The organism is Ruminococcus flavefaciens (genome assembly GCF_900119075.1).
Lineage (GTDB): Bacteria > Bacillota > Clostridia > Oscillospirales > Ruminococcaceae > Ruminococcus > Ruminococcus flavefaciens_Q.
Genome location: NZ_FPIP01000011.1, coordinates 1 through 115,343, shown reverse-complemented (window position 1 = coordinate 115,343; position 115,343 = coordinate 1). Strand labels below are relative to the sequence as shown.

Below are 115,343 nucleotides of genomic sequence, written 5' to 3'. Positions count from 1 at the left end.
AGTCAAGCTTGATAAATTCAGTATTGATCTTGATTCTTCCAGCCATAATTACCAGCCTTTCAGTATCAGTCGGTTTTAGTTTTTGAGCTGAATGGGCATTACAAGGAATATGAAGCTCTCTCCCTCTAACGGAAGTATCTCTATTACTTTCATTGCGCCGTTGAAGCGTATTCTGACTTTGTCGCCCTCGGCAGCGCGGAGTGCTTCGAGAATGAGCTTGTTATTGAAGCCGATAGTAACAGTTTCACCTGAAATATCGGCGGATATAGCGTCGTTTATCTTACCGATGCCCGTCTTGCAGCTTATCTTCATAACGCCGTTGCCTATCTCGCAGCGGATAGGAGACTTGTTCTTGTCGTCGATAAGAAGTGAGCAGCGCTCGAGACAGGTAGAGAAATCTCTCTTGCTGATGATGACTTCTGTCTTGCAGCCGCTTGGTATGCTCATCTTGTAGTTATGGAAAACGCCTTCGAGAAGTCTTGATATTACGAAAACGTTGCCTATCTCAAAGATGATGTGACGATCATTGGTGCATACAGTACAAAGCTTCTCGTCGTCATCGTCCTTAATAAGGGTGGAAACTTCGAGAAGAGCTTTCTTCGGCACTACAAAGTGGTACTTCTCGGTGCAGTCAGTCATTTCTGTTCTGATAGCAAGTCTGAAGCCGTCTATAGCGACCATATTGAAGCTGCCGTCCTCTATATCGAAGAGCTCGCCTGTGAGCACCGGCTTGCTTTCGTTGAGTGAAGCAGCGTAGCTTGTCATATTTATCATTGATTTGAGTATGCTCTGCTTTACGGAGAAGCTCCTTGCAGAGTCGACCTTCGGGAGTTCAGGGTATTCGCTTGCCGACATTGCAGGGAAGCTGCACTCGGTAGCGCTGCATGAAATGCTTATAACGAGATTGTCATCGATATCAAAGGTTATCTCGTCGCCTGACATACGTCTTGTGAACTCGCTGAAAAGTCTTGCGCTTACAACAAATTCTCCCTCGCCCTCTGTATTGGCGCTGATAGATGTACGTATACCCATTTCAAGGTTATAAGCGGTAAGCTCTACACTGCCAGATGAGATACGTACCTTTATACCTTCAAGAGCAGGGATAGTGGATTTCTGTGATACAGCTCGTGAGACATTGCTGATAGCCTCGCTGATCTCGTTTTTATCGCAGATGAATTTCATTATGATATGCCTCCGTGAAAATTCTTAGCAGAAATAAGATGAGCTAAGATAAGATAAGAATAAATATATATTGTTGTTGTTATTGTGTCGGTGGAAAAGTTGGGATCGTTATTTTTTGAAGATATACGCCGAAAAGCTCGTCCACAAGGGGGTGTTGTGAAAATTTTGAAATTGTGAAAACAATTTCTCGTCAGCGGATCATGTGTTGATTTGGTTGAGCGATGTGGAGTTGAAATGGAAAAAAAGTTGAGAAAACGGTGGAAAGACAGATTTTTTAATTTTTTCGTGAGTCTTTTTTCACATCGGTGTTGAGTGTTGAATGTTTCAGATGTTGAAATAATATCCGAGTGAAATGATATACATGATACGAAAAACTTTTCGGCATAGGAAAATTTCTGAAGTTTGATTTTAAAAACAGTTTTTAACACAGTGTTGAAAACTCTGTTGAAATAACATTTTCAACACTTTTAAACGTTGACTCAGACCTTGCTCTTGTCCTTGATATTCTTGATGATGTCGTTTACAAGATTCTTGAGGTTTGAATCCTTTTCCATTGACTCTGTAACGCTTGTTACCGAGTAAACGATAGTAGAATGGTCTCTGCCGCCGAACTCTGTACCGATAGAAGCAAGTGGCATCTGAGTTATCTCGCGGACTACATATATAGCTACCTTACGGGCTGTTGATATCTGTGATGAACGCTTGCTGGAGCGCAGGTCGTCGGGAGATACGCCGTAAACTGTGGATACCTCTGAGATTATCTTTTCAACGGTTATCGGGATAGGCTGCTCGTCAGCGAGGACGTCGCGCATTACGCTCTGAGCCATTGATATAGTTATAGGGCTGCCTGCAAAGTGGTTGAGAGCCTTAAGGCGTACAACAGCGCCCTCCAGCTGTCTGATGTTGGATTTCAGGCGGTTAGCCATGAATTCAGCGACTTCGCTTGGCATTTTGAGCTCCAAGAGCTCGGATTTTCTGTTGATGATAGCAAGTCTGGTCTCGTAGTCAGGTGCGGAGATATCAGCGATAAGACCGCCCTCGAAACGTGTGCGCAGACGCTCTTCAAGGGTGAGGAGCTCCTTTGGCGGCTTATCAGATGTGATAACTATCTGCTTGCCCTCCTGATGAAGCTTGTAGAAGGTATGGAAGAATTCCTCCTGCATACGCTCTCTGCCGGAGAAGAACTGGATATCGTCTATGAGAAGTATATCGGCATTTCTGTACTTGTCGTGGAAATCGGAGATAGAGCTCTTGTTGAGAGCGTTTACAAGGTCGCTGCCGAAGGTCTCGCTGGTAACATAAACGATGTTGAAATCGGGGTGATTCTTTCTTACCTCGTTGGCGATAGCTGTGATGAGGTGAGTTTTACCCATTCCCGAAGGACCGTAGATGAACAGCGGATTGTAGTCGGGAACAGCCTTTAAGCCGCAGTTCTTGGCTACAGATTTACTGCAGGCAAGGGCGAACTCGTTGGAGCGTCCCTCGATGAATGTATCGAAGGTATAGTCGTAGTTTGCGAATTTGTAGGACTGCTCCAGCTCAGCGTGCTTCTGCTCCAGCTCGGCGTCTGTGGGGACCTTTACCTTTTCGGGCTCTTCGGATTCAACATTGATGACGATATTGACATTGAGTCCGAGGACGTTGAGGAAAGCTTCCTTGAGAACAGCCTCGTATGTAGTCATAACGATATTTTTCTGGAACTCTGTCTGAACGCTGAAAACAGCCTCAGTGCCGTTGAAGTTAAGGGGAACAAGTGGATTTATCCATGTTTTTATTGCAATTTCAGGTATTTTTCCGTTTTCGAGACAGTAGCTCTTGACTTTCTCAAAAACCTCATCAAATGAATTCATAGAAACCTCCGTATTTTTGTTGGAGAAAAAATAACGATACTCTCCTATATTAATATATAAGACCATTATATCATAAACACTGTTGAAATGCAAGTGATTTTCACTGTAAAGCAGATAGAAAATAAAACTTCTTTCCACACACAAATTGACATATTGTTGAAAACTGTGTTGAATCATCTTAAAATCAGCCCTCAAAACCCTGTTTTGCGAGTGTGAAATTGTTGAAATAGGCTGGTTTAAAAAAATTTCTGTCAATAAAACATTTTTTCTGATGATTTGAGAAAATGGCTGAAATTGGACAAAGTATTGAAATTATTCCGTTAATCATTCAAGATATATTGGTAAAAAAACTGAAAATGTATGTGGAGATAAAAAAATTTCGGGAATTGCTTGACACGGGAGACTTTTTAATATATAATGATTTAGTGTAATGCAGGGCGAAGTGTCTCTGTACGCAATTCACGTTTGTCAGAGCGGTTTTTACGGCTCTTGTATAATAATTCGAGAGAGGAGGACACTGAATATGAAGAGAACATATCAGCCTAAGAAGCTCCACAGAAAGAAGGAGCACGGCTTCATGAAGAGAATGGCTACTAAGAACGGCAGAAAGGTTTTAGCTCGTAGAAGATCTAAGGGCAGAGCAAGATTAACTCACTGACGAGGCTGACCACAAAATCTTTATTTTGTGGTCTTTTTTGTTAGGACGGCTATATGCAGGTGCAATTATGCTTTATACGGAAATATTGAACGATAATAAGGACTTCCTTGCCCTCTATAAAAAGGGCAGGTATGCCGCTTCAAAATACTCGGTCATATATGTCAGACCAAACGGAAAGCCCTTTAACCGCCTCGGTATAACCGCAGGAAAAAAAGTGGGCAATGCCGTCTGCCGCAACAGAGCCAAGAGACTTATCCGCCTTGCCTATCGGAACGCTGAGGTGAATCTCCCCGTGGGCATGGATATCGTAATAGTGGCAAGAACTGCTATCTGCAGTATAAAATCAGACGAATACTGCGGCTATATGGACAAGTACGGAGTAAATGATATCAATAAGATGTTCAGGAGCTTCGATAACAAGAATAAGCGTGTATGAAATATATTGTTCTGGGGCTTATCAAATTCTACAGGAAGCTGATATCTCCCCTTTTTCCCCCTAAGTGCAAGTATTATCCTACTTGCAGCACTTATGCATTGAAAGCTGTTGAGCGCTTTGGTGCAATAAGGGGCTCGGCTCTTGCCGTGTGGAGGATACTCCGCTGCAACCCATGGTCAATGGGCGGTATAGATCACGTCCCCGAAAAATTCACCTTCAGAGTCAGGAAGTACGATTATGTGGATCCTGATTATTCGGAAGATGACAACAAAATGAATTAAGAGGGATTAATATTGAACGCACTTTATGATATTATCGGTGTGCCTTTCGGCTATCTGATGAGACTTATTTACTCGATTTGCAATAACTATGCCGTAGCTATCATTCTGTTTACGGTAATCACAAAAATACTGCTGCTGCCTGTCAACTACAAGACACAGAAGGGCGCGGCAAGAATGCAGCTTCTTAACCCGAAGCTGGAAAAACTCAAGAAAAGTTTCGCCAATAATCCGCAGAGATTACAGGAAGAACAGCAGAAGCTGTATCAGCAGGAGGGCGTGAACCCCATGGGCTCATGTTTACCTGCATTTATCCAGATGTTCCTCCTCTTCGGTGTTATTGACGTTATTTATAAGCCTGTGACACATATCCTTGATATTTCAAAAAGTATCATTGATGAAGCTTGCGGCATTGCAGGTGTTGATACCAGAAACCTCAGATGTGAGCTCATGACTATGGAACACCTCAGAGACAACGGCGACAAGTACGTTTCTCTCGGTGAGAAATTCTTTTCAAAGGTAACTGAGTTCAACGAGAGATTTACACTTTTCGGTGCTAATCTCGGAAAAACACCTACTATCCACCCCGATTCATGGACTAAGGAAGCTGTAATACTTGTAGCTATCCCCTTCCTTGCAGGTCTTTCACAGCTCCTCGTATCTGTTTACAGCCAGATACATCAGAAGAGAACTAACCCGAGTATGCAGCAGGCAGGTCAGGGCTGTATGTCAGTTATGATGTACGGACTTCCTCTCCTTTCTATCTGGTTCGCATTTCAGGTACCCGCAGGTGTAGGCTTCTACTGGATATGGTCATCAATCTTTTCATTCATAATTACCTTTGCGCTTAACTGCTACTTTACTCCCGAGCGTACTAAGGTCATAAATGAAAAGGAAAAAGAAAAAGCAAGAATATACGCAGAAAAACATCCGAATAAGAAATCATTCATGCAGAAAATGATGGAGCAGCAGGCTGCTCTCGAACAGCAGAACAGCGGCAGCTCATCATCAGGCAAGTCAAACGGCGTTTCACGCTCGGAGCAGAATAAAGCGAACCGCGACAAGCTTAAGGAAGCAAGAAAGCGCATGGCTGAAAAATACGGCGATTCTTACGAGGATAACGATGATGAGGATTGATTCCTCAGGGAGGTATAAGTATGACTGAAATTTTCACAGCAAGATCAATCGAAGAAGCAAAAGAGCTGGCAGCTAAGAAATTCGGAAAAAGTATCAGTGAGATCAAGTTTGAGATCCTCGATGAAGGCAAAAAGGGACTTTTTGGTATCGGTTCAAAGGAAGCTAAGGTAAAGGCTACAGTTGCAGACGCTGCACCTGCTGCTGCACCAAAGGCAGCTGCTGAAGCTCCTAAGGCTCCTGTAACAACTGCTCCCGCACCTAAGGCTGAAGAGCCTGCAACTAAGACTGCTGCAGAGCCAAAGCCTGTTGTAACTACTGAAACAAAGGCAGAGCCAAAGGCTGCCGAGGTAAAGAAGGAAGCAGCTGCGGAAGCTGCTGAGAATCCTGTTGAAGCTGCTGAGAATCCTGCTGAGGCTGTTGATGACGAAGAGGCTTACTCACTTGATAACTTTACTCTTATCGAGGACGAGTCCCTCGTAAATCCAAAGGTAAAGCTTGCTAAGGACTACATCACAAGCATTCTCAGAGCTATGGATATTGAAGTAGAGTTTCAGGTTTATCAGAATGAGACAGGCGCTGTTATCAATATCGAGAGCAACAACAACGGTACTATAATCGGCAGACGCGGCGAGACTCTCGACGCTATCCAGTATCTCTGTTCTATCATCGCTAACAAGGGCGATAAGGACTACTACAGAATTACAATTGACTGCCTCGGCTACAGAAGTAAGAGAAAGGAAACTCTTGAGCAGCTGGCTGCAAAGGTTGCTAAGTCTGTTCTCAGAACAGGCCGTTCACAGCCTCTCGAGCCAATGAACCCATACGAGAGAAGAGTTATCCATTCTGCTATCTCAAATATCGAGGGCGTTTCCTCACGTTCAGTCGGCGAGGAGCCTTACAGAAAGATAATCATTTCTTCCAATAACCCAAGAAGAGGCGGCGGAAGACGTGATAATCGCCGTGACGGCGGAAGAAGAAACGACAGACGCGGCGGAGAGAGAAGAAACCGCGACAGAGAGGTAAACATGGAGCGCAGAAGCGTTGACCTCTCAACAAGCTTTGAAAAGGACTATAAGAGACCAAAGCCTGAGGACGAGATACAGGGCGGTCTCTACGGTAAGATAGAGTTATAATTATTATAAACAACGGCTTAAAATGTAATACAAAATAAAAGTTTATGCGTATTTATCGGGGAAAACCTTTCTGAGGAAAGGTTATTCCCCGAACCCCTTTCCAAAGACTTTTATCTGGTTTATTCCCCGATAGGGCGCATTAAAAATTACAAGTATTCTATATTCTTGTAAGCGCCCTATCGGGGAATAAACAAAAACGAAAGTTTTAGGGGAGGAGTTTGAGGAGTGACCCTTTTTCAAAAGGGTCCTCCTCAATGGATACACATAATCATTATTGTATTGCATATAAGCCGTTGTTTTTTTAGGAAGTGATAAAATGTCAACTATAGCTGCTGTTTCAACGCCTAATGCAGTGGGCGGAATAGCTGTTATACGTATTTCGGGCGAGGACGCCATACAGGTTGCGGAAAAGATATTCTCCCCTTACGGCGACAAAAAGGTAGCGGACATGGCAGGCTACACCTGCGCTTACGGTGTCGCTCATGACGGTGATGAACGCCTTGACGACTGTATCCTGACAGTGTTCCGCGCTCCCCACAGCTACACAGGCGAAGATATTGCAGAGCTCTCCTGCCACGGCGGACTTTATGTTACCAAGCGTGTTCTCCGTGCGGCTCTGGCTAACGGAGCTGTCAATGCGGAGGCTGGCGAGTTCACCAAGAGGGCTTATCTCAACGGCAAGCTTGACTTGATGAAAGCCGAGGCGGTCATGGATATAATCTCCGCTAAGGGCGAGCGCGAAATGAAAATGGCGGAGAATCTCCGCGAGGGCGCAGCCTACAAAAAGGCGAAGAAATGCTCCGACAAGCTGATGAAAATTCTCGGCGACCTTGCAGCGTGGGCTGACTATCCCGAGGAGGATATCCCCGAGGTCCGTCCCGAGGTGCTCACTGATGAGCTGAAAGAAATACGCGAGGAGCTTCGCTCGCTGGTGAAGAATTACGACAGCGGCAGGATACTCCGCGAGGGCGTTGCCACGGCAATTATAGGACGTCCAAATGTGGGTAAGTCAACGCTGTTCAACTGCCTCAGCGGCTGCGAGAGAAGTATCGTAACCGAGATTGCAGGCACTACCCGTGATATTATTGAGGAGTCTGTTCGCATCGGAGACATTACTCTGAGACTCTCTGACACAGCAGGTATCCATGAAACAGACGATGTTATCGAGGGTATCGGAGTTGACATGGCTGAGAAAATGATAGCATCTTCCGAGTTGGTCATTGCAGTTTTTGACGGAAGTTGTCCGCTCACGGAGGACGATTTATATTTAATTAATAAAATTAATATAAATAATACTATCGCTGTTATCAATAAAAATGATGTTGAACAAGTCCTTGATACTTCCCTGCTGAAAGAAAAAATTAAACATATCGTATATTTATCTGCCAAGGAAAGCACTGGTTTTGAGCAGCTTCACGACTGTATAGAGGAGATTTTTAAGCTTGGAGAAGCTGATTTTGGTACGGCAACCGCTGCAAATGAGCGTCAGAAAAAGTGTATCGATAAGGCTCTTGAAGGTATTGAAAATGCTATTTTATCACTTGAAATTGGTGAAATGCTGGACGCTGTAAATATTACTCTTGATGAAGCTGAACAGTCGTTGTTACAGCTTACAGGAGAAAAAGTCACGGACGCAGTTGTGGACGAAGTCTTCTCGCGCTTCTGCGTTGGAAAGTGAAATGTTTCATGTGAAACATAAGGAGTGAGAAATTTGACATATAAAATGGGTGAATTTGACGTGGCAGTTGTCGGCGCTGGTCATGCAGGTGTTGAGGCAGCTCTTGCTTCTGCAAGACTTGGCTGTAAAACAGTCATGTTTACAATATCACTGGATCAAATTGCAAATATGCCCTGCAACCCCTCAATCGGCGGAACTGCAAAGGGACATTTAGTGCGTGAAATAGACGCTTTGGGCGGAGAAATGGGCAAAGCTGCTGATAAATGCTTTATCCAGAGCCGTATGCTAAACCGCGGAAAAGGTCCTGCTGTTCACAGTTTACGAGCTCAGGAAGACCGTGTAAAGTACCACGAATACATGAAAAATGTCTGCGAAAATCAAAAAAATCTTTATGTGAAGCAGGCAGAAATCGCTGAAATAATAACTGAAGATAATAAAATCGTTGGCGTGAGAACTTCTCTCGGAGCTGAATATGCTGTGAAAGCAGTCATAATTGCTACCGGAACTTATCTCAAAGGCAAGATACACATTGGTGAAGTTTCATATGAAAGCGGTCCTGACTCAGCTTTGCCAAGCAAATATTTATCAAAAAGTCTTGCTGAAAATGGAGTTGAACTGCGCAGATTCAAGACGGGTACTCCCTGCCGTGTAAACAAAAGAAGTATTAATTTTGATATAATGGAAAGACAGGACGGTGATGAAAAAATCGTTCCATTCTCATTTGAAACAGAAACAGACGGACTTGAGAATAAAGTAAGCTGTTACATTACATATACAAACAGTAAAACTCATGAGGTGATACTTTCAAACCTTGACAGATCACCGTTATACTCGGGAAGAATAGAGGGAGTAGGTCCAAGATATTGTCCGTCAATCGAGGACAAGATTGTAAGATTTTCAGATAAACCACGACATCAGCTGTTTGTAGAACCAATGGGATTATCAACAGAAGAGTACTATTTACAGGGAATGTCGTCGTCGCTGCCTGAGGACGTACAGCTGGCATTTCTGCGAACAATAGACGGACTGGAGGACGTAGAGATCATGCGTCCTGCATATGCAATAGAGTATGACTGCTGCAATCCGAATCAGTTGCTCCCTACCCTCGAATTTAAGAATTTACAGGGACTTTACGGCGCAGGACAGTTCAACGGAAGCTCGGGATACGAGGAAGCTGCTGCTCAGGGAATCGTAGCAGGCATAAATGCAGCCCTTAAAATAAAGGAAAAAGAGCCTATGATACTGGACAGGGCAAGTTCTTACATAGGAACTCTGGTTGACGATCTTGTAACCAAGGGTTGTGCCGATCCATACAGAATGATGACCTCCCGAAGCGAGTACAGGCTTATTCTTCGTCAGGATAATGCCGACCAGAGATTGACTCCGATTGGCTATAAATTGGGACTTATCCCACTTGAACGATATGAAAAGCTGCTCGAAAAGGAGCGTCAGACTGCTCTTGAAATTGATCGTTTATCTAAATTAAATGTGTCTCCAACAGAGGAGCTTAACGAGTTTCTCGTAGAAAAAGGGACTTCCGCCCTTGGAACAGGCTGTAAAATGACTGATCTGATACGCCGTCCTCAGATTAATTATAACGATCTTGCTCAATTTGATCCTGACAGACCTGAGCTTGACTGGGAGGTTTGTGAGCAAGTAGAGCTTCAGATCAAGTACGAAGGCTATATTCAGAAGCAGCTCGCTCAGATAGATCAAATGAGAAAAATGGAGTCAAAGAAGCTCCCACCGGATCTGGATTATAGCCTGATTTACGGGCTTCGTCTTGAAGCTGTAGAGAAGCTAAATAAGATAAAGCCTCTTTCAATTGGTCAGGCTTCGCGTATTTCGGGAGTCTCCCCTGCCGATGTTTCCATGCTTGCAGTATGGCTCATGCATGAGAAAGGAGAGAAAAATGCTACCTGATTTTGAAATATCTTGCGAAAAATTTTCTCAGTGCGGTATTGAGCTTTCACGTGAAGCTTATGAAAAATTCGATATTTATGCGAAATTTCTCGTTGAATACAATAAAAAGGTGAATCTTACCGCTATCACGGAGCCGACGGAGATACTCTGCAAGCACTTTATCGACTCGGCTTGTTTGCTGAAATACGTTGATATAAAGCCTGAATCTACTCTTATTGACGTAGGTACTGGGGCAGGTTTTCCGTCAATTCCGCTGAAAATACTTCGTCCTGATATTAAGTTAACGCTACTTGACAGCCTTAACAAGCGGATTGATTTTCTTAAGCAGCTTTGCGATAAGCTTGATATCCATGCTGATTTTATTCACGGAAGAGCAGAGGACTTCTCGAAAATGCCTGAATATAGGGAACAGTTTGACTATTCCTGTGCTCGTGCAGTTGCAAATCTCAGCACACTGAGTGAGCTTTGCATACCTTTTGTAAAGGTCGGAGGTTCATTTATTTCCATGAAAGGTCCCAGTGAAGATGTTTCACGTGGAACAAATGCGATAGAGCTTTTAGGTGGTAAGATCGAAGATATTACCGATTATAGTCTTTTTGATGAGCAGCGTCGGATAATTACAGTTAAGAAAATATCGCAAACTCCGATAAAATACCCGAGAAATAGCGCTCAGATAAAGAAGAAAGAGCTTTGATTAAACTAAATAATGTCATTAAAACCGCAGTTTGCTCGAAAAACTGCGGTTTTTTTGTATGGAAAGTATTTCCCGATAGTGATATGATAAGTTTAGAAAATACTTCGGAGGTAATATCATGGCAGGATTTTTGAATTTTACTAAGGAAAAGCTTGTGAACAAAGTCGTAGAAATTAACATTGATGACATTGTACCAAACCCATATCAACCGAGAACGGATTTTACGGACGATATCACGTCACTTGCGGAGTCAATCGCGCAGAACGGTATTCTTCAGCCGCTTTCGGTACGTAAAAAAGATAATCACTATGAGCTTATTGCCGGTGAGCGCAGGCTTCGTGCGGCAAAAATGTGCCAATTCAGCGTTGTCCCGTGTATTGTACACGAGGTCAGTGACCGTCATTCGGCTGTACTTGCTCTTGTGGAGAACATTCAGCGTCAGGACTTGTCTTTCTTTGACGAGGCTTCGGCAATTGAAAAGTTGATAACTCATTATGGCATGACGCAGGAGGACGCTGCGGCGAAACTTGGTCGTGCTCAGAGTACCATTGCCAATAAGCTTAGATTGCTTCGGCTTACTGAAAAAGAACGTGAGTTTATAGTCAAGTACGGGCTTACCGAGCGTCATGCGCGAGCCTTGCTTCGTTTGGGCAGTTCTGAGGATAGGCTGTTCATTCTTGGCAAGATAATCAAAAGTAATCTGAACGTGGAGCGCTCTGAGAAGCTGATTGACGAGTTCATTGGCAGTCAGCGTGACAAGGTGAGCTATAAGAAGCGTTCGCTGGTGTTTCAGAATGTCAAGATGTTCGTCAACACAATTAATAAGGCTGTTGAGACTATGCAGGCGGCTGGAATCTCTGCGGATTCCCGAAAAATCCAGAACGAGGACTACATAGAATACCGTGTTCGTATACCGATTCAAAAGAAATAAACACTGAAATGTTTCACGTGAAACAAATTTTGAGGTGATTTTTGCACCACAATTGTTTCATGTGAAACATTTTTTATAAAAATCTTCGTTTCATATTTACATTGCGTGAAAAAAGTGGTATAATATTAAAAGTAAATCTGAAAGGAAGATAGTATGGGCAAAATAATTGCTGTTGCTAACCAGAAGGGCGGCGTCGGAAAGACTACAACGGTCATAAATATCGCTGCGTATCTCGGTTCAAGAGACTTCAAAGTCCTCTGTGTGGACGCAGATCCACAGGGTAATACGACCACAGGCTTCGGAATAAAGAAAAAGTCTGTCAGCGCTTCGACCTATGATGTTATCACAGGAAAGGCTCGTATTCAGGAGGCGACTGTTCAGACAGAGTTTCAGAACGTTTCAATAGTTCCTGCAACAGAGGCTCTGGCAGGCTGTGAAATAGAGCTTGCTGAGTATGAGAACAGAGTCAACAGACTGAAAATGCAGATACTGACCTGCAAGGACGACTTTGACTACATCTTTATAGACTGTCCGCCTGCTCTCGGAACAATAACTATCAACGGTCTCGTTGCCTGCGACAGCGTTATGGTACCTATGCTTGCGGAGTTCTACGCTCTTGAGGGACTATCACAGCTGGTGAACACTATTAAAATAGTTAAAAATAATTATAATCCGGCTCTTGAAATCGAGGGAATACTCTTCACAATGTTCGACGGCAGACTTAATGTTGCAAACGACGTTGTAGCAGAGGTCGAGAAATACTTCCCGGATAAGGTGTTCAAGACAAAGGTGCCGAGAAATGTTCGTATTTCCGAAGCTCCCAGCCACGGCAAGCCTGTGATGTACTATGATAAAGCGTCAAAGGGCTCGGAGTCCTATGAGCTTGTTTGCCATGAAATGCTTGGCGAACCCTTAGAGCTCCCGAAAAAGAAAAAGATCTTCTCTTTCAAAAAACATAAGAAAGGAAAACGTTCGTCTTGACGAATGAGGATAACATATGGCAAAAGGCGGTTTAGGCGCAGGCGGCGGACTTGATTCGCTTTTCATTGACAATACCAATGAGATACAGGTCAAGAAAACACTGCGCATATCTGAAATAGAGCCCAATCGCGACCAGCCCCGTAAGGCGTTCAGCGATGAGGCTATAACTGCTCTTGCGGATTCTATCCGCGAGCACGGAATGCTCCAGCCAATACTTGTCCGTCCTATCAGCACAGGCGGCTACCAGATAGTAGCAGGCGAGAGAAGATGGCGTGCGGCAAGAATGGCAGGGCTTGACGAAGTTCCCGTAAATATCCGCGAGCTCTCCGATCTGGAGACCATGCAGATAGCTATTATCGAGAACCTCCAGCGTGAAAATCTTAATCCCGTTGAAGAAGCGGCAGGCTATGCGGAGCTCATAGATAAGTACGGCATGACTCAGGAAAAAGTCGCAAAAATGGTTGGACGTTCACGTTCTGCTGTAGCAAATGCGGTGAGACTTCTCTCACTGCCCGAGAGAGTGCTTAAAATGCTTGAAAACGGCGATATCTCAGCAGGTCATGCAAGAGCGCTCCTTGGCTTTGAGGACGAGGAAATGCTTATTGCAACGGCTCTGAGAGCGGCTGACGGAGGACTTACAGTACGTCAGGTAGAAAAGGCTGCACAGAAATCAGCAGAGCACAGCGATGAAGCAGCTGCAAGTGCTTCAAATAAAAAAATTGACAATTATTTCAAGGAAATGGAGCTCTCACTTAACGAGCGCCTCGGCAGAAAGGTCAAGGTTGATTACGGTAAGAACAAGGGCGCACTGATACTTGAATTTTATGATAAAAATGACCTCGCAGCTTTGGCAGAAAAGCTTGCAAAAGAGGACTAAGGAGAATAAATATGATAGATATTAAATTAATAAGAACTAACCCTGAGCTTGTTAAGGAAAACATCAAGAAGAAGTTTCAGGACGACAAGCTCCCTCTCGTTGACAAGGTCATCGAGCTGGACAAGCAGTACAGAGAGACTAAGCTCGCCTGCGACAATCTGAGAAATACACGTAACGTAAAGAGCAAAGAGATCGGCGGTCTCATGAAGAACGGTCAGAAGGACGAGGCTGAAAAGGTAAAGGCTGAGGTCTCTGCAATGGGCAAGGAGCTCGAGGAGAAAGAGCAGCTGGAAGTAAAGCTCGAAGCTGATATCCGCGAGATAATGCTCGTTATCCCAAATATCATCGACGAGACAGTACCGATAGGCAAGGACGACACAGAGAACGTTGAAGTCGAGAAGTTCGGCGAACCTGCTGTTCCTGCATTTGAGGTTCCTTACCACGTTGATATCATGGAAAAGCTCAACGGTATCGACATCGACAGCGCACGTAAGACAAGCGGCAACGGCTTCTACTATCTCTGCGGAGACATTGCACAGCTCCAGAGCTGCATACTCTCTTACGCAAGAGACTTTATGATAGACAAGGGCTTCACATACTACATTCCTCCATTCATGATAAGAAGCAACGTCGTTACAGGCGTTATGAGCTTCGCTGAAATGGAAGGCATGATGTACAAGATCGAGGGCGAGGATCTTTACCTTATCGGTACTTCCGAGCACTCTATGATAGGCAAGTTCATCGACACTATCGTTCCTGAGGAGGAGCTTCCAAAGACTCTCACAAGCTATTCTCCATGCTTCCGTAAGGAGGTAGGCGCTCACGGTATCGAGGAGCGCGGAGTATACCGTATCCACCAGTTCGAGAAGCAGGAAATGGTCGTTGTATGTAAGCCCGAGGAGTCTATGGACTGGTTCCACAAGCTCTACAGCTATACAGTTGAGTTCTTCCGCACACTTGATATACCTGTACGTACTCTTGAGTGCTGCTCGGGAGACCTTGCAGACCTGAAGGTAAAGTCTATCGATGTTGAGGCATGGTCACCTCGTCAGAAGAAGTACTTCGAGGTAGGAAGCTGTTCAAACCTCGGCGACGCACAGGCTCGTCGTCTTGGTATCAGAGTAAAGGCTGCTGACGGCAGCAAGTACTTTGCACACACACTGAATAACACAGTTGTAGCACCTCCGAGAATGCTCATCGCATTCCTCGAGAACAACCTCAACGAGGACGGTTCTATCCGTATACCAAAGGCACTCCAGCCATATATGCGCAAGGATATCATCAAGGTACCTGAGAAGAAGTGAGTAGAAAATAGAAAGTAGTAAGTAGAAGGGCGGCATTATGCCGCCCTTTAATTTATGCATTTTACGGGCGTCGGAACGTCGCCCCTACAATTACATATGCCCGTCGCCCCACTTTGCCGCTGTACAGAGGCACATTGTTATTACGCCCATAGTTCCACCAAACATACTGCCGAATAGAAAACTTAACATAAAATTACTCCTTTACATGAATAGTATATGCCGGGAGCGGAGGCACTCCGCCCGCCAAATAGGCTTCCAATGAGAAAGTTAATCATTATTTTACGTCTTTATTTGAATAGCTTTTCTGATATTATTATGCGCAGAATAATTCGCTCTAATCAAATCCGCGCAGGAATATTATTTGTTTTGTGCGGCATAATAAAAGAAAAAACTTTAAATTTGTTGCAAATGCCACTATTCAATAATGCTTATTTATGTTATACTTAATAAGTAATACGGAATATCCGTAAATAATTGAAAAGAGGTATTACCAATGAATAAAATAACCAATGACATTTACTATATCGGAGTAAACGACCATGAGCTTGACCTCTTTGAGGGACAGTACGACGTGCCAAACGGCATGGCTTATAATTCATATATGATAGTTGACGACAAGATTGCTGTTTTTGATACAGTTGACGGCAATTTCACAGACCAGTGGCTCGGCAATATGGCTGAAGTCCTCGGTGACCGCAAGCCTGATTATCTTATCGTTCAGCACATGGAGCCCGACCACTCCGCAAACCTCAAGCACTTCATTGAAAAGTACCCGGAGGCTGCTATCGTAGGAAACTCCAAGACATTCGGCATGATAGACAATTTCTTCGAGGGACTCGCAATCGCAAACAAGCTCGAAGTCAAGGAAGGGGAGAAGCTCTCTCTCGGCAAGCACGAGCTTTCATTCGTGTTCGCACCTATGGTTCACTGGCCTGAGGTAATGTTCACATACGACAGCACAGACAAGGTACTGTTCTCGGCTGACGCATTCGGAAAGTTCGGCGCTCTTGATGTTGAGGAGGACTGGGCTTGCGAAGCTCGCCGCTATTACTTCGGTATCGTAGGCAAGTACGGTATGCAGGTGCAGGGCGTTCTGAAAAAGGCTGCTGCACTTGATATCCAGACTATCTGCCCTCTCCACGGACCTGTTCTCAAGGAGAATCTCGGCTACTATCTTGGACTTTACAACACATGGTCAAGCTACGGTGTTGAGTCCGAGGGCATATTTATCGCTTACACATCAGTTTACGGCAATACCAAGAAGGCTGCTGAGCTTCTCAAGGAAAAGCTCGAAGCAAAGGGCTGCCCTAAGGTTGCTATCGCAGACCTTGCAAGAGAGGATATGGCTGAGTCAGTTGAGGACGCATTCCGCTACGGAAAGCTTGTTATTGCTACAACGACATATAACGCAGATATATTCCCGTTCATGAAGCACTTCATTCTCGACCTTACCGAGAGAAACTACCAGAACCGTACTATCGGTATCATCGAGAACGGAAGCTGGGCAGCTACAGCTGCAAAGGTAATAAAGTCCATGTTTGAGAAGTCCAAGAACATCACATGGACAGATACTACAGTATCTATCAAGTCCACTGTAAAGGCTGAGAATATCGCTCAGATAGAAGCGCTTGCAGAGGAGCTTATGAAATAAAATCACGAGGAGGGACTGATTATGAAAATTACGCTCAATCCCGACAAAGAAGTAGTTGACAGAATAAAAGAGGGACTTAAAATGAAGGACGGCTACTGTCCGTGCAGACTTGCAAAAACTCCCGAAAACAAGTGTATGTGCAAGGAGTTCCGCGACCAGATAGCAGATCCGAATTTTGAGGGCTTCTGTCATTGTCTGCTCTATTATAAATCACTGGAAGACTGATTATGCTTACCATAAGCAAGGTATATAAGGACACTCCGCTTGCTCAGGAGCTTCTGCAATTCGTTGAGGAATGCTCATGGCATGAGGTAAAGGAGCATATCGCTGATATGCTCAGGTCGTGGGAGTTCACAGACTGGGAGTGTATGTTTGCCGCGGTTCAGGACGGAAAAATAGTGGGTATGGCTTCCATAATGAAAACGGACTATTACCCTCTGCCTGATATATACCCGTGGATATCCTGTATCTTCGTCACGGAGAGCGCAAGGGGACACCGTATCAGCGGACAGCTCATAGACTTCGCCAACGGATACGCGAGGGAGCTCGGCTTCACAAGGAGCTATATACCCACGGAATATACTGGACTTTATGAGAAGTACGGATATGAATATATCCATGACATAATCAATTACGGCGGCGAGACAGACCGCCTTTACGCAAAGGAACTTTAATAAACAGGAGGTAAAAACATGAGAGAAGTAGTTATCACAAAGGAAAACTTCCAGAGAGAAGTGCTTTTATACAAGGACACACCCGTGCTTCTTGATTTCTGGGCAATGTGGTGCTCACCGTGCATGAAAATGGGACCTATAGTGGAGCTGGTAGCCGACAAGTACGCAGACAGGATAAAGGTCGGCAAGGTCAACGTTGACGAGCAGCCCGAGCTTGCTTCGGCATTCAGAGTTGACAGCATACCGCTTCTTGTGGTATTAAAGGACGGACAGATAGTAAATCAGGCAGTAGGAATGCGCGGCGAAGAGGATATCGTAGCATTGTTCGAGAATGTAAAGTAATATGTAAGCAAAGCTCACCAATGAGAGTTGGTGAGCTTTATTTGTAGGGGCGCACACTGTGCGCCCGTCAGTGCGTATTATGCCTACAAGCTAACGGCTTAAATTTTGCGTAAATTGCACGGAAATCCGTTTCTGGATTGTATATATTAGTGAAGCGACGCTTCCGACGGAAAGGAGGAATACCATGAATGATAATTCAGCGCTGTATGCATTCAATAAATTCGGCGACACAGTTCTGCGGACCGCCTTTGCCATGACGGGAAATTATACCGAGGCAGAGGACATAACACAGGAGGTCTTTCTGGCACTCCATGCAAGACCGCAGGATTTTGAGTCCGATGAACACATGAAAGCATGGCTGCTTCGTTCAGCCATAAACCGCTGCAAAAACCTGAGAAAAAGCGCCCGTATGATGAAAAATTCTCCCCTTGACGAAGCTCTTGCAAGCACTCTTAGCTGCGAGTTTACGCCGAGAGACAACGAGATAAGAGAGATGATAGCAAAGCTCCCCGAAAAGTATTCATCGGTGATATTCCTCTATTATTTTGAGGAGTACACCGTAAAGGAGATAGCATCGCTTCTGGGAAAGAATGAAAATACGGTCAGCTCGCTTTTGCAGCGCGGAAGAAAGAAACTGAAAACAGAGCTTGAAAAGGAGGGCTATGTATATGAGAACTAATGATTATAACGACCTTCTTAAAAAGATAAAGTGTACAGATGATTTCCGCAGCCGTATGCAGCAGAAGCTCACATCAGCTCCCGCTGAGATGACAGAATATGCGGACAGCGTAAGCGGTACTGACGTTATCACGGCAAAGCACCGTTTCGGCAGAGCAGCAGCCCTTGCAGCGGCATTCGTCCTTGTCTGCGGAGCTGTTGGCGGCGGAGCATATTACCTTGCGCGTATCAACAACAAAACAGAAGAAAGTACAAATATAAATACAGAAGAGAAAGATTCCATATACAGCAGGCTGAAAGCAAATAAGGAGCTATTTTATGGTGACATGGTAATAAATAACGATTCAGAAGTAATATATCGCGGTACAAGACTTGATATTGAGCCTTTTATAAAATACATGGATCAATTTAATACGGAAAACGAGATAGAGAAAGAAGATTTCTATGAGAGCGGAAGAAGTATAACCATAGATTTCTACGGAAAAGAGAATGAAGAAGAATTTGCCGCTAAAATTGCGCAGGCAGCTGCCGACGAGACAATTAATAAGATAAGCCTTTACGATGAAGCAAGCTATAATTTTACGCTTTATAATAATGGCTGTTATACAATGACAGATAATGAATACAACAGAACCACATATCATTGTTTTACCGACGGAGAAAAGGTGTTCAATGATATTCTTGAAATGTATGCAGACGAGAATACTCTTGAAAGGCTCCACACAGTTACGAATAAGGAGCTTGAAAATGAGATAAACAACGGCTTTAAGAACAGCACATACGACAAGGCATACTACTATCCCGCAGGTGAAACCGATGGCATTAATTATAAAATAGTAGACAGAGAAGGCTTTGCAAACGAGCTCCGCCAGTATTCATGGGAAAGAGTTAATATATCTCATAATGATGTTAATCGCTATGATGTAGGATTCATTATAACTGAGGACGGCTATATGGAGTTTGACACGGGAAAAATTTTCAGACTGAAAGAAGACACATCTCTTGAAAGCTTCAAAAATGTTCTCGCTTCGCACCTTAAACTGAACGAGTTCGGCACAGACGCTTCAAAGGAAGATATACTGAATGCATTTCATGAAGGTTATAATGGCGGAAGAGCAAGATTCCGCGTAGACGACGGACAGTTCACAGAAGAAACAGAATGTACTTTAGAAAATTTTGAAAGTTTTAAAGATGAGATTTCGGAGCTCGAATGGGTGACCTGCGAGACCTCAAATCGTCAGATATATATGGATTTCTATGTTGCAGGCGCATTAATAAGCCGAAACGGTTATCTCTACCCTCAGAGCGGCGGTACACATCAGTGTGCATATAAGCTGAAAAATGAGAGCGATATCGAGAAGCTCTGCGAGATATGCGACAAGTATATCACGAAAAATACAAATGAAAATGCAAACGAAAATGATTCCATATACAGTAAGCTTACAGCTAATAAGGAAAATTACAGCGTTGACCTTGACGATGATATCAAAAAGAAAGATATTGATAAAGATATATTGTTTGAATATCTTGATAAATATGATATGACATCAGAAATAGGACCAAGCAGCTATACTTCAAGTGATAAAAAAATAACCGTCTTTTTCAGAAAGATAGGTGAAGAAAAGAAAGACTATTCTTACGTTGGAGCAACTGAAAGATATGATTATAAATTAGTGATATACGATACAGGTACATTTACATGGACGGAAAATGATAACGGCAAGGAAAAACTGACAATGCACCGTTTTGATGACGGCGGTAAAATATATCAGGATATTATTGATATTTTTGCTGACTGATAAGCGCGAGCCGTTACAGTTTGTTTCATAATGCATATTAAGTTTCTGGCGGATAATATCCGCCCCTACAAATTCTACTTTCTACTTTCTACTCACTACTTACTCAACTCCGATATTGCTATTTTTTACATTGTATGCTATAATATAAGAAAGTCTCCGCAGTCGGTATGGCTGCGGAGAAATTTTTTCGGAGGTATAACAATGAAGCTCATATCATGGAACGTCAACGGCTTTCGTGCTTGTCTGCAAAAGGGCTTTGAGGATTTCTTCAAGGCTGCGGACGCTGATATATTCTGCTTACAGGAAACAAAAATGCAGCCCGATCAGGCGGACTTCAAGCCCGAGGGCTACCACATATATTTTCACAGCGCCATAAAGAAGGGCTACTCGGGAACGGCTGTTTTCAGCAAGACCGAGCCAATAAACGTGACCTACGGCATCAACGGAACTCACCTCGACGAGGGGCGCGTCATTACCTGCGAGTATGAGGACTTCTACTTCGTGTGCTGTTATGTTCCCAATGCGCAGGACGGTCTCAAGCGTATCGACTACCGCATGGAGTTCGAGGACGACATGAGGGCTTATCTCTCGGAGCTTGACAAGAAAAAGCCCGTTATCTACTGCGGCGACCTCAATGTAGCTCATAACGAGATAGACCTGAAAAATCCCAAGACCAACCGCGGCAACGCAGGCTTCTCCGACGAGGAGCGCGGCAAGTTCACGGAACTTCTCGGCGCAGGCTTTGCGGATACCTTCCGCAGACTTTACCCCGAGACTGTTACTTATTCGTGGTGGTCTTACCGCTTCAAGGCTCGCGAGAAGAACGCAGGCTGGCGTATAGACTATTTCGTGGTGTCGGAGCGCCTTATGGAGCGCGTTAAGGACTCCGAGATACTGACAGACGTAATGGGCAGCGACCATTGCCCTGTAATGCTGACTATAGATTAGTAAATAGTAAGTAGTATTTCAGCGCTGTAGTTACTTCCTGACAATATGAACGGGATTCCAAAGGGACTGTGTTCCTTTGGCGAAGTGACTCCCCATAAGATGGGGAGATGTCCGAAGGACAGAGGGGACGTACCGGTAAGGTCAGAGGCAGCGCCTCTGGCGGGTTTGGGCAGAGCCCAAGAATCGAAGGCGCCTCGCAAAGGGTGAATCAAAAAACAGTCCGGTGGACTGTTTTTTGAGAGGGTGACTCCCTACAGTGTAGGGAGATGTCCGAAGGACAGAGGGTGCCGGACACGATTAGTGTCGCCTTGCAAGAGAAGGCGTTCCCTTAACGGGCGGATATTATCCGCCCCTACAGTGGGACGTCGAGGACGCCGTCCCCTACAAGCTAACGGTTGATTTTGCCATGGTCAAAAAAGCCGCTTTTTTATTGCATATAATCTCATTTGTGCCTATTTCAGTTGAAATGGGGCGTTTTTTTATGTTATAATCATTATAACATTATAGTAGAGGAGACCTATATATGAGAAAGATATATCATGGGGATTACAAGGTCTCAGCTGCGGATATTGCTGAAAAAATGGGAGCAGGCTGGAATTACGGAAACACTCTCGAAGCCAACTTCGACGGAGAGCCTAACGAGACAGTCTGGGGCAACCCGAAAGCTTCACAGGAAATGGTAAACGCTGTTGCGGACGCAGGTTTCGGCACAGTGCGCATACCTATTTCTTACCTTAACAAAATTGACGACAGCAACGGCTTCAAAATAGACACAGAATGGCTGGAGCGCATTGTCGAGGTAGTGGATTACTGCTACAACAGGGGACTTTTTGTTATTATCAATATCCACGGCGACGGCTACCATACTATCAATGGCAGCTGGCTTCTTTGCGACGGTGAAAATCAAAAATTTATCAAAGAAAAGTATGCGGCAGTGTGGCGGCAGATAGCCCAGCGCTTCGCTGATTACGACGAGCACCTCATCTTCGAGAACATGAACGAGGTCTTTGACGGCATATACCACGAGCCCGTACCCGAATACTATGAGAATATCAACGACTATGCTCAGATATTCGTGAATACTGTCCGCAGCACAGGTGGCAATAATACTCACCGCTGGCTGCTGGTTGCAGGCTGGAACACCGATATAAGCTATACCTGCGGCGGCTACGGTTTCCGACTTCCAGACGACAGCAGCAATACTGCCGATGAGAACAGGCTCATTCTGTCCGTTCACTGCTATGATCCGTGGGACTACTGCGGCGACGACAAGAAAAAGGTATACCTCTGGGGCGAAAAGGGACAGGAGATAATAAAGCTCAGTCACGCCGATCCATGCAATATGGCTGACTGGGGCGACGAGGATCACATCAGGGCTCAGTTCTCGCTTCTCAAGAGAAAGTACATAGACAAGGGAATCCCCGTTGTTATGGGCGAGTTCGGCTGCATAGACAGAACACACGAGGAGCTTCCCGACAGGATAGCCGAGAACCGCGCATACTACGACGGTTTTGTTGCAGGTACAGCGGCGCAGAACGGCATAACTCCCGTATACTGGGACAACGGCTACAACGGCAAGCACGGCTTCGGACTTTTTGACCGCAGGACTCTTACACAGACGCAGCCCGAGCTTATTGAAGCTATAGTCTGCGGCGTCAAGAACAAGGATCCCATGTCAGGACGAGAAGCCCTGATACACAGATATACTGTATAAATACAGGGGACGGCGTCCCGTAAAAAGCTCCCGATTAATCGCAATACTTATATAGAAGCTTATAGTTAATTATGGGGGAAACCTTTCTGAAGAAAGGTTCTTCCCCATACCCCTTTCCAAAGACTTTTATCTGGTTTTTTCTCAGATAGGGCGCTCCTGCATTTTGCAGGATTTTTTTATTTATGAAGCGCCCTATCTGAGAAAAAACAAAACGAAAGTTTTAGGGAGAGAGTTTGAGAGAAGCCCCTTTTTCAAAAGGGGTTCTCTCAATAATAATTATAAAACTTTTATATGAGTATCACGGTTAATCGGGAGCTTTTTTGTGCCTCCATGAGAAACAGAAAAAAATTATTGAAAAACGATAATTTTCTATTGACAAATGATATTTTATGTGATATACTATGATTACAGTAAGAAAAAAGTTTCGGAAATTGCAATTATTATAAAAAGGAGCTCGTGCTTATGTGGAACAAGGATAAATCACTGTTTTTATCGCGGATACTGACTGTTACGGCAGCCTTTGCAGCTGTTTTCATAGCATTCTTTATCCCGACTATGTCTGACTGGTATGTATACGAAATGGCTTCCGAAGCCGAGAGCATTTTCTCCCGTGATACCATGTTCGTTCCCATGTGTGTAACGCTTTATCTCTGCGATGGACTGGCACTTTTAGCACTGTGGAAGCTCCATGTGCTTCTGAGAAATATCAGCAGGGACGAGGTGTTCATACCGCAGAACACCGCTTGTCTCAGGTGGATATCATGGATATGCATGGGCGTGGGAGTAATTCTCATGGCATTCGGTCTGTGGAGCACTATATTTGCATTCTTCGGTATGTGCGCAGTAATGTTCGGACTGATAATGAGAGTTCTCAAAAATGTATTTGAAAAAGCAGTAGAAATAAAGTCGGAAAACGACTTTACGATATAATGGGGGTGTTTTTCATGCCGATCGTAGTAAATCTTGATGTAATGATGGCAAAGCGAAAGATATCCTCTCAGGACCTTGCAGAAAAGGTGGGTATCACTACCGCCAATCTTTCCATACTGAAAACGGGCAAGGCAAAGGCGGTTCGCTTCTCGACTCTGGAGAGGATATGCGACGAGCTTGACTGCCAGCCGGGAGATATACTGGAATTCAAACGTGAGTAAGCAAGCCGATAATAACGGATATGGGGGAGCAGAAGGAGCTTCTGCCGTACCGTGGCAAGCTCATAACCTATTATGCATATATTTATAATAAGTAAAGGTGGTGCTGTTATGAAAAAGGCAATGACTGTTAAGCGTGAACTCAAATACACATATGGCATAGATATTGCCCTGTGCGTGTTCAATTTCCTCATATGCACTGTGCTGTGTGCAGGGGGCAGTGAATGGCTCAATATCGCGGGAGTCGTCGCATTTGTCACAGCCCTGATACCCATAGGCTTCAGGCGGCTGTACTACAAGGACGAGACCAATCCAAAGTCCGTAGACAGGATAATGGCAGTATACAGGATAGTGCAGGCGCTGCTTATGATGTACGGTATCGACTATTTTCTCATAGCAGGTACGTTATGAAGATAAGCTGGAAAAGAACGCTTATCTGGACAGGAGCAAGCATAGTTATGTTTGCAATTCCAATCACCTTTGTTTTTGCACCATTTGCAGCAATGACAGCAGTATGTTATCTGTCTGCGTCAGTTGCTGAAACTATCAGCAAAAATGTCAAGCCGTACATACCCTATTCCATAGCGGCGGTATTGCAGGCGATAATAGTGACATTATGGCTCAGTTCGGATATAGATCCTGCCAAAAGCGACGGCTTTGAAGTCACAGGAGCGCTTACACTTATTGTAGTATATGATGTTTTTTTGCTTATAATGGCAGCAATAGTTTATTTTCGCGGCAGAAGCAGTGATAAAAAAGAATGTTCCTATATGGAACAAAACAAGGAGGAAACATTATGAACAACAACATTTACAACGGAGCGCAGACTCCCTATGTACCCCAGCCCGTAACGCCGAAGGTCAAGGAAAAGCCCGTATATTCCAAGGCTGAGACAGTTCTTTCGGTATTCGTATTTATAGCGGCTTTCTGCTTTGTGAGATACGTTGTGTTCCACGCAATGGGCTTTATCACAACGGGACTTTACATCGCTATTATTACCGCGGCAATAATCTACCTGAGAAAAAAAGAGTGCAAATTTTCAAAGTTCAACAAGGTGCTGACGGGAGTTCTCTATCTGTTTACCATAGTTTTCTCCATAACCGCCAATAACTTCATTAAGACTCTTGACGCGATATTCCTTTTCGGAGCGGGCGCGTATCTGGTATATTCCGTAGGCGCTGACAACAAGAACGTTGAGCGCTTCCTGCCCTTTGCCATATGCAAGGCTATATTCGAGTACCCCTTCTCCAATTTTGAGAAGCAGGCGACTATAACCTCGGATTCGCTGTCAAGCTCAAAGGCTGGTTCAAATGCAAAATACATCGTTATCGGACTTCTTATCACAGTACCGCTGACAGCTATAGTAGCGTCTCTGCTCATGTCAGCAGACGACGGCATGGACCGTATGCTGACGAATATATTTGACAGGATATTCCGTGAGGAGCTCTGGAATATTATTTTACAGCTCTGTCTGGCTATACCCTGCTCGCTGTATCTCTTCGGTATGTTCTACACAAATACTCATCTCAACGGACTTGCTACTCTTGACGAGAACCGCTGCAAGCAGTCTATGTACAATATGCGCTTTATAAGCAATCTCATCGTATACACAGCCGTAACTCCAATATGCATACTCTATGTGCTGTTCTTTATCTCGCAGGCGAGCTACTTCCTCTCCGCATTTGCAGGCAATCTTCCTGACGGCTATACCTATGCCGACTATGCAAGACAGGGCTTCTTTGAGCTCTTTGCAGTAGCTCTAATAAATCTCGGAGTGCTCTGCTTCATGAGTGTTTTCTCCAAGAAAGCAGGCAGGGAAAAGACAAAGACTCTCAAATTCTACAGCATTATCATCAGCGTATTCACAATAATACTCATAGCTACAGCCATGAGCAAAATGGTGATGTACATCGATAACTACGGACTCACAAAGCTGAGACTTTACACAAGCTGGTTTATGGTGCTTCTTGCACTGACCTTTGTAATGGTGATAATCAAGCAGTTCAAGTTCGATATGCAGTTCGCAAAGCACTTCTCCATAATGTTCACTGTTATGTTTGCAATCCTCTGCTTCTCGCGTCCCGAGGCTCTTATCGCAAGATACAACATCGAGATGTACAACTCGGGATACCTTGAAGAGCTTGACATACACGCAATACTGGAAATGTCAGACGACGCACTCCTTGTTGCTCTTGACGAGGGGGAGGTCACTGCCGATGAGGTAAACGACCATAAGAAAAAGCTCTATCAGCGCGACGACTTCGGCAGTTACAATATTCCTGCACTTATAGTAGACATTAAAACAGAATAATGACGAAAAGGGACGCTGTGCGTCCTTTTTTGTCGCCTTATATGTGTATTATTGACATAAAGATTGTAAGAAACGAGGTAAGGATATATGCAATACAAAGAAAAATAATACGAAATGCGATTTTTTCTTGAAATATAACCTATAGTTGATGTATAATACTATCAGAAGAGTGAAAAATGCTCCGTTAAGCACTTTGGAGCAGAACATCGCATATAAAGGGGAATTCCAAAAGGAGAATTCAGAAAAAACATGAAATGCAGTATTATTATCCCATATTCAGCTCAGTCAGACAGAACTATCCGATTATTTGATTCACTGGAGAAGCAGGATTTTGACGAAAGCGAATATGAGCTCATATTCGTGAACTGCGGTGATAATAACGAGCTCGAAAAATATATAAGCGAGCACGGCACAAAGGTCAGAACTATCTGTCTTAACGCGCCTGACGGAAAAGCAGGTCAGGCAAGGAATATCGGACTTGAAAAGGCAGAGGGAGAGCTTGTTATCTTCCTTAACGGCGACGAGATAGCCGCTGAGAACTTCGTATCGGGACATTACAACGGCTATAAGCAGGCTGGAAAGCCTGTTATGCAGTTTGGTCTCACAAAGCAGGTCTTTGAGGAAAATGACAGGTTTTACTATGAGATCAAGGAGCTTATCGGAAACGGTATCCGCTACTGGCTCACAGAGCCCGAGAGATACGGTCTGGACAAGCAGAAGAATTATTACTATATCAAGGATATACGCCTTGATATGCTTGAGCCATACAGCTATGACTTCGATAAGGTCAAGTATAAGATGATATTCACCAAGACCTCTAATCTCTCTATCCCTATGGAGTGCATAAAGCGCTGGGGCGGCTTTGAAGAGAGCTACCGCGGCGAGGAAGTGGATGACTGGGAGTTCGGCTACCGCATGATGAAAAACAACGTGGATATAGTGTATAATCCGCAGGTCGCAGTATTCCACCTCTATGAGAAAGAGAGATACGACAGCAGGCGTTTCAATGAATGGAAAAACAATCTTGATTCAATGCTGAAGAAGTACAACGACAGCTTTCTCAATAAGCTCTCGGAGTTCACAAGCTATTTTGATCCTGAGAGCAAATATGAGCCAAACAGGAATGTGTGGCTCGATACCTACAAGCACCTTGAAATGGGTGCAAGATAAAAATTGCAGGCTTCATGGGCTGTGATCCGTTCCCTTCCCTGTATTCGGAGTACAGCTCATAATAATAAAAACCCGATCCTCCTCTTTCGGGTTTATTTCTCCCTAAAACTCCGCGCAAGCGGAGTTTTTTCGTTGTGACGATGATTTTATGAAAAGCAAAAAAGGACTTGACTTATATACGATACAGTAGTAAAATAATTACAGCCATAGTCTGAACAAATGAAATGTAATATCAGAAGAGGAATTGGGTATGGATTATAAAAATCTCTTATCTGTATTTATTCCCTGTGATTTCATGGGGCATTTCAGGTTCAGGCTGTGGTAGATAAAAAAATCTTCAGATGTTGTGTCGCCTGCGGCGGCATTTTTTATTTATAAATATAAAAATGCCCTCTGAGTTTCCTCAAAGGGCATTTATCTTTAGCTTTAAAGGGAAAGCGCATTGTAACGTTTCTGGTGATGAAGCATTTTGCGACAGACGCGGAGCTTATTCAAATACTACGCCCCAACCTGCGCTGACCTTACGGTACAATCGCATTTTTTCCTTTTTCTTCTGCATTTTCAGCAGTGAGAATGCCAGTACGATGACCAGCAGAGTAAGTACAGCACCAATAATGACGCCGACAATAAGATTAGTCTTGAACATCAGCAGTGCCAATGCCACCCAGATGATAATTGCAGCTACAAGTATGATAGGCAGACAGAATGAAGCAAAGCTTCTGTTCTTTACCTTGATGTAGTGCTGGATATCTCTGATACTGAAGCACTCGTAATTACGAGCGATAAAGTTATCGGGCTGAGCCCATTTGCAGAATGCGGCAAGATTTTCAAACTTTGCCGTATAATCCTGATAATCGTGGAATTTTTCATTATACCTTGTGACGCGGTAGTAGACTATTACAGCCTGTCCCTGCTGCTCGGCGTCCATTACGTGGATAATAGTACCGATGTCAGCCTGACCTCTCATTGCCTTGGTCACAAGGAACTTTCGGTCTATCGCTTCATCAATATTAAGCAAATAATTCATAGCAATCCCTTTCCTTAACGCGGATTAATATATCGACACTGCGAATGAACGCAGAAAATGTCGTAAGATTTGATTTTTCGGAAAAAGTTTATCTTTTTGAGATAAAATAATTATAACATATGTGAACAAAAAAAGCAATACCTAAACCTTTATAAAAATAATATGTCAATATTGGTCAAACTCACATTTTTTTCTTAAAGTTTAAGTTAGCCTTTGCGACTTTCTTTCTGTCCTTAGCCTGCTTGAGCATATCTTCCTTGGACATTCCATCGCCGCCTGCTGCACCTGTTGTATCCGCATCATCATCGTCAAGGAAATTGCTGAGTCTCTTCTTGTAAGCGCTCTCGCCGTTTGACTTTGAGGTGAGAGTAACGCTTACGCTCTGACTCTGCTGATAAACGCTTCTCATATTTCCGCCGTGAACGGAAGGACCTGCATAACCCTGTCTGTATGGAGCAGCGTTCATAGGCTGCTGATACATATTATTGGGCATACCGTTATTGAAGCCGCCCTGCTGAGGATAGCCGCCCTGCTGGGGATAACCGCCGTGTGCAGGATAGCCGCCCTGCTGAGGATAGCCCTGCTGCTGAGGATAACCGCCCTGCTGAGGATAACCCTGCTGTGGGAAGCCGCCCTGCTGAGGATAGCCCTGCTGTGGGAAGCCGCCCTGCTGAGGATAGCCCTGCTGCTGTGGGAAGCCGCCCTGCTGTGGGTAGCCCTGCTGCTGAGGATAACCCTGCTGTCCGTAAACATTTGGGAAACCGCTTGCGCCCTGCTGCTGAGCTGCCTCAGTGTTCTCATAGAGGGAATTAGCTGCGTCCTGATTATTGGTTTCTTTATTGAACGGATTAGCGTCATCGACGTCGATACCGCTTGCGAAATCAGCAGGAGCGCCTAATTCTGACTCGTCGTAGCCGCTGAGGAAATCAGGAGCTGCGTCGGCAGGAACTATAGTAGTAGCGATAACTTCCTCATCTGGAGAAAGAACTACCTTACAGCTGCTGTTGTCAACGCTTGAATTTACGAGAAGAGAAAGAGCCTCTTCATCAGGTTTGAAATAGCTGTAGTCATCAAGAGAGATGACGATCATCTGCTTTGCAATAACGTGCTTTGCAGTAATAATGGACATAACTGCGATCTTTTCAGCGGGAACCTCTTCAACTGTGCCCTCGTTTATGGATACAGTGGACACTCCCGAATAGATCTCGTCAGAATCAGCGATTATGAGGCAGAGATTGGCGTCATAATTCACCAGCTCAGGTCTTTTTTCCTTTAGAGTTTCCGCAAAATTCTTAGCTGTGTTGTAGAAAGAACCTATTTCCATAAAAAACACCACTTTTCTTAATTTATTAAACGCTGCCTATGCGTTTATGAAGATCAAGGCTTATGTCATACTTTTTTATTCAGCAGAGCTGCCTTACGGTCGGCAGCTGCCTGTTTATTTTCTTCGACCTTCTTTTTCAGAACGTCGAGCTTTTCATTGAGCAGCTCCTCGTTATAGATACAAGAGAGGGATATATCGTCTTCTGTACCAAAACGGGAACGTTTAGCCAGATTATTCTTGATGACCTCCTTGAAGGTATCGAGATTAGCCAGCTGGCTTGTGATTATAGTATGGTAATCGAGAAAATCGTACTCGCTGCCGAAGGACGTATAGAGTCCGTCGGTAGAGCCGTAAAGAGCTATAAGCTTTTTCTTTGGTGCATAGAAGCTGCTGAACATACCTGCAGCATTTGAGTTGCACACAGAAGCGGTAACATTGGCAGGAGCAGATTCGTTATATTCCATTGGCATAACAGCCTTACAGTCATCGAAGATAGCTACGAGACTTCCGTCGCCGATCTGTACGCCGAATGTATAATCATCTCCTGCAACGGCGGCAACGAGTGTAGAGCCGTAGTAAGACTCAGGCAGAATAGCCTCGAATTCCTCGGGAGTAAATTTGCTTTTCTCCTCATCGGTAACGGGATTTTCAGCAAGATGCTTATCGATCTTCATATTCCAGTTAGAGATTATCTGCTTTTCGATATTTTTAATGATGAGCTTATGATTGACGGGAAGATTTTTCTCAAAAGCCTCGCGGTCCTCATAGAATCTGTCGATAGCCTCTATAGCAGCTTCAACAGCGAATTTAGAGCCCATATGGCTTCTGAAATGCTTTTTGCTTCCGTGTCCGTCAGCAACTACAGCTATAGCGTAGTGATCGCCCACCTTGAAAGCAGAGCTGTCCTGGCAAACGAGATTGGTCTTTTCATGACTTGCGCCCATGACCGAATGGCTGAAGCCGTTGAACATAATTTTTCAGTCCTCCTCAGAAGTTTTGAAATATTACCAGCCTGTATCGAAGGGCACGTCGTCTCCGTCTGTCTGGGTGCTTACCAGCTCCTGGATCTGCTGACCGAGGAGCTTCTGCTTTGCAGCGAAAACGTCCTCTTCTGCAAGCTCATGACTTGTATCGTCAGAGAGAGTCATACTCTTACTGCCTATCTGTGACGATGTAACGGCGATGATCTTGATCATCTGAGCCAGCTGTCCGCCTGAATATGCGTGAACAACGGTATCCTTTGAGCCTGTGAACTCAGCGAGGATATTATCGTTAGCTTCCTGACCTATACCGAGAGCGGCTTTAAGTCCGAATTTATACCAGCTGTTGGTCTGGAGCTCTCTGAGACCTTCCTTATAGTCGTCTGACGGATAACCGTCTGTCATGAGGAAGATAACGGGAGCGAAAGAAAGTGAGGGTGAATTGAGGAAGCTGTTTCTTGACATTCTGTGGTTGAGCTCCTTGAAAGCTGCGCCCATGCTGGTAACGCCGCTTGCACGGAGTCTTGCCCACTCAAAGTCCTCTATCGGGATAGGATTGGAGTACATCCATCTTACCTCTGTAGAGAAAGTGAGGACAGCTACCTTTACTTCTGTATCAGCTTCGCCGACTCTGCGTATCTCGGGGATAAGCTCTTCCATAACGGTATTGAGCTCGCCCATTTTCTTTCCCTTCATACTTCCTGATGTATCTATAAGGAAGAATATTACAAGGCTCTTTTTGGAAACGCTTGTAGCGCTGAGGGGATCGTCGTCAAAATCGAGAATGCTGTTATCGGACTCGGGAGCTGTAGATACAGTTTCTTTTGTATCGAAATCATCCAGAGGATTAGCGTTTGCATTTACCTCAGGTTCTGTAACACGTTCATTGCTCATAATTTAATACATCCTTTCAGTATTACTGCTTTGGCTAAGCAGATTAGATCTGTGCTTTTACTTCGCCAAAATCGATCTCAAGCCCCTGCCAAACAGGGAATCCCTTACCGGGAGCTATGTCATAGAACTTTCCGTCGGGCATCTTAGCCTTCCATTGTCTGTCGGAGCAATTCTTTATACCGAGAACGCCCGGTTTGAGCTTATTTTCAACAAGCTCGCCTGCAACGGCTGTAAAGTCGTCGGATTCGGGGAGTATCTCGCAGGTATAGAATTTGCAGCCAAGATAAAGGGGTGTGCGGTAATCGCGGTTGCTGAATCCGATAGTCACGAATTCCATTCCGCACTTCGGGCACTTGAATGTCTTTTCATTCTGATGAATAAACATTGAGCTGAAGTTTGTTCTTCCGCAGCCGCACTGTATGATCTCTGATCTAAGGCGTATGAACAGCTTCTGCCATTCGTTCTCGATGATACGCTTTGTAGGATCGCTGACGCCTGTGGTGAATGAACGGATAAAGGCGTCTTTTATATAATCGGGATAGATTCTCCAGAATTTGATGATGTTGTCGTGGATACCTCTTACTGGACGGTTAGAGTCGTCATCGGGATCGTACACGAAAACTGCGTTCTGACCGTAGTGCTTGAGCTCAGAGGACTCTGTAAGGCAGACGTCGCGGACTACCTTTTCGCCCTCCATAGGATCGCCTCTGAAGAGAAGCTTGAAGAGCACTACTGCGAGAGAATACTTATCGGTCTGGACATTAGGCTGAGCTATGCCTCTTACGACCTCAGGCGCCATGTAGCCCGGCTTACCGCCGATACCGAAGTTGCTTCCGTCAGGGGCGATGTTATCACAGTCGCAGACGAGAACGGCACCTGTATTAACATTAATAAAGAAGCCGCCGTCGTTAAGGTCCTGATAGCTCTTACCAGCACGGTGGAGCTGTCGGAAAGCGTTTACGATATTGATGACGCAGGTCACCATAGCGCTGAGTGTGTTGAATTTTACAGGGCGCTTAACTCCGCGTCCTGTCAGCGGATCGATCTCCAGCTTATAGGTATTGAGGATATCAACGAAGGAATCAAAGCCCTCGGGCTTGAGCTCCATGATATATCCGAACGTACCGTCCTCTGCTTCCTTGGTGAGGTACTTTGGCCAGAGGAACTTGTTGCTGGGCGGACCGTCGTTTATATTGTTCTGGAGGTTCTTACGGAAAGCGGCAGGCTTGCTCATCTTATTGATGTCGTACCATTTGAGCGCCCATTTCTGACCGTTGAAGCGGACGAGGTAAACAATACCCTGACCACCGCTGCCGATAACGCTGAGCACCTTGGCTTTGCCGCCGAATTCCATTTCGACCTCTTGACCTATTTCAAGCTCTATCATATGATCTCATCCTTTCTTTTATTAGTCAAGCTCATATTCTTCAGCCGAGGTCACGAGGTTGAACCTTATTCCAGTGGCTAAACAGTATTTATGAACGTATGAATTTTCTATGCAGTAGATAACAAGATTGGGACAGTATGAGAAAGCATTTGCGTCGATGAACTTGATGCTTTCGGGTAAGAAGAGCTTTCTGAGCTTATCACAGCCCGAGAATGCTTCTGCTCCTATACTGCTTACGCTTGGCGGTATCTCGATGACCTCGAGGCTTGTACAGAATGAGAATGTACTGTCCTCAATTTCAAGAACACCGTCAGGTATCTTTACAACTACCAGATTTGAGCACTGGCTGAATGCGCCCTGCTTTATTATTCTCAGACCTTCGGGCAGCTCCAGACCTCTCAGACGCTTACATGAGGAGAAAGCATATTCTCCGATAGCAAGGAGCGTAGAGGGAAGCTGGATAGTTCTGAGCGAACCGAACTTATCGAAGCAGAAAGCTTCAAGCTTTGTATAGCCGTCGGGAATGGTGATATTTCCGCTGAGCCTGTATCTCAGAGCGTTACGCGGCATGAAAACCATTTCGTTGATATCGACAGGCCGCTTTTTAACCTCCTCAGTCTTCTTATCGCTGTCGTCCTCACTTTCGGGGAGAACTTTAAGATGCGATTCGTAAGGCCAGCCAAGAAGATATGTAAAGCAGGCAACAACGAATTCGGAGGCATTCTCCGAAAGGAAAAGGTCGCCGAGCATAAAGCTTTTAGCTTTCATAACAGCGATCTCATGGTTCTTATCCTCGAGAAGGATCTTGAGCACACCCATGTTATACATATTAATAAGTAAGCGGCGTTCCTTGTCGTAATCGGGGATATGATCGCTGAGAAGACCTATGAACCTGTCTTTATTGGCAACGGCTCTGGTGCCGTCGTTAACAACGATCGATCTAAGCTCATGCTGAAACTCCATAGTGTTTTCAAAGCCCTCGATATTCTGCGGTACAGGAGCACCGCACTGCGGGCAGGCAGAAAGCTTAGGGTCAAGTGGTGCGTTGCATTTCTCGCATTGCATGATCTCTCCTCCTGACTTAAAAATATAGCAGCGCAAAGTTAAATATGCGTATTTATATTGTTATCACGTTTAGTATAACACTTTTCTATTTTAATGTCAAGGGAAATGAAAGGCGAAAAACAAAATTGAATTATCTTTTACAAAAACCGAGCCTTGTATTTGTGCAAATTTTTTAAGTTCATTACAGGGCGTAATATCGGGAAAAAATATTATTCTCGGAATTGGCTGAGCCAATATTTGTATACTTATTTGTGGAATAAACCCGTCGTATAAAATTGTTTAAAATGCATACAAATAATTTGATATTTTTGTATATCGCGCGAATGATGTTTTTACAAATTGTTGTTGAAATTCAGATAAAAATGTGTTAGAATATGTTATGGATATCAATCTATAGCCTGACAGGGGTAATGCCGCACGCTCATAAGTTCCATGATATGAGGATGTAAATGGAATATCAAGCAGATATCCTGCGGCGGTTTCAGGTATAATTGATCAATAAGGAGGTTCAGCATATGAACAAGAAAAAAAGAAGTACGTTCAAGTCAGCTGCAGCAGGCTTACTTGCTGCTGCAATGCTCGTAACAGGTGGCTGCGGACAGAAACAGACAGGCCCTCCAGGTTCACAGGGCGGTGGCGGAACAATCGCTGTTATCACTAAGCAGCAGCTCAGTTTCTGGGACGACGTAAAGAAGGGCGCTCAGGACGCCTGCGACGAATTCGGCTATGATATGGTATATACCGTTGCCGACGGTGATAACGACTACGTTACACAGATCGCCGCTATCAATGACGCTATAAACAAAAAGGCAAAGGCTATCGTAATAGCTCCTAACAGTGAAAAGGATCTTAACGAGGCTCTTACAAAGGCTATCGACAGCGGTATCAAGGTAGTTGTTATCAACTCGGAGATCGATGCTTCAATGAACGAACTGCTTGCTTCACGTATCGGTTCGTCAGAGTCTGACGGTGGTACCGTTGCTGCTAAGAATGCAATAGCTGCTTATAAGAACAAGGGCGGCGACCTTGCAAATGTTGGCAAGATCGGTATCATAGGACATACCGCAGGTACAGCAGAGAACCGTATCAACGGCTTTATAACCAGAATGACAAATAAAATTGCAGAGGCCAATGGTATCGAGGTACCTGAGGAGAATCCGTATGCAGCTCTCGCAGCAGCAGGCGGACAGGGCGGTCCTCCCGCAGGCGTTCAGGGCGGTCCTCCCGCAGGCGTTCAGGGCGGCGACGCTGCTGCAGCAGCACAGGCAGCTCAGGCAGGCGCTCAGGCAGGTGCACAGGCGGCACAGGCAGGCGCTCAGGGTGCACAGGGTGCACAGGGTGCTCAGGGCGAGCAGGCAGCTGATGTAAATGAAGAGGACCTTACAGAGCTCGAAAGGGCTGAGCGAGTTGTTGCACAGCACGAGGCAGAGACCAAGGCTGAAGGCGAGCGTAAGCTGGCACAGATAAAGAAGAACTTTGTACAGACAGATCGCTGCTCAAGAGTAGATGAAGCAAAGGAAGCTACAAAGAAGCTCCTCGGAACAGACGGAAACGGCTTCTCTATCCTCTTCGCAACAAATACAAACACAACACTGGGTGTTTGCGCAGCTGTTGAAGAGCTCGGTCTTTCAGGCAAGATCACAATTGTTGGCTATAACTCTGACGAGGAAGAGCTTGCTTACATCAGAAGAGGCGTTCTCGATGGTGTTATCCTTCAGAACCCATACATCATCGGCTACGTTGGTGTAAGATACGCTAAGCAGCACGTTCAGGGAGGCGGCACAGCTCCTCAGCTGGATACAGGCGTTACATTCGTAAATGCAGGAAACATGAATGAAGAGTATATACAGCTTCTCCTGTATCCTGATAAATATTCCGAAAAATTATAATGGAGGTGGATAAGTATGGCAAAAGCTTCAAGTAAAAAAGGTTCGGGCGGATATGTTTTCGCTGCTATCCTTATCGCTGTCATTTATATAATCAATACGCTCCTCGTTGAGAATATCTATTCGAGCAATATGAAGACCTCAAAGACGACATCGACCTGTATGAATTCTCTTAACAGAATCCACAGCTATCTTTCAGAGCTCAACCAGAACTCACTGAGTATCGCTGCAGGCGTTGGAAGTCCTATGGCTCTCATCGCTCAGACAGACGGTCTGTATGCAAATATTCAGGACGCTGAGGCACAGTTCGAGTCTGTCGAGGGCGTATCTCCCGAGGTCACAAAGAGATACAGCTACGCTAAGGCAATGATCGATACCTATAAGAGGACACTTGATGGTCTCGGTACAGGTACGGTTATGTCAGGTGATAAGGACGCTATGTCAGATGTCATGAACTTTGAACTTTATCCGCTTCAGGTCACAGCTTCAGAGATGCTTACATCTACTATCGATATAGTTAATATGGACACCGCAAAGCTGAATGCAAAGAATACTGCAAAGTCCTACCTCCTCATGACTATCATGATGATAATCGCTATCCTCGCTGAGCTTGCTGTATGGCTGTTCGCAAGAAGAGCAAAGAAGGCAAGACAGGAACTGGAAGAGCGAGAGATGAAGCTTGCAGAGGTCGATGCAAAGCTCAAGAATACACGTCAGAAGGCAAGCGACCTTGCTGTTATGAACGTTCTTACAGGTATGAAGAACCGTTATGCTCTTGATAACGACCTCAGCGACAGACTTGAATCAGGCAGATTCCAGATCGCTGTATTCGATATGGATAACTTCAGAAGCATCAACGATACCTACGGCTATGACTTCGGTGATGAGTACCTCGCAGCTGTTTCCGAGAGACTCAAGCAGGAGTTCAGCGATGTTGCAGAGATCTACAATATCACAGGTAACGAGTTCTGCTTCGTATTCAACAAGAATATCTCAGAGAGCCAGGCAACAGGTATTGCACAGAATATCCAGCGTGTAATGAGCAGCCCCTACGAGGTGCTCAACCTTACGGTTCAGCTTCCATGCTCAGGCGCTGTTTACCACTACCTGCCGGGCGACTGCCTCAACGTCAACTCCGTTCTCGTTAAGCTCGATACAGCTATGAGAAACGCTAAGATGAACGGCGGTAACATGATAACTACTGTAATGAATATCTAAATTATAATAAAAAACTGCGGCTGTCAGCATTGACAGCCGCTTTTTTTGCACCTTTTGGGTAAAAAAGATTGACATATAATTGGAAAGGTGGTAAAATATACACACACGGATATTTATGAAAGGCAGGTGTTAAGAGTGAAAAAGTTCGCAGTGTACAGATCGGCTACGGGAAAGTACTGCTATCAGTACGCTGATACTTTAGAAGCTCTTGAAGGCACAGGCTTTGAGGATATCATAACCGAGGAACAGCTCCCCGTGGTTTTCGACGGCAGGGGCGGCTATTTCAGATTCCGTGAGAACGATCCCCATTTTTTGCAGGTGGTGGAAACAGACAAGGAGTCTCCCCTGGAGCTTGAGGATATGTTCGCCAAGAATTCCCCCGATTTCAAGCTGGGCTGGATATCTCCCGAGGGCGATACCTACTCCTGTGCATTTACCAATCATGCAAAGTGCGCCAAGATGATAGCCCAGAAATTCTACCCTGATATGAGATTTCCCGAGACAGCCCTTGATAAAAAAGGCTGGCTTCAGGTAATAGACTCATGGAACGGCAAGGAGCGTCAGCACGGACAGTTCGTCTTTACTGACCGCGGCATTATAACCCGTAAACAGGCGGATAAGCTTTTTGATCTGGGCTTATATTATAATGAAGAGGTACAGAAAATACTGAGAGAAGACGATTAAAAGCCAAAGACAGATCATCAGTTGACATATATTGGGCGGTTTACATAAAACCGCCCTGTTTTTTGTGCAGTTTTTTTATTGACTATATTGTCTTTTTGGTGTATAATATTACTATATCATACTCGATAAGTGCGCAGACTTAGGTTTCGGTCGGGTGGTTCAAGGAGGATATTGATATGGCAGAAACAAGATTTATTAAAACAGTCACTTTCGGCGGATATGAAAAAGAATCTGTTATACGACGCATGGAGTACCTCAACGAGCAGGTGCATGACCTGAGAAACGAGCTAAGAGAGACTAAGCTTTTGCTTGAAGCTTATAAAAAAGGAACAGACGAGGAAAAGGCTCTCGAAGCCGTGCTTTCAGAGGAGCGTGCAAAGCTCACACAGGTGCAGGTCCAGAATAATACCCTTAACTTGAAGCTAAAGGCTACTGACGACGAGAATGAGAAATATGTTCAGCAGGTAAAAGACCTTAACGACGAGATAGCTGAACTTAAAGATAAGCTCAAGGCTACCGAATCAAAGTGCGCGGCTCTCATGGCTCAGGACGAGGCTATGGCGCTGAGCAATGTCTTCATCGAGGCGCAGAAGTCGTCTTCCATGCTGGAGGGCACTGCAAAGGCTAAGGCTGCGGAAATAGAGTTCCAGACAAAAAAGCTGGCTGAGAATATCGTCTCAGACGCAAACGTAGAGGCTCAGCAGATAATCTTCGAGGCAGAGAGAACTGCTGCCGAGACTATCGCAGAGGCACAGACAAAAGCCGAGCAGATGAGCGCGGCTTCAAATAACCTGAGAGCTTCTGTGCTGGAGGACGTAAATACCCTCAAAATGCACATGGCCAAGGTAAGAGACGCCCTTGAAGGCTTCCGCAATGTGGGCGTTACAAAGTTGGTAGAGGCTGACAACTGCCTTAACAAGACCGAGGAGGCTCTTAAGCAGGGCGGAGTTCCCGTATTCAAGATACCCGAGGCTGTACAGCCTGATATACCCGAAAAACCGATGACTCTTTCAGAAAAGATACATAACGACGAGGATAAGCGCAAAAAGCAGGAGGAGCTGGATAAGCTCAAGCAGATGGCTGACTCGATCGGCAGCAAGAAAGACGACAAGAGTGATAAGGAAGATGAGAGTTTTTCTGAAAATGCCGAAGGGGATAATGCCGAAAAGCCGCAGAACGGCGAGAAAAAGGGCGGCAAGCTTGACCTTGCAGCTTTGGCAGCAAAGGCAAATTCTCTTAAGAATAAGTAATGTTTGATTTTTTAATGTCGTAAGGAGTTTATATAATATGAGTGAATTGATCATTGTAAAACCCGAAAAGTGCGTCGGCTGTAATGCCTGCGTAAGAGAATGTCCGGCTCCCGAGGCTAATATCGTAAAGCAGCTTGAGGACGGACGTTTCATAACCATGGTAAACCATGACAAGTGTATCGGCTGCGGCGAGTGCGTAAAGAAGTGTACTCACGGAGCAAGAGACTATATCGACGATACCGACGATTGTATTTCCGATATCATCAAGGAAAAGCTTATAATCATGGCTTCTCCTGCTATAAAGACAGTTCTGCCCACAAAGTGGAAGGGCGTTCTTGACTGGTTCAAGAAGCAGGGCTGTACTATATTCGACGTTTCTTTCGGTGCTGATATCTGCACATGGGCTCATGTCAGAACTATGGATCAGGACAAGATAGGCAATATCGTTACTCAGCAATGTCCTGCTATCGTAAAGTACGTAGAAAAGTACCAGCCTAAGCTTTTACAGAACCTTTCACCTATCCACAGCCCTGTTGCGTGCAGTGCTATCTACATAAAGAAGTACCTGAGAAGAAACAATCCTATCGCTCTCATTTCTCCATGTATCGCTGAGAAGTATGAGGCACAGGATACAGAGCTCTTTGAGTACAACGTTACTATCAAGAAGCTCCTTGAATACTTCGACAGAAACGATATCAATATCGCTATAGACACCTCTGAGGACTATGAGTACAAGTTCGACGAGCCTCAGGGACAGATGGGCGCTATTTACTCACGTCCCGGCGGACTCAGAGACAATATGTGGCTCCACGATCCCGACCTTAACATCACCAACTCAGAGGGCGTACACAAGGTTTATTCCGAGATAGAGATGTACAGCAGAATGCCTGAGTCAAAGCACCCGAGAATATTCGACGTTCTCTCATGCGAGTTCGGATGTAATATCGGACCTGCTTCGGGCACAAAGCAGACGGTTTTCGACGCTATGACAACTATGAGAGCTATCGAAAACGAGGCTAAGGGCCGCCGTAAGTCAGGCGGTATCATGGGACGAGGCGACGACAAGCTCTTCAAGAAATTCGATGACGAGCTCCGCGTGGCTGACTTCCTGAGAAACTACAAGCCCTCTATGCCGTCACCTATCCCGAATATCAATCAGCTCCAGCCTATATTCGAGAAAATGGGTATGCATACCGAGGAGGAGCGCTCCTACGACTGTCATGCCTGCGGATATGACACCTGCCGCGATATGGCTATCGCTATATACAGAGGTCTCAATACTCCCGATAACTGTATCGTTCATGCTAAGTCTGTGCTCCTTGCAAGACACTCCGTACTGAACAGACAGAACGAGAAGCTTGCTGAGATAACAGAGGAAGTTCTCGCACTTTCTGACAAGCTCAAGGAGAATGTTGCAAATATTACCGATAATATGGAGAATATCGGCGAGTCCACATCAGCTACCAGCGAGAGAGCTGCCGTAGTTAAGGACCTTCTCGAAAACGTTGTTACCTTCTGTAACGATAACTCCACTATGGACGCAGACAGCGTATCACAGCTCACATCTATCCTTGAAACAACTATCGACGCATTCAGCGCCCTCGATGATAATGTTACCACCACAAACGAGAGCTCAGAGACTATCAATAAGTCCATCAACGATATCATCACACTTGTCGGAGATATCAATGAAGTCCTCGTAAAGGCTGAAAAAAATGGCAAGACCGAAAAGCTTGAAGACCTTGACAAGCTTGCTGAAGAGCAGGATAAAAAGGACGAATAAGCAGGACAATCAATATCAACGCCGATATTTCCTCGGGAATATCGGCGTTTGTTTGTTTTATAAGCTCCATGAGCCTGTCAGATTAAAAATTGGTCAGATATGCGCACGTTTTGTATTGCAATTTTTACTATTTAATGTTAAAATGTTTTCAGTATAACAGGAACTATTCCATAATAAAGGAGATGATACCATGCTAAGGACAGCAAATACCGAAAACGGACAGGTGCGCGGACTGCCCGCAGCAGACCCGAGGATAACCTCATTCAAGGGCATACCCTTTGCCGCTCCACCTGTGGGCGGGAACCGCTGGCGGGCTCCGCAGCCTGCCGAAAACTGGCAGGGCGTCCGAGAATGCTTTGAGTTCGCGCCTATATCCGTTCAGGATACCCCCGGCATAGGCGACGATATATACTGCCGGGAATGGCACGTAGACTCCGAGATACCCATGAGCGAGGACTGCCTCTACCTTAATATATGGACAAATGCAAAGTCCGCGGACGAGCGCAAGCCCGTGCTTGTATGGTTTTTCGGCGGCGCTTTTCAGTGGGGCTATACCGCAGAAATGGAGTTTGACGGCGAACGCCTTGCAAGGAGAGATATCGTCGTAGTTACAGTGAATTACCGCCTTGGCGCCTTTGGATTTCTCTGCCACCCTCAGCTGACAAGGGAGCAGCCTGACGCTCCCTGCAATTTCGGCAGTCTCGACCAGCAGGCAGGTCTCAGGTGGGTTCGCCGTAATATCGCCAATTTCGGCGGCGATCCCGATAATATAACCATAGCAGGACAGTCCGCAGGCGGCGGCAGTGTAATGGCACAAATGGCTTGCAGGGACAACGAGGGCGATTTCCAGAGGGCTGTGGTCATGAGCGGAGTGTTCGGCTCGCCCTATGAGGTCAATGACTTCTTTCTGCCCCAGAGTCCTGAACTGGCAGGCAAAAAGGGCGAAAGGCTCTTTGAGTATCTGGGCGTAAAGACACTTGAAGAGGCGAGGCGCCTTGACGCAGACTATATCCGCAGCAAGTATTCCGAGCTCCGCAATAAAGGCGAGATGTTCTTTACCATAGTGCAGGACGGGCGCTTCTGCACGCAGGATCCCATGGCGGCTTTCAGAAACGGCACACGTATCCGTGTACCCGTTATGGGCGGCAATACAGGGGACGAATTCATGGAGTTCATCAATGCGTCAGATGATGATGGGCTTGCAGAAAAGGCAAAGGAGTACTTCGGCGGCAGGGCTGAGGAGTTTCTGGCGCTTTCAGAAGCAAGAGTCAGGACGGAATTCGGATATGCGCCTGTTTCAGCTCCCGAGCTTGGGACAAAAGAGGCTTTTCTTGGCGAAAACAGTCAGAATGAGCCGAAAAACTGCTATTACTACCGTTTTATCCCTGATATCCCGGGAAAAGATAACGCAGGTACATTCCATTCGGTGGACCTATGGTTCTTTTTCGAGACATTGGCAAAATGCACCAGACCTTTTGAGGGCAGGCATTACGACCTTGCAAGGCAGATGTGCGATTACTGGGCTAATTTCATAAAGACGGGAGATCCCAACGGCTTTGACATCAACGGGAATAAGCTTCCGCAGTGGAAGCCCTATACCGATACAGACCGAAGTGAAATGCTGTTCACCAGTGACGGAGCTAAGGAGTCTGTCGAGCAGAGCAGACTTGTCAGGTTCCTGCTGGACAAAACGAAATAAGGAGGCATATTATGAGTAAGAAACAGGCATTCAATCCATATCTCCCAAGCTGGGAGTATATCCCCGACGGCGAGCCCTATGTATTCGGCGACCGCGTATACATCTACGGCTCTCACGACCTCTGGAACGGCTATGTGTTCTGTATGGGCGACTATGTTTGCTGGTCAGCCCCCGTTGACGATCTGGGAAACTGGCGCTATGAGGGCGTTATCTACCCCAGAAACGCCGATCCGCTCAATAAGGACGGTCATATGTGCCTTTATGCACCTGATGTAACAGTCGGTCCCGACGGAAGATACTACCTCTACTATGTCCTCGACAAGGTGGGCGTTATGTCTGTTGCGGTATGTGACGAGCCTGCGGGAAAGTACGAGTTCTACGGCTATGTACACTATCCTGACGGCACTCGTCTCGGAGAGAGAGAGGGTGACGAGCCACAGTTCGATCCGGGAGTTATCACCGAGGGCGGCAAGACCTATATGTACAGCGGATTCTGTCCGCAGGGCGACAAGTCCAGAACAGGCGCAAAGGCTGTTACACTGGATAAGGATATGCTGACCGTCATCACCGAGCCGCAGGCAGTGGTTTCGGGCACCTGTTACAGCGCAGGCACCGAGTTCGAGGGACACGCCTTTTTCGAGGCTTCGTCCATACGCAAGGTGAACGGAAAGTATTATTTCATATACTCTTCCGAGGTCATGCACGAGCTCTGCTATGCTGTCAGCGATGAACCTCTCGGCGGCTTCAGATACGGCGGCGTACTGGTCAGCAACACCGACCTGCATATTGGCACCTATAAGCCTGCGGATATGCCTGCAAGCCGCGGAGCCAACAATCACGGCAGTATTATCGAGATAAACGGCGAGTGGTATATCTTCTATCACAGACATACCAACGGCACATGGTTCTCCAGACAGGGCTGTGCGGAGAAGCTAACACTCAATGCCGACGGAAGCTTCATGCAGGCTGAGATGACCTCCTGCGGTCTCAACGGCGGACCTTTGGAGGGCAGAGGCGAATATCCTGCTTATATTGCCTGCAATATCTTCGGCAGGAAGCCCGAGCTCTATATCGGCGACCTCAATGCGCCCCGTATAGTGCAGGACGGCAGGGACGGCGACGAGGAGACAGGTTACATCTATAATATCAAGGACGGTACAAATATAGGCTTCAAGTACTTCGACTGCAAGGGCATAACCAAGGTCAGCATTACAACCCGCGGCTACGGCAATGGCTCTTTCGCGGTCAAGACTGCATGGGACGGCGAGGAGCTTGGCGAGATAGAGATCGACAACAGCAATATATGGAAGAAGTACACTGCTGATATCAGGATACCCGACGGCGTGAACGCTATATGGTTCACTTTCAAGGAAAAAGGCAGCTCTGACCTTTGTTCACTGTCCCTTGGTTCGTTCATTCTGGAATGATTATGGGGAAATGAGCGTATAATGTCAGTAAAGATTTATTAAAAAATAGGGTAAATTTTATTAAAAAAGCGTTACAAAGAGGTTAAATTTTGGGCTTTTCTAACCATTTTTTGCTATAATTGCATGAAATTTTCTGCTCGTTTATCTTTTTTTGCCTTTATTACAGATATTTATTGACAAGTTGTATATAATATGGTAAAATTTACAAAGAGCATCAAAGTGATGCCAGATCGTATTCGGTAAAACCGTAAGAACTTTGCCGTGCAGCATATGGTATAATATTTTTGATATGCAGCGGAGGCACTTAACCAGGAGGTAAGAGAAATGAAAAAAAGAAGAATTTTAGCAACAATTATGACAGCAGCAATGTTCGCTACAACACTTGGAAGCTGTGGTAACAGTTCAGGTGGATCCAATGGTTCTGCAAACAACGGTAACGGCAGCGGCTCCGGCTCAGGAAAGAAGAGCGATGTTCAGGAGCTCACATGGATGTTCTGGGATGACCTTGATGCTACTGAGGACCTTATCTCACTCGGCTACAAGGAGACTATCGAGAGATTCAACAAGGATAATGATGGCAAGTATCACGTAAAGCCTATCACAACAAACCTTGAAGAATACTATAACAAGCTCAATGCTCTTGTTGCAGCAGGTGATACACCTGACGTATTCATCGTAAGCCCCGGACCACAGCTCACAGACTATGTTGAGCCAGGCGTTGCAGCTCCTCTTGATGACTACCTCAACAAGGACGGCTGGAAGGATACATTCGCAGGCGACGCTGTATTCACACAGCAGACATACGACGGCAAGATATATGCTGTTCCGCTGAACACTGCGGCCGCTTGCTGCTTCTATAATACAGAGATGTTTGAGAAGGCAGGCGCTAAGGTTCCTACAAACTGGGACGAGATGATAGAGACTTGCGATAAGCTTCAGAGCGCAGGATATACTCCTATATCAATTTCCGCAGGTACTGCATGGTGCCTCTCAATGGTAGCAGGTTACCTCTGTGAGGCTGAGGGCGTAGATCTTGCTAAGCTGGCTGACGGTTCTGCTTCATGGGAGGATGGAAAGCTCGAGAGCGCTGCAAGCAAGCTTGTTGAATTATCCAAGTACTTCCAGAAAACAGCAGCAGGCGATACAAACGACGTTGCTACAGCTAATTTCTACAACGAGGAAGCTGCTATCCTTATCCAGGGCTCATGGGTAATCGCTCAGATAAACGGTTCTAACCCTGATTTTGAGTCCAAGTGCGGCGTATTCCAGTTCCCTGGCGTTGACAGAATAATCGCTAAGTCTGACTCACTCTGCATGAGCTCAACATCAAAGAATCCTGACGGTGCAGCAGCTCTTATCAAGTACTTCACAGACGATACAGCTCAGAAGTACACTGCTGAAAAGGGTGGTAAGATCCCTGTAACAAATGTTGATTATGATCCATCTGTAGCTCCTAAGCAGCTCTCATACGTTATGGACGTATTCAAGGGAGCAAAGGGTACATTCGGTTTCTATAACGAATCACTTCCTACAACAGAGACAGGCGCTCATTTCGACGATACCATGGTTGCTGTATTCCTCGGCGATATGAAGCCATCAGAGGCTGCAAAGGACATGGAGGATTACTACAAAGCAAACTGCAGAAAGTAATTTCTGACTGATTTCGAAAACATATAGGGGCGCGAACCCTGCGCCCCTATTTTGTTTTCAATATATTCTACCCTTAGTATTTTTGAAAGGAGTTGTTCCAGTATGGAAAAAATGCTTAGAAACAAGAAAGCACTCCTTGTTTTCATGCTTCCTGCATTCCTTTTGTTCACACTGGTGCTTTTTATACCGATCATTCAGTCGGTGTATTATTCATTATGTGATTATAAAGGCATGACAAAACCTGTTTTTATCGGATTTGATAATTACAAGAATCTGCTTCACGACAAGACATTCGGCATTGCCCTCAAGAACTCGATGTTTTTCCTCGTTTTCTCCTGTGTGTCACAGCTTCTCGTAGGTCTTATCTATGCAGCTATCCTCACAAACATCAAAAAAGGACGAAATCTGTTCAAGAACATAATCTATCTTCCCTGCGTACTTTCATCGGCTGCTCTCGGTCTGCTGTGGCTGTTCATATTCGGACCTAAGCTCGGTATCAATCAGCTCCTTATAAAATGGGGCGTTGAGAATCCGCCTCTCTGGCTGATGTCTACAAAGGGCACTATCCCTCTACCTATGTGGATGATCGCTTTTGTTTCCCTCTGGCAGTTCGTAGGTCAGTCAATGATGCTTTACATGGCTCAGATATCAGGTATAAGCAAGTCTCTCATGGAGGCAAGCTATATCGACGGCTGTACAAAGCCCATGACATTCAGATACATAACACTTCCTCTGATAAAGCCTATGGTTGCTACAGCCATGTCTCTCAATGCGATAGGCTCGCTGAAGTTCTTTGACCTTATCTGGAATATGACTACAGGCGGACCGAACCACAAAACAGAGGTCCTTGCGACTCACCTCTATCAGCAGTTCAAGTACTTCAAATACGGATATGCAAGTGCTATAGGCGTAGTGCTGCTCATACTCTGTCTGTTGGTAACACTGTTTATCAATAAGGTCGTAAAGACCGAACAGTACGAGATGTAAGGAGGTATAGTCTAATGAGCTATTCAAAAGTATATAAAGCTGAATCGGATCTGACCTCCAAGAAAAAGATATCGGGTATACAGATAGCTTTATATGTGTTCCTGATACTGATATGCCTGACCTACATATTACCTCTTCTGTGGGTGCTGAACGTATCGTTCAAGACCAATAAAGAGATATTTACCGCACCTTTTGCACTTCCCGAAAAAATATCATTTGAAAACTATTCCATTGCATGGACGGCAGGAAAGCTTGGAATATCCACACTTAACTCGTTCATTATATGTATTGTCACTCTGGTACTCAGCTCTCTCATCGGTTCTATGGCGGCATTTGCCATTGCCCGTCTGCGCTGGAAGGGTGCAAAGCTTGCAATGACATATTTCCTTACAGGTATGATGATACCTGTACACTGCGTACTTATCCCGCTTTTTACAAGATTTTCAAAATTAGGCCTTTCAAATTCACTTTTAGGACTTATACTTCCTTATCTTACCTGCTCGCTTCCGATAACCATATTCATTATGACAGGTTTCTTTAAGGGACTTCCAAATGAGCTTATCGAATGCGCTTGTATGGAGGGCGCGAATATCTTCCAGATATTCTTCAAAATATGTCTGCCCCTCAGTAAGACAGGTCTTTTTGTAACGGGACTTATGACCTTTGTCGGCAACTGGAACGAGCTTCTTATGGCTATGGTATTCATCTCAGATGACGCCAAGAAGACGCTTCCCGTAGCGCTGTCAAAGTTTGTCGGACCGCACGCTACTAACTATTCACAGATGTTTGCGGCTATTGTGATCGCTCTCATTCCTACTATAGTAGTTTACTGTGCATTCTCCAACAAGATCGTTGACGGTCTTACAGCAGGTGCTGTAAAGGGCTGATAAAACGTATTTTTGGGGTATTAATGAAGCATACTGTTTGTAAAGAAACAGCCTGTGCTATCAAAGATTACGTAATAAGATCTGGAGTTTAAGCTATGAAAGCAAAAATAACAATCAATACCTTGGATACTATCGGTGACATCGATCCCCGAATATACGGCTCTTTTATCGAGCATCTCGGACGGGCGGTCTACGGCGGCATCTATGAGCCGACACATGAGACCGCTGACGATATGGGATTCCGCAAGGACGTATTGGAACTGGTAAAGTCCCTGAATGTACCTGTTGTACGTTACCCCGGCGGTAATTTCGTATCAGGCTACAACTGGGAGGACGGTATCGGCGACAGGGCAAAGCGTCCGCGAAAGCTGGAGCTCGCATGGAACAGTATCGAGACCAATGAAATTGGCATTGACGAGTTTCAGGAGTGGGCAAAGCGTGCAGGCGCTGAAATAAATATGGCAGTGAACCTCGGTACCCGCGGCGCTGAAGATGCAAGAAACCTCGTTGAATACTGCAACCTTGACACAGATACATACTATGCTGATCTGCGCCGAAAAAACGGCTTTGAGAAGCCCTTCGGCATAAAGCTGTGGTGCCTTGGAAACGAGATGGACGGCGAATGGCAGATAGGACATAAAACTCCGCAGGAGTATGCACGTCTCGCCTGTGAGACAGCCAAGCTTATGAAGCTTACCGATCCTACCATAGAGCTTGTCGCCTGCGGCAGCTCAGCACCGACTATGCCTACATTTGGCGAATGGGAAAGGACTGTGCTGCGTGAGTGCTATGACCACGTGGACTACCTTTCCATGCACAGCTACTATGGCAACACAGATGATGACACCGATGATTTTCTTGCGTCGTCAATGGATATGGAGCAGTTCATCATAGATACTGCGAATATATGTGACGAGATAAAAGCGGAGAAGAAGTCCGATAAGGAGATAAAGCTTTCCTTTGACGAGTGGAATATCTGGTTCCACAGCAAGGAGCAGGATAAGCAGGTAAAGCCATGGCAGATAGCTCCGCCCCTTTTAGAGGATATCTTTAACGTTGAGGACGCGCTTGTTGTAGGCTGTCTGCTGATAACGCTTCTGAGACACTGCGACAGAGTCAAGGTAGCTTGTCTTGCACAGCTTGTCAATGTTATCGCACCTATCATGACCGAGACAGGCGGCAGACTGTGGATGCAGACAATTTATTATCCGTTCCTTCACTGTTCGGTGAACGGAAGGGGAAAGGCTCTGCGTACTGTCTGCGAATGCGGTACCTATGATACAAAGAATCACAGCAATGTGCCGTATGTCGATTGTATCGCAGCAGCAAACGGCAGCGATATCACGCTGTTTGCGGTAAACCGCTCGGCTGATGAGAGCTGCGTGCTTGAACTCAGCGGATTTGAGGGATACAGCCTTGTATCTCATACAGTTCTGACAGATGAAGATATGAAACGCTGCAACAGTGCGGACGAGCCTGATGCGGTATCACCTGTTCAGCAGGAAATAAGCGGAGAGGTAAGCCTTGTTCCGCGTTCATGGAATATGCTGAAATTTACTGTGAAATAATTGAACGCCCTGCCTGTATAACAACAGACAGGGCGTTTAATAATATATGTTGGTCATGAGTGTAATGACTGCTATATTTATACTTGACATAAGTCAAAAACCGTGATATAATTGACATAAGTCAGAAAGGAGATGCGCCTATGCCAAGACCTCAGAAATCGCGCCGTATATGCTGTTACCCTGATTACTGGAGCTTTGCTCCCGAGCATGATACCGCAAACGATACGGTAACGATGTCCCTTGACGAGTTTGAGACCATACGTCTGATAGACTATCAGGGAAAAACTCAGGAGCAGTGCGCCGCTGAGATGAACGTCGCAAGGACTACTGTCACAGCGATTTACGACAGCGCAAGAAAGAAACTCGCCGCCGCACTGGTGGAGGGCAGACGCATCGTCATTTCGGGCGGAAATTACACGCTTGACAACACTATCTCGGAGGAGATAACTCAGAAAGGAAGCAAGATCATGAGAATCGCAGTTACCTATGAAAATGGACAGATATTCCAGCATTTCGGCAGAACAGAGCAGTTCAAGCTCTATGATATCGCCGACGGAAAGATAATAAACGAGCAGGTCGTAGGCACAAACGGAGCAGGTCACGGCGCTCTTGCAGGTTTCCTCAAGAATGCGCAGGCTGATGTGCTTATCTGCGGAGGTATCGGCGGAGGCGCACAAATGGCTATGCAGGAGGCAGGTATCGCTCTCTACGGCGGCAATATGGGCAGTGCCGACGAAGCTGTAAAGGCTTTCCTTGCACAGACGCTCGCACAGAATTCAAATCCTACCTGTGACCACCACCACGAACACGGCGAAGGTCATTCCTGCGGAGACCACGGCTGCGGCAGCCACTCCTGCGGTAACCACTGATGAAGATAATCACCCTTGTGGAGAATACTTCCGCAAACGAAAGCTGCATAGCCGAGCACGGACTTTCGATATATATCGAGACTGAAAAGCACAGACTGCTCCTTGATACGGGGCAGACTGACGCAGTTGTGAAGAATGCGGAAGCCCTCGGCGTTGACCTGACCGCTGTTGATACAGTTATACTCAGCCACGGTCATTACGACCATTCGGGGGGTATCCTGCCCTTTGCAAAGCTGAATCCCCAAGCAGCGATAATCATGCAAAGGTCCGCCGCAGAACCTCACTACAACGGTGAGCGCTACATCGGTATTGACACGGATATTCTCAAACTGCCGAATGTTCAGCTCATAGACGGCGATGTGCGGCTTGACGACGAGCTGTTCCTGTTCAGCGGAGTTACAGGCAGAAGGTGCTACCCGCAGGGCAACAGAAAGCTGTCCTGTTTGCGCAGCGGCGAAAAAGTCGAGGACGACTTCGCCCACGAGCAGTGCCTTGTCATCACGCAAAGCGGCAAGCGCTGGCTGCTGTCGGGCTGCGCCCATAACGGCATACTCAATATCCTTGACCGATACAGGGAGCTTTTCAGCAGCGAGCCCGATTACGTTCTCAGCGGATTCCACATGATGAAGCGTGAGGGCGAGCATAACGAGGACGAAAAGGCTGTCATCGTTCAGACGGCTCGTGAGCTTGCAAAGCTGAACACTGTTTTTTACAGCGGACACTGCACGGGCGAGCCTGCCTTTGAGCTGATGAAAGAGATAATGGGAGAAAAACTCATCGCCCTGCACAGCGGAGAACAAGTGATATAAAACGGAACGGGAACAGTTTTTAGCTGTTCCCGTTTTTTGATGACCGGATTATGTTATTGAATATTTTCCTCAAACAGCGAGGAACTGAGGAAAGGTTTCCCCCATAAAAAACATAAACTTCTATATGAGTGCCATGATTGAGTTCGGGCGTTTTTCTTAGTTATAGAAGAAGCTTTTTTCTTATTTCATTTTAATGTATTGTTTTAGGAGGTTATACACTAAATGCTTCAGCTAAAAGTAGTTTCCGTTTTAACATCGTCCCGTACTGCACATTCGGTCTGTCCCCCTGACGATGGAGCGGAGCATACCAAGCATACAGGATATTCTGTTTTTCATTTTCACCGCTCCTTTCGTTTGGTGTGACTTTATTATATCACGCAGAAAGAAGTCTGTCCAATGCGAAAAATCCATTGCATATTATAGGAAAAATCTATACCCGACACCCTTGAAAAGCCGATGTGTATATGCTATACTTATTAAACAAGTAGGAATTGTATTTACAGCTTGGCACTTGCAAGACTTACGATATATGCGGCGTGACCGCCCTCCACATTATATACGTCATATCCGCGGTCTTCAAGTATTTCGGCGACTTCTTCGCTGAGGTCGCCCGTTCTGCACAGCACGTAGACAGGCTTGTCCTTGGGGAGCTTTGATAGTCCCGTAGATATCTCGTCAAAGGGCACATTTACCGAGCCCTTTATACCGTTGTTTTCAAATTCTTCGCGGCTTCTTATGTCGAGAAGAAGCGCTTTTTCCATATCAAGAGCGGATAGTTCCGCCGCATTTATACTTTTCATATCAATTTCCTTTCGGGAGGCAAAAATGGCTTTAACAGACCAACAGCTCGAACGCTATTCGAGACACATCACATTAAAAGAAATCGGCGTGAGGGGGCAGAAGAAGCTCCTTGCCGCAAAGGTGCTCATCATAGGCGCAGGCGGTCTCGGCGCACCTGCCGCGATGTACCTTGCAGCCGCAGGCGTGGGAACTATCGGCATTGCCGACTGCGATAACGTGGAGCCTTCAAACCTGCAAAGGCAGATAATACACGCCACCGATGATGTGGGCAAAACAAAGGTGCAGTCCGCTGCTGAGACCATAAAAGCCCTCAATCCCGATGTTGAAGTTATAACTTATCACGAATACGTAAACAGCAAAAACATCGCAGATATGATAGCGGATTACGACTTCATAATCGACGGTGCGGACAACTTCCCCACAAAGTTCCTCATAAACGACGCCTGTGTGCTGGGACGCAAGCCCTTTTGTCACGCAGGTATCCTGCGCTTTGAGGGACAGCTTATGACATACGTCCCCGAAAAAGGTCCCTGCTACCGCTGTATATTTGAAGCTCCGCCGCCGAAGGACGCAGTCCCCGGCTGCCGCGAAGCAGGAGTTATCGGTGCAATGGCTGGAGTGATCGGTTCTATGCAGGCTCTTGAAGCCGTGAAGTACATCACAGGTCAGGGGGAGCTTCTCACAGGAAGTATGCTTATCTTTGACGGACTTAAAATGGAATGGCGCAAAGTAAAGCTGCCGAAAAGAGTTCCGACCTGTCCGATATGCGGCGATGATCCGACTGTAACCGAGCTTTTCGACGAGGAACAGCAGGCTTGCAGCTTGTTATAATATGATTATATAGCCGCTAAGAGTAAAAGTCAATAACCAATTCACAGAAATCCTATTGACAAAGTATGCATATTATAGTATAATATAAACATAGTAAATTAGTATGCATTAACGGAGGTGTTTGTTATGCAGGTACATATGTGTAAAGTGAATATTTGTATAACGAGCCCCGTGCTTTCTGTATCATAGGCTTTTTCTGCCTGTAAGCAAACAGTCTGCCGCGGAGGCAGACTATTTTTATTTACAGGAGCTGATAAATATGAAGCGAATTGAAGTGATTTCCATTGACAGGATAGGTCTTGTAGGCGAAATATCCAACGTCATCAGACGCCTTAACGGCAATATCATAACCCATACAGCCAATGTAGTGACAGACGAACAGAATACCCTCGTTTCGCATTTTACTGCCGATATCTGCTTTGAGACTGCTTCCGAAGATGAAGCTGTTTCACGCAGGCTCCGCAGGATAAAAAATGTTCGGCAGGTAAGAATTACAGATATCTGAGGTGATATTTATGACCACAAGTAAATATTATTACAGCGGAAAATTCGGCATTGAGCGTGAAACTCTCCGTGTGGACGGTCAGGGCAGACTTGCTCAGACTCCCCACCCTTTCGGCAATGACGAGCATATCACCCGTGACTTCTGCGAGAATCAGGTGGAGCTCGTAACTCCTGTCTGCCACAGCGTTGACGAGGCTGTTGAAGCTCTTGCGGAGCTTGACAAAAGAACCCGTGAGGAGCTTGCAAAAAACGGCGAGAGCATATGGCTGTACAGCAATCCGCCGCACTTTGACAGCGAGAAGGATATACCCATTGCAGACTTCACAGGCGACCATTCCTCGAAACGCGCATACCGTGAGGTGTTACAGCAGAAATACGGCAAAAAGCTCATGCTTTTCTCGGGGATACACTTCAATTTCTCATTTGCAGAGGAATTTCTCCGCGAGCTCAATACAAATAACGAGGACTTCCACACATTCCGCGACGAGTTTTATCTCAGGCTTTACAAGCAGCTTATGGTGCATAGCTGGCTTCTGGTGCTGCTTACGGCGGCAAGCCCATATTATGACGCCTCTCTTGACAAAGACGGAAAAAGCGGTATAATTATGAGTGAATATTCGTCCCTGCGAAACAGCAAACGGGGCTACTGGAACAAGTTCCTGCCCATACTTGACCACAGGAGCTTAAAGACGTTCACAGGCAGTATCAAGAAGCATATCGTGACGGGTTCACTGTACTCCGCAAGCGAGCTGTATCTGCCTATACGTTTGAAGCCAAAGGGCGTGAATACCCTTGAAAATCTTGCGGCAAAGGGCGTTGACCACATCGAGCTGAGAATGTTCGACCTCAATCCCTCCGCAGCTCTCGGAATCGACAGCAGAGACCTTGAATTTGCTCATCTGCTCATACTTTATCTGCTCTCGCAAGCCGATTTCGACTTTGCTCCCGAGCTCCAGGAAAAGTCTGTCCGCGACCATAAAAACGCGGCACTTCTTGAGCCCGATACAAAGCTTTTAGAGCGCGGACTTGAGGTCATCGAGGAAATGGAAAAGCATTTCTCGGACAACGAAAAGGCACTTGAAATAATTGCATTTGAGAAAGAAAAAATACTCGGCAGAAATCATTTCAAAACCTCAATTGTATCGGCTTCTGCAAAGTAATTGATAATCAGACAAGGCGGTGAAATAAATGTGCGAGCTTCTGGGCTTCACTTCGGAAAAAAATACGGATATATCTGACTATCTGCGCAGTTTTTTTGCTCACAGCAGAAGCAATCCTCACGGCTGGGGAATGATGTACGAAAACGTCGGCAGAGTCATTCTGAAAGAGCCTGTCTGCGCCGCTGAAAGCTCTTTTCTCGGCGATATGATAGATAGTCTTGCTCCGCAGAAAAACCTCCTCGCACATATAAGATTTGCCACCGTCGGTTCTATAAACGAGAACAACTGCCACCCTTTCACAGGCAGGGATATTTCGGGCAGAGAATGGACTCTTATCCACAACGGCACTATCTTCAACGGCAGGCATAATCATCGTTATTCTGCCGCACAGCAGGGGGATACGGACTCCGAGCGCTTCTTCCTTTCACTTCTCGACTATATGAACGAGCATATCTCACGGGCTATTCCCAAGGAGCATGAACGCTTTGAGATAGTAAATCATTTCATAGTGGAGAACGCTCCGCGGAACAAGCTGAATCTGATGATATACGACGGCGATATGCTCTATGTACACAAGAATCTGAAAAATACGCTGTGCTTCAAAAGGCTTGAAAGCGGTATTATTTTCGCCACAAAGCCCCTTGATGACGGCGTTTGGATACCGTTTCCAATGGCGCAGGTCATCGCCTACAAGCACGGCAGAGAGGTATATCGCGGAGACCGTCATAAGGGCACTTTCGTTCCGCCCCTTGAGTATATCACGGCAATGGACGCAATGTATATATGAGGTGAATTATGAGCTATAATTTCTACGGCTGGGAAAACGCTTTGGTACCGCCGGTAAATAATGACTTCAAGGGCATAGATACGCCGCAGAAGCTATATGACGCCCTTGCGGAGATATGGTGCGAGTATACCTGCGCTCCCCGTCTGCGCTTCAAGTGGAGCAAGGAGAATATGACTCTCGGACAGTGCGCCGTAACCGCTTTTTTAGCGCAGGATATCTTCGGCGGAAAGGTTTACGGAGTTCTCAGGCCAAAAGGGAACTACCACTGCTACAATGTTGTGGGAGATGTGGTATTCGACCTTACAAGCGAGCAGTTCGGCGATGAAATACTTGACTATACCGATAATCCCGAGCAGTTCAGAGAAGTACATTTTTCAAAAGCAGAAAAACGTGAGAGATATGAATATCTCAAAGCAAAACTGAAAGAATTTACGGAGATGAATCATGAGCACGAATGAACTCAGAAAAGCTCTTGTCGCAGACGATGAACTGAGCTTTTCCCATAACGGCAGAGACTATCTTTTATACGGCTGGAATCAGTGCGACGGCTATGTGCTCAGCCTTGAATGTGAGGGCGAGCTTGTGTGGCAGTCCGCGCCAATGGCAAAAGCCGCCTGTACAGAAGAATTTCTCAGGTATTATTCCGAACTATGACCGATAAAAACTATTTCGGATCGGACGATTACTGTTATACGCAGTAGGACATAAGCAGCAGTAGTTATATATGCTACTGCTGCTTTTATAATGTTGTATCGCCTGCCTTGACAGCTCTTTCACTTATATAATCCTTTCAGATTAAAATACCTGTTTTATGTAATATTACGCATTATATGTATAAGTATTGATAATCTGCGACAGGTATGGTATAATTTTATAAATCAGAGTGAAAGGGAGGTTGTATGTATGCCTTTCAGAATTATAAGGAACGATATAACAAAGGTCAAAGCCGACGCTATCGTCAACGCTGCGAATTCATCGCTGTTAGGAGGCGGCGGAGTTGACGGTGCTATACATCATGCGGCAGGTCCGCAGCTTCTTGCGGAATGCAGAACTCTCGGCGGCTGTAAAACAGGAGAAGCAAAGCTTACAAAGGGATATGCTCTCGACTGTAAATATATCATACATACTGTAGGTCCTGTTTGGCACGGCGGTGATCGCTGTGAGGAAGAGTTCCTGCGTTCATGCTACAGGAATTCCCTTGAGCTTGCAAAGAAAAATGACTGTGAAAGCGTGGCTTTCCCTCTTATTTCATCGGGAATATACGGCTATCCGAAGGATAAGGCTCTTGATGTGGCTGTTTCCGAATTCAGAAGCTTCCTTGACGAAAATGATATGGATATCACACTTGTCATATTCGATAAGGACTCCTTTGAGGTCAGCTCAGGCATAGTCGGCGAGATAAGGCAGTATATAAGCGACACTTACGCAAAGAAATGTGCTGACCGTGACAGGAGAAACAGGAGCGGCGCCTCGGTAATCGGAACGTACCAGCTTGCAGGCGCAAAACCAAGCGGATTATTCGGCAGAAAAAAGGAAAGCATGAAAGAAAGCTCCGCAAATATCATGCCCGAAGAAGATATCTGCTGTGAAACCAGCGCCGACCTTGAAAATATGCTGAAAACCCATGACGAATCCTTTTCGGAAGCTCTGCTCAGACTCATAGACGAAAAAGGCATGACCGATGTGGAGACTTATAAAAAAGCCAATATTGACCGCAAGCTCTTTTCAAAAATACGCAGTGACAAGAACTACAAGCCTAAAAAGCAGACCGCAGTTGCTTTTGCAGTAGCCCTTGAACTTGACCTCGGTGAAACTGAGGAACTGCTGAAAAAAGCGGGCTTTGCTCTGTCAGACAGCCTGAAGTTTGACCTGATAATCCGCTATTTTATCGAACGCAGCAATTATAATATCTATGAAATAAACGAAGCACTGTTTGCTTTTGACCAGAGTCTCATAGGTTCATGATTTGTCGCCTCAGAAGCGACCAAAATACCTCCGTAATGATGTATACTGTAATTACAGTAAAGGAAACGTGAAAGCGGTTCCGAAAAAAACATCAAAACGGAGGTATTATCATGAAAAAGAACTTGACTGAACTGGTATTTATCCTTGACGAGAGCGGCTCAATGAGCGGACTTACAGCTGATACTATCGGCGGCTTCAATTCTCTTATAGCAAAGCAGAAGAAAGAAGAGGGTGAGGCTCTTGTTTCAACCGTATTTTTCAGCAACAGCTCCAAAGTAATACATGACAGAGTGAAGCTGGAAGATGTTCCAAAGCTTACAGACAGAGATTATGTTCCGTCAGGCTGTACTGCACTTCTTGACGCAATAGGTGATGCGGTTCATCACATTGCCAATATCCATAAGTATGCCCGTGAAGAGGATGTTCCCGAAAAGACACTGTTTGTCATTACGACTGACGGTATGGAAAATGCCAGCAGAAAGTACAGCCACAAGGACGTTAAGAAGCTCATTGAAAAAGTGCAGGAGGAAAAGGGCTGGGAATTTGTATTCCTTGGAGCCAATATCGACGCAGCCGAGACAGCAGGTTCTATCGGTATCAGCGCAGAGCATGCAGTTGACTATCATGCTGATTGCTGCGGCACGGAAGTTCTTTACGAAGCTGTCGGCTGTGCTGTAAGCAGTGTAAGAGCAAAAAAAGGACTCAATAAGGCTTGGAAGTGCTCGGTAGAAGCTGACAATGCGCGCAGAAAAAAGGATCAAGTCTGAAAACAAAAAGGCTGGACTCATAAAAGTCCAGCCTTTCTGCTCAATATTCGTTGTATTGTGGGGTGTTTCCGTTATATAATGTCTGATTAGATTTTAGCGAAATCATATGAGCAAAAAAGTACCGCAGAGCGAAAGCTCTGCGGATACCCAAATTAATAGTTAAAAGATAATAAGTACCAAATAAAGACCAAACCGCATGGCTGTTTACCATTTTAGAATAAACAAATTTTTTAGTTGGAACTGTTTTATAACAGTTCCATTTTCGTTATTGTATCAGGCAGCCATAAAGCCAATAACTTATCGCTGAAGATGTACAGCGATAAGTTGTTATTTAAGTTCTCCGTGCTTTTCGTAGTCGGCTACCCTTACTATTTCATTCTTATCGCCTACAAAGACTACTTTTGGACGGTGAGTTTTTATTTCATCGGGAGCCATATTCGCATATGCCATTATGATAACATGATCGCCTTTTTGTCCTGAACGAGCAGCTGCACCGTTGAGGCAGATAACTCCGCTTCCGCGTTCGCCTGCGATAACGTAGGTCTCAATACGGCTTCCGCTGTTTACGTTTGATATATGTACGCGCTCGTATTCATAAAGCCCTGCGGCTTCCATGAGCTCTTCGTCGATAGTGACGCTGCCAACATAGTTGAGCTCCGCCTGAGTGATAACGGCGCGGTGTATTTTGCTTTTGAGCATTGATATTTCCATAGCAGCCTCCTTATACGTCTTCGGTGAAGAAGTTGTCGATAAGGCGTGTTTTTCCGATATATACAGCCATAGCGCATAGCGCAGGACGGTCGAGAGCCTTTATCTGCTGCATTGTTGCACAGTCGACTATCTTGACGTAATCTATCTTTGCAAGAGGCTCAGCTTCTATGAGCTTTTTCATAGCTCCGATTATTGCAGAGCAGTCCTTTTCGCCCTTTCTGACCATATCCATGCCAAGAAATACTGCCTTAGAGAGTACAAGTGCAGCTTTTCTTTCGGCTTCGTTAAGGTAGGTGTTGCGTGAGCTCTTTGCAAGTCCGTCTGCTTCACGGACGATAGGACAGCCGATTATCTCGATGTCCATATTAAGGTCGTCAACCATGTGGCGGATAACTGCAAGCTGCTGAGCGTCCTTTTTGCCGAAATATGCACGGTCGGGCTTTACGATATTGAAAAGCTTGGATACTACTGTGCATACGCCGCGGAAATGAACGGGACGGCTAAGACCGCAGAGCTCCTGTGTGAGCACGGTCATATCAACGAAAGAAGAGAAGCCCTCATGGTACATCTCGGAAGGTTCGGGATTGAAAATGATATCACCGCCATGTTCTTCAACGAGCTTTGCGTCGCGGTCGATATCACGGGGATAGCTTTCAAGATCCTCTGTTGGGCCGAACTGCATTGGATTTACAAAATCGGACACCACAGTTCTGTCATTATCTCTGTGAGAAGCGTCGATAAGGCTTGCGTGTCCCTCATGGAGATAGCCCATTGTAGGGACAAGTCCCACGGTGAGCCCCTGTGCTCTCCATTCCTTTACCTGTGTGCGGACTTCATCTATGGTTTTAACTACTCTCATTTCACTTTTCCTCCCTCATAAGCTGTTCGATAACATCATCTTCAATAGCGTAGGTATGCTCCTCGGCAGGGAATGCTCCCTCTTTGGTCTCACTGATATAATCAGCGATACCCTGACGCATCACCGAGCCCACATCAGCGAACCGCTTTACGAATTTAGCGGTATGACCTGTAGTAAGTCCAAGCATATCCTGATATACCAGTACCTGTCCGTCGCAGCCTTTTCCTGCGCCGATACCGATAGTCGGGATAAAGAGCTTCCTTGTGATGATATCCGCAAGCTTTGCGGGGATACCCTCTAAAACTACTGCACAAGCGCCTGCCTCTTGTATCTTCAGCGCGTCGTCAATGAGCTTTCTTGCCTTGTCAAGGCTCTTGCCCTGTACCTTGAAGCCGCCGAAGGCATTTACAGACTGTGGAGTAAGTCCCAGATGTGCAACAACAGGAATGGACGCATTCACGATAGCTCTTATCTGCTCGCAGACCTCGGCTCCGCCTTCAAGCTTTACAGCATTGGCGCCGCCCTCTTTGATAAGTCTGCCTGCATTGATAACAGCCTCCTGTACACTGACCTGATAGGACATGAACGGCATATCGGCTACGATGAAAGCGTTTTCCGCACCTCTTGAAACTGCGGCGGTATGATGTATCATATCCTCCATAGTCACAGGGAGCGTGTTTTCGTAGCCCAGCATTACCATGCCCAGTGAATCGCCGATAAGTATGGCATTTACGCCGCACTCGTCGATGATCTTCGCTGTTGTGTAGTCGTAAGCAGTAAGCATCGTGATCTTGTCACCTGATTGCTTCTGCTTCAGAAGGGTTGAAACAGTGTTCTTCATATTCAATTTTCTCCTTAAAAGATGTTACCTTTCCATTGCCTGGATAAGATACAAGAAGAAGTATAACATATAAATGTGAATAAAATATGAACAAAAGGTTTTTCTTTGGTGACAATTACCTAAGGAGCTTCTCCATTTCTGTATAATCTGCCTGTGGGTGACGTTCCTTAGCCATTTCTGTCAGTTTTTTCGAGACCGCTCTGTAGATATCGGAGTCATTCCCGCCGTTTATGCAGGCGATATGCTTTTTAACCGTAGATACGTCGTTGCGCTCCACAGGACCTGTAAGGGCGGCAGTCGGTCCCACTGTGAAGATACGTTTCATATTGCTCATTGCAAGAGGTTCAAGAGCTGAAAGAGCTTCTTCTTCAGTAAATCCGCACTGTTCAAGGAGCTCTGCGCTTTCCGCCATAAGTCCGCAGACGAGATTGCTTGCAACAGAACAAGCAGCATGATAGCGGCTCTTGATATCACTTGTAATAATTCGCGTAGGATTGCCCATATCCGAGAGTATAGCGCTCCATTCCGCAGCACAGCCGCCCTCTATGCAGAAAAAAGCATTGTTGAGCTCCCTGTAGGACTCCGTTTTGCTGCTTATTGGGAAAAGAGGGTGTATTGATGTGCCTTTCGCACTGTATTTTGCTATATTCGGGAACGCTTCCTCCGCTGACATCGCTCCGCTGCAATGGCATATCTGCCTGCCGCAAAGAAGCTCCTTTGGCAGGGCACTGTAAGTCTCTTTTATGGCGCTGTCGGGAACTGTGAGAAAAACTGTGTCACTTGCGGAAACAAGCTCCTCCGCGGACACAAACAGCTCCGAGCCTGTAAATACGGCAGCCTCAAGGGCAGAACTCTCCGAGCGGCTGTAATATCCCGATATCTCCAAACCGTTTTCTGCAAAATATTTTCCCAGAGAAAAGCCGACTTTCCCAGCACCTATAAATCCGATTTTCATTACATTCACCTCAGGTTTTTTAATATTTTACCATAGAATGATAGCATTAATAACGCGGATTGTCAAGTTTAGAGCTTCGTCTATGAATCGCTACCAACATCTGGAGTTCAGAGCATTCAAATACCTAATTCACAAGAGTGGTAAGGCAGTTCCATTTCCTCTAAAAAATTAACAGACTCCGCAATTAGAGCGGAGTCTGTTTAACTGTTTTTGAAATAGATGATGATATGATAGAAAGCAAGTTTGGTTTTCTATATGCATCTTATATTCTTTCATATTATGCATATACATCAACAAACAGCTCAGAAGCAAAGATGAGTTTTGAAGAGTATATGAAGAATAATTGATTATTTAAGGACGGCGTAAACCGTCCTTTTTCTCTGTATAATTAAAATACTCCCGTTGAAAGGGAGTATTTTTATAGCATTAAAGCCTTTTACGCATAACAAAAACAGGGATCACTATCAAATGATCCCTGTCCGCTTTAATTCATCTTATTATAAACCACTACTTCTTCGGCAGCTTTCTTAGCCGAGCGGTGTCCCTCTTTTGCGGGATAGCCGATAGGCGCAACTGCGACCACCACATAGTCATCGGGGATATTCAGCAAGGCTCTGACCTTTTCGGGTGAAAACCACCCCAGCCAGCAGGATTGCAAGCCAAGCTCGACAGCTTCAAGTGTCATATACGACATAGCGATAGCACAGTCCATACTTCTCGCACTCTGACCGCATATCATCGTCCTGTCTCCGCTTGCACACTCCACAAGGACAGCAGGTGCAGTCTCTATCCACTTCTGATCCTCGCAGGCACTTACCATTTGGCGGATAAGCTCCTTGTCCGTCACTACGATATGCTTGCAAAGCTGCTGATTGCTTGCGGTCGGTGCAAGCCGTCCTGCCTCCATGATCTTCTCGATCTTCTCAGGCTCGATAGGCTTATCTGCGTATTGTCTCACGCTGTATCTTGCCTGAATCGCTTCCATTACTGTCATAATAAAACCTCACATTCCATAAAATCGTTTCTCCGCTCCGACGGTTGTCGGTTCGCTGTGTCCCGAATACAAAACCGTATCATCGGGCAGAGTGAAAACCCGTTCCATAATGCTCTGTATCAGCAGGTCTTTGTTTCCGCCGGGAAAAGTATAATTTCCGATGCTCTCCTTGAAGATCGTATCGCCCACAAAAGCGATGCGTTCTTTTTCATTGTACAGCAAAACAGAATCGGGAGTATGACCAGGCGTATAGATCACACGGAGCGAATGTGCTTCATCAAGTGCGATCGTGTCACCGTCCTTGAATTTGACGGTATCTCTTATGATCATATCGCCCACACACTGCCGTGACAGGTTCATCAGCGGATCCAGCAGAAACAGGTCTGCCTTTTCGTGAGCAAGAACGGGACAATTCAGCTTTTCACGCAATTCCTCAACTGCACCGAAGTGGTCAAAATGCCCGTGAGTAAGCAGGAGCTTTTCTATCACAAGACCGTTATCCCTGATAATATCAAGCAGCTTATCTGCCTGTGCGCCGGGGTCAATGATAAAGCCATGCCGTGTGCTGTCACTCACATAGAAATAGCAGTATTCCTCAAAATAGCCCTTAACGGGTACTGTCAATACCATAGCTTCACCTATCAGAAATGGCAGCCGTCGGGGCCGCAGTGCATACCTGTTTTTTCGCTTTCAGAGGGGGCTTCGTCCTTTTTGGCTCTTTCAAGTATTTCTCTGATATGCTCCACGCTGTCTGCACCTGAGATCGCATACACTCCGTTCACAAGGAAATACGGCACTGCATAGATCTGATACCGCTGTGCTTCACGCTCATCAAGCAGAACTTCGTCCTTGTAACGGTCGCTTGCAAGCAGTTCATCAATATCCGCTTCATCAAGACCACACTCCATAGCGATACGCTTCAAAACACTGTGGTCGGCAAGCTCAAGGTTGTCGGTAAAGTAGGCAGCATAGAGCTTTTCAGCGATCTGCTCGGCAAGAACGGGGCCGCCCTTGTAAAACGCAAACTTGGTAAGGCGGTGTGCATCCATTGTATTGGTGAAAAGTGTTGTGGCATAGCGGAAATCAATGCCCTCGCCTCTGCCCATTTCAGAGATCATATCAATGCGGTGAGCTGCCGATTCCATAGACAGACCGTACTTTTTCGCAAAGCGTGTAACTGTATCTCCTTCAGCGTGAAGTCCTGCGGTGGGATCAAGCTGAAACGCCTTCATTTCGGGAACGATATTCACTCCTGCTTCTTCCACTGCCTTTTTCAGACGGGCTTCACCGATATAGCAGAACGGACACGAATAATCAGACCAATATACGACTTTCATAAGAATACTCCTTTCATGACAAGCAATAATAGAACTTGTTCTATATTGACATTATAACACATCTATGCTATAATGTCAATAGGAAATCGAACGAATTCTATTTTTCTTTTTTGGAGGATATTATGGCTACAAGGGGCAGACCGTGCAAGAGCGAAGTGACCTGCGACAACAAGCAGAAGATCATAGACACCACGATAGAGCTTATTAAAACGCACGGTGCAGACTATCTGACCGTGAGAAATGTGTGCCAGGCGGCAGAGGTCGCAACAGGCACATTCTATCATTACTATAAGAACAAGGACGATCTGCTGATGTATTTCATCAGGGACATTTCCTTTGACAAGTGTGAGCTGCAAACGCCCATCAGCGATATTTCGGGCAGGATATGCGAGCTTTACATGAACCTGATCGACCGCTATATGGAGCTTGGCAAGGACTTCATGCGGAATTTCTACACGACCTCAAATCAGGCACTCTCTGCATATATGGGCGTGACTGACGGGCAGTTTGCCGAAGGCACTGTTATGGAACGCTGTGAGCGTGAGCTTTTGTTTGCTCGGGAAAGCGGTATCATAGACAAAAATGCAGATGCCCACATTCTTTCTGCGGACATCTGCACGATCGTCAAGGGCTGTGTATTTGAGTGGTGTCTGAATGACGGAGAAATGGAGATCGAACGGGTACTTGGGCGTATTATCGGGAATTACTTATATTGTCATCAACTTTGAACCCAGTGGATTCAAAGTTTCGATCATGGCAGGATAATGATTCATTCAAATCATATAAAAACAAACTCCCCGGAACTGCTCATACGAACAGCTCCGGGGAGCATCATTTTGGGATCATAACTTAGCGAGGTATTATCCCTCAATTGCAATATACTTGTGATTCTCCAGCTTCTTAGGCTCTGCCTTCGGAACGCAGATGTTCAGAACACCGTCCTCAAATTTAGCCTTTACATCGGCTTCGGTAACAGTATCACCGATGTAGAAGCTCCTCTGCATTGCGCCTGCATAACGCTCCTGACGGATCAGCTTGCCCTTCTTGGACTTTTCGTCTTTGTCAAGTCCCTTTGCGGCGCTGACAGTCAGATAACCGTTCTGAAGCTCAAGATTGATCTGATCTTTCTTGAAGCCCGGCAGGTCGATAACGATCTCATAGTGGTCGTCATGCTCATGAACATCGGTCTTCATTACCTGTGCAGCGTGTTTGCCGTACAGCTTCTTCTCCACATCTCTGCCAAAATCAGGGAATCTAAAGAAATCATCGAATAAATTTTCACCGAAAATACTTGGATACAACATAGGTCAGTCCTCCTTTTTTACTCGTCACATTGTTTCCATTGCTTCGAGCAAGGGGACGGAGGGTTCAGCACCCGGATCCTTTGGTGCTTCTCTGTTCCTTTGTTCTGACTATATTATAGCACTCTGAATTAGCACTGTCAAGGGTAGAGTGCTAATTTTCACACAGGTTTCATATTTTTTGACAAGAATGTCACATTGGGTTGTGAGCAATAATAATCTGCCAATTGACCTTTTGACCGCAGTATGGTATAATTATCCTATACCCTGCTATACCGATACATACGATGATCTTTGAGGTGGTAATGATGAGGACTTACATAATATGTCGGTATTTTTCTACAATTATAGCATAGATCGGCGTGGATAGCAAGCAATTTTTCGTTGTTAATATAAAACCTGTGTATTATAGAGCTTTTATTGACAGGGCAGTGATGCTATGGTATAATGTTTACTAATATAAATCGAGATTTGTAAGACGATTGAGGAAGTAGAATGTATATTGTTACAGCAGAAGAAAACCAGATAAAAACAATTGTAGACATATCTGTCAGAGCATTTGAAACAGACGTAAATGTCGGCGGTGCAAAAGGTGACTGTCCGCCCGGATATGATTCGGTAGAATGGCATAAACAGATGGCTCAAGAGGGGCATTTGTATCAAGCAATGATAGGAAAAGATATTGTGGGAGCAGCCGTCATATTCCCGGATGAAACAAAAAACAGTGTGTGCATTGGCAGAATTTTCATCGACAGCGTCTATCATAGAAAAGGTTATGGAATTCGTTTAATGGAGTGCATAGAAAAGAACTATCCATTTGCCGCGGAGTTTGATCTTGACACTCCAAGCTGGAATGTACGGACAAACGCTTTTTACGAAAAATTAGGGTATCAGATCATAAAAGAAGAGGACGGTTTTGTTTTTTACAGGAAGACGAGAAAGTGAACTTCATTTAATTCAGGTTCTCACATAAATACTGATTTATCTCAGTAAGCAAAACAGATGATAATGCCCCTGAGCGTTAATTGAGACGTTCAGGGGCAAAACTGTATGTACGTTTTTTTCACTCACAACAGGTATCCATATCCGGCTTTTGTAGTCGGGGAAATCCTTCGATGTCCTGATATTTTGTGGCTTTTGGTGTTAGGTGGTTGGTATCCTATAATGTATTACTCTTTTATAGACATTTTCAGAATTATTTCATCTTTATTGAATTGATTTAGATCATCGTATATAATCAACGAAACATTGTTTGAAAGAATATTACCTACTCGATAAAGTTTATAAATATCACCTCGTTTTAATAGTTCGTTAGCTGTATCAATTTCATGTTGACTCATATAAAAACTATCTTTTGGATTCCCGGTAGTTGTTTTTACTTCAATATAAACTTTTTTTCCTTTAAGTGTATATGAAAGAATGTCAAATCCATTATTGTTATCTAAAGCATATGAACCATCAACTAAATCGTAATATTGGCTATTATTACTTTTTAAGAAATTCCTTTCGTATTCAATAACGTATTTTTCGCCTAAATCGCCTATCTGTTTAAGATACTTGTTGATTTCTTCATAGTTTTTTGGAACATTTATGTTTTCTTTTATTTTATCAAAAGTAGACAGTGTTAATTCAATACTATCATGCTCTTCCTTGGAAAGGAAGTCTATTATAGCACCTTCAATCTGGTGTGCTATTTCGTTTTTTTTTACGGAATTATTCGATATCAGTTTTTCATAACATTTTAAACATACTATTTTATTATTAATTGTTCTCCATTCGTCCACAAAGTTAAGATGTGTTTCTTGGCATACTGGGCATTTAATAGAGTATCTTTCAATTGTATTCTTAATTTTTCGGGGGAACAATTCTTTGATACCAACAATCTTTCCGAGTTTGCTTATATAGTCATTGATACTTGCGAATGGTATATTTGAAGAACTTGTTTTGGAAAAAAATGCTTCAAATCTTGAATTTAATTCGTATTCATTATCTTCAGTAATAATAAGTCCGTTTTCAATTTGATCGTAGGTTAATTTTCTTATCTCTTCTATTTGCATATTTAAGTAAAATATAGCATAAAAGAAAAAAAGAAGTTTCATATTTTCTTCGTCATCATCTGACACAGAATTATAGAAATTAAAAAGTTTTTCCATATCTTCAAAAGAGAGGGATTCTTTTGAATTTGATTTAGTATTATTTGTGTTTATGTGTTTGGTGTTTTTATGAATGTTTTTTTCAAAAATGTTTTTTTCTTTTTCTTTGTTCCAATAACAGTTTTCAAATCCGGATATATCATTTAGTAATTCATATACATAAAGATATTTAAATAGGCTTTCTATATGATATAATTGAGCTTGAGGTATTGTTTTATTATTTGTTAATTCTGAATAGTCTTTGTATGTGAGCTTTACAAATGAATTCTTTTTTATGAATTTACAGATTTTTCGTATAGCTGAACATACAGTTTTACGACTACTAACTGAATAATTTGTATAAAATCTTTCTAATATGCTTTTTGATTCATCGTCAATACCATTAACTATCAATTTTGCGTCTTTTTCGTATGAAAAAAGTTTATTGTTGCTCATAATGGTTTATCCTCCTTGAATGACGTTCCAAACAATAATTAACAAACTGATTATTACTTGAATTATAACATATTAAGTGCCTTTTTTCAAGATTTACTGGTTTTTAATGATAGTCTATTTCTAATAAAATCCACCCTCACCATTGCCTTGCCATTCGGCAGGGGACAGGTCTCCTGCAAAATCAGCGAGTAGCCTATATCGTTCATAGCAGCCGTGAGTGCCTTTTCTTCCATTTGGTTATGAACCTCGTCAAGCCTGTCGAAAGCTCGCAGGTACGGCGACTCCGACACCCACTGCTCCTCGTCCGTGTTTATCTGTATCACGCAGGAAACGTACTCGGGAGCGGTTTGCAAAACGGCTCGCTGGAACGCTCTGTAGCCGATGTACTCAATAAGCAGGTTCGCTATCAGAAGCTGTGCCTGCGGGAGCTTCTCTGTCTCGTTTATAAGGTCGATGTGCAGGCATTTCAGAACTTCCGAAAGCTGAGGGTATCGCTGAGATACCGCGCTGAGGTAGTCCGCATTGATGTCCACACCGTAGACCCTGCGGAACTTGTCGGTGTCAATGTGTTCAAGTCCGTTTCCGCCTGCAACTCCCAGAACTGCGGCAGTCTCCACAGGGTAGGCGGCGAACTGCTCCTTCATTATGGCATCGAGAGCCTGAAGCTGCCGCACAGAATCAAGGCTCATGTGCTTTTCGTAGTCGTCAAGACTTATTTCTTCACATGGGTTGGTCATATACAGCACCTTTCCAAATCGTATTCATCATTTATCAGAAAATAGTCAAGTCCGTAACTGAGACAACCGCGGAGATATTCCTGATTGTCCTGTATTATATCCTCAATACTGATGTCATTGGAGAGCCTTTTCTCGATAGCGTTCCCGAAGCTGACAATGTCACTGAAATGGCTGGTTATGTAGCTTTCACTCATAACAAGGCAGATGTATTTTATCTGCGACAGATAGTCGGCGTCAAAGCTGTTCTTCCAGTCAAAGGGAATATAACAGCCCTCGATCATGAGATCCTGTTCGTTTTCAATGGCAGTCTTTATCATCTCTTTCAAAATGTTCCAGAGGTATGCCGTCAGCTTGTCGTCGTCATAGGGCGTGAGCTCGGTCTGACCGCTTCTTATAAGTCCCATTTTCAGGTGGTCGATAGACAGGTAAGGGTACTTGTATTTTTCAAGCAGTTTCTGCGCGAGAAGCGTTTTCCCTGTATGCGAAGCACCTGTTATCAGTATTATCATAGTAGCCGCGGCTCCTTTCCGATAGTTTCCATAATTATATCATATTTGGGAGCGTTTTTCAATAAAAAACAGCTCCTGTCCGTGTGGATGTGAGCTGTTGTCAGTTATTGCAAAAAAATGAGACAACTCATTTTAGCAGGAACTGTTGCGTTTTTTGCAACGGTTCATTTTTCAGTTGTTGCAGAAAATACAACAACTCATAGTAATGTGCATTTTCTGCACAATGCTTTTGGCGGTCGCACTGAGATTCGAACTCAGACATCGGAATATTCAGATTACTCATAGTTTAGCAAACTGCTGCCTTACCAGTTAGGCTTCCGTGACTGCGCCGAACTGATAATTGATGTGCTGTTCGGCAGGAGCGAGAACCTGAAATAGCATTATAATAATGGCATGGGTACGGTCGTCGCCGTGCCCATTTTACCTTTGAAGGGAGTGATAAAAATTACCGCAGTATTCATTCGTGAGGACTGACGTTCGGTGAAAGGAGAATAGAATGGGTGAAAACAACGAGGAAAGAATAGTTATGCTGACCATAAAGGAGGCGGCAGCGCTGGTGGAGGGGCTGACCGAGTACCGTGGCGTCAGATGTGCATAAACGACCAGGTGCCGCACATCATGGCAGGGAAAAAGTATCTCATCAATAAGGACTTGTTCCTCAGGTATCTGCGTGGGGAGACTGCGTAAATAAATAGTGCGAAAAGGTGCGTTTCTGCTGGACTTTTCTGCCGCGTTGTGGTATGATGTCCTTGGTAGAAACGCGCCGTATTATTGAACGGAGGTTTTATATATGGCGGCTATCAGAAAAAGAAAAAACGGTTCGTATGAAATAAGAGTCTCCTGCGGTTACGGAGTCGACGGCAAGCAGCACAATCAGTACAGGAGCTATTATCCCGAGACCGGAATGACTCCGCGGCAGATAGAGAGAGAAGTCAACAAAATGGCGGTGCTGTTCGAGGAAGAGTGCATGAGGGGACAGATAACCTCGGCGATAAAGTTCCAGAGATTTGCGGAGCAGTGGTTCGAGGAGTACGCGAAGATCAACCTCAGACCGACCTCGTATTCACGAATGAAACAGCTCACCAAGCGTGTCTATCCTGCTCTGGGACATAAGCGGATCGACAAGATAACTGCGCACGACATTCAGCGTTTCATCACAGACATGATGATAAACGGCAGGAATGAGACCACAGGCAAACCGCTCTCACGCAAGACAGCGGTCCACCACCTGAGTTTCATCAGCGACGTGTTTACATACGCGATACGAATGGGTATGCTCAGCGACAATCCGTGCAGACGAGTGTTCGTGCCGAAGCAGGAGCAGCTTGAAAAGGAGATATTCACGCTGGACGAGGTGCGGACTCTGTTCGCAAATCTGGAAAATGAGCCGATGAAGTATCAGCTGTACCTCATGCTTGCGATATACAGCGGATTCCGTCGGAGCGAGATGCTGGGACTGGAATGGAAGGACATCGACTTTGAAAATGACCTCATCCACGTCAGACGTACCTCTCAGTATACCGCGGAGAAGGGTATATACACGGACACCACCAAGACGCGGAGCTCCAAGCGTGTATCGAAGATGCCTGAGATAATAATGGACCTGCTGAGACGTTTCAGAACTGAGCAGACTATCGAAGCACGCCGGCTTGGCACCAAGTGGGTGGAGAACGACAGGCTGTTTACGAAGTGGAACGGTGAGCCTATGAATCCGCAGACTCCCTTCGAGTGGCTGAAGGGCTACTGCGGACGTGTGGGAGTGCCCTTCAAAAATATCCACTCCCTGCGTCACCTGCACGCGAGTTTGCTTATATTCGAGGGAGTGGACGTGGTAGCGGTCTCGGCTGATATGGGTCACAGCGTTGTAGGTACCACGCTGAACCTGTATTCCCATATGTTTCAGGAGGCGAGGGCTCGCAACTGCGAGGCGATCACCAACGCTCTGAAGTTCGCTCATCAGCCTGCGGAGTGCGTGAAATATGACGTTCAGAATCGCGGCGGCGAGCAGTTCGGGACATAAAAAAGACCGCAGAGCCAGAACTCTGCGGCACACCTGAAAATAGTTAAAAGTGGTAATAAGTGGTCAGTAAGTGGTTACGGGTAGTTGATTAAAATAATAAAAAACTGCAAATGGCTTAAATTAGCCATTTGCAGTAACCAATTAATGGTGACCCGTACGGGAATTGAATTAATCCCGAGCATTTTAGTAGTCTTTAGTAAAATGCGAAAATGGCTGTAAATCGCAGATTTTTGAAACTTCAATTACAGTAACTTCAAGCGATTTCAGACGATTTTTAGTACAAATAAGTGCCAAACAAGTGCCAAAAGTGGCGCATTTCCTCCGAATAGCAAAACGATATTCAATGAATATTAGGCAGATATATGGAGATGAAAGATAGCTAAGCTTTCACTCGCCAGGTGGAGCGTTGGAAGCAGAATGATAGTTGTTATCAGTAAGCTGTCCTCGCCGCTGATGCCGAGAATATACTCGGTCTTGAGAACTGTTTTGTCTACATGGCAAGAGAAGCTGTGTTTGAGTGTATGGTTTATATCTGATAGGAATAATATAGTCAAGACTTTTCAAATACTTAGAATGAGAGTTATCGTTTTTCGATAACTCTTCTTATTCTGCAACTTTTAAAACATAATCATTATGAACAGAATCATATTTATAAATTCTAACTGGGATTTTATCACTTTCTTTATATTTTTTTCCTCTGTAATTTTTTATGCAAGCATCTTTCTTTTCGTCATTTATAACGACATATCCTAAATACAGAATATAAGATTTACTTTTCTTAATGCTTGTAACTGTAAAGTCAAGCTTATCATTATAAAAAGCTAATTCTCCAAAGATCCCAATATATGATTTCAAATGACTATAAAAGTTAGAGTTAGTACTATATCTTAAGTATGTTGAACAGCCATTGTAATTCTTTTTTGCGAGTGCGGTCATTATTGTTTTATCACTCGTTGTCATGATAGCATAAAACTTGTCAAATAGTCGTGGATAATATGAAGATGCCATTTTATAACAATAATACTCTTCATCTTTTTCTGCTTTAGTTGGAGTTAATAATTCATCAATTTTTTCAATCTCTTCAATAGTTGATAATTCACTATATTTATAACTCTCTTTTAATAATAATTCCATCTTCAATCTTGCATACTGATTGTTTATCTCATAAGGTGTCATTTTGTCAGGTAGATAGCGATAAGCTGCTCTAAAATGAAGTTCTGCTCCTTCATAATCATTTAATTCTAATGCTGAGATTGCATATTGTAGCCAAAAGAAATACTGGTTTTTATAATGCGTTAACTCCTTCAGTTCCCCGTATAAATGATTGATTTTATCAAGCTTTTGTTCTTGATTCAAAGAAGATGCTTCTAATACAAATTTTAGATGTTTAAAAGAAAGTAGATTTGTCAAATAATTTTTGTACTTTCGGTTCGCTAAAAAACCGCAATCTGCAACTTTAGCAGTGTCAATCAGAAGTTCTATAATATCATCTATGCATTTTGTCTTTGATAAAATCCATAAACACAGTATAGAGGATTTAATTGAGATTCTATCCACACTTCTATCTATTAGTTCATATAAGTCTTCATCTCTATCGAAGCTGTAATCAAAAGAATTGATCTTTAATAAATCCAGTGTATCATTCATGTTCAGATTTAGTGCCATGAGTTTTATAACAATTAGAAATAGCACTAATTTATAGTACTTATATTCAGAATCAAGTTTATTTTGACATACAGTCCATATTTTATCAGTTATTGTAACGTTTTTCATAACAGATATTAGCAGAGATTGCAATCTTTTATTACAATTTTTTTTGATATATTGAGATAGTGTAATGTTTTTTTCAGGTGGATAAAAACCGTATGTAGAAAAGATTCTTTCAATTTGAGATATCTCATTATTTGATAGTCTGTTAACCTCATATACTGTACAAGGGTCGATTTCAAATCTTTCAGAACGAGATCTGTATATAGATGTTCTTGCAGAGAAAATAAATACAATATTATCATTGCAATTGTAAATATTGAAGTTTTTAAACACATCATAATAATCAAAGAAATTCTCAATTACAATAATATTTTTCTTACCATTATTGCAGATTTCTTCTATTTCAATATTTATTTTTTGATTTTCATCAATTAACCTATATTTTTGATATGTATTAGGTAACTTCATACATACTTGCTCTATTATTTCTGATTTGCCATTACCTATATCGGAGTGAATAAATACAGCTTTAATACCAGAAGTTATATCATTAATGATTTTTTCAACATAATCACGAAGTACAACTGATTTGTAGTTTTTATTTTCAATATAGTACAATTCATCAGACCGTATTCCGGTATAATAATATTGAAGTACTTGTCTATCATTTGCAGCTGATAAAGGTTTGGGTGATTCTATCACCTCAAAATTAGATAAAACCAAATCTACAGCCCTTGGAGGGATATAATCTTTCTTTATCTCGTTAACTTTATTAATAAAGCCAGATAAACCAATAGGGCACACTTCTCCATACTTGCTCAGCGTTTTTATATTTGCTGTGGATTCTCTGTCATGAACTATAAATATGCATTTATCTTTGTTTATCGTATTAACAATCCTTCGTATATCAAGATCGTAGCCCATAGAAAACCCGATAAATATAGTAGTTGAATAGCTGTTTAAGTCATTCTTAAATAAAGCCCCCCACTGACTATTTGTAAACTGATCTGTATTATAGCTATATGACGATAGTTTAAACTCATCGTTTAATTTACTTTTGGTAATGGAATTAATATAGCCATTTATATGAAGAATGGTTAAATCATTGTTATTTATACATTCTTTTATATCTGAAGAAAGAGTCGCACTTTTTATAGTTAGGGATTTTTCTTTATATGCTGATTCGATGATATCATCATAATTTGTTGTATATATTCTTTTCCATTTTATGTCAACAAGTTCTCTGTGTTCGTTTAGTGGGCACGTACATCTAAATTCTTTTATTAAAAAGTTAATTAGTTCCTGTTCGCCATCATTGCCATTTTCATTTTGTTCATCTACAAATAATTCTGTTGCTTGTTGCAAGTCAGTTGTACCAGGCTGGAGCTTTTCAGCTAATTTACTGCCAATTAGCATTTTACCACCGCCAATATTAGGCGTATCTACTGATGCTCCTGAACCTAAAAATAATATAGCATCACCATTTAATGCCTTTTTTATTGCTTCATCAATATTCATCCTTTTCACTCCTTTTATAATTATTAATAAACTCAATATCAAATTTAAAATATATTTCCATGTAAACTTATCAAAAAGAGTGATACCGATAGATGCACTTTTTTCTTTTAGATAGCTACTATAAAAATCAATACTAAATGATTATTTCATCATTACACTCAAACTTGGTAAAAGCGTCTCCGTAAGAAATTCTGCCTGATTTTATTTCTTCTGCAAGCAGTAACAGGTTTACAGAGTTGATAGCAGCTCCGTTTGTGTAGGATCTTCTGCTGATATTTTCAAGTCTGTCCTTGAATCCTCCTGTGAACTCACCTGAAACAAAAGCAAAATTGAACTTGCTTACTGCGTCATCAAAGATCGTCCACCACTCGTTAGGATTAAGAGCCTTGTCACGCTTCTGGTTTTCTTCGATGTACCTGAGCATTTCGTCTGCCTGCTTTATGGGCAAAGAATAACCGCTGCCGTATGCCTTGTTATCAATAATAAGACCATTCTTATCATGGTAAACACATACATCAGGCTTTCTTGAATCGCCAAGTCTTGCCCCCTTGAACGCTAATTCGCTTGTCAGGAGGTCTGCGGTTTGCAGTTCATAATCTCTGTCAGCAGTTCCGTCAAAGCCGAGGTCGATAAGCACAAGGTACTTGTGATTGATATGATTGAGCTTCTTGCGTATATCATCTTTCAGCAGTGACAGATCAGACTTTGTAGCACCAGCAGATTTTACGCTGTCAGGAATATCAAGTCCTACGATACTATCCATTATCTTGAAAGTATCACCGTTCTTGTTGACATTGATACCTATATTGATCAAGCCTTGAATATCGTCGGAAATAGTACCTTTATCCTCGGTCATACCTTTGGTCAGCAAATGAGAGACTATTTCATCTAAGCTGCGGTATGTTGTTGAAAGAAACTTTATCAGATAGGTTCTTCTATTGCGGAGATAATTCCTGTCAGAAGGTTTGGTGGCAAGCATATCCCACATCACACGCTTATCAATGCGTTTATATTTTGAAGTTCCGGTAGCATATTTGAGTATCTTCTTACCTTCAAGCGTGATCTGATAGGACTGATTTATTATATCAGTATGTGTCATATATCCGAGATCAGCCGTTACTTCTTTTGAAACCTGCATTACCCAACGCATACTTTTCAGCCAGGCACAGATAGTACGAACATATTTATCCGACGTTCCCTCGGTATCCGATAGAAGTTTATTTCTCTCGTCAGTTGTTGTGGCTGTATTCAGCCCTTGAAGAATTAATGCCTGTGGTATTGATGTGAAACCGGCTTCACCTACAAAACCGAGCTGACAGCCTATTTCAAATTTGGTCATACTCTTTCCGTCTTCAAGCAAACTAAGAATACGGCACACAGGCGGATAGGATAAAAATGCTTCGGTCAATATTTCCTTTTCTTCTTTGCTGTCATCAGCTGAAACAGCATATCTATAACCAAGCTCACTTATACTGCAAGTATCTTTATCACGATCGTAATTCAGAAATCCAATGCTTACAGCCCACCTGAGAAAAGAATCAGCAGGCCAGTCACTCTGATATTCTTTTCTCTGACCAGGCAGTACTGCCTGAATAATGCCTGAACATGGTGCATTAGTGCGAGTATAGCCCTTTGGTGTCCCTTTTCCTTTCAGTAGGGTATAAGGTATCTGCATTTTAGCCGCACTAAGGTGCTTTATCATATCGTCCTTATGATACTCATCGGAGATCAGTCTCGGTATTTTATCTTCTCTCAGTTTTTTGTTGACCGCTGAATCAAGGACAAATACCCTTACAACATTTTTGAGATTTGATATTGTGTACGCTTCTTGCACCCACCCAAAAGTTCTTTTTTCAGCCATAATATCCTCCGATCAGTAGTTCGTTATCAAAACCTCTTTGGTCACGTTTTCACGATTGTTCGTATGATAATTGCAGTTATTATAATTGAAGTTGATACCGTGTACGGTATAGCCATTGTCAGCTATCCACTCTATCAAAGCATCGTTAGTGCTGCCTTTATGCTCGATAACGTTAGACAGAGCAAAGTTGACACCACGGTCTGACAATTCGGTAAGGATACGCATAAGGTCGAGGTCGTCTTTTTCTGTCCAGCCACGGAATCCTCTTTTGCCATCGTTATAACTGCCACAGGTCAGAAGGTACGGCGGGTCTGCATACAGGAAATCCCCTGTATGAAGAATGTCATAATCGAAATCACAGAAATCCAATGCAGAAAAATGAATGTCACCTATCTGCTCCTTGAAAAGAATAAGATTGCTTCTCATAACATCATTAAAACTGCTTCTGTTTCTGCCGAACGGATTATTATAATCGTGGCTGCTGTTGAACCTGAACTGATAATTGAAACTAAAACACATCAGCACATAAAGGTCAAGGGGATTCTTGGTCTGATTGTAATGGTCACGAAACAGCTTGTATCCATTCTCGTTGGTCTTGCTGAGCTGCCATTTTTCTATTGTTGTATCAATGTAGTCGAGAATATACTGGGCATCATGCTTCTGAAACTCCTGGAGGATTCCTATAACATGATAATTTATGTCATTGGCATATATGTTGTTTGCAACGGTATTGATGCTTACATCACAGCCACCGCAAAACAGGTCAACAAATGTATCTATATGCTCAGGAAAGCACTCCTGAATGGAGTTTATTATCCTGTATTTATTTCCTATATAATTAAAAGGTGCTTTAACAGCCATATCAATGCCTCCTCAAAAGGTATAACTGTTCTTTGAGCCCTGCTGTATTATTCGGGATCTTGTTCTTGTATCTCCGATAGCTATACTCAAACAGCTTGAAACTGTCACCTATTGCGTAACGTCTGCAAATATCAGAGAGTGCTTCGGTTGACAGTAATGCTTCGTTGTTATAGCTTATAAGTATGTACTTGCTTTGGCAATCTCTTATCATCGTTTCAAAAGCAGACGCAACAGTGCCTTTCTTGCAGAATACTGATTTCTGATCATCATAATTCCGCATTCCTGTTACGCCATGTATTTCAGGATAATCGTATCGTGCAATTGTTTCAAGAATGTGATAATTAGGCAGATACTCCCTTGAATTATACGGTGGATCGGCATACAGCAGGTCACACTTTTTTGACAATAACTCGGTATAATTTGAATTATAACATTCATTTTTCTTTCCGTTGCTTGTGATAACTGGTTCGGTCAATTCAAGCGTTTTATATGTACGTTCGTCCCAGAATTTAAGATAAGCAGCGTAAACACCGGTTATGTTTGAAACAAATGGGACAGCGTTAATAAGAGCCGAAAGAAGATAGAAGTATTCATCTTCCGAGATAAGTTCATCGGTGTGCCATTTTTCGATAGTTAGTCTGACAATATCAATTTTCATTGCATTTTCGGGCTGAAAATACATTCTTTCACAATTACCAACAGGACTATAATTGTTGTAAATGAAGCATTGGTCGATTTCAAAACTAGTGTCAGCAAGAGTCAATGCATTCAGATACCTAATAGGATCTTCAATGCCCAACTTCTTGAAAGAAGGTTTTCTGTTCAACCCGATAGATGCTCTGGACATTACATAGCTGAAAAAAAGGAAGTCATTGCTGATTGTTCTGTACCCATTAGACTTGAAACTGTTTGAAACTATCCCGGATCCTGCAAACAGATCAACGACCGATGAAACTTCCGGTATCTCGGACGTTATTACATTATTGATATTTTCTAACAAAAGACTTTTTCCACCGATATACCGCATTTTAACTCCTATTCGCCAATAAAAACACATATAATTATCCATTTTTATTGTATCACATAATAAATACAAAGTCAACGCATAATAGATGAATTTCAATCTTATCTTAAGAAGATTATACTCCGAAGCTATTCAATGCGCTTGTTAGGTATAGCATTGATGTTTTATCAATGGTAACATTAGAGATTTATTATTAATCCAAATGATGAATAGCCTTCTTGAACTCTTCCTCCGATATCTCTCCTGACATGAAAGACATCTTCGCAGTATGAAGCTCCCTGAGCCAGTCGGCATAATCGTTATAGGACAAGTCCTTGCCCTGCTTTTCGTCTCCGAGTTTTAGTTCGTAGCGCTCCACTCGCCTGTAATTGCGATTGATAGCTCTGTCATAGTCAGCCAGCAGCTCACTGTGCTGAAGTCTGAATTTATATATCTGCTGCGGACCTATCTGCTTACAGGTACGTCCGTCCTCAGTCCTGACTCGATCACAGTATCGGGTCTTTTTCTTTGTCCTGGGTTTGAAGAAATGTCCGCAGTAGTCGCACTGACTGAAACCCGTATCATATTCCATTGCGTTCAGAAAAACATACCATATATAGGCAGGCAGATTGTCAAAGCGATAACCTCTGCTGTATGGTAGCCTAGGTCTTGTCATCTGAAACATTTCCGTGCTGACATCTGTATGAGCAATGACTTGTTCAAACTGGCACTTGAAAATTGTTTCTCTGCCTAAGAATGCCTTGGTTGTCTTCTCTTCGTGACTACCCTCGAACCTGCAATACGCATCGGCGATAGTGAAGAAAATGTTTTGAGTGTGTACCATATCTCGCAGCATTTCAACAGCGTGATCCTTATGCTCAAAAAGCTCTTCATAACTTGATATATCATAACTGTCAACATACAGCTTTGTACACAGCAGAAAGCTGTAAACAGGTTCTTCTTGGCAAAAGATCTCAGCAGTATATCCAACAGCTCGGCATACGCCCAAAAGTTCATCTGGGCTGGTGTTCTCTTTGGTATGTGCTTTTAGTTTATCAAGAAGTCTGTTAAACGGCGTCAAATCAATCTCAAGGAAGTCTATCAACTGCTGTTCAAATGTTATTGCAGGCAGCTCAGTTGCCTCCTGACCGTCAAACATAAATCGTCTTATTAAGTTCTCACTTGGAAATACATATAAGCCGCGACTTAAAAACAATGATACCGCCTCCATTCGTTCGTTAGGTATAGTATATCACATCTCAGATAAAAAAGATAGTCATTTTGAAATGAAAGTTTAAAAAATCTTTCGAGTTTCATTTCGCATTTATTCTATGAAAAAAGTCTGTTATGATTGATACTGAGGAAGAGCCTTTGGACTTGGACAGAAACTTGAAAATTGAATATGGGATCAGGAGTTACGTTGTTTCCGATGGTGGGGCGGTGAGCCGTATCAGCCCAGAGATGCGCGGTGACCTCGAAAGAGCGAGCGATAACATCTCTGGTTTCACATAGCGCAGATGTGAAGTAAGCGATGAAAGTCGGGAACGGATACTTACACTCAGCCACAGTCCGAGCGTGATAAAACCGTCGCAGGCAATGGGAGTGTGCCGGGGCAGCCGAGCATTTAAGCTGCCTATGAGTCCGATGTGCAGTCGGACGGCTTCTGATTCGGTCAGGCAAGAGTGCGGCGGATACCACTGTGGGTTCGCAGCAGGTCCTTGATGTGTCGCGCACTTTTGTACTGACCCGTTCGTGATGTGTCTGATCTATGTGCCAAAAACAGTTCAAATTGTAAAAAGGATACTGCTCCCACATTTTTATTCTGAAACGCGAATTTTTGATTGAAAAACATTCAAAACTGTCACCATAACAGCTTTGAGTTGAAATGACTGCAAAGCTCTATTCTATGGGCAGTGCAGCTGTTTTTATCATTTAGTGAGAAAAGGTCAGTTCTCATAAAAAAGAATTTGTGTTTCGGAAAATGTTTCAGAGCGGTCAAAATCTTATGCAAAAACAGGTCGATTTGCATAAAGGATACTGCTCCCACATTTTTACTTGTGGAGAGTAAAAATCCGCCCGATACAGCCCACACAAATAGTTTGCTCGAGCAGTTGCCCGTAACGAAAAAAGCTGTCGGCTGTGTTCGGGAATCTCATGGGAAAGGAGGAATGCTATGAGTAATATATTACAGACAAAAACCGCAGAAGAAATACTGTCAACAGTATTCAAGCCGAAGGAGTTCATCATTGACGGACTTCTTACGCAGGGACTGTACGTCCTTGCAGGTGCGCAGAAGGTAGGCAAGTCGTGGATGGCAATGGATATTTGCCTCAGCATTGCAACAGGAGTTCCTGTACTCGGACGTGATACTATTCAGGGAACTGCTTTGTATCTTTGTCTCGAGGATAACTATCAGCGACTACAGCGCAGATTGTTTCAGATGAACGCCGAACCGATTGAGAATCTGCACTTTGCACTTGCCGCTGATAAAATCGGTGAAGGTCTCGAAGAACAGATAGAAGCATTCAAGAAAGATCACGATGACTTGAAAATAGTTGTTGTCGATGTAATGCAAATGGTGCGCAGCAATGTTGAGTCGAGCTACGGCAGTGATTATGCAGAACTGATCGCACTCAAACAAGTCGCATACCGCTTAGGTATATGCATACTGATGATACATCATATGCGAAAAGCTAAGGACGATAATCCGTTCAATATGATGACAGGCAGCACAGGTATCGGCGGTGCTACTGATGGAAACTTTGCGCTCAAAGAAACAAAGTGCGGCTCAGGAAAAGCTATTATGTATTGTCAGGGGCGTGACATTGAATACACTGAACTGCGAATGCATTTCGATACCGATGTCATGCGCTGGATAGTTGAGAACGAAGCTACACCGAAGAAGAGTCAAGACAATATTGTACTCTCTGCTGTTTATCTTTTCATCAAAGAGAGAATCCACTTTGAAGGTACTGCAACTGAGTTGGTTGAAGAGTTAAAAACAGTTACCGATGAGGTCATTTATCCGAACAGAGTAACGCGCGATTTAGTACAGAATGGTTATGAACTCAGCAAGTACGGAATTGAATTCAAGTACGAAAGAGTTCACAAAGGTCGAGTTATTATTCTTCATTACAACGGCGAGCGTGACAGTAGTGACGGTAGAAATGTTACCGTCACGCAGGCACTGCCTGACAGCTCACAAAGCTCTATATAGCTTCATCTGCGGGGCGTGTCGGTAGGTTTTTGTGTCGGTAGAGTTACTGTCACGGCAGAGTTACTGTCACGCACAAAAGCGCCCATTTTTGCCGCCGATACAGAAATCGGGTAGTTATCCCACCCGTGTACACAAAAGCGATTGTCGCGCAACGTCGAGCGAATGTGGGCACCATTGGCATAAGGAAAAAACTACCGCTGACGGAGCAGTACCGGCAACGAAAGTATGAAATGCCAGCATCGCATTCGGCAGTCCGCCGAACGCTTGCTGGTCGGGGCGAACCCCGAGCCCCCTCTTAAAAATCGCACAAAGAAAGGAGCGTGATACAATGAGAAAACGCAACAGAACGATCACTATCCGCTGTACCGATGACGAGTACGAGCGTATACACAACAAGGCTCAGCGGCACAAGCTGTCCCTCAGCGACTTCATTCTCAGATCGGCACTCGATAAGAAAATCGTCGTGGCAGACGGACTGGACGAAGTTGTCAAGCAACAGAAAGCTATCGGTCGGAACCTCAATCAGATAGCAATGCTGGCTCACGAAGGAAGGCTGCACTCTGTCAGACTGGACGAGCTTATTGAACAGCACAGGGCAGTGACAGCGGCAGTCTGTGAGATAGCAAAGGTGGTGAAGTGATGCCCATAATCCATTTCATAAACAACAAAACTCAGACCGCTGGCGGAATGAAAAACGTCCTCAACTACGTCAGCAGAAAGGAGAAGACCGAATCCGAGGAGAAGCGTTTCGTGACAGGAGTTAACTGCTCGCCCGAGACAGCGCTCGATGAAATGACAGCGACTAAGAATCTTTACCACAAGCATGACGGTCGTCTGTACTATCATCTGGTGCAGAGCTTTCCGAGCGGATATGGAATTGAACCCGAGCTTGCACACAAAATTGCAGTGGAGCTTGCGGAGAAAGCCTTCGGAAAGTATGAGTGTGTAGTGGCAACTCATATTGACAGAGAGCATATCCACTCACACTTCGTGTTCAACTCTGTGAGCTTTGAGGACGGAAAGAAGTATCATTCCAACAAGGAGAGCGTAGAGGAGCTGATGAAGCTCAGCGATGAGATCTGTCAGCGCTACGGAGTTCATGTCCTCGATGCTCCCAAGAAGAAAATGAATAAAGACTTTCTCTCTGACAACGAATACAGGTCAGCCAAGCGCGGCGAGAGCTTCAAGTGGGAGCTGATGAATGCCATAAACCAAGTCATGAAGCAAGCCAAAAGCAAGAAGCAGTTCTGCTACTTAATGAAGCAGCAGGGCTACGGTGTAAGGTGGGAGGACAACCGAAAGTATATTACCTATACTTGTCCTAATGGAAGGAGATGCCGTGACAATAAGCTTCACGGCGAACGTTATCGAAAGGAGAATATGGAGTATGAATTCAAAGCAAGAAGAATTACAGCAGATGTACGACAAGGAATTGTCGGCAGCGACGGACACTCAGCCGACAGTGGTAGTGCTCGATTCCAACTGGAGAGCGCTGATAGAATTGAACAAGCTGATGTCGCAGGAGCAGCTGGAGATACTTACCAGACTCTCGGTGCTGGCAACGAAAGTGGATACAGAACAGGTGCTGAAAACAGTACGCTCCGAGCAGAGGGATACCATAGCGACCTGTCGAGAGCTGCTGGATCAAACGTCGGAAACCGCGACTTTAGCAGTCGAGCAGTTGAAGAAAGCAACAGCGGACCTGTCCTCACAGGCTGGGAAGCTGAACGAGGAATATGGCTTGAAACTGAAAGAGCTCGACGAATACAAGCACAGGCTCAGATTGAAAGTTGCCAAGTGGATAGTGATCTCACAGTCGGTCTTGATAGCATTGTCAGCGGCGTTGCAACTATGGCTTCGATGATTGATGACGAGCCTGCTGAGGATACCGAGTACGCACGTGAGCACGTTGACAGCAAGGCTCTTGCCGAGGAACGAGAGCGTAAGGAAGCTCTCGGAATACACATGGGCTGATGCCCAATCAAATAACGAAAGGAAAGATTAAAATGAACAACGTAATAATCACAGGAAACATGAACAAGACAACGAGAAGGAGTATGATTGAATGGCAGAAAACAAAACAGAAACTAAAATCGTAATGCTGACCATAAAGGAGGCGGCAGCTCTTGTGGAAGGGCTGACCGAATACAGAGTCCGTCAGATGTGCATCAATGACCAAGTGCCGCACATCATGGCAGGGAAAAAGTATCTCATCAACAAGGAGCTTTTTCTGAGATATCTCCGTGGAGAAACAGCGTGAGCGATTCATCAGTAAAGTAAATTCTTGACACGAACGGCGCATTTCTGGTAGACATTTCCGCAGCTCTGTGGTATAATGTCGGTGGAGGAAATGCGCCATAGTTTTGAAACGGAGGTTTTTAAATATATGGCGACAATCAGAAAGCGTTCGGAAGGAACGTATCAGATAAGAGTGTCATGCGGCTACGGCGTAGACGGTAAGCAGCGTAATCAGTTCAAGAGCTACAAGCCCGAGCCGGGTATGACACCGAAACAAATCGAAAAGGAACTCACTCGTCAGGCTGTCCTGTTCGAGGAAGAATGCAAGAGGGGACAGATAACATCGGCTGTCAAGTTCGAGAAATTCGCAGAGCAGTGGTTTGAGGAATATGCCAAAGTCAATCTCAGACCGACCTCATATGCACGAATGAAACAGCTCACCAAGCGTGTCTATCCTGCAATAGGTCACAAGCGGCTCGACAAGATAACGGCTCGGGATATTCAGAAGTTCGTGACCGATATGCTTGTCAACGGCAAGAATATGAACACGGGTAAGCCGCTGTCGAGGAAAACGGCAGTGCACCATCTGAGTTTCATCAGCGATGTGTTCAGCTATTCGATACGCATGGGAATGCTGACGGACAATCCTTGCAGACGAGTATATGTGCCGAAACAGGAACAGGACGAAAAGCAGATCTACACCATAGATGAGGTGAAGAAGCTGTATGAGAACCTGAGAGGCGAGCCGATGAAGTATCAGGTCTACCTGCTGCTTGCAATATACAGTGGTTACCGCCGCAGCGAAATGCTGGGACTGGAATGGAAGGACATCGACTTTGAGAACAATATTATCCACGTCCGCCGAACATCACAGTATACAGCCGAGAAGGGCATTTATACCGATACCACGAAAACAAGAAAGTCAAAGCGAGTGTCCAAGATGCCTGTCTCTATAATGAACTTGCTCAAACACTTCAAAGCTGAACAGGAGGCAGAAGCTGCACAGCTCGGCACCAAGTGGGAAGACCATGACAGACTGTTCACCAAATGGAACGGAGCACCGATGAATCCGCAGACACCGTTCGAGTGGCTTAAAGGCTACTGTGAGCGTATCGGAGTGCCGTTCAAGAATATCCATTCACTGCGACATCTTCATGCAAGCCTCCTGATATTTGAGGGCGTTGATGTAGTAGCGGTATCCTCGGATATGGGACACAGCGTCGTAGGAACTACCTTGAACCTGTATTCTCATATGTTTCAGGAAGCCAAGGCTCGCAACTGCGATGCGATAAGCAATGCGCTGAGTTTCACAAACGATATAGGCACAGAGGAAGAAAGTCCTGCCGAGGACGATACCGAAGCCGAGACCGAGCAGCAGACACTGGCATTATGAGCAAAAAAGTACCGCAGAGCGAAAGCTCTGCGGATACCCAAATTAATAGTTAAAAGATAATAAGTGCCAAACAAGTGCCAAAGCCTGATCTTTAGAAAAAAGAAAACCCACAAACGGCTATTCTAAGCCATCTGTGGGATTGCTAAATGGTGACCCGTACGGGAATTGAACCCATGATTCCGCCGTGAAAGGGCGATGTCTTAACCTCTTGACCAACGGGCCATGTGGTAGCGGCAGTAGGATTCGAACCAACGACCAATCGGGTATGAACCGAGTACTCTAGCCAACTGAGCTATGCCGCCACAAATATGCAGGCGTCACCTGCGACTAAATTATTATAGTACAAAACGATGAAAAAGTCAAGTACAGAAAGAAAATTGCGTTGAAATTTGTTGACACGCACAATTTATCGCATACAAACGGCATTCTTGTTGGTGAAATTATAGTTCTCTGATATTGACAAGACGGGCAAAAAGGAGTAAAATTAAGTATCAAACCAAAAACAGGAGCTATAATCATGACAAGAGATGAAATAATTCAGTTTCTCATAAGAGCAAAATGTGCCACATACGCTGGCAAGGGAGCTGAGACCGCGTCTTCACGCCCGAGCTCTCACGACCTTGAGTACCGAGAGGGCGACCTTATGTACCTCGATACATTCCTCGGCGGCGAGCGCTTTGCAGGTGAAGAAGCCCTCTGGACAGGGGACGTTCCCTATTGGAGCATGAATTACGTCGGCAGAGTCACAGGGACTCCTTTCAGCGGCGATTTCCTCAAAGAAGCTCTTCTTCGTGTGCCCTTTGAGAAGCCCTTCCGCGGACCGCAGGAGTATTCCGACGGGGACTACACCTACAAATGCGAGGTAAGCGGCGATTTTGAGTGGTTTCAGGGCTATGAGACCATAGAATACAGGGGAGCTGTGATATACGACTGCTATTTTCACGGCTCGATGATAAAATAAACAGGTAGTGATAGATTGTTTCTGAAAAATCTTATATTCAGCCTTAATGCCACAGTTCCCGTATTTCTGATGATGGTATTCGGCTGGTTCGTACACAGGATAAAGCTTCTTGACGACAACGCCACAGCGCAGATAAATCGCTTCGTGTTCAGAGCGCTTCTGCCTGCGCTGTTGTTCATGGACCTGTCCACAGCGGACTTTCGCGCAGTATGGGACGGCAGATTCGTGCTGTTCTGCATATGCGCAACGCTTCTCAGCGTAGGCATAGCGGTTCTGTACTCCTTATTATTCAGGGACAGGGCAGAACGGGGCGAGATAATACAGGCGAGCTATCGGAGCAGTGCGGCTGTTCTGGGCATAGCCTTTGTCAACAACATATACGGACACTCCACCATGGCGGCGCTGATGATAGTGGGAACAGTGCCCCTTTACAATATAGCGGCGGTGACAGTTCTTGCGCTGACATCTCCCGACAAGGACAGGAGCAGGGGCAAAAAGACTCTTTTCTTCAGCACATTCAAGAGCATAGCCACGAACCCCATAATACTGGGAATAATCGTGGGAATAGGCTGGTCGCTGCTGAAGATACCCCAGCCTGTGATACTGTCGAAATCCGTGACATATCTCGGAAATATGGCGACTCCCTTATCCCTGATAGCGCTGGGAGCTTCATTCAGATTCGGTGAAGCAAAGGACAATCTGCCTGCAACGGTGGGCATAGCCTTTATAAAGCTGCTGCTGTTCTGCGGAATATTCCTGCCAATAGCAATAAAGCTTGGGTTCCGCGGCGAGAAGCTCATAGCCATACTGGTAATGCTTGGAAGCGCCACAACGGGAAGCTGCTTTGTAATGGCGAAGAATCTGGGACACAAGGGCGTTATCACGGCATTTGCGGTAATGCTGACCACGCTTTTGAGCGCATTCACCCTGACGGGCTGGCTGTTCCTGCTGAAAACTCTTGGATACATATGAAGCCCTTAGCCCTTAGCTTGTAGGGGCGGATATTATCCGCCCGCCACGCACGATAATTCTGTAGGGGACGCCGTCCTCGGCGTCCCGTTTATGGCGTCCATTGGACGCCATTTTTTATTATCTGAATATATTATCTGTGTTGTCATTATTTCTGTAGTATATGTTGTCATTTTCCATGTGCGAAAAATGTTTTCTAAGGCGTATTACGGTGCTGACTAAGCCTATAATCATAAAAATGCTAATGATACTGTCCAATGAAGCTAATGCAATGCTTGCTATAAGAAATATCAATAATACCATAATATCACTCCATTTTGATTATTTACCTTTGTGGTATGATATGATTATATCACCTTAATTTGGAGTTTTAAAGATGTCATTTGTCACTTTTTGAGTGACATTTGTCATTTTCCGAGCAAAAAAAAATAAGCGGACAGATGAACTGTACGCTTTTTATTTTGTCGGCACTTGCTTTTTACTGCTAAATGATATATAATTACAGTGAACATCAAAAAAATTTGACGTTCACTATAATAAATGATAAAAATTGCCTCGCACATTCGCAAACTTACGTTTGCTCCGTGCGTATCGGTAAATAGCAAACGCCAAAATTTTTGTCGTTTGCTATATTTCAAGAAAACGACTTCAAAAAGGAGTGACATAAATGCCTTATTGTACAAACTGCGGAAGAAAGCTCGGTGACGGCGAGGTATGCAATTGCACCGCTACTGCGCAGGGAGCTCCCGTGCAGCAGACGCCGTCCCCTCAGCCGATACCCCCACAGCAGGGCTTCGGGCAGCAGCCCTACGGCGGCTATCCTCAGAACGGACAGCCATACCCGAATCAGCCCTACCCATATCAGCCGAATTATCAGTTTGCCTACGACGGACAGGCTCTGCCGCCGCCGCCAAAGCCAAGCAGCAAGTGGATACTTGCCATAATCATCCCCTTTGTCATAGTAACTCTTGTACTGATGGGGATTTTTCTGGCGATATTCGTGCCGTCGCTTTCGCGCTACAAGGAGAAATCAAAGCAGACGAGCATAAACAACAAGGCAAGCAGTATCTACAGGGGGGCAAATTCCTCTTTGGTAGACCTTGATTCAGACGATGTCGATACAAAGGGCGATTATATCATAAGCTCTGACAGTTCAAAGAACATCGCAGTTCCCTATGACGTGGAGAAATTCTACGAAAAAGAGAAGCGTTACTTCGATAAAGTCGATGAACTGGAATATTTCATTGTTATCAGGGACGGTCATGCAGTATATTCGGCTGCCGCTGAGAGCTGGAACGACAAAAAGACTTATATAGGCACATATCCTGCCGAGTATACAGGCTCGGCGGTAGCTTATTCACCTTTGAAGTATTCTCCGAAGGGCGAAAAAGAGCAAATTAAAAAGAATGATACTCTGAATGGGATTTACAATGACGCTGTAGAAAAATTCAGGAATGATATCAAAAAACGAAATTACGAGGAGTGGTGACAATGCCATATTGCATAAATTGCGGAAAGTTTTTACAGGAGGGCGAGGTTTGCAATTGTACTGCCAATGCACAGGGAGCTCCCATGCAGCAGCCAAACAACGCCGCACCACAGGGCGGTCAGCCCTATAACGGCGGAATGCAGCCGCCTCCGTATCCATATAACGGACAGCCATATCCCAATCAGCCCTATCCCAACCAGCCCTATCCTGTACCCACATTCAATCAGCAGCTTGCAAATCCTCCGAAAAAGAGCTATGCGTGGATACTGGCGATAATCATACCATTAGCCAGCGTGTTCGTTCTGATACTTATGGCAATATTAGTGCCTTCAATGCTGGGCTATACCAAGCGTTCAAAGCAGTCGTCCTTCAATTCAAAGGCAAATATACTTTGTAAGGCGGCTAATACAGCGATAGTTGAGCTCGATGAAAAAACAAAGGGCGGTATCAATGTGAAAGGACGCTATATCATAAGCTCCGATAAGAGTAAAAACAGCGGAGTTCCCTTTGATACAGGCGAGTTTTATGCAGGTCTCGAGAGATATTTCTCTGATGTCAAGGATTATGATTATTTCATCGTCTTTAGTGACGGCTGTGCAGAATATACGGCTCTGTCCGAAAGCTGGACAAAAAAGAGCTATGTGGGTACATATCCCGGCGGAACTGCAAGGAATATAACGAAGTATAATCCCGACGGCATAGGCGGCAGCGCAGGTGAAAAGGCAAGTCTCTATGACCTGTATAAGGACGCTTTATACAAGCTTTCCACATATGTCGATAAGGAACGCTGAAATGCAATACTGCAATAAATGCAGAAGACCGCTCAATGACGGCGAGGTCTGCGGCTGTATTCATTCAGCACCTCAGAAGAAAAAGAGCTATACCCTGCTGTTTGCCATAGGGATACCTGTACTTTGCTTAGCTGCGTTTGCTGCCGCAGTATTGCTGCTGCGTGTGATCACTGATATGAGCTGGAGGTCAAAGCAGGGCAGAATGGCTGATATGAACAAGGTGGCTGAGGAGATGACAGAGGCGGCAGATAAGGCTCTGCAAAAGATAAGCAGTGAGGGCGGAGATGTCAGCGGCTGGAACAATATAAATTCCGACGAGGATATACCCATATCCTATAAATTCGATATTGGCAGATTCCATGAATATTTCAGCGAGTATACTGGCAGCAGCGACAAGGAGTTCTTCATAATCGCCCATGACGGAAGGGTGGAGTACTTAGCGGTTTCCGACAGCTGGAGCAACACAGCGGACGCTGTCGGGATTTATCCGTCTTTTGATGATTCGCCTGTATATTTCAGCAGGGACGATATAAAGGAAAAGGTCGGAAAAGGAAAGCGCCTCAGAGATGTTTACATCGAAGGTACGCGCGAATTAATGGATATAAGATACAGAGAATAAAAGCAATGGCGTGACGAATGTCACGCATGTTTCAAAAGGAGATAACATGAAAAGAACTAAAAAACTTGTCGGGATCGTTCTGACAATGGCTGTTTTATCGGGGCTGGCGGTCTCATGTGAGAAATACGGCAGCTCAGAAGAAAACGAGGAAAGTACACCTGCCGAGATCATCACCGCAGGATCAGTCCTTGAGGAGCTTCCCCGCGGTGAATACGAGGTCTCTGAGGTGAACGGTACGGGAGATATGTATGATATCACCGAAATTTCGGCTCTGAATGACAGCCGTTACCTGATAGTTTCGGATGCTTCGGAATACGGCGACGCAGATGTACAGAAGCTGTATATTGCTGATGACAAAGACGGCAGTATCACGGAGATAACTCCCGACCTCGGTCTTGGCAAAACAGCCTATTATTCGGCAACGGGAACTACCGACGGAAAAATATTCATCACAGCGGTGGAGCCTAAATACTTCCTTGGAAAAGATCCGGGACACGCCGAGGAAGAAAATATGCCTCAGGACTATATTGACCACATTTTCAGCCATGCATCAAGGGTGAACTACAAACTCTTTGAGATTGATACCAACGGCAAGGTCGTTTCCGAAAACAAGCTGGATATAGACTATGATAAGGAAAGGCCCGTATGTTGGCTGAAATGCGAGGACAGCTGGGATAACGAGCTGGTTATCTCCGCTAAGGCTGTATTTGACGATTGCAAGCGGACAACTTATTATGTTGCCGACAAAAGCGGTAGTATAAAGGACGAAATAGAGAATTATATCCCTTATTACAGAGCAACTGTTATGAAAATGACTTCAAAGGGGAACTTCTGCTTTGTAGGCACTGATTTCTGTTCCGACACGCCCCGTGACGCTTTGTATTTCTATTACAGATATAAGAAATATTATGAGCTGGAAGGAGAGGCGGGCGTAAAAAAGGAGGATTTCGGCTGCAACAGCAGGAGTGCAGGAATATGCGCAGGCACTATGGGACACGGAAAAGACCTGCTGTACCTGAGTTCGGGTATCGGGCTTTTCGCTTATGACAGGGACTGGCAGTACGAAAATATCATCAATTACATTGATCTTATACCTGACAATATGGAGATACAGTCCGTTGCAGTTCTTGACAATAACAGCGTTATTGTTCTTGGGATCGGATATTTCAAGGATGAGGATTGCTATAAGAGCGTACTCTACAGATTCAGGAGCAAATAGCTTGTGAACAGCCGCATTTTGCGGCTGTTTTTATGTATATTCCCGTAAAAATGCCGCATAATATCTCCGAAAGCGAGGTATCAGCATGGCAGAACGTATAGCAAGGGGAGTTTTCCGCACGGATACTCCCGTAAGAATAAGCAGCTACGCCGCAGTAGTAGGCGAAAAGGAGGGGGAGGGACCTCTCGGGGAATGTTTTGACGAGGTGGTGACGGACAGCCACTTCGGAAAGGAAACATGGGAGCAGGCAGAGACACAGTTCCAGCTTGAAGCTGTGGGACTTGCGCTGCGCAAGGCAGGTCTGCAAAGAGAGGATATCGACGTCATATGCGCAGGAGACCTCATCAATCAGTGCATAGGCTCGGCATACAGCGTCAGGGAGCTTGCCGTGCCATTTCTGGGACTTTACGGAGCTTGCTCCACTATGGCAGAGGGGCTTCTCATCACATCTGTGCTGACGGACAGCGGTATCGCAGACCACGCCGCAGCGGTGACATCATCGCATTTCTCCACGGCAGAGCGGCAGTTCCGATTTCCTCTGTCCTACGGCGGTCAGCGGACTCCCACATCGCAGTGGACCTGTACTGCCTCGGGCGCAGTGATAGTCTCCAGTGACAGCGGAAATATCGGCGTAGTTGGCGGTTGTATCGGTAAGATAGCCGACCTTGAGATAACCGACATCAACAACATGGGCAGCGCTATGGCGCCTGCGGCTGCGGACACCATAATGCGCTATTTATCGGCAACGGGGACAGTTCCCGAGGACTATGACTACATCGTCACAGGAGACCTTGGCGTGGTGGGGAGCGAGCTTCTCAGGGACTTCCTGCTGAAGCAGGGCGTGGATATAACCGCTCAGCACCGTGACTGCGGAGCTATGATATTCGACGTGGAGAAGCAGGATATGCACTGCGGCGGTTCGGGCTGCGGCTGCGGAGCAAGCGTGCTCTGCGGTAATTTCCTGCCTATGCTGGAGCGCGGCGAGGCTGAAAATATACTCTTTGCCGCCACAGGAGCGCTCATGTCGCCAATGTCATTGCAGCAGGGCGAGAGCATACCCTCGATATCACATCTGGTTCATCTGAGAAAGGAGCAGGCATGATACTTGATATTTTAAAGGCATTTTTAGTGGGAGGACTGCTTTGCGCCGTGGGACAAGTCCTCATCGACTTCACAAAATTAACGTCTGCGAGGATACTCACAGGCTACGTTGTTACGGGAGTCGTATTATCGGCGGTGGGACTGTACAAGCCCATAGCCGAGTTTGCAGGAGCAGGAGCTACAGTGCCCCTGACGGGCTTCGGTCATCTGCTTGCGGAGGGCATAAGAAAGACCATAGGCAGGGACGGATTACTCGGGATATTCACAGGGGGACTTACCGCCGCCGCAGGCGGCGTGACAGCGGCATTGCTGTTCGGGCTAATAGCTTCGCTGCTGTTCAGGCAGAAAGACAAGCTATAAATGTAGGGGCGGCGAAACGCCGCCCCTACATATTACTTCTTGCTAAAAATCGAACTTATCACAGGCACAGCCGCGCTGAATCCCAACGCTGTCAGCAGCTGCGGTGTGCTGAGGTCTACGGTGCTGAACACCATTTGCAGCTGTGGCAGGATCACTGCGGCGGCAAGGACTGCGGCGGATATCACCACTGCGATGACCAGCTTCATATTGCCGAAGGGGTTCATGCGGAACAGGCTGCGGCGCTCCGAGCGGCACTCGAAAACGTGTATCAGCTGCGACACCACCAGTGTTATGAGAGCGGCGGTGCGGCAGGCTTCAAGAGAGCCGCCCAGCCGCATGACCGTGGTGAAGCTTGCCAGCGTTGACAGCCCTATGAACACGCCCCGAATGACTATCTTCCACATGAGACCGCCCGAGAAAAAGCCCTCCGCAGAGCGCCGCGGCGGTCGGTTCATTATGTCCTTTTCGGGCGGCTCCATACCGAGAGCCACCGCAGGGAGCCCGTCTGTGACCAGATTCACCAGAAGTATCTGCACGGGCAGCAGCACCACGGGCATACCCATGAGTATGCCGAGGAACATGGTCAGCACCTCGCCTATATTGCAGGACAGCAGATACCGCACGAACTTCCGTATATTGGCATAAACGCAGCGCCCCTGCTCAACGGCGCTGACAAGTGTGGCAAGGTTGTCGTCCATGAGTATCACGTCGGCAGCCTGCTTTGTAACGTCGGTGCCTGTAACTCCCATAGCTACACCCACATCGGCTTCTTTTACCGCAGGAGCGTCGTTCACGCCGTCGCCTGTCATGGTGACTATCTCGCCGCGGCGTTTGAAGCTCCGCACGATACGCAGCTTATGTACTGGCTCGACACGGGAAAACACCGTGTATTTGCCGATAACTCGGTCAAGCTCCTCGTCGGAGAGGGCGTCAAGCTCCGCTCCCGTCATAGCCAAGCCGCCCTTGAGCAGACCTGCCTTTTTTGCAACTGCCACGGCGGTATTTTTGTGGTCGCCTGTTATCATGACGGTTTTCACCGAAGCCGCCGCGCACTTGCGAATGGCAGTTTTGGCTTCTTCTCGGGGCGGATCGGTCATGCCTGCAAAGCCTAGAAATACCAGATTTCTGCGGTTGGGTTCAAGGGTATCGGAGCTGCACGTCGCCAGCGCAAGAACTCTCAGCGCACGGTCTGACATTTCCGCTGCCTTTTCGGCAAGTTCCCGACGTACAGCGGAGCTCATAGGCACGGGAGCGCCGTTTTCGCTGATATACTGGGAACAGCGCGGCAGGAGGACTTCCTCGGCGCCCTTGAAATACATACGCTTGTCGCTGCCGCAGGAGCAAAGAACCGCCATAAAACGAGTTTCGCTGTCAAAGGGGTACTCCCCGAGGACGCGGCAGCTCCCCGAAAGGGACTCCCTTGTTATGCCTGCCTTTGCCGCCGCAATGAGCAGAGCCGCTTCTGTGGAGTCTCCCGTAACCTGCCATTCGCCCCTGCCTGCAAGAGCTCCTCTGTTGCGGCTTTTGGGGACTTCCTGAGTGCTTATCTCCGCCGTAGAGCAGAGAACTCCGCACCGCAGAGCCTCCGTGAGAGACTTTTCGGCGGTTGGATTCACGGCGATATTGTCATCGCCCTTTGTGACTGCTCCGCTGACGCGGTAGCCAATGCCGCTGAAATAGTAGTCCGCCGAAACAGTAGACAGCTCCGTGACGGTCATTTTGTTTTCGGTGATAGTGCCTGTTTTATCGGAGCATATCACCGAGGTACAGCCCAGAGTCTCAACGCTGTGGAGCTTGTTCACAAGAGCTTTCTGCTTCAGCATACGGCTGACAGCCAGTGCAAGAGCGATAGTCACCGTTGCAGGAAGTCCCTCTGGGATAGCGGCAATGGCAATGGTTATGCCCGTCATCAGCATATCGAACACGTTCTCGCCGCGGAGCACTCCTGCCCCGAAAACGGCGGCGCAGACGATAAGGCATATCACGGCGACGGCTTTGCCGAGCTCCCCGAGCCGCTTTTGCAGGGGAGTAGGCTCTCTGTCGATATCGGTGAGCATTTCCGATATCTTGCCCATTTGTGTGTGTTTGCCCGTAGCTATGACCTTTGCGCGGCAAACGCCCTTTGTGGCGGAGGCTCCGCAGTAGACGATATTGGGCTTGTTGAGGGAGTTGTCGGTATCCTCGGGAGAACCTGCGGACTTGCTGACAGCCACGGATTCTCCCGTGAGTATGGCTTCGTCGGAGAAGAAGCCTGCCGCCTTTAAAACGGCGCAGTCCGCAGGTATGCGGTCGCCTGCTTCAAGCTCGATAATGTCTCCCGTCACAAGCTTTGAAGCCTCTATTTCTTTCAGTTTGTCGTCACGCCAGCACTTAGCCGTCGGAGCGGTCATGGAGCGGAGAGCCTCCAGCGTGTGCTCGGTGCGATACTCCTGTATAAAGCCGAGAATGGCGTTGAGGAGCACTATGAGTATGATAGTCACGGCGTCGGATATCTCTCCGAGGAGTATTGATATTACCGTAGCGCCGAGGAGTATCATCACCATGATGTCCTTGAATTGTCCTATGAATATTTTCACAGGACCTGCCTGCCTGTTTTCGGCGAGGACGTTTTCACCCTCGGTTTTCAGTTTTTCTGCGGCTTCGTTTTCTGTAAGTCCCATATTTTCACCCTTTCACAGATGTTGTCCTTACAGGATATGTCCATTGTGGGACAAATATTCTTTTGAGTGATTAGAAATAAGGCTGTAGGGGCGGATATTATCCGCCCGTAAAATGCTTTGAATTATCTGATCACTATTCACTAAAAAATAAAAAGCCTTAAAGAAGCATTTGCTTCTCCAAGGCTTTTTGAGTATTATATTTCCAGACCAAAGCTGATAGACAGCGCTGTGTCCACCTTATCCATTGCGTTAAGGTCAAGCTCGCCCATTTTGTCCTTGAGACGGCGCTTGTCGATAGTCCGTATCTGCTCCAGAAGCACGATACTGTCCTTTGCAAGTCCGCATTTGTCCGCCTCAACTTCGATGTGTGTGGGCAGGTGGTTCTTGTCGCGCTGACTGGTGATAGCCGCGGCGATGACCGTGGGACTGTGCTTGTTCCCCACATCGTTCTGGACTATAAGTACAGGTCTGACTCCGCCCTGCTCAGAGCCCACAACGGGACTGAGGTCGGCGTAGTATATTTCTCCGCGTTTGACTGACATAGTATTTCTCCCGATATATGATGAATTTCAGCTGATGACTTTATTATTGCCCTTGGGGCTCAGTTTATACAACTTCATTTCATTATATGCTTTCGGGAGAGCTTTTGCTCATGCCGTTTTTTTCTGCGGAGATGTCTCCTTTTTGCTGAAAAAGCCGAATACAGCCTTTTCTGCCGCCTTTGCGATTACAAGTCTGTATACCACGGACGATATGAGTACGGCTGCTGCATAGCTGAGCCATACCGCCTTTGTGGAGTAATCGAGCCCCAGCCCTGCGTATTCGTCTATGGTGCGTATTGCGCACTGTACGGGGAAATGCACAAGGTATATCACTATGGAAAGGCTGCCCAGATACGTCAGAGGACGTATGCCGAGTACAGCTCCCAGCCACGGTATGAACAGCACTGCAAGTATCAGCGCGGGAGCGATACCGAGTATGAACGCCATGCGGAAATCTCCCATGAATTCGGGCTTGAAGCGCAGCACAAGGTAGCTTATTATCACAGCTCCCAGACAAACATAGCCCAGACGCTGATATCTGAATTTTTCTCTGTTCCTGTATATCGTGCAGAGTATGGCGCCTATGAAAAAGCAGGCGATCCCACGTCCCACAAGACTGTTCCACAGGGGATAGTCCACTTCCGAAAGAGTGATAGTCGTGCCCAGAAGAGCTGCTCCGAAGAATACATAGCAGCCGTGGCGCTCGTTCCTGACGCGGTAAAGTATCAGGTAAAACAGCAGATAGCACAGCATACATATGCTTATGCACCACGAGGGAGCGTCCAGCGACCAGTCTTTGCCGAATAAGCCGTCCTGCATGAGCAGGAGATTGTATATCAGGTGCTGAATGTCGAAATTTCCGTATACAAAGGTAGTTCCGCACTTGTGATAATAGGCGAGTTCAAGTATAATTGTGACCAGTGTGAAGAAAAGGAAAGGCGGATATATCTTCCGCAGACGCTTTACGATGAAATCGCGGAAGCTTATTTTGTGCCCGATTATCCTTTCCGAGTAGCCCAGCATCATACCGAAGCCCGACAGCATGAAGAAAAGCTCCACCATGAATGAGCCGTGTTTGTATGACATGGGAAATATCGAGAAGAAAGGGGAGCCGTTCTGTGGCTTGAAGTGCTGATAGTGCCAGAAAAAAGCTATGATACAGGCGCCGATGCCTTTAAGACCGTCAATGGCGCCGAGATGAGAGTCGTTTTTTGTTTGTTTTTCAGTCATTTGTTTTCCTCTTTTTCAGTTGTCGGTATAAGAATATCTCCAGCAGTGTAACGGCAGTTCCAACGGCATAGCACCATAGGTCCTCGGGAGCGTAGCTTGTGCCGATGATTATGCGGAGAAGCTCGTTTTTCACGCCGAGTATATCGGCGATATGAGCCTTTTGCAGGAACTCCACAGCGAATGAAAACGCCAGTATCCCCAGTGCAACGCCGTATGAATCGAACTTTTTTGGCACAAATGAGCGGAACAGGCAGTACAGCACCCAGACTATGATGACGTCGCCTACATAAGCGCGTATGAAGAAGTTGAAATAGAATACGCCTATGCAGACCTCCGCTGCTACAAGGAGCAGAAAGCCGATGATATAGGGCAGACGTGCTTTCATTCTATCTCTCCTGCAAGGTGTGGGAATATTCCCAGACTGCGCTTTAATATGCCGTTCATGAGGGCAAGGGCAATGCCGTAATTGGTGAAGGGCACGTTCTGGTCCTCGGCTGATTTGCGGCGGTAGGTCATTTCGCGTTCGCCAAGCATACAGCCTCCGCAGTGTATCACAAGGCTGTATTTGGACAAGTCCTCGGGGAACTCACGTCCTGAGCTCAGCTCGATATTCAGCTCCTTGCCTGTTGTCTTTTTCAGCAGGGCAGGCAGTTTAACACTGCCGATATCTCCGCATTGACGGTGATGAGTACAGCCCTCGGAAATGAGAACGGTATCCCCGTCTTTCAGCGTCTTTATTGCGGCTGCGCCCTTTACCGATGTTTCAAGGAAGCCCTTGTAACGTGCCATAAGTATCGAGAAAGAGGTGAGGGGGACAGTCTCGGGGACTATCTTGCTCACTATTGCGAATGCCTGACTGTCGGTGATGACCATTTTCGGCGGAGAGCTCAGCTTTCCGAGAGTTTCCGCAAGCTGGTGCTCCTTGGTGAATACTGCCATTGCGTTTGCGTCGAGAACGTCGCGGAGCGTCTGCACTTGGGGCAGTATCATTCGTCCCTTGGGAGCTGACTCGTCGATAGGAGTTACCAGCACGACCATATCACCTGTACTCAGCAGGTCGCCCACTATGCGCTTTTCCTGTGAGGGGAGCTTGGCAAGGGCGGCAATGCGCTCTTTCAGCTCGTATATATTTTCGCCTGTAAGGGCGCTGACTTCAAACTCGTTGTCCTGACAGACGCGCTTTGCGGCGATGTCGGACTTGTTGTAGACTGTGAGGTATGGGATATCCTTTTCCTTGAAAATGCCGATGAGCTGCTGCTCGGTGTCGGTAAGTCCCACAGTTCCGTCAACGATGAGCACAGCAAGGTCGGTGCGGTTGAGTATCTGCTTTGTTTTGCGGACTCTCAGCTCGCCGAGAGCTCCCTCGTCGTCGAAGCCCGGGGTGTCGATTATCACCACGGGACCGAGCGGGAGAAGCTCCATAGCCTTGGTGACAGGATCAGTTGTAGTGCCCTTGACGTCGGAGACTACGGACAGCTCCTGTCCCGTAACAGCGTTGACAACGCTGGATTTGCCTGCATTTCTCCGTCCGAAGAAGCCTATGTGGACTCTCTCCGAGGAGGGTGTATCATTCAAACTCATATTTATCATTCCTTTTTATTCCGTAGGGGACGGCGTAATAAACAATCAAGCCGCAGAGCGAAAAGCTCCACGGCTCAATTATATCATATATGCCTTTTTTCTGCAAGTACAATCGCACGCTTATATACGTGCAACGCCTGTTTCCTTGGCAGCCTGAGCAACAGCCTTTGCAACTGCCTGTGCTACGGATTTGTCCAGAGCGCTTGGGATAATGTAATCAGCGCTGAGCTTGTCGTCTGTAACGAATGAAGCAATAGCCTTAGCAGCAGCTATCTTCATAGCGTCGTTGATGTCGCTTGCACGAACGTCGAGAGCTCCGCGGAAGATGCCGGGGAATGCAAGTACGTTGTTTATCTGGTTCGGGAAGTCGCTTCTGCCTGTGCCGACTACTGCTGCGCCTGCTTCCTTGGCAAGGTCGGGCATTATCTCGGGAGTGGGGTTAGCCATGGGGAAGAGGATAGGCTTGTCAGCCATGCTCTTTACCATTTCGGGAGTTACGCAGCCGGGAGCCGATACGCCGATGAATACGTCTGCGCCCTTGATAACTTCTTCAAGGCTGCCCTTTCTCATCTGCTGGTTGGTTATCTCAGCCATTTCGTCCTTCATTGGGTTCATGCCCTCGGGACGTCCCTTGTAGATAGCGCCGTTTCTGTCGCAGAGAACAACGTCTTTAAGTCCCATAGAGATGAGGAGCTTGATGATAGCGATACCTGCTGCGCCTGCACCGCTTGTAACTACTCTTATCTCGTCCAGCTTCTTGCCTACTACCTTGAGAGCGTTGAGCATAGCTGCGAGAGTAACAACTGCTGTACCGTGCTGGTCGTCGTGGAATATCGGGATATCGCAGCACTCCTTAAGCTTCTTCTCTATCTCGAAGCAGCGGGGAGCGGAGATGTCTTCTAAGTTTACGCCGCCGAATGAGCCTGCAAGGAGACGAACTGTATTTACGATGTCGTCAACTTCCTTTGAACGAACGCAGAGCGGAACTGCGTCAACGTCGCCAAATGCCTTGAAGAGTGCGCACTTGCCCTCCATAACAGGCATACCTGCCTCAGGACCGATGTCGCCGAGACCGAGAACTGCTGTACCGTCTGTAACTACAGCAACGAGGTTGGAACGGCGTGTGAGCTCATAGCTCTTGTCAACGTCCTTCTGTATTTCAAGACAGGGCTGTGCAACGCCGGGGGTGTAAGCCAGTGAGAGGTCGTCTCTTGTTTCGAGGGGAGCACGGCAGATAACTTCTATCTTGCCCTGCCACTCATAGTGCTTTTTAAGTGATTCTTCTGCGTAATTCATGGGTTATATGTCCTTTCAGTTATTATTTCAAAAAAGCGGAGAACAGTGAGTTCTCCGCGTAAATGCTTATTTGCGGCTTCTCAGAACTGTATCTGGTCGATAACGCTTCTCAGTGCCTTTGCACTTGCCTGAAGCTTCTCTATCTCTGAGTCGGAAAGCTTAGGTGAAACTTCTCTTTCGATACCGTTGCTTCCGATAACGCATGGGAGACTGAGACATACGTCGTTGATGCCGTATCTGTCGTTTATCATTGTAGAAACTGTGAGAATGTTCTTTGCGTCACGGAGAACAGTGTCGCATATCTTGTTTACGCTCATTGCGATAGCGTAGAATGTAGCGCCCTTTCTCTTGATGACCTCTGCGCCTGCCTTGCGGACTTCGTCGAGGATCTCGTCCTCGTCAAGGTCTGCGTGATCCTGATCTGCGCAGTACTCGTCAACAGGAACTCCTGCGATGTTCATGATAGACCATGGGATAAATGAGGAATCGCCGTGCTCGCCGAATACGTAAGCGTGAATGCTGTTAGGGCTGAGACCTACGTGGTCAGCGATGATGGAACGGAGTCTTGAAGTATCAAGAGCTGTACCCGAGCCGATTACCTGATTCGGCTTGAGGTCTGTACACTTGAGGATAGTGTATGTAAGAACGTCAACAGGGTTGCTGACAACTACGTATATAGCGTCGGGAGCGTACTTAGCTATCTGAGGCATAACCTCCTTGATGATGTTTACGTTTATCTGTGCAAGGTCGAGACGTGTCTGACCGGGCTTTCTTGCGATACCGAGAGTAACAACAACGATATCGGAGTCCTTTGCGTCCTCGTACTCGCCGTCGAATATCTCGACGTTCTCACCAAAGGAAACGCCCTGACGGATATCCATAGCCTCGCCCTTAGCCTTAGCTTTGTTTATATCAACAAGAACGATATCGGAGCAGGTGCCTGCTACTGCGAATGTATAAGCAATAGAAGCGCCGACGTTGCCTGCGCCGAGTATAGTTATCTTTGTTCCGTTTTTCTCAGCCATAATGTAAACCTCCCAGTTTATTAAGCCAAAATTCATTATTTATCTTTCTTTAGCACTTTATAGAGCTATATGTATAACTTATTATAAACGGTAGATAAAAAAATATCAAGCAAATTAACAGGATTAGAATAAAAATCGGAAATTCATACAAAACACCGCAGGATTTAACAAGTCTTTTTAACTTTGGGGCTAATTGGCAGGGCAATTTCCGAAAAATAGGCACTTCACCTGTAGATTGAATAATATACGTATAAATGCGAATATTTTCAAAAATAATGAATATTTATGCAAATACCCTTGACAATATTTTGTTAAGTAGTATAATATACTTATATCGCAAATCCGCGCGGCTTGAAAAGCAGCGTTTATATTCAGGAGGTAATTACAATGGCTAACAAAAAGGATATCAAAAAGGTAGTTCTCGCATACTCAGGCGGACTTGATACTTCTATCATTATCCCGTGGCTCAAGGAAAACTACAATAACTGCGAAGTTATCGCTGTTTCAGGCGACGTAGGACAGGGCACAGAGCTTGACGGACTCGAGGAGAAGGCTATCAAGACAGGCGCTTCAAAGCTCATCATCGCTGACCTCAAGGAAGAGTTCATTCAGGACTACGTTTATCCTACAGTTCAGGCAGGAGCAATTTACGAGAACAGATATATGCTCGGTACTTCCTTTGCTCGTCCTATCATCGCAAAGCGTATCGCTGAGATCGCTCTTGAAGAAGGCGCTGACGCTATCTGCCACGGCTGCACAGGAAAGGGCAACGATCAGGTAAGATTCGAGCTTGCTATCAAGGCTTTCGCACCTGAAATGGCTATCATCGCTCCATGGAGAGAATGGGACATCAAGAGCCGTGACGAGGAGATTGATTATGCAGAGGCTCACAACATTCCTCTGAAGATAAACAGAGAGACAAACTACTCAAAGGACAAGAACATCTGGCACCTTTCACACGAAGGTCTCGACCTTGAGGATCCTGCAAACGAGCCACAGTACGAGAAGAAGGGCTTCCTTGAAATGGGCGTATCTCCAATCGACGCTCCTGACAAGCCTACATATATCACAATTCACTTCGAGAAGGGCGTTCCTACAATGCTGGACGGCAAGAAGCTCAACGGCGTTGAAATGGTATCAGCTCTCAACAAGCTTGGCGGCGAGAATGGTATCGGTCTTGCGGACCTCGTTGAGAACCGTCTCGTTGGTATGAAGTCCAGAGGCGTTTACGAGACTCCCGGCGGTGCAATCCTTTATCACGCTCACGAGGTTCTCGAAACAATCACTCTTGACAAGGAAACTGCACGTATCAAGCAGTACCTCAGCATCAAGTTCGCTGATATCGTATACAACGGTCAGTGGTTCACACCTCTCCGTGAAGCTCTCACAGCTTTCGTTGACAAGACACAGGAGAGAGTTACAGGCGACGTTAAGCTCAAGCTCTACAAGGGCAACATCATCAATGCAGGCGTAACTTCACCATACACACTCTATGATGAGGAAGTTGCTACATTCGATGAGGACGAGGTTTACAATCAGGCTGACGCAGCAGGATTCATCAACCTCTTCGGTCTCCCGATAAAGGTAAGAGCTCAGCTGGACAAGAAGAGAAACAACAAGTAATTCATTCTTGACATCAGAATAATCAGCAGTTTCAGGCAGGGGAGCCTATCTCCTGCCTGTTACGATTTAATAGAATGCATAATTCATAATGCATAATGCATAATTTAAGTGTTAGCTGAATGAATAATTATGAATTGAGCATTATGAATTATGAATTGAAAAAAGGAGGGCAGCATGGTAAAGGTAAGAGTTATGACCGTCAATGACTGGGAAGGAGTAAACGAGTGCTGGAAAGAGCATGAGGGCACAAATCCCGTGGACGACAGTCCCGAGGGCTTCGCAAGATATCTCGGACGTAATCCGGCAACGAGCTTCGTTGCCGAGGAAAACGGCAGGATAATCGGTACTATCCTCGCAGGTCACGACGGCAGACGCGGTATCTTTCACCATGTTGTAGTAGCTCCTGACCGCCGCGGACAAGGCATCGGCAGAATGCTGGTGGAAAGCGCTATGGAGGCTCTCAGAAAAGAGGGCATACAGAAAGTCCTGCTGGTGGTGTTCACACACAACGAAAACGGAAATCGGTTCTGGGAGCATATGGGCTTCACCGTCCGCGAGGACTTGTATTACCGCAACAAATACATCGAAATATAAAACTATGGATAAATTCATGAAGCTCGCCATTGATGAGGCGAGAGCAGGCATAAACGCAGGTCACGGCGGTCCTTTCGGCTGCGTCATCGTCAAAGACGGCGAGATAATCGGTCAGGGACACAATGAAGTCGTGAAAAGGCACGATTCCACCTGTCACGGCGAGATGATGGCTATCCGCGACGCCTGCAAAAAGACAGGCAGCCACGACCTTTCGGGCTGCGAGCTGTATACTACCGCAGAGCCCTGCCCCATGTGCGCAGGAGCTATAATGTGGGCGAATATCAAAAAGGTATACTACGGCTGCAATGTCAGCGATACCGACAGTATCGGCTTCCGCGACAAGCAGTTCTATGAAGCTCCCGAGGATATCTCGGAGGAGCTCCACCGCGAGGAATGCCTTGAGGTATTTACAGAGTACAAGGCATTGAAAAATAAAAAGCATTATTAACTTGTAGGGGCGCACAGTGTGCGCCCGTCAGTGAGCAATAAATCGGGACAACCGTAAATGTAGGGGGCGATGCCTACATCGCCCCGTTGATAAATAACGTAATTATGGGACGTCGAGGACGCCGTCCCCTACAAAAGCGAATGGCTACAACAAGGAGAGAAAAACATGGCAGATATGATGTGGGCAGGAAGATTTTCCAAGCAGGTGGACGAGGGCGTAAACGCTTTCAACTCTTCCATTGCCTTTGACGGACGTATGTACCGCCACGATATAAAGGGCAGTATCGCCCACGCTACTATGCTGGGAGACTGCGGCATTATCACCAAGGAGGACAGCCTCGAGATAATCGAGGGACTGAAGGGCATACTCGCCGATATCGACAGCGGCAAGCTGGAGCTCGATCCCAATGCCGAGGATATCCATATGTTCGTTGAGGCTGAGCTTACAAAGCGTCTCGGCGACGTAGGAAAGAGACTCCACACCTCACGTTCAAGAAACGATCAGGTGGCAGTTGACCTGAGACTTTATCTCCGCGACGAGATAGACGAAATATACGCTATGGTAAAGAAACTCGCTGTTACTCTGGTGAAAATGGCTAAGGAGCACACCGAGACCATAATGCCCGGCTATACTCACTTGCAGAGAGCACAGCCCATAACTCTCGCACATCACCTTATGGCGTATGTGTGGATGCTTCTCCGCGATATGGAAAGATTACAGGATACCGCAAAGAGAATGAACTACTGCCCTCTCGGCAGCGGCGCTCTTGCAGGTACTACATATAAGACCAACCGCAAGCAGACCTCGGAGCTCCTCGGCTTTACGGCTCCAATGCCCAACAGCCTTGACGGCGTTTCCGACAGAGACTACTGCGTGGAGCTCAACTGCGCACTGTCCCTGCTCATGACACACCTTTCAAGATTTTCCGAGGAAATAATCCTCTGGTGCTCGTGGGAGTTCAAGTTCGTGGAGCTAGACGACGCATTCGCTACAGGCTCGTCTATAATGCCCCAGAAGAAGAACCCCGACGTTACGGAGCTTATCCGCGGCAAGACAGGCAGAGTAAACGGCGACCTCATGACTCTCCTCACCATGATGAAAGGTCTGCCACTTGCATACAACAAGGATATGCAGGAGGACAAGGAGGCTATCTTCGACGCAGTTGACAATGTAAAGCTCTGCGTAAAGACATTCACTCCCATGCTTGCAACAATGCGCGTTCTAAAGGACAACATGAGAAACGCAGCAGCAAGAGGCTTCATAAACGCTACGGACTGCGCTGACTATCTCGTTAAAAAGGGTATGCCTTTCCGTGACGCATACAAGATAACAGGAACTCTCGTTGCTCAGTGCATAGAAAAGGGACTTACTCTTGAAACACTGCCTATCGCCGACTATAAGGCAATGACAGACCTCTTTGACAAGGACGTATATCAGGCTATCAGCCTTGATACCTGCGTCCGCGAGAGAAAGTCCGAGGGCGGTCCGTCGCCTGACGCTGTTAAGGAGCAGATAGCTCTTGCAGAAAAGGCACTGGGACTCTGATATGAAGAAAAAAGACGTGACTTTTACCATAGGACTTACCATTCTTATGGGAGTCATATGGGCTGTGGGTGAGCTTGTAATGGGACTGTGGCTTGCAGTTGTCCCCAGCGCCCATATATTCTGGTTCGCACTGATAGTTATAATAACCCTTGGCATAAGCGTATGGCACTCAATGATAGAGGACAATTCAGATTTGGAAGATCCCAAGCGTGCCAAGTACGAGCGCAAGGTCAATAAGCGCAAAAAGAACTAAGAATTAAGAACTAAGAATTTGTAGGGGACGCCGCCCTCGGCGTCCCGATAATGGAATTAGTGTTAATGTATTATGGATAGAAAACAGACTTAGTTCTTAGATCTTAGATCTTAGTTCTAAGTGAAAACGGAGGAAAACAATATGTCAGTAAAAATCTACATAGACGGTCAGGAAGGTACAACAGGTCTTAAAATACAGGAGCGTTTCAAGGACAGAAACGACCTTGAGATAATGAAGATCAGCGAGGAGCTGAGAAAAGATCCTGCGGAGCGTGCTCGTCTTATAAACAGTGCAGACTATGTATTCCTCTGCCTGCCCGACGCCGCTTCTATCGAGGCTGTTTCGTTTATCGACAAGGACAACGACCATGTCCGTATCATCGACGCTTCTACAGCTCACCGTACAAATCCCGACTGGGCTTATGGTTTTCCCGAGCTCTCACCTGCTCACAGGGAAAAGATAATCAAGTCCAACAGGGTTGCAGTTCCCGGCTGTTACGCAAGCGGCTTTGCTTCAATAGTTTATCCGCTGGTAAGCAACGGCATTATCCCTGCTGATTTCCCTGTATTCGCTTATGCTACATCGGGCTACAGCGGAGCAGGCAAAAAGGCTATCGCAGTTTACGAGGGCGACGACAAGCCTTTCGAGTTCAACAGCCCACGTCAGTATGCGCTCTCTCAGCAGCACAAGCACCTGCCTGAGATGAAAGCCGTATCGGGACTTACCTACACACCTATGTTCAACCCTATGGTGTGCGACTATTTCAGCGGCATGGTAGTAAGTGTGCCAATACAGACAAGAATGCTTGACAAGAAAGTGACTGCACAGCAGGTGCACGAGATGTACGCAAAGCACTATGCAGGAGCTAATATGATAGAGGTAATGCCTCTTATGTCCGCAGACGAGCAGAAGGCGTTCTTCCTTGCTTCAAACACTCTCAGCGGACAGAACAAAATGCAGGTTTTCGTATTCGGAAACGACGAACAGATATTACTCTGCTCACGCCTTGACAACCTCGGAAAGGGTGCCAGCGGAGCAGCAGTACAGTGCCTTAATATTATGATGGGCATAGACGAGACAACAGGACTTGTCTGAGCCTTATGATGTTACTTCAATTATATCGGGGGGAAGTAAAATGAGCAAAACACTTAAAGAGATCTATGAGTATGACCTCATCGAGGACGACGGCATAGATTACACCGTTGATGAGTGGTTCAACACTATCATGGCGAAAACAAAGGATCAGCTTACAGTATCAGATGTCAGCCGTATGCTTCGTCAGAAGATATGCTCACGCGTGGCTATAAAGAGAGCCATTGAGTTCCTCAACGACGATCCGTTTATCGGCGAGATGTTTGAAGGTCAGCTGATGTACAACCTCTATGCAGGAAAGGAAAAATACCTCAAGCTCTTCTATCAGCAGATGAGACCAATGCTGGAGAACGCAGGTCTTATGGCTAAGTCCCACCACTGGGGCTCTGAGGAGGAGAGGACCGAATATATGGACATAATTGCGAAATTTGCGCAGAAGATCAAGGAGGAAACAGATAATGAAGCTTGTTGAAGTTAAGGGCATAACCTTTGTTGAGGGCGGCGTCTGCGCTGCCAAGGGATTCAGAGCCAACGGCGTACAGTGCGGTCTTGCGCACAAGCCTCTCGGCGAAATGGCAGAGGCTAATGCGGCTGCAAACAACGCTATCCCCGCAGCAAAGAAGAAAAACGACCTTGCACTCATCGTTGCAGATAAGATGTGCGAGGCTGCCGCAGTATACACCACAAACAAGGTAAAGGGCGCTCCCATACTTGTTACAAAGGAGCATATCCGCGACGGCAAGGCAAGAGCTGTTATCGTGAACTCGGTAAATGCCAACACCTGCAATCCCGACGGCGTAGAAAAGGCTGTAAAGATGTGTCAGCTGGCTGCAAAGTCTCTCGGTATCGATGAGAAGGACGTTATCGTAGCTTCTACAGGCGTTATCGGTCAGGTGCTCCCTATCGAGCCTATTGCAAACGCTATGGACGGTCTTGCAGAGGGACTTACCTATGACGGTAACAAGAGAGCTCTCGAAGCTATCATGACTACAGATACAGCCGAAAAGGAGATCGCTGTACAGTTCGAGCTGGGCGGAAAGACCTGCACTATGGGCGGTATGCTCAAGGGCAGCGGCATGATACACCCGAATATGGCTACAACACTTACATTCCTTACAACTGACGCCGCTATCTCTTCCGAGATGATACAGCGTGCCCTCAGCGATATCGTAAAGGTAACTCTCAACAGAGCAAGCGTTGACGGCGATACTTCAACAAACGACATGGTTTGTATCATGGCTTCGGGCGACGCAGGCAACAAGCCTGTCACAAACGACGACGGAGATTTCGAGAAGTTCAGACACGCTCTCTACGCTATAATGATGAATCTTGCACGTATGATGGCTCGTGACGGCGAGGGCGCTACAAAGCTCATCGAGTGCGCTGTAAAGGGCGCCGATACAGACGCTGTTGCAGAAAAAGTTGCAAAGTCCATTATCGGTTCCAGCCTTATCAAGGCTATGATATTCGGCGAGGACGCCAACGCAGGCAGAATTTTCTGTGCTCTGGGCTATTCCGACGCTGACTTCGACATCTCAAAGGTAGATATCGAAATGGCTTCTGACGGCGGAGTTATCCAGCTGGGCAAGAAGGGCTGCGTAATAGAGTTCTCAGAGGAGCTTGCAGCGCGTATCCTTAAGGAAGAGGAGATAAAGATACTGGTATCTCTCGGCGACGGCAAGGGCAGAGCCATTGCATGGGGCTGTGACCTTACCTATGATTACGTCAAGATAAACGGAGACTACAGAAGCTAAAACTTCTATGAACAAGAAAAAGCTTTACGGCACAGATATCGAGTCGCTTTTCTCCGGATATCTCATGGACGGGGAGTACATCATCTGGTGTCAGCCCGCCTCTGAAAAAGCTTCGCTGACCGACAGAAGAGTCATCGAGCCGCCCTCAAAGAACAGAGAATTTAAAAGCGGTCTGTCTTTTGTGGCAGTTGGAATAATATTTATTCTGATAAACCTTTTCAGCCATGATAATCATCCTATCTGTTATTTCTTTATGATGATATTTATTATTGTCGGTCTTTATATGATGACAGGCTTTTCTGCGGGCAATAAGCGGGGCGCATATGCCATAACCAATATCCGCGGAATTTCTCTTGAAAATGAAGGACGTCCGAGATATGTCTATCTGAAGGACGTACTCAGCGTTCAGATATATATGCTGAACGAGGAAAAGAACATCGGCTTGCTGAGACTTTTTACCCAATTTGATATTGCGGCGCACAAAATAGAGCTTGTTGAGTTCTATGCGATAGATTCGCCTGTCATGGCTGACAGGATAGCCCGCAAGCAGATATCCATAGTCAAAAGAGACAACGGTCTGGAGGATATCGTTCCCGAAGATACAGGCAAAGTGGTGCATACATATGGCTCACGGCGTTTAAGTCGCATGAAACGAAGAAAATAAGCGGAGGAGGTGCATAGATGTTCGGAAGAAGAAAAGAAGAGGACTACGATGAATATAATGAAAGGTACGCCGCTAAGTACGACGACGATTATATTGCTCCCAAAAAGGAATACCGCAGGGAGTGCGAACACAGCCACGAGCAGTCCTACAGCAATATAAATACAGTTGCGGAATGTGACCACAGTCACGAACAGACCTACAATGACGCGGACTCCGAACAGCACTCCTACGACAGCTATGCTTCTCTTGAAAGCCGCTTTCAGCCGTATCTCGCACCAAACGAACATCTGCTGTGGGTTGGCGGATACGACAAGCTGTCTCCCAAGCCTCCGCAGGAGCGGAAAGCCGACAAAAAGCGCAATGCCATACTGATAATAATCTCATTTGTGCTTATGGTCACAGGAATCAAGGTGTGTCCGCTGTTCATGATAGGTCTTGTGATGTTCATGCTGACAAGTATCGCGGCGTCGGGAGGCTTCCAGACGGGAGTTCACGCCATTACCGATATGAGAGTCATCAATATCAAGAACAACAGACCGCAGTTCGTTTTCCTTGCGGAGATATACAATATCAGTGCTGTTACAGGCAGCAATAACAAGGGATACATAAATTATTCCACCAGACGTCCCGTCCGTGCAGGACAGCCTATGCAGAACGGTCAGTACAGATCGGGCATGACAGGCATAAACGATCCCCAGAGAGTCAAAAGGATACTACAGGACGCTGTTCACGGCGCAATTGCAAATGGAACTCAGGGCAGGTGAGGCTGATGTTCGGGAAGAAGAAAGAAGAAGACTGGGAATATATCAGTGCCGAGGATTACTTTGATGAAAATGAGTACGGCAGGATAATGACGGAAGAGGAAAAAAGGGAGAAAGCAATAAAAGCTAACACCGATACAGAATATCTAAAAAACCTGTTCAGACCTAACCTTATGTTTGACGAACAGCTGCTATGCGTTATCGGCGGCGGCAAAGGAAAGACCGAAGATCCTTTGGAAAGCGGTAAAAATCAAAGAAAACTCATAAAAAACAATTATATTACTATAGCAATTGTTATATTTATCTTTGCTTTAACTCTTTATGTGATCTTTTGTAATGCCAGTTCTTTGATCGTTGAGATTCTTTTGCTTTTGATGTTTGGTTTCCCTGCCGCAGTAGTTATCGGAGTGATAGTAACTGTAATAGAGAGCTTGAATTCAGACGTTAATGGTGTAAATTACGCTATAACCGACAAAAGGATAATCTCCGACGGATATGGACAGGTAAAAACGCTGTCTCTCGGCGACATCACAAGTACAAGCGCAAGTATTACCAGCGGAAGCAAGGGAAAGATAACTGTCAAGGCAAACAGATATGAAGGCAGAAGTATGCTTTTTATTTTGGTGATATCAAATGTAAATGAACCATTTCGTGTGAAGCATATACTCGATAATGCAATAGAAAATTATAAAGCGGGCGGAATGGATTATAAAAAAGAAAGTTCAGACGGCAGTAAGCCCGAATATGTTCCGCAGACTCGAAAAAAGCTGCATAAAGATGACGTTCCGCTGACAATGTACGATAAGAAAATAAGAACTCCGTATAATTCACGAAGTTCAGATGATATAAATGATTAAAAGGAAGTAAAGTAAGATGGAAAAGATCTCAAACAACGATAAATCGCAGGTGCTTATTGACGCCCTGCCTTATATCCAGAAGTACAATAACAAGATACTTGTTATCAAGTACGGCGGAAACGCTATGACCAACAAGGAACTCAAGGACGCTGTTATGACAGATATCGTTCTCCTTTCGCTGGTAGGCGTAAAGGTAGTTCTGGTACACGGCGGCGGTCCCGAGATAAGCGATATGCTCAAGAAGCTCAATATCGAGAGCCGCTTCGTGAACGGTCTGCGCTATACTGACGACGCAACTGTTGACGTGGTAAAAATGGTGCTCTCGGGCAAGGTCAACAAGGAACTGGTACAGCTTCTTGCACAGCACAAGGGCAGCGCAGTAGGTCTTTGCGGTATCGACGGCGAAATGCTCATGGCTGAAAAGAAAAAGACCGACGACGGTCAGGACCTTGGCTGGGTAGGCGAGATAACAAAGGTAAATACAAAGCCTATCACAGACGCTTTGGCTAACGGCAATATCCCCGTAATAGCTACAGTTGCTACCGACGAGGAGGGCAACACCTACAACATCAACGCCGATACAGCCGCTGCAAGAATAGCTGCCGAGCTTGGCGCAGAGAATCTTATCCTTATGACAGATATCGCAGGACTTCTCCGCGATAAGGACGATCCGTCCACACTTATCCCCGAGGTAAACGTCAGCGAGGTGCCTTTCCTGAAAATGCAGGGTATCATCTCAGGCGGCATGATACCAAAGATAGACTGCTGCGTAGAGGCTGTAAGACGCGGCGTAAGCAAGACTGTTATCATCGACGGAAGAGTACCTCATTCTATCCTCATCGAGATACTTTCCAATGAAGGAATCGGTACACAGTTTGTATAATTAGGTTCTATATTTACAACTCTCTGTAAAATTATTTACTTGTATACAAAAAATTTACTTATTATAAGTATAGTTTGATTGATTGCGACTGCCTTTCAGCGCTATAATAATAGTGTGTCTGAAAAGTTCTGTAACTCCAAGGCAGTCTGCCCCAAGGAGGAATTTTATGAATACCATAGATAAATTCAACTCGCACGTTATGCAGTCCTACGGACGCTACCCTCTCGTTATGGAGCAGGGCAGCGGCAGACGCTGTAAGGACGAAAACGGCACGGAATACATTGACTTCGGAAGCGGTATCGGTACCAATTCCCTCGGCTACTGCGACGAAAAATGGGCTGACGCTGTATGCGCTCAGGTAAGAACACTCCAGCACAGCTCCAATTACTACTACACAAAGGTTCAGGCGGATTTCGCCGAAAGGCTCTGTGACATCACAGGCTACAAGTCGGTGTTCTTCTGCAACAGCGGCGCAGAGGCAAACGAGTGCGCTATCAAGGTGGCAAGGAAGTACAGCTTCGATAAATACGGCAAGGGCAGACATACTATTATTACCCTTGTTAATTCCTTCCACGGCAGAACTATCGCTACTCTTTCCGCTACAGGTCAGGACGTATTCCATAACTACTTCTTTCCGTTCGTAGACGGTTTCGTGAACGTAAAGGCAAACGACATCAGCGACCTGAAGGCTAAGCTTGAGGACAAGACAGTTTGTGCGGTAATGCTTGAATACGTTCAGGGCGAGGGCGGCGTCAATAAGCTCGATAAGGAGTTCGTAGACGCGGTGTATGAGCTTTGCGCTCCCAAGGATATACTTGTTATAGCCGACGAGATACAGACAGGCGTCGGACGTACAGGCAAATTCCTTGCAGGAGATAACTTCGGCAGAAAAGCCGATATCACTACTCTGGCAAAGGGCATCGCAGGCGGACTGCCTATGGGAGCTTGTCTCGTCAATGAAAAATGCAGCGGAGTTCTCACAGCAGGTACTCACGGCTCTACCTTCGGCGGCAATCCTATCGCCTGTGCAGGCGGTCTTGCAGTGCTCGACAGGTTAGAGAGCGAGGGCTTCCTCGATGATGTGTGCAAAAAGAGCGAGCTTATCAGGACAGAGCTTGAAAAGTGCAGCGAGGTAGAGGCTGTAACAGGTCTCGGTCTCATGATAGGCATAAAGCTTAAAAGCAAGGACGCTCACGATGTGGCACAAAAGGCTCTTGATAAGGGGCTTCTGATCCTCACTGCCAAGGAAAAGGTAAGACTTCTTCCACCGCTGACTATATCCTACGACGAGCTAAAGGACGGACTGAAAATTCTGATAGAGATACTGGAGGAATGATCATGGAGCTAAGAGTAATCGGTAAAGGCGCAAAATATACTGTAGTAGACAAAGATGACCGCCTTCTCTATAATATCAAGAAAAAAGGCTTCAGTGCCCGTTATAATCTTATGGACGCAAGCAATTACAACCTCTATACTCTCGTTCAGACAGGCGACGCAAAGAGACCGAGCTTCACAATAATCCTCAATGACAACGTATTCATGACAATGGAGTGTACCTCTATGTTCCTTGATCCTACCATTAAGGTAAGACACAAGACCATGCACTTTGAGATCTCCAGCAAGGACAGAAAGGAATTCGACATAATCCTCGACGGAAACAATGTAGGTCATATCCAGAGCCTTGTGGGAGTAAACGGCGAGATGCAGTTCCATATAAACGTGGATAACAAGGCTTTCGATGATTATATACCGCTGTTTGCAGTGGCTATAGATAAGGCGTTCACAGAAATGAACAGATGATTTTTTGATTAAGAAAGGATAGAAAATATGAAACACTTACTTAAAATGCTCGACCTGAGCACAGAAGAGATAATCGAGATACTTAACCTTGCTGACCAGCTCAAGTATGAGCTCAAGCACGGTATCCCACACCCACACCTCAAGGGCAAGACTCTCGGAATGATATTCCAGAAGGCTTCCACACGTACCCGTGTATCCTTTGAGACAGGTATGTACCAGCTGGGCGGATATCCGCTGTTCCTCTCCTCAAACGACCTCCAGATAGGACGCGGAGAGCCTGTACAGGATACAGCAAGAGTTCTCTCACGTTACCTTGACGGTATCATGATACGTACATTCGAGCAGAAGGAAGTCGAGGACCTTGCAGAATACGGCTCTATTCCGATAATCAACGGTCTTACAGACTTCTGCCACCCTTGTCAGGTACTTGCCGACCTTATGACTATCCGCGAGTTCAAGGGCAGCTTCGACGGTCTGAAGATGTGCTTCATCGGCGACGGAAACAACATGGCAAACTCCCTTATCGTAGGCTGCTTAAAGGTAGGCATGAGCGTGTCTATCGCTTGCCCTGACGACTATCAGCCTCCAAAGGAGATACTTGACTTTGCAAAGGGCTACGGCGACAAGTTCGAGATGACAAATGTTCCTATGCAGGCTGCAAAGGGCGCAGACGTACTTATCACAGACGTATGGGCTTCTATGGGACAGGAAGGCGAAGCTGAGAAGCGCAAGAAGGCTTTCGCAGGCTACCAGATAAACGATGAGCTCATGGTACAGGCAAACGAGGGCGCAATGGTTCTCCACTGTCTCCCTGCACACCGCGAGGAGGAGATAACAGAGAAGGTATTCGAGGCTCACGCAAACGAGATATTCGAGGAAGCCGAGAACCGTCTCCACGCTCAGAAGGCAGTAATGGTAAAGCTCATGGCGAACTGAGCCGTTAGCTGAAAATCGTCTGAGCATATAAACGGGATTCCAAAGGGACTGTGTTCCTTTGGCAGAGTCCAGAGGCGGCGCCTCTGGTGGGGTGTGGGGCAAAGCCCCACAGTTACGAAGCGCTCCGCAAGGGTGAATTTCAAAAACAGTCCAGTGGACTGTTTTTGAAAGAGGGACGCCCTGCAAGAGAGGGCGTCCTTTGATAATCTTACGAATGGATTATGTAAGTGAATAAAATTCAGCGGATATCATTAAGATATCCGCTTTTTTATTGACAAATCGCCGCAAAAATGGTATTATTTCATTATAGGAACAGTAAGGGACTGTTCGCTTTTGGTAATTAAAGCGGGGGAGATTATGAAAAAGCTGAAAGTATCGTATATACCGCCTTTGGCGATAAAGATATCTATACTGATATGGGCAGCTGTAGTCTGTACAGTTGTGTACTTCACAGACGAGATAGGTCTGCCCATAGGCATACTGCTGGGACTCGCCGCCTATGTTGCCTTTTCAAATATGGGCACTACGGTGGAGTTCGGCAGCGGAAGCGTTATCAACTGCAAATACCTCTTTTATAAATGGAAGATAAACCTTGATAATATCGAAAACTTTTCCTATTCCATAGGTGCTCATCTTGCAGGCAGCAACAGCTATTCCTTTGACGTGCGATTCCATTATAATGAGAACGGCGTTGAGGACTGCTACAAGCTCAACACCAAGATAGGCCGTGAGGATATCAGGAGGTGTATGGACGGCGAGTCCAGCAAGCTTGAGATAATGCAGATATACCGCTATGCGGAGCGCCTTTATCCCGAAAAGGCAAAGGGCTATGTACAGCCCGAGAGCATATTCTGACCATGAGGTGAAACATGAGAGATATAATACTTGCCTGCATTGGCATAGTAACAGCCGCAGCAGGATGCGTCTATCTTGCGCGGCTTCTTTATTATAAGAAGTTCGGCGTTATCGCAAAAGCCGAGGTGCTTGAAGCCAAAGAGGTAATAAAGAAAAAGGGCATTGTTCTGGAGAGTGTGGCGTTCAAGAGCAGCCGCGCAGATAACTACGTCCATATCATGAAGTACGATATCGGCGGCAAGACCTATGAGGTTCAGGACAAGGCAGGCTATACACAGCCCTTAAAGGTAGGCTCAACTCATCTTATCCTCTGCGATCCCAAAGAACCCGAGAAGTTCAAGTTCGAGGAGGACGTCCAGAAGCATATAACCATAGCAGGAGCCCTTGTGGCTATGGCAGTGGTGTTTGCAGGGAGATTTATATATTCGTACCTGCATTAACAGGCTATAGCGATATATAAAAAACACAATATGGGAAATTATACATAAAAAGCGCCCGATTCAACGGCGCTTTTTTTAGTTGACAAAGGCTGAAAATGGTGCTATAATATAAAAGCTGTCGGACGAGAGGACAAACGGTAAGACTGGTGATACAGCGCGGGAGTTCGGGCGAAAGACAGATATCACGAAAAAGTTTTTTGAAAAAATTCAAAAAACCTCTTGACAAAAGAGAAAATAAGTGATATAATATTAAAGCTGTCCCGCGAGGGAGACTGAGCGGAGAGAGCGAACAGCATCTTGAAAATTGAACAATGCGAAGAAAAAAAGTAACGACCCTTGAGATTCCTTTGCTAAGTTGAAAGACTTAGGAAAGAAAGTCAAGAAAAGACTAAAAAACACATTGAAGTAATAACGCAAGCGTTATGAACTGGATCAGATATTTTAGGATGGAAACATTCTGATATATACAACTTTAATAAAGAGTTTGATCCTGGCTCAGGACGAACGCTGGCGGCACGCTTAACACATGCAAGTCGAACGGAGATATTTTGAGTTTACTTAGGATATCTTAGTGGCGGACGGGTGAGTAACACGTGAGCAACCTGCCTTGGAGAGAGGGATAGCTTCTGGAAACGG

The 115,343-nt window shown here is 45.5% G+C and carries 114 protein-coding genes, 3 tRNA genes and 1 rRNA gene (1 of these 118 running past the window's edge); 81 read left to right on the top strand and 37 right to left on the bottom strand.

Features of this window, described 5'->3' with window-relative positions; all coding sequences use genetic code 11:
• The 3 genes from yaaA to dnaA all read right to left on the bottom strand — a co-directional run.
• Positions 1-46: the 5' portion of a S4 domain-containing protein YaaA gene (gene yaaA, locus BT105_RS13935; protein WP_072301295.1), read on the bottom strand. 164 nt of this gene lie to the left of the window's left edge; the window shows 46 of its 210 coding nt (coding positions 1-46); it begins with the start codon at positions 44-46; its stop codon lies off the left edge, out of view.
• A 29-nt stretch (positions 47-75) separates the two neighbouring features.
• Positions 76-1,182 carry a DNA polymerase III subunit beta gene (dnaN, locus tag BT105_RS13930; RefSeq protein WP_072301294.1) on the bottom strand — a complete coding sequence of 369 codons (1,107 nt, stop codon included), beginning with the start codon at positions 1,180-1,182 and terminating at the stop codon, positions 76-78.
• Positions 1,183-1,661: 479 nt separating this feature from the next.
• Entirely contained in the window at positions 1,662-3,032 is a 1,371-nt protein-coding gene (gene dnaA / locus BT105_RS13925; RefSeq protein ID WP_072301293.1) for a chromosomal replication initiator protein DnaA, read from the bottom strand.
• A 523-nt stretch (positions 3,033-3,555) separates the two neighbouring features.
• Here dnaA and rpmH point away from each other — a divergent pair.
• The 12 genes from rpmH (at position 3,556) to serS (ending at position 15,062) form a co-directional block, all read left to right on the top strand.
• Positions 3,556-3,690, top strand: a complete 135-nt coding sequence (rpmH, locus tag BT105_RS13920) for a 50S ribosomal protein L34 (protein ID WP_009986162.1) — start codon at positions 3,556-3,558, stop codon at positions 3,688-3,690.
• A gap of 67 nt (positions 3,691-3,757) precedes the next feature.
• Entirely contained in the window at positions 3,758-4,126 is a 369-nt protein-coding gene (gene rnpA, locus BT105_RS13915) for a ribonuclease P protein component (protein WP_072301292.1), read from the top strand.
• A complete protein-coding gene (gene yidD / locus BT105_RS13910) occupies positions 4,123-4,407 on the top strand; it encodes a membrane protein insertion efficiency factor YidD (protein ID WP_037324130.1) in 285 nt (94 codons plus the stop codon). The genes rnpA and yidD overlap by 4 nt, the downstream gene beginning before the upstream one ends.
• A 12-nt stretch (positions 4,408-4,419) precedes the next feature.
• A complete protein-coding gene (locus BT105_RS13905; RefSeq protein ID WP_072301291.1) occupies positions 4,420-5,541 on the top strand; it encodes a YidC/Oxa1 family membrane protein insertase in 1,122 nt (373 codons plus the stop codon).
• A 20-nt stretch (positions 5,542-5,561) separates the two neighbouring features.
• Complete coding sequence (jag, locus tag BT105_RS13900) at positions 5,562-6,674, top strand: RNA-binding cell elongation regulator Jag/EloR (protein ID WP_072301290.1); 1,113 nt, start codon at positions 5,562-5,564, stop codon at positions 6,672-6,674.
• 316 nt (positions 6,675-6,990) lie between these two features.
• The gene (gene mnmE, locus BT105_RS13895) at positions 6,991-8,352 is read left to right on the top strand and encodes a tRNA uridine-5-carboxymethylaminomethyl(34) synthesis GTPase MnmE (RefSeq protein WP_072301289.1); all 1,362 of its coding nucleotides are present in this window, start codon (positions 6,991-6,993) and stop codon (positions 8,350-8,352) included.
• A gap of 33 nt (positions 8,353-8,385) precedes the next feature.
• Positions 8,386-10,275, top strand: a complete 1,890-nt coding sequence (gene mnmG / locus BT105_RS13890; protein ID WP_177243997.1) for a tRNA uridine-5-carboxymethylaminomethyl(34) synthesis enzyme MnmG — start codon at positions 8,386-8,388, stop codon at positions 10,273-10,275.
• Entirely contained in the window at positions 10,265-10,969 is a 705-nt protein-coding gene (gene rsmG / locus BT105_RS13885; RefSeq protein WP_072301288.1) for a 16S rRNA (guanine(527)-N(7))-methyltransferase RsmG, read from the top strand. The genes mnmG and rsmG overlap by 11 nt, the downstream gene beginning before the upstream one ends.
• Positions 10,970-11,087: 118 nt before the next feature.
• Positions 11,088-11,900 carry a ParB/RepB/Spo0J family partition protein gene (locus BT105_RS13880; RefSeq protein WP_072301287.1) on the top strand — a complete coding sequence of 271 codons (813 nt, stop codon included), beginning with the start codon at positions 11,088-11,090 and terminating at the stop codon, positions 11,898-11,900.
• 153 nt (positions 11,901-12,053) lie between these two features.
• Entirely contained in the window at positions 12,054-12,881 is an 828-nt protein-coding gene (locus tag BT105_RS13875) for a ParA family protein (RefSeq protein ID WP_028513959.1), read from the top strand.
• 16 nt (positions 12,882-12,897) lie between these two features.
• Positions 12,898-13,758 (top strand): ParB/RepB/Spo0J family partition protein, encoded by an 861-nt coding sequence (locus BT105_RS13870; RefSeq protein ID WP_072301286.1) that lies wholly within the window; start codon positions 12,898-12,900, stop codon positions 13,756-13,758.
• An 11-nt stretch (positions 13,759-13,769) separates the two neighbouring features.
• Complete coding sequence (serS, locus tag BT105_RS13865) at positions 13,770-15,062, top strand: serine--tRNA ligase (protein WP_072301285.1); 1,293 nt, start codon at positions 13,770-13,772, stop codon at positions 15,060-15,062.
• Positions 15,063-15,152: 90 nt separating this feature from the next.
• On the opposite strand, the gene BT105_RS13860 is transcribed toward serS, so the two are convergent.
• Positions 15,153-15,251 carry a DUF3789 domain-containing protein gene (locus BT105_RS13860; protein ID WP_072301284.1) on the bottom strand — a complete coding sequence of 33 codons (99 nt, stop codon included), beginning with the start codon at positions 15,249-15,251 and terminating at the stop codon, positions 15,153-15,155.
• A 304-nt stretch (positions 15,252-15,555) separates the two neighbouring features.
• Here BT105_RS13860 and BT105_RS13855 point away from each other — a divergent pair, with 304 nt between their 5' ends.
• The 14 genes from BT105_RS13855 (at position 15,556) to BT105_RS13790 (ending at position 27,497) form a co-directional block, all read left to right on the top strand.
• On the top strand, positions 15,556-16,713 hold the full coding sequence (locus BT105_RS13855; protein ID WP_072301283.1) for an FprA family A-type flavoprotein: 1,158 nt from the start codon (positions 15,556-15,558) through the stop codon (positions 16,711-16,713).
• Between the two features lie 21 nt (positions 16,714-16,734).
• Complete coding sequence (locus BT105_RS13850; RefSeq protein WP_072301282.1) at positions 16,735-16,938, top strand: ferredoxin-thioredoxin reductase catalytic domain-containing protein; 204 nt, start codon at positions 16,735-16,737, stop codon at positions 16,936-16,938.
• A 2-nt stretch (positions 16,939-16,940) separates the two neighbouring features.
• Complete coding sequence (locus BT105_RS13845) at positions 16,941-17,387, top strand: GNAT family N-acetyltransferase (protein WP_072301281.1); 447 nt, start codon at positions 16,941-16,943, stop codon at positions 17,385-17,387.
• 18 nt (positions 17,388-17,405) lie between these two features.
• Positions 17,406-17,729 (top strand): thioredoxin, encoded by a 324-nt coding sequence (gene trxA, locus BT105_RS13840; RefSeq protein ID WP_072301280.1) that lies wholly within the window; start codon positions 17,406-17,408, stop codon positions 17,727-17,729.
• Between the two features lie 184 nt (positions 17,730-17,913).
• Positions 17,914-18,408 carry an RNA polymerase sigma factor gene (locus BT105_RS13835; protein WP_072301279.1) on the top strand — a complete coding sequence of 165 codons (495 nt, stop codon included), beginning with the start codon at positions 17,914-17,916 and terminating at the stop codon, positions 18,406-18,408.
• Positions 18,398-20,206 (top strand): hypothetical protein, encoded by a 1,809-nt coding sequence (locus tag BT105_RS13830; protein WP_072301278.1) that lies wholly within the window; start codon positions 18,398-18,400, stop codon positions 20,204-20,206. Before BT105_RS13835 ends, BT105_RS13830 begins: the two co-directional genes overlap by 11 nt.
• Before the next feature lie 201 nt (positions 20,207-20,407).
• Entirely contained in the window at positions 20,408-21,154 is a 747-nt protein-coding gene (locus tag BT105_RS13825) for an exodeoxyribonuclease III (RefSeq protein WP_072301277.1), read from the top strand.
• Positions 21,155-21,677: 523 nt separating this feature from the next.
• Positions 21,678-22,868 (top strand): glycoside hydrolase family 5 protein, encoded by a 1,191-nt coding sequence (locus tag BT105_RS13820; protein ID WP_242940132.1) that lies wholly within the window; start codon positions 21,678-21,680, stop codon positions 22,866-22,868.
• A gap of 462 nt (positions 22,869-23,330) precedes the next feature.
• The gene (locus tag BT105_RS13815) at positions 23,331-23,798 is read left to right on the top strand and encodes a DUF2975 domain-containing protein (protein WP_072301276.1); all 468 of its coding nucleotides are present in this window, start codon (positions 23,331-23,333) and stop codon (positions 23,796-23,798) included.
• A gap of 14 nt (positions 23,799-23,812) precedes the next feature.
• Positions 23,813-24,019 carry a helix-turn-helix domain-containing protein gene (locus tag BT105_RS13810; RefSeq protein ID WP_072301275.1) on the top strand — a complete coding sequence of 69 codons (207 nt, stop codon included), beginning with the start codon at positions 23,813-23,815 and terminating at the stop codon, positions 24,017-24,019.
• Positions 24,020-24,127: 108 nt separating this feature from the next.
• Complete coding sequence (locus BT105_RS13805; RefSeq protein WP_072301274.1) at positions 24,128-24,427, top strand: hypothetical protein; 300 nt, start codon at positions 24,128-24,130, stop codon at positions 24,425-24,427.
• A complete protein-coding gene (locus tag BT105_RS13800; RefSeq protein WP_072301273.1) occupies positions 24,424-24,816 on the top strand; it encodes a hypothetical protein in 393 nt (130 codons plus the stop codon). The genes BT105_RS13805 and BT105_RS13800 overlap by 4 nt, the downstream gene beginning before the upstream one ends.
• The gene (locus tag BT105_RS13795) at positions 24,813-26,327 is read left to right on the top strand and encodes a DUF4153 domain-containing protein (protein ID WP_072301272.1); all 1,515 of its coding nucleotides are present in this window, start codon (positions 24,813-24,815) and stop codon (positions 26,325-26,327) included. The genes BT105_RS13800 and BT105_RS13795 overlap by 4 nt, the downstream gene beginning before the upstream one ends.
• A gap of 249 nt (positions 26,328-26,576) precedes the next feature.
• Complete coding sequence (locus BT105_RS13790) at positions 26,577-27,497, top strand: glycosyltransferase family 2 protein (RefSeq protein ID WP_072301271.1); 921 nt, start codon at positions 26,577-26,579, stop codon at positions 27,495-27,497.
• A 487-nt stretch (positions 27,498-27,984) separates the two neighbouring features.
• Here BT105_RS13790 and BT105_RS13785 read toward each other — a convergent pair whose 3' ends face one another.
• From BT105_RS13785 to BT105_RS13760, 6 genes are all read right to left on the bottom strand, one after another.
• A complete protein-coding gene (locus BT105_RS13785) occupies positions 27,985-28,524 on the bottom strand; it encodes a hypothetical protein (protein ID WP_072301270.1) in 540 nt (179 codons plus the stop codon).
• 181 nt (positions 28,525-28,705) lie between these two features.
• The gene (locus tag BT105_RS15135; RefSeq protein WP_177243996.1) at positions 28,706-29,848 is read right to left on the bottom strand and encodes a hypothetical protein; all 1,143 of its coding nucleotides are present in this window, start codon (positions 29,846-29,848) and stop codon (positions 28,706-28,708) included.
• A gap of 65 nt (positions 29,849-29,913) precedes the next feature.
• Positions 29,914-30,819, bottom strand: coding sequence for a PP2C family serine/threonine-protein phosphatase (locus BT105_RS13775; RefSeq protein ID WP_177243995.1), 906 nt, complete (start codon positions 30,817-30,819; stop codon positions 29,914-29,916).
• Between the two features lie 33 nt (positions 30,820-30,852).
• Complete coding sequence (locus BT105_RS13770) at positions 30,853-31,722, bottom strand: vWA domain-containing protein (RefSeq protein ID WP_072301268.1); 870 nt, start codon at positions 31,720-31,722, stop codon at positions 30,853-30,855.
• A 43-nt stretch (positions 31,723-31,765) separates the two neighbouring features.
• Positions 31,766-33,109: a protein kinase domain-containing protein gene (locus tag BT105_RS13765; protein WP_072301267.1), complete on the bottom strand. Its 1,344-nt coding sequence runs from the start codon at positions 33,107-33,109 to the stop codon at positions 31,766-31,768.
• A 21-nt stretch (positions 33,110-33,130) separates the two neighbouring features.
• On the bottom strand, positions 33,131-34,174 hold the full coding sequence (locus tag BT105_RS13760) for a leucine-rich repeat protein (protein WP_072301266.1): 1,044 nt from the start codon (positions 34,172-34,174) through the stop codon (positions 33,131-33,133).
• Between the two features lie 515 nt (positions 34,175-34,689).
• Between BT105_RS13760 and BT105_RS13755 the strand changes: the two genes are divergently transcribed.
• From BT105_RS13755 to BT105_RS13695, 13 genes are all read left to right on the top strand, one after another.
• Positions 34,690-36,063, top strand: a complete 1,374-nt coding sequence (locus tag BT105_RS13755) for a sugar ABC transporter substrate-binding protein (protein ID WP_072301265.1) — start codon at positions 34,690-34,692, stop codon at positions 36,061-36,063.
• 15 nt (positions 36,064-36,078) lie between these two features.
• On the top strand, positions 36,079-37,278 hold the full coding sequence (locus BT105_RS13750; RefSeq protein ID WP_072301264.1) for a GGDEF domain-containing protein: 1,200 nt from the start codon (positions 36,079-36,081) through the stop codon (positions 37,276-37,278).
• A 135-nt stretch (positions 37,279-37,413) separates the two neighbouring features.
• The gene (locus BT105_RS13745; protein WP_072301263.1) at positions 37,414-37,962 is read left to right on the top strand and encodes a hypothetical protein; all 549 of its coding nucleotides are present in this window, start codon (positions 37,414-37,416) and stop codon (positions 37,960-37,962) included.
• A 176-nt stretch (positions 37,963-38,138) separates the two neighbouring features.
• The gene (locus BT105_RS13740) at positions 38,139-39,212 is read left to right on the top strand and encodes a GumC domain-containing protein (protein ID WP_072301262.1); all 1,074 of its coding nucleotides are present in this window, start codon (positions 38,139-38,141) and stop codon (positions 39,210-39,212) included.
• Between the two features lie 37 nt (positions 39,213-39,249).
• On the top strand, positions 39,250-40,995 hold the full coding sequence (locus tag BT105_RS13735; protein WP_081367921.1) for a [Fe-Fe] hydrogenase large subunit C-terminal domain-containing protein: 1,746 nt from the start codon (positions 39,250-39,252) through the stop codon (positions 40,993-40,995).
• A gap of 190 nt (positions 40,996-41,185) precedes the next feature.
• Positions 41,186-42,694 carry a carboxylesterase/lipase family protein gene (locus tag BT105_RS13730; protein WP_072301261.1) on the top strand — a complete coding sequence of 503 codons (1,509 nt, stop codon included), beginning with the start codon at positions 41,186-41,188 and terminating at the stop codon, positions 42,692-42,694.
• A gap of 11 nt (positions 42,695-42,705) precedes the next feature.
• The gene (locus BT105_RS13725) at positions 42,706-44,121 is read left to right on the top strand and encodes a family 43 glycosylhydrolase (RefSeq protein WP_072301260.1); all 1,416 of its coding nucleotides are present in this window, start codon (positions 42,706-42,708) and stop codon (positions 44,119-44,121) included.
• Between the two features lie 324 nt (positions 44,122-44,445).
• On the top strand, positions 44,446-45,771 hold the full coding sequence (locus BT105_RS13720) for an ABC transporter substrate-binding protein (RefSeq protein WP_072301259.1): 1,326 nt from the start codon (positions 44,446-44,448) through the stop codon (positions 45,769-45,771).
• 102 nt (positions 45,772-45,873) lie between these two features.
• Entirely contained in the window at positions 45,874-46,758 is an 885-nt protein-coding gene (locus BT105_RS13715) for a carbohydrate ABC transporter permease (protein WP_072301258.1), read from the top strand.
• A 14-nt stretch (positions 46,759-46,772) separates the two neighbouring features.
• The gene (locus BT105_RS13710; protein WP_072301257.1) at positions 46,773-47,645 is read left to right on the top strand and encodes a carbohydrate ABC transporter permease; all 873 of its coding nucleotides are present in this window, start codon (positions 46,773-46,775) and stop codon (positions 47,643-47,645) included.
• A gap of 95 nt (positions 47,646-47,740) precedes the next feature.
• Positions 47,741-49,213, top strand: coding sequence for an arabinosylfuranosidase ArfA (locus BT105_RS13705; protein ID WP_072301256.1), 1,473 nt, complete (start codon positions 47,741-47,743; stop codon positions 49,211-49,213).
• 140 nt (positions 49,214-49,353) lie between these two features.
• Entirely contained in the window at positions 49,354-50,082 is a 729-nt protein-coding gene (locus tag BT105_RS13700) for a DUF134 domain-containing protein (protein WP_072301255.1), read from the top strand.
• Positions 50,082-50,891, top strand: a complete 810-nt coding sequence (locus tag BT105_RS13695) for an MBL fold metallo-hydrolase (protein ID WP_072301254.1) — start codon at positions 50,082-50,084, stop codon at positions 50,889-50,891. The genes BT105_RS13700 and BT105_RS13695 overlap by 1 nt, the downstream gene beginning before the upstream one ends.
• 497 nt (positions 50,892-51,388) lie before the next feature.
• Here BT105_RS13695 and BT105_RS13690 read toward each other — a convergent pair whose 3' ends face one another.
• A complete protein-coding gene (locus tag BT105_RS13690; protein WP_072301253.1) occupies positions 51,389-51,691 on the bottom strand; it encodes a rhodanese-like domain-containing protein in 303 nt (100 codons plus the stop codon).
• Positions 51,692-51,716: 25 nt separating this feature from the next.
• On the opposite strand from BT105_RS13690, the gene BT105_RS13685 reads away from it, so the two are divergent.
• The 8 genes from BT105_RS13685 (at position 51,717) to BT105_RS13650 (ending at position 57,706) form a co-directional block, all read left to right on the top strand.
• Entirely contained in the window at positions 51,717-52,523 is an 807-nt protein-coding gene (locus BT105_RS13685; RefSeq protein ID WP_072301252.1) for a HesA/MoeB/ThiF family protein, read from the top strand.
• A 259-nt stretch (positions 52,524-52,782) separates the two neighbouring features.
• On the top strand, positions 52,783-53,028 hold the full coding sequence (locus BT105_RS13680) for an ACT domain-containing protein (protein ID WP_072301251.1): 246 nt from the start codon (positions 52,783-52,785) through the stop codon (positions 53,026-53,028).
• 10 nt (positions 53,029-53,038) lie between these two features.
• The gene (locus BT105_RS13675; RefSeq protein ID WP_072301250.1) at positions 53,039-54,187 is read left to right on the top strand and encodes a glutathione synthase; all 1,149 of its coding nucleotides are present in this window, start codon (positions 53,039-53,041) and stop codon (positions 54,185-54,187) included.
• A 28-nt stretch (positions 54,188-54,215) separates the two neighbouring features.
• Complete coding sequence (locus BT105_RS13670; RefSeq protein ID WP_072301249.1) at positions 54,216-54,974, top strand: class II glutamine amidotransferase; 759 nt, start codon at positions 54,216-54,218, stop codon at positions 54,972-54,974.
• An 8-nt stretch (positions 54,975-54,982) separates the two neighbouring features.
• Positions 54,983-55,432 (top strand): YunG family protein, encoded by a 450-nt coding sequence (locus BT105_RS13665; protein ID WP_072301248.1) that lies wholly within the window; start codon positions 54,983-54,985, stop codon positions 55,430-55,432.
• The gene (locus BT105_RS13660; RefSeq protein WP_072301247.1) at positions 55,419-55,628 is read left to right on the top strand and encodes a hypothetical protein; all 210 of its coding nucleotides are present in this window, start codon (positions 55,419-55,421) and stop codon (positions 55,626-55,628) included. Before BT105_RS13665 ends, BT105_RS13660 begins: the two co-directional genes overlap by 14 nt.
• A 249-nt stretch (positions 55,629-55,877) precedes the next feature.
• Entirely contained in the window at positions 55,878-56,939 is a 1,062-nt protein-coding gene (locus tag BT105_RS13655; protein WP_072301246.1) for an O-acetyl-ADP-ribose deacetylase, read from the top strand.
• A gap of 110 nt (positions 56,940-57,049) precedes the next feature.
• Complete coding sequence (locus BT105_RS13650) at positions 57,050-57,706, top strand: vWA domain-containing protein (RefSeq protein ID WP_072301245.1); 657 nt, start codon at positions 57,050-57,052, stop codon at positions 57,704-57,706.
• A gap of 327 nt (positions 57,707-58,033) precedes the next feature.
• On the opposite strand, the gene panD is transcribed toward BT105_RS13650, so the two are convergent.
• The 7 genes from panD to BT105_RS13615 form a co-directional block, all read right to left on the bottom strand.
• Complete coding sequence (panD, locus tag BT105_RS13645) at positions 58,034-58,417, bottom strand: aspartate 1-decarboxylase (protein WP_072301244.1); 384 nt, start codon at positions 58,415-58,417, stop codon at positions 58,034-58,036.
• A 10-nt stretch (positions 58,418-58,427) separates the two neighbouring features.
• Positions 58,428-59,276, bottom strand: a complete 849-nt coding sequence (gene panC, locus BT105_RS13640) for a pantoate--beta-alanine ligase (protein WP_072301243.1) — start codon at positions 59,274-59,276, stop codon at positions 58,428-58,430.
• A gap of 1 nt (position 59,277) precedes the next feature.
• Complete coding sequence (panB, locus tag BT105_RS13635; protein WP_024859354.1) at positions 59,278-60,117, bottom strand: 3-methyl-2-oxobutanoate hydroxymethyltransferase; 840 nt, start codon at positions 60,115-60,117, stop codon at positions 59,278-59,280.
• A 115-nt stretch (positions 60,118-60,232) separates the two neighbouring features.
• Positions 60,233-61,072, bottom strand: a complete 840-nt coding sequence (locus BT105_RS13630) for a Rossmann-like and DUF2520 domain-containing protein (RefSeq protein ID WP_072301242.1) — start codon at positions 61,070-61,072, stop codon at positions 60,233-60,235.
• 484 nt (positions 61,073-61,556) lie between these two features.
• Entirely contained in the window at positions 61,557-62,066 is a 510-nt protein-coding gene (locus BT105_RS13625) for a nitroreductase family protein (protein ID WP_072301241.1), read from the bottom strand.
• 9 nt (positions 62,067-62,075) lie between these two features.
• Positions 62,076-62,696: an MBL fold metallo-hydrolase gene (locus tag BT105_RS13620; RefSeq protein WP_072301240.1), complete on the bottom strand. Its 621-nt coding sequence runs from the start codon at positions 62,694-62,696 to the stop codon at positions 62,076-62,078.
• Positions 62,697-62,707: 11 nt separating this feature from the next.
• Positions 62,708-63,403, bottom strand: coding sequence for a DsbA family oxidoreductase (locus BT105_RS13615; RefSeq protein WP_072301239.1), 696 nt, complete (start codon positions 63,401-63,403; stop codon positions 62,708-62,710).
• 122 nt (positions 63,404-63,525) lie between these two features.
• Here BT105_RS13615 and BT105_RS13610 point away from each other — a divergent pair, with 122 nt between their 5' ends.
• The gene (locus BT105_RS13610) at positions 63,526-64,131 is read left to right on the top strand and encodes a TetR/AcrR family transcriptional regulator (RefSeq protein WP_072301238.1); all 606 of its coding nucleotides are present in this window, start codon (positions 63,526-63,528) and stop codon (positions 64,129-64,131) included.
• Between the two features lie 132 nt (positions 64,132-64,263).
• On the opposite strand, the gene BT105_RS13605 is transcribed toward BT105_RS13610, so the two are convergent.
• Positions 64,264-64,707: an Hsp20/alpha crystallin family protein gene (locus tag BT105_RS13605; RefSeq protein WP_002851770.1), complete on the bottom strand. Its 444-nt coding sequence runs from the start codon at positions 64,705-64,707 to the stop codon at positions 64,264-64,266.
• A 492-nt stretch (positions 64,708-65,199) separates the two neighbouring features.
• Here BT105_RS13605 and BT105_RS13600 point away from each other — a divergent pair, with 492 nt between their 5' ends.
• Positions 65,200-65,649 carry a GNAT family N-acetyltransferase gene (locus BT105_RS13600; RefSeq protein WP_072301237.1) on the top strand — a complete coding sequence of 150 codons (450 nt, stop codon included), beginning with the start codon at positions 65,200-65,202 and terminating at the stop codon, positions 65,647-65,649.
• A 224-nt stretch (positions 65,650-65,873) separates the two neighbouring features.
• On the opposite strand, the gene BT105_RS13595 is transcribed toward BT105_RS13600, so the two are convergent.
• The 4 genes from BT105_RS13595 to BT105_RS13580 all read right to left on the bottom strand — a co-directional run bounded on the left by BT105_RS13595 (position 65,874) and on the right by BT105_RS13580 (position 68,856).
• A complete protein-coding gene (locus BT105_RS13595; protein WP_072301236.1) occupies positions 65,874-67,292 on the bottom strand; it encodes a protein NO VEIN domain-containing protein in 1,419 nt (472 codons plus the stop codon).
• 86 nt (positions 67,293-67,378) lie between these two features.
• Complete coding sequence (locus BT105_RS13590) at positions 67,379-68,029, bottom strand: methyltransferase type 11 (protein WP_072301235.1); 651 nt, start codon at positions 68,027-68,029, stop codon at positions 67,379-67,381.
• Positions 68,026-68,538 carry a P-loop nucleotide/nucleoside kinase family protein gene (locus BT105_RS13585; RefSeq protein ID WP_072301234.1) on the bottom strand — a complete coding sequence of 171 codons (513 nt, stop codon included), beginning with the start codon at positions 68,536-68,538 and terminating at the stop codon, positions 68,026-68,028. Before BT105_RS13585 ends, BT105_RS13590 begins: the two co-directional genes overlap by 4 nt.
• A 230-nt stretch (positions 68,539-68,768) precedes the next feature.
• Positions 68,769-68,856: transfer RNA gene (locus BT105_RS13580), tRNA-Ser, on the bottom strand.
• A gap of 472 nt (positions 68,857-69,328) precedes the next feature.
• Here BT105_RS13580 and BT105_RS13570 point away from each other — a divergent pair.
• The gene (locus BT105_RS13570) at positions 69,329-70,558 is read left to right on the top strand and encodes a site-specific integrase (protein WP_072301233.1); all 1,230 of its coding nucleotides are present in this window, start codon (positions 69,329-69,331) and stop codon (positions 70,556-70,558) included.
• A gap of 603 nt (positions 70,559-71,161) precedes the next feature.
• Here BT105_RS13570 and BT105_RS13565 read toward each other — a convergent pair.
• The 5 genes from BT105_RS13565 to BT105_RS13545 all read right to left on the bottom strand — a co-directional run bounded on the left by BT105_RS13565 (position 71,162) and on the right by BT105_RS13545 (position 78,670).
• Complete coding sequence (locus BT105_RS13565; RefSeq protein WP_072301232.1) at positions 71,162-73,786, bottom strand: SIR2 family protein; 2,625 nt, start codon at positions 73,784-73,786, stop codon at positions 71,162-71,164.
• Between the two features lie 133 nt (positions 73,787-73,919).
• Positions 73,920-75,647, bottom strand: a complete 1,728-nt coding sequence (locus BT105_RS13560) for a restriction endonuclease FokI recognition domain-containing protein (protein WP_072301231.1) — start codon at positions 75,645-75,647, stop codon at positions 73,920-73,922.
• A 12-nt stretch (positions 75,648-75,659) separates the two neighbouring features.
• Complete coding sequence (locus BT105_RS13555) at positions 75,660-76,508, bottom strand: Dam family site-specific DNA-(adenine-N6)-methyltransferase (protein ID WP_072301230.1); 849 nt, start codon at positions 76,506-76,508, stop codon at positions 75,660-75,662.
• A 1-nt stretch (position 76,509) separates the two neighbouring features.
• A complete protein-coding gene (locus tag BT105_RS13550) occupies positions 76,510-77,535 on the bottom strand; it encodes a DNA adenine methylase (RefSeq protein ID WP_072301229.1) in 1,026 nt (341 codons plus the stop codon).
• A gap of 190 nt (positions 77,536-77,725) precedes the next feature.
• Entirely contained in the window at positions 77,726-78,670 is a 945-nt protein-coding gene (locus BT105_RS13545; protein ID WP_143186609.1) for a DUF6076 domain-containing protein, read from the bottom strand.
• A 1,014-nt stretch (positions 78,671-79,684) separates the two neighbouring features.
• Here BT105_RS13545 and BT105_RS13540 point away from each other — a divergent pair.
• From BT105_RS13540 to BT105_RS13520, 5 genes are all read left to right on the top strand, one after another.
• The gene (locus tag BT105_RS13540; RefSeq protein ID WP_072301227.1) at positions 79,685-80,728 is read left to right on the top strand and encodes an AAA family ATPase; all 1,044 of its coding nucleotides are present in this window, start codon (positions 79,685-79,687) and stop codon (positions 80,726-80,728) included.
• Positions 80,729-81,056: 328 nt separating this feature from the next.
• Positions 81,057-81,368, top strand: a complete 312-nt coding sequence (locus BT105_RS13535) for a plasmid mobilization protein (RefSeq protein ID WP_072301226.1) — start codon at positions 81,057-81,059, stop codon at positions 81,366-81,368.
• Complete coding sequence (locus tag BT105_RS13530; RefSeq protein WP_072301225.1) at positions 81,368-82,702, top strand: relaxase/mobilization nuclease domain-containing protein; 1,335 nt, start codon at positions 81,368-81,370, stop codon at positions 82,700-82,702. The genes BT105_RS13535 and BT105_RS13530 overlap by 1 nt, the downstream gene beginning before the upstream one ends.
• Positions 82,703-82,793: 91 nt before the next feature.
• Entirely contained in the window at positions 82,794-82,988 is a 195-nt protein-coding gene (locus BT105_RS13525) for a MerR family transcriptional regulator (RefSeq protein WP_072301224.1), read from the top strand.
• A 126-nt stretch (positions 82,989-83,114) separates the two neighbouring features.
• Positions 83,115-84,359, top strand: coding sequence for a site-specific integrase (locus BT105_RS13520; RefSeq protein WP_072301223.1), 1,245 nt, complete (start codon positions 83,115-83,117; stop codon positions 84,357-84,359).
• Between the two features lie 147 nt (positions 84,360-84,506).
• On the opposite strand, the gene BT105_RS13515 is transcribed toward BT105_RS13520, so the two are convergent.
• Together BT105_RS13515 and BT105_RS13510 are read right to left on the bottom strand one after the other, a co-directional pair.
• Positions 84,507-84,581: transfer RNA gene (locus tag BT105_RS13515), tRNA-Glu, on the bottom strand.
• A 3-nt stretch (positions 84,582-84,584) separates the two neighbouring features.
• Positions 84,585-84,661, bottom strand: a tRNA-Met gene (locus BT105_RS13510).
• A 215-nt stretch (positions 84,662-84,876) separates the two neighbouring features.
• On the opposite strand from BT105_RS13510, the gene BT105_RS13505 reads away from it, so the two are divergent.
• The 8 genes from BT105_RS13505 (at position 84,877) to BT105_RS13465 (ending at position 91,868) form a co-directional block, all read left to right on the top strand.
• Positions 84,877-85,320, top strand: coding sequence for a DUF5680 domain-containing protein (locus tag BT105_RS13505; protein WP_072301222.1), 444 nt, complete (start codon positions 84,877-84,879; stop codon positions 85,318-85,320).
• Positions 85,321-85,335: 15 nt separating this feature from the next.
• On the top strand, positions 85,336-86,292 hold the full coding sequence (locus BT105_RS13500; RefSeq protein WP_347497067.1) for an AEC family transporter: 957 nt from the start codon (positions 85,336-85,338) through the stop codon (positions 86,290-86,292).
• Between the two features lie 664 nt (positions 86,293-86,956).
• Positions 86,957-87,778 carry a hypothetical protein gene (locus BT105_RS13490; RefSeq protein WP_072301220.1) on the top strand — a complete coding sequence of 274 codons (822 nt, stop codon included), beginning with the start codon at positions 86,957-86,959 and terminating at the stop codon, positions 87,776-87,778.
• Between the two features lie 2 nt (positions 87,779-87,780).
• A complete protein-coding gene (locus BT105_RS13485) occupies positions 87,781-88,569 on the top strand; it encodes a hypothetical protein (protein ID WP_072301219.1) in 789 nt (262 codons plus the stop codon).
• Entirely contained in the window at positions 88,550-89,188 is a 639-nt protein-coding gene (locus BT105_RS13480) for a hypothetical protein (protein ID WP_143186608.1), read from the top strand. The genes BT105_RS13485 and BT105_RS13480 overlap by 20 nt, the downstream gene beginning before the upstream one ends.
• 46 nt (positions 89,189-89,234) lie before the next feature.
• Positions 89,235-90,407 carry a hypothetical protein gene (locus BT105_RS13475; RefSeq protein ID WP_072301217.1) on the top strand — a complete coding sequence of 391 codons (1,173 nt, stop codon included), beginning with the start codon at positions 89,235-89,237 and terminating at the stop codon, positions 90,405-90,407.
• An 85-nt stretch (positions 90,408-90,492) separates the two neighbouring features.
• Positions 90,493-91,509: a stage V sporulation protein AD gene (locus tag BT105_RS13470; protein WP_072301216.1), complete on the top strand. Its 1,017-nt coding sequence runs from the start codon at positions 90,493-90,495 to the stop codon at positions 91,507-91,509.
• Positions 91,506-91,868: a SpoVA/SpoVAEb family sporulation membrane protein gene (locus tag BT105_RS13465; RefSeq protein WP_072301215.1), complete on the top strand. Its 363-nt coding sequence runs from the start codon at positions 91,506-91,508 to the stop codon at positions 91,866-91,868. Before BT105_RS13470 ends, BT105_RS13465 begins: the two co-directional genes overlap by 4 nt.
• Positions 91,869-91,900: 32 nt before the next feature.
• Here BT105_RS13465 and BT105_RS13460 read toward each other — a convergent pair whose 3' ends face one another.
• The 7 genes from BT105_RS13460 to BT105_RS13430 all read right to left on the bottom strand — a co-directional run bounded on the left by BT105_RS13460 (position 91,901) and on the right by BT105_RS13430 (position 100,202).
• Positions 91,901-94,528 carry a cation-translocating P-type ATPase gene (locus BT105_RS13460; protein ID WP_072301214.1) on the bottom strand — a complete coding sequence of 876 codons (2,628 nt, stop codon included), beginning with the start codon at positions 94,526-94,528 and terminating at the stop codon, positions 91,901-91,903.
• Positions 94,529-94,722: 194 nt separating this feature from the next.
• On the bottom strand, positions 94,723-95,070 hold the full coding sequence (locus tag BT105_RS13455) for a type II toxin-antitoxin system PemK/MazF family toxin (RefSeq protein WP_028513876.1): 348 nt from the start codon (positions 95,068-95,070) through the stop codon (positions 94,723-94,725).
• Positions 95,071-95,178: 108 nt separating this feature from the next.
• On the bottom strand, positions 95,179-96,300 hold the full coding sequence (locus BT105_RS13450; protein WP_072301213.1) for an acyltransferase family protein: 1,122 nt from the start codon (positions 96,298-96,300) through the stop codon (positions 95,179-95,181).
• Positions 96,293-96,685: a ribosomal maturation YjgA family protein gene (locus tag BT105_RS13445; RefSeq protein WP_072301212.1), complete on the bottom strand. Its 393-nt coding sequence runs from the start codon at positions 96,683-96,685 to the stop codon at positions 96,293-96,295. The genes BT105_RS13450 and BT105_RS13445 overlap by 8 nt, the downstream gene beginning before the upstream one ends.
• Complete coding sequence (hydF, locus tag BT105_RS13440) at positions 96,682-97,881, bottom strand: [FeFe] hydrogenase H-cluster maturation GTPase HydF (protein WP_072301312.1); 1,200 nt, start codon at positions 97,879-97,881, stop codon at positions 96,682-96,684. Before hydF ends, BT105_RS13445 begins: the two co-directional genes overlap by 4 nt.
• Before the next feature lie 120 nt (positions 97,882-98,001).
• On the bottom strand, positions 98,002-99,177 hold the full coding sequence (locus BT105_RS13435) for an NAD(P)-dependent malic enzyme (protein ID WP_072301211.1): 1,176 nt from the start codon (positions 99,175-99,177) through the stop codon (positions 98,002-98,004).
• A gap of 80 nt (positions 99,178-99,257) precedes the next feature.
• Positions 99,258-100,202: an L-lactate dehydrogenase gene (locus tag BT105_RS13430; protein WP_072301210.1), complete on the bottom strand. Its 945-nt coding sequence runs from the start codon at positions 100,200-100,202 to the stop codon at positions 99,258-99,260.
• Positions 100,203-100,589: 387 nt separating this feature from the next.
• Between BT105_RS13430 and BT105_RS13425 the strand changes: the two genes are divergently transcribed.
• The 18 genes from BT105_RS13425 to BT105_RS13340 form a co-directional block, all read left to right on the top strand.
• Complete coding sequence (locus BT105_RS13425; RefSeq protein ID WP_072301209.1) at positions 100,590-101,825, top strand: argininosuccinate synthase; 1,236 nt, start codon at positions 100,590-100,592, stop codon at positions 101,823-101,825.
• A 174-nt stretch (positions 101,826-101,999) separates the two neighbouring features.
• Complete coding sequence (locus BT105_RS13420; RefSeq protein ID WP_207646770.1) at positions 102,000-102,419, top strand: GNAT family N-acetyltransferase; 420 nt, start codon at positions 102,000-102,002, stop codon at positions 102,417-102,419.
• A gap of 4 nt (positions 102,420-102,423) precedes the next feature.
• Positions 102,424-102,867, top strand: coding sequence for a nucleoside deaminase (locus BT105_RS13415; protein WP_072301208.1), 444 nt, complete (start codon positions 102,424-102,426; stop codon positions 102,865-102,867).
• Positions 102,868-103,032: 165 nt separating this feature from the next.
• Positions 103,033-104,412, top strand: coding sequence for an argininosuccinate lyase (gene argH, locus BT105_RS13410; RefSeq protein ID WP_072301207.1), 1,380 nt, complete (start codon positions 103,033-103,035; stop codon positions 104,410-104,412).
• A 1-nt stretch (position 104,413) separates the two neighbouring features.
• Complete coding sequence (locus BT105_RS13405) at positions 104,414-104,665, top strand: hypothetical protein (RefSeq protein ID WP_072301310.1); 252 nt, start codon at positions 104,414-104,416, stop codon at positions 104,663-104,665.
• A 141-nt stretch (positions 104,666-104,806) separates the two neighbouring features.
• Positions 104,807-105,760, top strand: coding sequence for an N-acetyl-gamma-glutamyl-phosphate reductase (gene argC, locus BT105_RS13400; protein ID WP_072301206.1), 954 nt, complete (start codon positions 104,807-104,809; stop codon positions 105,758-105,760).
• 40 nt (positions 105,761-105,800) lie between these two features.
• A complete protein-coding gene (locus BT105_RS13395) occupies positions 105,801-106,229 on the top strand; it encodes a contact-dependent growth inhibition system immunity protein (protein WP_028513863.1) in 429 nt (142 codons plus the stop codon).
• Positions 106,216-107,511, top strand: coding sequence for a bifunctional glutamate N-acetyltransferase/amino-acid acetyltransferase ArgJ (gene argJ, locus BT105_RS13390; RefSeq protein ID WP_072301205.1), 1,296 nt, complete (start codon positions 106,216-106,218; stop codon positions 107,509-107,511). The genes BT105_RS13395 and argJ overlap by 14 nt, the downstream gene beginning before the upstream one ends.
• 7 nt (positions 107,512-107,518) lie before the next feature.
• Positions 107,519-108,175: a hypothetical protein gene (locus tag BT105_RS13385; protein ID WP_072301204.1), complete on the top strand. Its 657-nt coding sequence runs from the start codon at positions 107,519-107,521 to the stop codon at positions 108,173-108,175.
• A 17-nt stretch (positions 108,176-108,192) separates the two neighbouring features.
• The gene (locus BT105_RS13380) at positions 108,193-108,939 is read left to right on the top strand and encodes a hypothetical protein (protein WP_072301203.1); all 747 of its coding nucleotides are present in this window, start codon (positions 108,193-108,195) and stop codon (positions 108,937-108,939) included.
• A gap of 5 nt (positions 108,940-108,944) precedes the next feature.
• The gene (locus tag BT105_RS13375) at positions 108,945-109,793 is read left to right on the top strand and encodes a hypothetical protein (protein WP_072301202.1); all 849 of its coding nucleotides are present in this window, start codon (positions 108,945-108,947) and stop codon (positions 109,791-109,793) included.
• Positions 109,794-109,809: 16 nt separating this feature from the next.
• Positions 109,810-110,676, top strand: coding sequence for an acetylglutamate kinase (gene argB, locus BT105_RS13370; protein ID WP_028513858.1), 867 nt, complete (start codon positions 109,810-109,812; stop codon positions 110,674-110,676).
• Between the two features lie 166 nt (positions 110,677-110,842).
• Positions 110,843-112,012 carry an aspartate aminotransferase family protein gene (locus tag BT105_RS13365; RefSeq protein ID WP_072301201.1) on the top strand — a complete coding sequence of 390 codons (1,170 nt, stop codon included), beginning with the start codon at positions 110,843-110,845 and terminating at the stop codon, positions 112,010-112,012.
• Positions 112,013-112,014: 2 nt separating this feature from the next.
• Positions 112,015-112,476 (top strand): LURP-one-related family protein, encoded by a 462-nt coding sequence (locus tag BT105_RS13360; protein ID WP_072301200.1) that lies wholly within the window; start codon positions 112,015-112,017, stop codon positions 112,474-112,476.
• A 27-nt stretch (positions 112,477-112,503) separates the two neighbouring features.
• On the top strand, positions 112,504-113,412 hold the full coding sequence (gene argF / locus BT105_RS13355) for an ornithine carbamoyltransferase (RefSeq protein ID WP_028513855.1): 909 nt from the start codon (positions 112,504-112,506) through the stop codon (positions 113,410-113,412).
• A 357-nt stretch (positions 113,413-113,769) separates the two neighbouring features.
• Positions 113,770-114,267, top strand: coding sequence for a hypothetical protein (locus BT105_RS13350; RefSeq protein ID WP_072301199.1), 498 nt, complete (start codon positions 113,770-113,772; stop codon positions 114,265-114,267).
• Between the two features lie 14 nt (positions 114,268-114,281).
• Positions 114,282-114,707, top strand: coding sequence for a hypothetical protein (locus tag BT105_RS13345; protein WP_072301198.1), 426 nt, complete (start codon positions 114,282-114,284; stop codon positions 114,705-114,707).
• A 472-nt stretch (positions 114,708-115,179) separates the two neighbouring features.
• Positions 115,180-115,343, top strand: a 16S ribosomal RNA gene (locus BT105_RS13340); the annotation flags it as partial.

Bases quoted from the DNA above. Each gene is read 5' to 3' on its own strand.
- dnaN (WP_072301294.1), bottom strand. From the start codon at position 1,182: ATGAAATTCATCTGCGATAAAAACGAGATCAGCGAGGCTATCAGCAAT.
- dnaA (WP_072301293.1), bottom strand. From the start codon at position 3,032: ATGAATTCATTTGATGAGGTTTTTGAGAAAGTCAAGAGCTACTGTCTC.
- rpmH (WP_009986162.1), top strand. From the start codon at position 3,556: ATGAAGAGAACATATCAGCCTAAGAAGCTCCACAGAAAGAAGGAGCAC.
- rnpA (WP_072301292.1), top strand. From the start codon at position 3,758: ATGCTTTATACGGAAATATTGAACGATAATAAGGACTTCCTTGCCCTC.
- yidD (WP_037324130.1), top strand. From the start codon at position 4,123: ATGAAATATATTGTTCTGGGGCTTATCAAATTCTACAGGAAGCTGATA.
- jag (WP_072301290.1), top strand. From the start codon at position 5,562: ATGACTGAAATTTTCACAGCAAGATCAATCGAAGAAGCAAAAGAGCTG.
- mnmE (WP_072301289.1), top strand. From the start codon at position 6,991: ATGTCAACTATAGCTGCTGTTTCAACGCCTAATGCAGTGGGCGGAATA.
- rsmG (WP_072301288.1), top strand. From the start codon at position 10,265: ATGCTACCTGATTTTGAAATATCTTGCGAAAAATTTTCTCAGTGCGGT.
- BT105_RS13880 (WP_072301287.1), top strand. From the start codon at position 11,088: ATGGCAGGATTTTTGAATTTTACTAAGGAAAAGCTTGTGAACAAAGTC.
- BT105_RS13875 (WP_028513959.1), top strand. From the start codon at position 12,054: ATGGGCAAAATAATTGCTGTTGCTAACCAGAAGGGCGGCGTCGGAAAG.
- BT105_RS13870 (WP_072301286.1), top strand. From the start codon at position 12,898: ATGGCAAAAGGCGGTTTAGGCGCAGGCGGCGGACTTGATTCGCTTTTC.
- serS (WP_072301285.1), top strand. From the start codon at position 13,770: ATGATAGATATTAAATTAATAAGAACTAACCCTGAGCTTGTTAAGGAA.
- BT105_RS13860 (WP_072301284.1), bottom strand. From the start codon at position 15,251: ATGTTAAGTTTTCTATTCGGCAGTATGTTTGGTGGAACTATGGGCGTA.
- BT105_RS13855 (WP_072301283.1), top strand. From the start codon at position 15,556: ATGAATAAAATAACCAATGACATTTACTATATCGGAGTAAACGACCAT.
- BT105_RS13850 (WP_072301282.1), top strand. From the start codon at position 16,735: ATGAAAATTACGCTCAATCCCGACAAAGAAGTAGTTGACAGAATAAAA.
- BT105_RS13845 (WP_072301281.1), top strand. From the start codon at position 16,941: ATGCTTACCATAAGCAAGGTATATAAGGACACTCCGCTTGCTCAGGAG.
- trxA (WP_072301280.1), top strand. From the start codon at position 17,406: ATGAGAGAAGTAGTTATCACAAAGGAAAACTTCCAGAGAGAAGTGCTT.
- BT105_RS13835 (WP_072301279.1), top strand. From the start codon at position 17,914: ATGAATGATAATTCAGCGCTGTATGCATTCAATAAATTCGGCGACACA.
- BT105_RS13830 (WP_072301278.1), top strand. From the start codon at position 18,398: ATGAGAACTAATGATTATAACGACCTTCTTAAAAAGATAAAGTGTACA.
- BT105_RS13825 (WP_072301277.1), top strand. From the start codon at position 20,408: ATGAAGCTCATATCATGGAACGTCAACGGCTTTCGTGCTTGTCTGCAA.
- BT105_RS13820 (WP_242940132.1), top strand. From the start codon at position 21,678: ATGAGAAAGATATATCATGGGGATTACAAGGTCTCAGCTGCGGATATT.
- BT105_RS13815 (WP_072301276.1), top strand. From the start codon at position 23,331: ATGTGGAACAAGGATAAATCACTGTTTTTATCGCGGATACTGACTGTT.
- BT105_RS13810 (WP_072301275.1), top strand. From the start codon at position 23,813: ATGCCGATCGTAGTAAATCTTGATGTAATGATGGCAAAGCGAAAGATA.
- BT105_RS13805 (WP_072301274.1), top strand. From the start codon at position 24,128: ATGAAAAAGGCAATGACTGTTAAGCGTGAACTCAAATACACATATGGC.
- BT105_RS13800 (WP_072301273.1), top strand. From the start codon at position 24,424: ATGAAGATAAGCTGGAAAAGAACGCTTATCTGGACAGGAGCAAGCATA.
- BT105_RS13795 (WP_072301272.1), top strand. From the start codon at position 24,813: ATGAACAACAACATTTACAACGGAGCGCAGACTCCCTATGTACCCCAG.
- BT105_RS13790 (WP_072301271.1), top strand. From the start codon at position 26,577: ATGAAATGCAGTATTATTATCCCATATTCAGCTCAGTCAGACAGAACT.
- BT105_RS13785 (WP_072301270.1), bottom strand. From the start codon at position 28,524: ATGAATTATTTGCTTAATATTGATGAAGCGATAGACCGAAAGTTCCTT.
- BT105_RS15135 (WP_177243996.1), bottom strand. From the start codon at position 29,848: ATGGAAATAGGTTCTTTCTACAACACAGCTAAGAATTTTGCGGAAACT.
- BT105_RS13775 (WP_177243995.1), bottom strand. From the start codon at position 30,819: ATGTTCAACGGCTTCAGCCATTCGGTCATGGGCGCAAGTCATGAAAAG.
- BT105_RS13770 (WP_072301268.1), bottom strand. From the start codon at position 31,722: ATGAGCAATGAACGTGTTACAGAACCTGAGGTAAATGCAAACGCTAAT.
- BT105_RS13765 (WP_072301267.1), bottom strand. From the start codon at position 33,109: ATGATAGAGCTTGAAATAGGTCAAGAGGTCGAAATGGAATTCGGCGGC.
- BT105_RS13760 (WP_072301266.1), bottom strand. From the start codon at position 34,174: ATGCAATGCGAGAAATGCAACGCACCACTTGACCCTAAGCTTTCTGCC.
- BT105_RS13755 (WP_072301265.1), top strand. From the start codon at position 34,690: ATGAACAAGAAAAAAAGAAGTACGTTCAAGTCAGCTGCAGCAGGCTTA.
- BT105_RS13750 (WP_072301264.1), top strand. From the start codon at position 36,079: ATGGCAAAAGCTTCAAGTAAAAAAGGTTCGGGCGGATATGTTTTCGCT.
- BT105_RS13740 (WP_072301262.1), top strand. From the start codon at position 38,139: ATGGCAGAAACAAGATTTATTAAAACAGTCACTTTCGGCGGATATGAA.
- BT105_RS13735 (WP_081367921.1), top strand. From the start codon at position 39,250: ATGAGTGAATTGATCATTGTAAAACCCGAAAAGTGCGTCGGCTGTAAT.
- BT105_RS13730 (WP_072301261.1), top strand. From the start codon at position 41,186: ATGCTAAGGACAGCAAATACCGAAAACGGACAGGTGCGCGGACTGCCC.
- BT105_RS13725 (WP_072301260.1), top strand. From the start codon at position 42,706: ATGAGTAAGAAACAGGCATTCAATCCATATCTCCCAAGCTGGGAGTAT.
- BT105_RS13720 (WP_072301259.1), top strand. From the start codon at position 44,446: ATGAAAAAAAGAAGAATTTTAGCAACAATTATGACAGCAGCAATGTTC.
- BT105_RS13715 (WP_072301258.1), top strand. From the start codon at position 45,874: ATGGAAAAAATGCTTAGAAACAAGAAAGCACTCCTTGTTTTCATGCTT.
- BT105_RS13710 (WP_072301257.1), top strand. From the start codon at position 46,773: ATGAGCTATTCAAAAGTATATAAAGCTGAATCGGATCTGACCTCCAAG.
- BT105_RS13705 (WP_072301256.1), top strand. From the start codon at position 47,741: ATGAAAGCAAAAATAACAATCAATACCTTGGATACTATCGGTGACATC.
- BT105_RS13700 (WP_072301255.1), top strand. From the start codon at position 49,354: ATGCCAAGACCTCAGAAATCGCGCCGTATATGCTGTTACCCTGATTAC.
- BT105_RS13695 (WP_072301254.1), top strand. From the start codon at position 50,082: ATGAAGATAATCACCCTTGTGGAGAATACTTCCGCAAACGAAAGCTGC.
- BT105_RS13690 (WP_072301253.1), bottom strand. From the start codon at position 51,691: ATGAAAAGTATAAATGCGGCGGAACTATCCGCTCTTGATATGGAAAAA.
- BT105_RS13685 (WP_072301252.1), top strand. From the start codon at position 51,717: ATGGCTTTAACAGACCAACAGCTCGAACGCTATTCGAGACACATCACA.
- BT105_RS13680 (WP_072301251.1), top strand. From the start codon at position 52,783: ATGAAGCGAATTGAAGTGATTTCCATTGACAGGATAGGTCTTGTAGGC.
- BT105_RS13675 (WP_072301250.1), top strand. From the start codon at position 53,039: ATGACCACAAGTAAATATTATTACAGCGGAAAATTCGGCATTGAGCGT.
- BT105_RS13670 (WP_072301249.1), top strand. From the start codon at position 54,216: ATGTGCGAGCTTCTGGGCTTCACTTCGGAAAAAAATACGGATATATCT.
- BT105_RS13665 (WP_072301248.1), top strand. From the start codon at position 54,983: ATGAGCTATAATTTCTACGGCTGGGAAAACGCTTTGGTACCGCCGGTA.
- BT105_RS13660 (WP_072301247.1), top strand. From the start codon at position 55,419: ATGAGCACGAATGAACTCAGAAAAGCTCTTGTCGCAGACGATGAACTG.
- BT105_RS13655 (WP_072301246.1), top strand. From the start codon at position 55,878: ATGCCTTTCAGAATTATAAGGAACGATATAACAAAGGTCAAAGCCGAC.
- BT105_RS13650 (WP_072301245.1), top strand. From the start codon at position 57,050: ATGAAAAAGAACTTGACTGAACTGGTATTTATCCTTGACGAGAGCGGC.
- panD (WP_072301244.1), bottom strand. From the start codon at position 58,417: ATGGAAATATCAATGCTCAAAAGCAAAATACACCGCGCCGTTATCACT.
- panC (WP_072301243.1), bottom strand. From the start codon at position 59,276: ATGAGAGTAGTTAAAACCATAGATGAAGTCCGCACACAGGTAAAGGAA.
- panB (WP_024859354.1), bottom strand. From the start codon at position 60,117: ATGAAGAACACTGTTTCAACCCTTCTGAAGCAGAAGCAATCAGGTGAC.
- BT105_RS13630 (WP_072301242.1), bottom strand. From the start codon at position 61,072: ATGAAAATCGGATTTATAGGTGCTGGGAAAGTCGGCTTTTCTCTGGGA.
- BT105_RS13625 (WP_072301241.1), bottom strand. From the start codon at position 62,066: ATGACAGTAATGGAAGCGATTCAGGCAAGATACAGCGTGAGACAATAC.
- BT105_RS13620 (WP_072301240.1), bottom strand. From the start codon at position 62,696: ATGGTATTGACAGTACCCGTTAAGGGCTATTTTGAGGAATACTGCTAT.
- BT105_RS13615 (WP_072301239.1), bottom strand. From the start codon at position 63,403: ATGAAAGTCGTATATTGGTCTGATTATTCGTGTCCGTTCTGCTATATC.
- BT105_RS13610 (WP_072301238.1), top strand. From the start codon at position 63,526: ATGGCTACAAGGGGCAGACCGTGCAAGAGCGAAGTGACCTGCGACAAC.
- BT105_RS13605 (WP_002851770.1), bottom strand. From the start codon at position 64,707: ATGTTGTATCCAAGTATTTTCGGTGAAAATTTATTCGATGATTTCTTT.
- BT105_RS13600 (WP_072301237.1), top strand. From the start codon at position 65,200: ATGTATATTGTTACAGCAGAAGAAAACCAGATAAAAACAATTGTAGAC.
- BT105_RS13595 (WP_072301236.1), bottom strand. From the start codon at position 67,292: ATGAGCAACAATAAACTTTTTTCATACGAAAAAGACGCAAAATTGATA.
- BT105_RS13590 (WP_072301235.1), bottom strand. From the start codon at position 68,029: ATGACCAACCCATGTGAAGAAATAAGTCTTGACGACTACGAAAAGCAC.
- BT105_RS13585 (WP_072301234.1), bottom strand. From the start codon at position 68,538: ATGATAATACTGATAACAGGTGCTTCGCATACAGGGAAAACGCTTCTC.
- BT105_RS13570 (WP_072301233.1), top strand. From the start codon at position 69,329: ATGGCGGCTATCAGAAAAAGAAAAAACGGTTCGTATGAAATAAGAGTC.
- BT105_RS13565 (WP_072301232.1), bottom strand. From the start codon at position 73,786: ATGAATATTGATGAAGCAATAAAAAAGGCATTAAATGGTGATGCTATA.
- BT105_RS13560 (WP_072301231.1), bottom strand. From the start codon at position 75,647: ATGGCTGAAAAAAGAACTTTTGGGTGGGTGCAAGAAGCGTACACAATA.
- BT105_RS13555 (WP_072301230.1), bottom strand. From the start codon at position 76,508: ATGGCTGTTAAAGCACCTTTTAATTATATAGGAAATAAATACAGGATA.
- BT105_RS13550 (WP_072301229.1), bottom strand. From the start codon at position 77,535: ATGCGGTATATCGGTGGAAAAAGTCTTTTGTTAGAAAATATCAATAAT.
- BT105_RS13545 (WP_143186609.1), bottom strand. From the start codon at position 78,670: ATGTTTGACGGTCAGGAGGCAACTGAGCTGCCTGCAATAACATTTGAA.
- BT105_RS13540 (WP_072301227.1), top strand. From the start codon at position 79,685: ATGAGTAATATATTACAGACAAAAACCGCAGAAGAAATACTGTCAACA.
- BT105_RS13535 (WP_072301226.1), top strand. From the start codon at position 81,057: ATGAGAAAACGCAACAGAACGATCACTATCCGCTGTACCGATGACGAG.
- BT105_RS13530 (WP_072301225.1), top strand. From the start codon at position 81,368: ATGCCCATAATCCATTTCATAAACAACAAAACTCAGACCGCTGGCGGA.
- BT105_RS13525 (WP_072301224.1), top strand. From the start codon at position 82,794: ATGGCAGAAAACAAAACAGAAACTAAAATCGTAATGCTGACCATAAAG.
- BT105_RS13520 (WP_072301223.1), top strand. From the start codon at position 83,115: ATGGCGACAATCAGAAAGCGTTCGGAAGGAACGTATCAGATAAGAGTG.
- BT105_RS13505 (WP_072301222.1), top strand. From the start codon at position 84,877: ATGACAAGAGATGAAATAATTCAGTTTCTCATAAGAGCAAAATGTGCC.
- BT105_RS13490 (WP_072301220.1), top strand. From the start codon at position 86,957: ATGCCTTATTGTACAAACTGCGGAAGAAAGCTCGGTGACGGCGAGGTA.
- BT105_RS13485 (WP_072301219.1), top strand. From the start codon at position 87,781: ATGCCATATTGCATAAATTGCGGAAAGTTTTTACAGGAGGGCGAGGTT.
- BT105_RS13480 (WP_143186608.1), top strand. From the start codon at position 88,550: ATGTCGATAAGGAACGCTGAAATGCAATACTGCAATAAATGCAGAAGA.
- BT105_RS13475 (WP_072301217.1), top strand. From the start codon at position 89,235: ATGAAAAGAACTAAAAAACTTGTCGGGATCGTTCTGACAATGGCTGTT.
- BT105_RS13470 (WP_072301216.1), top strand. From the start codon at position 90,493: ATGGCAGAACGTATAGCAAGGGGAGTTTTCCGCACGGATACTCCCGTA.
- BT105_RS13465 (WP_072301215.1), top strand. From the start codon at position 91,506: ATGATACTTGATATTTTAAAGGCATTTTTAGTGGGAGGACTGCTTTGC.
- BT105_RS13460 (WP_072301214.1), bottom strand. From the start codon at position 94,528: ATGGGACTTACAGAAAACGAAGCCGCAGAAAAACTGAAAACCGAGGGT.
- BT105_RS13455 (WP_028513876.1), bottom strand. From the start codon at position 95,070: ATGTCAGTCAAACGCGGAGAAATATACTACGCCGACCTCAGTCCCGTT.
- BT105_RS13450 (WP_072301213.1), bottom strand. From the start codon at position 96,300: ATGACTGAAAAACAAACAAAAAACGACTCTCATCTCGGCGCCATTGAC.
- BT105_RS13445 (WP_072301212.1), bottom strand. From the start codon at position 96,685: ATGAAAGCACGTCTGCCCTATATCATCGGCTTTCTGCTCCTTGTAGCA.
- hydF (WP_072301312.1), bottom strand. From the start codon at position 97,881: ATGAGTTTGAATGATACACCCTCCTCGGAGAGAGTCCACATAGGCTTC.
- BT105_RS13435 (WP_072301211.1), bottom strand. From the start codon at position 99,177: ATGAATTACGCAGAAGAATCACTTAAAAAGCACTATGAGTGGCAGGGC.
- BT105_RS13430 (WP_072301210.1), bottom strand. From the start codon at position 100,202: ATGGCTGAGAAAAACGGAACAAAGATAACTATACTCGGCGCAGGCAAC.
- BT105_RS13425 (WP_072301209.1), top strand. From the start codon at position 100,590: ATGGCTAACAAAAAGGATATCAAAAAGGTAGTTCTCGCATACTCAGGC.
- BT105_RS13420 (WP_207646770.1), top strand. From the start codon at position 102,000: ATGGTAAAGGTAAGAGTTATGACCGTCAATGACTGGGAAGGAGTAAAC.
- BT105_RS13415 (WP_072301208.1), top strand. From the start codon at position 102,424: ATGGATAAATTCATGAAGCTCGCCATTGATGAGGCGAGAGCAGGCATA.
- argH (WP_072301207.1), top strand. From the start codon at position 103,033: ATGGCAGATATGATGTGGGCAGGAAGATTTTCCAAGCAGGTGGACGAG.
- BT105_RS13405 (WP_072301310.1), top strand. From the start codon at position 104,414: ATGAAGAAAAAAGACGTGACTTTTACCATAGGACTTACCATTCTTATG.
- argC (WP_072301206.1), top strand. From the start codon at position 104,807: ATGTCAGTAAAAATCTACATAGACGGTCAGGAAGGTACAACAGGTCTT.
- BT105_RS13395 (WP_028513863.1), top strand. From the start codon at position 105,801: ATGAGCAAAACACTTAAAGAGATCTATGAGTATGACCTCATCGAGGAC.
- argJ (WP_072301205.1), top strand. From the start codon at position 106,216: ATGAAGCTTGTTGAAGTTAAGGGCATAACCTTTGTTGAGGGCGGCGTC.
- BT105_RS13385 (WP_072301204.1), top strand. From the start codon at position 107,519: ATGAACAAGAAAAAGCTTTACGGCACAGATATCGAGTCGCTTTTCTCC.
- BT105_RS13380 (WP_072301203.1), top strand. From the start codon at position 108,193: ATGTTCGGAAGAAGAAAAGAAGAGGACTACGATGAATATAATGAAAGG.
- BT105_RS13375 (WP_072301202.1), top strand. From the start codon at position 108,945: ATGTTCGGGAAGAAGAAAGAAGAAGACTGGGAATATATCAGTGCCGAG.
- argB (WP_028513858.1), top strand. From the start codon at position 109,810: ATGGAAAAGATCTCAAACAACGATAAATCGCAGGTGCTTATTGACGCC.
- BT105_RS13365 (WP_072301201.1), top strand. From the start codon at position 110,843: ATGAATACCATAGATAAATTCAACTCGCACGTTATGCAGTCCTACGGA.
- BT105_RS13360 (WP_072301200.1), top strand. From the start codon at position 112,015: ATGGAGCTAAGAGTAATCGGTAAAGGCGCAAAATATACTGTAGTAGAC.
- argF (WP_028513855.1), top strand. From the start codon at position 112,504: ATGAAACACTTACTTAAAATGCTCGACCTGAGCACAGAAGAGATAATC.
- BT105_RS13350 (WP_072301199.1), top strand. From the start codon at position 113,770: ATGAAAAAGCTGAAAGTATCGTATATACCGCCTTTGGCGATAAAGATA.
- BT105_RS13345 (WP_072301198.1), top strand. From the start codon at position 114,282: ATGAGAGATATAATACTTGCCTGCATTGGCATAGTAACAGCCGCAGCA.